Annotated in this window: 119 protein-coding genes, 1 other RNA gene, 1 pseudogene and 1 riboswitch (1 of these 122 running past the window's edge); of the genes and pseudogenes, 105 read left to right on the top strand and 16 right to left on the bottom strand. The window is 43.5% G+C overall.

Annotated elements, in window-relative coordinates; translation table 11 throughout:
• The 6 genes from ccsB to ACFQ1X_RS05555 form a co-directional block, all read left to right on the top strand.
• On the top strand, window positions 1–36 hold the final stretch of the coding sequence (gene ccsB, locus ACFQ1X_RS05580; protein ID WP_144837089.1) for a c-type cytochrome biogenesis protein CcsB. The gene continues 1149 nt to the left of window position 1, outside the view; only the last 36 of its 1185 coding nucleotides appear in the window; the start codon falls outside the window, past its left edge; it ends in the stop codon at window positions 34–36.
• Window positions 37–529: 493 nt separating this feature from the next.
• On the top strand, window positions 530–1246 hold the full coding sequence (locus ACFQ1X_RS05575) for a response regulator transcription factor (RefSeq protein WP_144837087.1): 717 nt from the start codon (window positions 530–532) through the stop codon (window positions 1244–1246).
• On the top strand, window positions 1239–3020 hold the full coding sequence (locus ACFQ1X_RS05570; RefSeq protein ID WP_144837084.1) for an ATP-binding protein: 1782 nt from the start codon (window positions 1239–1241) through the stop codon (window positions 3018–3020). Before ACFQ1X_RS05575 ends, ACFQ1X_RS05570 begins: the two co-directional genes overlap by 8 nt.
• Window positions 3021–3065: 45 nt before the next feature.
• The gene (sigX, locus tag ACFQ1X_RS05565) at window positions 3066–3599 is read left to right on the top strand and encodes an RNA polymerase sigma factor SigX (RefSeq protein WP_144837081.1); all 534 of its coding nucleotides are present in this window, start codon (window positions 3066–3068) and stop codon (window positions 3597–3599) included.
• Window positions 3589–4812 (top strand): hypothetical protein, encoded by a 1224-nt coding sequence (locus ACFQ1X_RS05560; protein ID WP_144837078.1) that lies wholly within the window; start codon window positions 3589–3591, stop codon window positions 4810–4812. Before sigX ends, ACFQ1X_RS05560 begins: the two co-directional genes overlap by 11 nt.
• An 81-nt stretch (window positions 4813–4893) precedes the next feature.
• Window positions 4894–5027, top strand: a riboswitch (FMN riboswitch).
• 145 nt (window positions 5028–5172) lie between these two features.
• Window positions 5173–5754, top strand: coding sequence for an ECF transporter S component (locus tag ACFQ1X_RS05555; RefSeq protein ID WP_144837075.1), 582 nt, complete (start codon window positions 5173–5175; stop codon window positions 5752–5754).
• Window positions 5755–5897: 143 nt separating this feature from the next.
• Here the strand turns inward: ACFQ1X_RS05555 and ACFQ1X_RS05550 are convergent, their stop codons facing one another.
• Window positions 5898–6149 (bottom strand): ferredoxin, encoded by a 252-nt coding sequence (locus tag ACFQ1X_RS05550; RefSeq protein WP_144837072.1) that lies wholly within the window; start codon window positions 6147–6149, stop codon window positions 5898–5900.
• Window positions 6150–6256: 107 nt separating this feature from the next.
• Between ACFQ1X_RS05550 and ACFQ1X_RS05545 the strand changes: the two genes are divergently transcribed.
• The 36 genes from ACFQ1X_RS05545 (at window position 6257) to ACFQ1X_RS05370 (ending at window position 38253) form a co-directional block, all read left to right on the top strand.
• Complete coding sequence (locus ACFQ1X_RS05545; RefSeq protein ID WP_144837069.1) at window positions 6257–7282, top strand: helix-turn-helix domain-containing protein; 1026 nt, start codon at window positions 6257–6259, stop codon at window positions 7280–7282.
• Window positions 7279–8706: a RecQ family ATP-dependent DNA helicase gene (locus ACFQ1X_RS05540; RefSeq protein WP_144837066.1), complete on the top strand. Its 1428-nt coding sequence runs from the start codon at window positions 7279–7281 to the stop codon at window positions 8704–8706. The genes ACFQ1X_RS05545 and ACFQ1X_RS05540 overlap by 4 nt, the downstream gene beginning before the upstream one ends.
• Window positions 8707–8786: 80 nt before the next feature.
• Window positions 8787–9458 carry a LysM peptidoglycan-binding domain-containing protein gene (locus ACFQ1X_RS05535; protein ID WP_144837062.1) on the top strand — a complete coding sequence of 224 codons (672 nt, stop codon included), beginning with the start codon at window positions 8787–8789 and terminating at the stop codon, window positions 9456–9458.
• Window positions 9459–9519: 61 nt separating this feature from the next.
• Window positions 9520–10149 carry a CBS domain-containing protein gene (locus ACFQ1X_RS05530; RefSeq protein ID WP_144837061.1) on the top strand — a complete coding sequence of 210 codons (630 nt, stop codon included), beginning with the start codon at window positions 9520–9522 and terminating at the stop codon, window positions 10147–10149.
• A gap of 73 nt (window positions 10150–10222) precedes the next feature.
• Window positions 10223–10978 carry a metallophosphoesterase gene (locus tag ACFQ1X_RS05525; protein ID WP_379081688.1) on the top strand — a complete coding sequence of 252 codons (756 nt, stop codon included), beginning with the start codon at window positions 10223–10225 and terminating at the stop codon, window positions 10976–10978.
• 81 nt (window positions 10979–11059) lie between these two features.
• The gene (locus ACFQ1X_RS05520; RefSeq protein ID WP_144837056.1) at window positions 11060–12028 is read left to right on the top strand and encodes a YpdA family putative bacillithiol disulfide reductase; all 969 of its coding nucleotides are present in this window, start codon (window positions 11060–11062) and stop codon (window positions 12026–12028) included.
• A 62-nt stretch (window positions 12029–12090) separates the two neighbouring features.
• Window positions 12091–13059 carry an asparaginase gene (locus ACFQ1X_RS05515; protein WP_144837053.1) on the top strand — a complete coding sequence of 323 codons (969 nt, stop codon included), beginning with the start codon at window positions 12091–12093 and terminating at the stop codon, window positions 13057–13059.
• 76 nt (window positions 13060–13135) lie between these two features.
• Window positions 13136–13816, top strand: coding sequence for a glutamic-type intramembrane protease PrsW (gene prsW, locus ACFQ1X_RS05510; protein WP_144837050.1), 681 nt, complete (start codon window positions 13136–13138; stop codon window positions 13814–13816).
• A gap of 696 nt (window positions 13817–14512) precedes the next feature.
• The gene (cmk, locus tag ACFQ1X_RS05505; RefSeq protein ID WP_144837047.1) at window positions 14513–15184 is read left to right on the top strand and encodes a (d)CMP kinase; all 672 of its coding nucleotides are present in this window, start codon (window positions 14513–14515) and stop codon (window positions 15182–15184) included.
• Between the two features lies 1 nt (window position 15185).
• Window positions 15186–15773, top strand: a complete 588-nt coding sequence (locus ACFQ1X_RS05500; protein WP_144837044.1) for a lysophospholipid acyltransferase family protein — start codon at window positions 15186–15188, stop codon at window positions 15771–15773.
• Between the two features lie 72 nt (window positions 15774–15845).
• On the top strand, window positions 15846–16991 hold the full coding sequence (gene rpsA, locus ACFQ1X_RS05495; protein WP_144837041.1) for a 30S ribosomal protein S1: 1146 nt from the start codon (window positions 15846–15848) through the stop codon (window positions 16989–16991).
• A gap of 21 nt (window positions 16992–17012) precedes the next feature.
• Window positions 17013–18047, top strand: coding sequence for a type 2 isopentenyl-diphosphate Delta-isomerase (gene fni / locus ACFQ1X_RS05490; RefSeq protein WP_379081682.1), 1035 nt, complete (start codon window positions 17013–17015; stop codon window positions 18045–18047).
• A gap of 488 nt (window positions 18048–18535) precedes the next feature.
• Window positions 18536–19846 carry a ribosome biogenesis GTPase Der gene (gene der / locus ACFQ1X_RS05485; RefSeq protein ID WP_144837034.1) on the top strand — a complete coding sequence of 437 codons (1311 nt, stop codon included), beginning with the start codon at window positions 18536–18538 and terminating at the stop codon, window positions 19844–19846.
• Window positions 19847–19870: 24 nt separating this feature from the next.
• The gene (locus ACFQ1X_RS05480) at window positions 19871–20890 is read left to right on the top strand and encodes an NAD(P)H-dependent glycerol-3-phosphate dehydrogenase (RefSeq protein WP_144837031.1); all 1020 of its coding nucleotides are present in this window, start codon (window positions 19871–19873) and stop codon (window positions 20888–20890) included.
• A gap of 160 nt (window positions 20891–21050) precedes the next feature.
• Complete coding sequence (locus ACFQ1X_RS05475) at window positions 21051–21254, top strand: DUF2768 domain-containing protein (RefSeq protein WP_144837028.1); 204 nt, start codon at window positions 21051–21053, stop codon at window positions 21252–21254.
• Between the two features lie 10 nt (window positions 21255–21264).
• On the top strand, window positions 21265–21975 hold the full coding sequence (locus tag ACFQ1X_RS05470; RefSeq protein ID WP_379081677.1) for a hypothetical protein: 711 nt from the start codon (window positions 21265–21267) through the stop codon (window positions 21973–21975).
• Window positions 21976–22150: 175 nt separating this feature from the next.
• Window positions 22151–22423, top strand: a complete 273-nt coding sequence (locus ACFQ1X_RS05465; protein ID WP_144837021.1) for an HU family DNA-binding protein — start codon at window positions 22151–22153, stop codon at window positions 22421–22423.
• A 311-nt stretch (window positions 22424–22734) separates the two neighbouring features.
• A complete protein-coding gene (gene folE / locus ACFQ1X_RS05460; protein ID WP_144837629.1) occupies window positions 22735–23304 on the top strand; it encodes a GTP cyclohydrolase I FolE in 570 nt (189 codons plus the stop codon).
• A 24-nt stretch (window positions 23305–23328) separates the two neighbouring features.
• On the top strand, window positions 23329–23550 hold the full coding sequence (gene mtrB / locus ACFQ1X_RS05455) for a trp RNA-binding attenuation protein MtrB (protein WP_084245504.1): 222 nt from the start codon (window positions 23329–23331) through the stop codon (window positions 23548–23550).
• An 88-nt stretch (window positions 23551–23638) separates the two neighbouring features.
• Complete coding sequence (locus tag ACFQ1X_RS05450; protein ID WP_144837017.1) at window positions 23639–24415, top strand: heptaprenyl diphosphate synthase component 1; 777 nt, start codon at window positions 23639–23641, stop codon at window positions 24413–24415.
• A gap of 5 nt (window positions 24416–24420) precedes the next feature.
• The gene (locus tag ACFQ1X_RS05445) at window positions 24421–25125 is read left to right on the top strand and encodes a demethylmenaquinone methyltransferase (protein ID WP_144837014.1); all 705 of its coding nucleotides are present in this window, start codon (window positions 24421–24423) and stop codon (window positions 25123–25125) included.
• A 17-nt stretch (window positions 25126–25142) separates the two neighbouring features.
• A complete protein-coding gene (gene hepT, locus ACFQ1X_RS05440) occupies window positions 25143–26117 on the top strand; it encodes a heptaprenyl diphosphate synthase component II (RefSeq protein ID WP_144837011.1) in 975 nt (324 codons plus the stop codon).
• Window positions 26118–26204: 87 nt separating this feature from the next.
• Complete coding sequence (ndk, locus tag ACFQ1X_RS05435) at window positions 26205–26651, top strand: nucleoside-diphosphate kinase (protein WP_117300956.1); 447 nt, start codon at window positions 26205–26207, stop codon at window positions 26649–26651.
• Between the two features lie 630 nt (window positions 26652–27281).
• On the top strand, window positions 27282–28454 hold the full coding sequence (gene aroC, locus ACFQ1X_RS05430; protein WP_144837008.1) for a chorismate synthase: 1173 nt from the start codon (window positions 27282–27284) through the stop codon (window positions 28452–28454).
• A gap of 4 nt (window positions 28455–28458) precedes the next feature.
• Window positions 28459–29538 carry a 3-dehydroquinate synthase gene (gene aroB, locus ACFQ1X_RS05425; protein ID WP_144837005.1) on the top strand — a complete coding sequence of 360 codons (1080 nt, stop codon included), beginning with the start codon at window positions 28459–28461 and terminating at the stop codon, window positions 29536–29538.
• Entirely contained in the window at window positions 29538–29921 is a 384-nt protein-coding gene (aroH, locus tag ACFQ1X_RS05420; RefSeq protein WP_144837627.1) for a chorismate mutase, read from the top strand. Before aroB ends, aroH begins: the two co-directional genes overlap by 1 nt.
• Window positions 29918–31006: a prephenate dehydrogenase gene (locus ACFQ1X_RS05415; protein WP_144837002.1), complete on the top strand. Its 1089-nt coding sequence runs from the start codon at window positions 29918–29920 to the stop codon at window positions 31004–31006. Before aroH ends, ACFQ1X_RS05415 begins: the two co-directional genes overlap by 4 nt.
• A gap of 19 nt (window positions 31007–31025) precedes the next feature.
• A complete protein-coding gene (gene aroA / locus ACFQ1X_RS05410) occupies window positions 31026–32309 on the top strand; it encodes a 3-phosphoshikimate 1-carboxyvinyltransferase (protein WP_144836999.1) in 1284 nt (427 codons plus the stop codon).
• A gap of 84 nt (window positions 32310–32393) precedes the next feature.
• A complete protein-coding gene (locus tag ACFQ1X_RS05405; protein WP_144837625.1) occupies window positions 32394–33647 on the top strand; it encodes a tetratricopeptide repeat protein in 1254 nt (417 codons plus the stop codon).
• A gap of 14 nt (window positions 33648–33661) precedes the next feature.
• Window positions 33662–34225, top strand: a complete 564-nt coding sequence (locus tag ACFQ1X_RS05400) for a ReoY family proteolytic degradation factor (RefSeq protein ID WP_144836996.1) — start codon at window positions 33662–33664, stop codon at window positions 34223–34225.
• A gap of 5 nt (window positions 34226–34230) precedes the next feature.
• Window positions 34231–34674 carry a DUF2487 family protein gene (locus ACFQ1X_RS05395; RefSeq protein ID WP_144836993.1) on the top strand — a complete coding sequence of 148 codons (444 nt, stop codon included), beginning with the start codon at window positions 34231–34233 and terminating at the stop codon, window positions 34672–34674.
• A gap of 148 nt (window positions 34675–34822) precedes the next feature.
• Complete coding sequence (locus ACFQ1X_RS05390; protein ID WP_144836989.1) at window positions 34823–35326, top strand: ubiquinol-cytochrome c reductase iron-sulfur subunit; 504 nt, start codon at window positions 34823–34825, stop codon at window positions 35324–35326.
• Between the two features lie 21 nt (window positions 35327–35347).
• A complete protein-coding gene (gene qcrB / locus ACFQ1X_RS05385; RefSeq protein ID WP_144836986.1) occupies window positions 35348–36022 on the top strand; it encodes a menaquinol-cytochrome c reductase cytochrome b subunit in 675 nt (224 codons plus the stop codon).
• A gap of 38 nt (window positions 36023–36060) precedes the next feature.
• Complete coding sequence (locus ACFQ1X_RS05380; protein WP_144836984.1) at window positions 36061–36843, top strand: menaquinol-cytochrome c reductase cytochrome b/c subunit; 783 nt, start codon at window positions 36061–36063, stop codon at window positions 36841–36843.
• Window positions 36844–36904: 61 nt separating this feature from the next.
• On the top strand, window positions 36905–37528 hold the full coding sequence (gene lhaT / locus ACFQ1X_RS05375; protein ID WP_144836982.1) for a lipoprotein heptaprenylglyceryl N-acetyltransferase LhaT: 624 nt from the start codon (window positions 36905–36907) through the stop codon (window positions 37526–37528).
• Between the two features lie 41 nt (window positions 37529–37569).
• Complete coding sequence (locus tag ACFQ1X_RS05370) at window positions 37570–38253, top strand: zinc metallopeptidase (RefSeq protein WP_144836979.1); 684 nt, start codon at window positions 37570–37572, stop codon at window positions 38251–38253.
• A gap of 178 nt (window positions 38254–38431) precedes the next feature.
• Here ACFQ1X_RS05370 and ACFQ1X_RS05365 read toward each other — a convergent pair whose 3' ends face one another.
• On the bottom strand, window positions 38432–39298 hold the full coding sequence (locus ACFQ1X_RS05365; protein WP_144836976.1) for a YitT family protein: 867 nt from the start codon (window positions 39296–39298) through the stop codon (window positions 38432–38434).
• Between the two features lie 107 nt (window positions 39299–39405).
• Here ACFQ1X_RS05365 and ACFQ1X_RS05360 point away from each other — a divergent pair, with 107 nt between their 5' ends.
• The 16 genes from ACFQ1X_RS05360 (at window position 39406) to ACFQ1X_RS05285 (ending at window position 53828) form a co-directional block, all read left to right on the top strand.
• Window positions 39406–39744 carry a nucleotide pyrophosphohydrolase gene (locus tag ACFQ1X_RS05360; RefSeq protein ID WP_144836973.1) on the top strand — a complete coding sequence of 113 codons (339 nt, stop codon included), beginning with the start codon at window positions 39406–39408 and terminating at the stop codon, window positions 39742–39744.
• Window positions 39741–40541, top strand: coding sequence for a 4-hydroxy-tetrahydrodipicolinate reductase (gene dapB, locus ACFQ1X_RS05355; protein ID WP_144836970.1), 801 nt, complete (start codon window positions 39741–39743; stop codon window positions 40539–40541). Before ACFQ1X_RS05360 ends, dapB begins: the two co-directional genes overlap by 4 nt.
• A 13-nt stretch (window positions 40542–40554) precedes the next feature.
• Complete coding sequence (gene mgsA, locus ACFQ1X_RS05350) at window positions 40555–40959, top strand: methylglyoxal synthase (protein ID WP_144836967.1); 405 nt, start codon at window positions 40555–40557, stop codon at window positions 40957–40959.
• Window positions 40960–40970: 11 nt separating this feature from the next.
• On the top strand, window positions 40971–42125 hold the full coding sequence (gene bshA / locus ACFQ1X_RS05345; RefSeq protein ID WP_144836964.1) for an N-acetyl-alpha-D-glucosaminyl L-malate synthase BshA: 1155 nt from the start codon (window positions 40971–40973) through the stop codon (window positions 42123–42125).
• The gene (locus tag ACFQ1X_RS05340; protein WP_144836961.1) at window positions 42109–43242 is read left to right on the top strand and encodes a CCA tRNA nucleotidyltransferase; all 1134 of its coding nucleotides are present in this window, start codon (window positions 42109–42111) and stop codon (window positions 43240–43242) included. The genes bshA and ACFQ1X_RS05340 overlap by 17 nt, the downstream gene beginning before the upstream one ends.
• A complete protein-coding gene (locus tag ACFQ1X_RS05335) occupies window positions 43220–44203 on the top strand; it encodes a biotin--[acetyl-CoA-carboxylase] ligase (protein WP_144836958.1) in 984 nt (327 codons plus the stop codon). Before ACFQ1X_RS05340 ends, ACFQ1X_RS05335 begins: the two co-directional genes overlap by 23 nt.
• Window positions 44204–44428: 225 nt before the next feature.
• Complete coding sequence (gene panC / locus ACFQ1X_RS05330; RefSeq protein WP_144836955.1) at window positions 44429–45265, top strand: pantoate--beta-alanine ligase; 837 nt, start codon at window positions 44429–44431, stop codon at window positions 45263–45265.
• Between the two features lie 2 nt (window positions 45266–45267).
• The gene (panD, locus tag ACFQ1X_RS05325; protein WP_144836952.1) at window positions 45268–45651 is read left to right on the top strand and encodes an aspartate 1-decarboxylase; all 384 of its coding nucleotides are present in this window, start codon (window positions 45268–45270) and stop codon (window positions 45649–45651) included.
• Between the two features lie 153 nt (window positions 45652–45804).
• On the top strand, window positions 45805–48567 hold the full coding sequence (dinG, locus tag ACFQ1X_RS05320) for an ATP-dependent DNA helicase DinG (RefSeq protein WP_144836949.1): 2763 nt from the start codon (window positions 45805–45807) through the stop codon (window positions 48565–48567).
• Between the two features lie 23 nt (window positions 48568–48590).
• Window positions 48591–48761 (top strand): YpmA family protein, encoded by a 171-nt coding sequence (locus ACFQ1X_RS05315; RefSeq protein ID WP_144836946.1) that lies wholly within the window; start codon window positions 48591–48593, stop codon window positions 48759–48761.
• Between the two features lie 14 nt (window positions 48762–48775).
• Window positions 48776–49252 carry a cell wall elongation regulator TseB-like domain-containing protein gene (locus ACFQ1X_RS05310; protein ID WP_144836943.1) on the top strand — a complete coding sequence of 159 codons (477 nt, stop codon included), beginning with the start codon at window positions 48776–48778 and terminating at the stop codon, window positions 49250–49252.
• Window positions 49253–49267: 15 nt separating this feature from the next.
• Window positions 49268–50458: a pyridoxal phosphate-dependent aminotransferase gene (locus tag ACFQ1X_RS05305; protein ID WP_144836940.1), complete on the top strand. Its 1191-nt coding sequence runs from the start codon at window positions 49268–49270 to the stop codon at window positions 50456–50458.
• Between the two features lie 27 nt (window positions 50459–50485).
• A complete protein-coding gene (asnS, locus tag ACFQ1X_RS05300) occupies window positions 50486–51781 on the top strand; it encodes an asparagine--tRNA ligase (protein WP_144836936.1) in 1296 nt (431 codons plus the stop codon).
• 336 nt (window positions 51782–52117) lie between these two features.
• Complete coding sequence (locus ACFQ1X_RS05295) at window positions 52118–52828, top strand: DnaD domain-containing protein (RefSeq protein ID WP_144836933.1); 711 nt, start codon at window positions 52118–52120, stop codon at window positions 52826–52828.
• Between the two features lie 12 nt (window positions 52829–52840).
• Window positions 52841–53521, top strand: coding sequence for an endonuclease III (gene nth, locus ACFQ1X_RS05290; RefSeq protein ID WP_144836930.1), 681 nt, complete (start codon window positions 52841–52843; stop codon window positions 53519–53521).
• Window positions 53496–53828, top strand: a complete 333-nt coding sequence (locus ACFQ1X_RS05285; RefSeq protein WP_144836927.1) for a YpoC family protein — start codon at window positions 53496–53498, stop codon at window positions 53826–53828. Before nth ends, ACFQ1X_RS05285 begins: the two co-directional genes overlap by 26 nt.
• A gap of 74 nt (window positions 53829–53902) precedes the next feature.
• On the opposite strand, the gene ACFQ1X_RS05280 is transcribed toward ACFQ1X_RS05285, so the two are convergent.
• Window positions 53903–56602, bottom strand: coding sequence for a PBP1A family penicillin-binding protein (locus ACFQ1X_RS05280; protein ID WP_144836924.1), 2700 nt, complete (start codon window positions 56600–56602; stop codon window positions 53903–53905).
• Between the two features lie 29 nt (window positions 56603–56631).
• Window positions 56632–57243 carry a Holliday junction resolvase RecU gene (recU, locus tag ACFQ1X_RS05275; protein ID WP_144836921.1) on the bottom strand — a complete coding sequence of 204 codons (612 nt, stop codon included), beginning with the start codon at window positions 57241–57243 and terminating at the stop codon, window positions 56632–56634.
• 190 nt (window positions 57244–57433) lie between these two features.
• Here recU and ACFQ1X_RS05270 point away from each other — a divergent pair, with 190 nt between their 5' ends.
• The 11 genes from ACFQ1X_RS05270 to ACFQ1X_RS05220 all read left to right on the top strand — a co-directional run bounded on the left by ACFQ1X_RS05270 (window position 57434) and on the right by ACFQ1X_RS05220 (window position 72879).
• Window positions 57434–57799 (top strand): YppE family protein, encoded by a 366-nt coding sequence (locus ACFQ1X_RS05270; RefSeq protein WP_144836918.1) that lies wholly within the window; start codon window positions 57434–57436, stop codon window positions 57797–57799.
• The gene (locus ACFQ1X_RS05265) at window positions 57796–60066 is read left to right on the top strand and encodes a DEAD/DEAH box helicase (RefSeq protein WP_144836913.1); all 2271 of its coding nucleotides are present in this window, start codon (window positions 57796–57798) and stop codon (window positions 60064–60066) included. Before ACFQ1X_RS05270 ends, ACFQ1X_RS05265 begins: the two co-directional genes overlap by 4 nt.
• 6 nt (window positions 60067–60072) lie before the next feature.
• Entirely contained in the window at window positions 60073–61323 is a 1251-nt protein-coding gene (locus tag ACFQ1X_RS05260) for a ribonuclease H-like domain-containing protein (RefSeq protein ID WP_144836910.1), read from the top strand.
• A 74-nt stretch (window positions 61324–61397) separates the two neighbouring features.
• Window positions 61398–61691: a cell division regulator GpsB gene (gene gpsB / locus ACFQ1X_RS05255; protein WP_144837623.1), complete on the top strand. Its 294-nt coding sequence runs from the start codon at window positions 61398–61400 to the stop codon at window positions 61689–61691.
• Between the two features lie 48 nt (window positions 61692–61739).
• An RNA gene (rnpB, locus tag ACFQ1X_RS05250) (RNase P RNA component class B) lies at window positions 61740–62120 on the top strand.
• A gap of 180 nt (window positions 62121–62300) precedes the next feature.
• Window positions 62301–63434: a THUMP domain-containing class I SAM-dependent RNA methyltransferase gene (locus ACFQ1X_RS05245; RefSeq protein ID WP_144836907.1), complete on the top strand. Its 1134-nt coding sequence runs from the start codon at window positions 62301–62303 to the stop codon at window positions 63432–63434.
• Between the two features lie 53 nt (window positions 63435–63487).
• A complete protein-coding gene (locus ACFQ1X_RS05240) occupies window positions 63488–65395 on the top strand; it encodes an ATP-dependent DNA helicase (RefSeq protein WP_144836904.1) in 1908 nt (635 codons plus the stop codon).
• A gap of 53 nt (window positions 65396–65448) precedes the next feature.
• Entirely contained in the window at window positions 65449–66951 is a 1503-nt protein-coding gene (locus tag ACFQ1X_RS05235) for a carboxypeptidase M32 (RefSeq protein ID WP_144836901.1), read from the top strand.
• A 128-nt stretch (window positions 66952–67079) separates the two neighbouring features.
• On the top strand, window positions 67080–67838 hold the full coding sequence (locus ACFQ1X_RS05230; RefSeq protein WP_144836898.1) for an SDR family NAD(P)-dependent oxidoreductase: 759 nt from the start codon (window positions 67080–67082) through the stop codon (window positions 67836–67838).
• 520 nt (window positions 67839–68358) lie between these two features.
• Window positions 68359–71943 (top strand): dynamin family protein, encoded by a 3585-nt coding sequence (locus ACFQ1X_RS05225; protein WP_144836895.1) that lies wholly within the window; start codon window positions 68359–68361, stop codon window positions 71941–71943.
• Window positions 71944–71946: 3 nt separating this feature from the next.
• Window positions 71947–72879 carry a sulfurtransferase gene (locus tag ACFQ1X_RS05220; protein ID WP_144836892.1) on the top strand — a complete coding sequence of 311 codons (933 nt, stop codon included), beginning with the start codon at window positions 71947–71949 and terminating at the stop codon, window positions 72877–72879.
• 81 nt (window positions 72880–72960) lie between these two features.
• Here the strand turns inward: ACFQ1X_RS05220 and ACFQ1X_RS05215 are convergent, their stop codons facing one another.
• Window positions 72961–74259: a hemolysin family protein gene (locus tag ACFQ1X_RS05215; protein WP_144836888.1), complete on the bottom strand. Its 1299-nt coding sequence runs from the start codon at window positions 74257–74259 to the stop codon at window positions 72961–72963.
• Between the two features lie 178 nt (window positions 74260–74437).
• Between ACFQ1X_RS05215 and ACFQ1X_RS05210 the strand changes: the two genes are divergently transcribed.
• Genes ACFQ1X_RS05210 through ACFQ1X_RS05200 form a run of 3 tightly spaced genes read left to right on the top strand, consistent with a single transcriptional unit; the run spans window position 74438 to window position 76983 of the window.
• On the top strand, window positions 74438–76009 hold the full coding sequence (locus tag ACFQ1X_RS05210; RefSeq protein ID WP_144836885.1) for an amidohydrolase: 1572 nt from the start codon (window positions 74438–74440) through the stop codon (window positions 76007–76009).
• Window positions 76010–76011: 2 nt separating this feature from the next.
• Window positions 76012–76731 carry an SDR family NAD(P)-dependent oxidoreductase gene (locus ACFQ1X_RS05205; protein WP_379081648.1) on the top strand — a complete coding sequence of 240 codons (720 nt, stop codon included), beginning with the start codon at window positions 76012–76014 and terminating at the stop codon, window positions 76729–76731.
• Window positions 76732–76773: 42 nt separating this feature from the next.
• Entirely contained in the window at window positions 76774–76983 is a 210-nt protein-coding gene (locus ACFQ1X_RS05200) for a hypothetical protein (protein ID WP_144836878.1), read from the top strand.
• A 55-nt stretch (window positions 76984–77038) separates the two neighbouring features.
• On the opposite strand, the gene ACFQ1X_RS05195 is transcribed toward ACFQ1X_RS05200, so the two are convergent.
• A complete protein-coding gene (locus tag ACFQ1X_RS05195) occupies window positions 77039–77839 on the bottom strand; it encodes a TIGR00266 family protein (protein ID WP_144836875.1) in 801 nt (266 codons plus the stop codon).
• 566 nt (window positions 77840–78405) lie between these two features.
• Between ACFQ1X_RS05195 and ACFQ1X_RS05190 the strand changes: the two genes are divergently transcribed.
• The 4 genes from ACFQ1X_RS05190 (at window position 78406) to ACFQ1X_RS05175 (ending at window position 80491) form a co-directional block, all read left to right on the top strand.
• Window positions 78406–78663: a hypothetical protein gene (locus tag ACFQ1X_RS05190; RefSeq protein WP_144836872.1), complete on the top strand. Its 258-nt coding sequence runs from the start codon at window positions 78406–78408 to the stop codon at window positions 78661–78663.
• A gap of 193 nt (window positions 78664–78856) precedes the next feature.
• Window positions 78857–79063: a hypothetical protein gene (locus tag ACFQ1X_RS05185; protein ID WP_144836869.1), complete on the top strand. Its 207-nt coding sequence runs from the start codon at window positions 78857–78859 to the stop codon at window positions 79061–79063.
• A 43-nt stretch (window positions 79064–79106) separates the two neighbouring features.
• Window positions 79107–80117: a S66 family peptidase gene (locus tag ACFQ1X_RS05180; protein ID WP_144836866.1), complete on the top strand. Its 1011-nt coding sequence runs from the start codon at window positions 79107–79109 to the stop codon at window positions 80115–80117.
• A 134-nt stretch (window positions 80118–80251) separates the two neighbouring features.
• Window positions 80252–80491 (top strand): hypothetical protein, encoded by a 240-nt coding sequence (locus ACFQ1X_RS05175; protein WP_144836863.1) that lies wholly within the window; start codon window positions 80252–80254, stop codon window positions 80489–80491.
• Window positions 80492–80603: 112 nt separating this feature from the next.
• Here the strand turns inward: ACFQ1X_RS05175 and ACFQ1X_RS05170 are convergent, their stop codons facing one another.
• From ACFQ1X_RS05170 to ACFQ1X_RS05160, 3 genes are all read right to left on the bottom strand, one after another.
• Window positions 80604–80813: a hypothetical protein gene (locus ACFQ1X_RS05170; RefSeq protein WP_144836860.1), complete on the bottom strand. Its 210-nt coding sequence runs from the start codon at window positions 80811–80813 to the stop codon at window positions 80604–80606.
• A 106-nt stretch (window positions 80814–80919) separates the two neighbouring features.
• The gene (locus ACFQ1X_RS05165; RefSeq protein WP_144836857.1) at window positions 80920–81309 is read right to left on the bottom strand and encodes a ribonuclease HI family protein; all 390 of its coding nucleotides are present in this window, start codon (window positions 81307–81309) and stop codon (window positions 80920–80922) included.
• A gap of 3 nt (window positions 81310–81312) precedes the next feature.
• A complete protein-coding gene (locus ACFQ1X_RS05160) occupies window positions 81313–82002 on the bottom strand; it encodes a queuosine precursor transporter (protein WP_144836854.1) in 690 nt (229 codons plus the stop codon).
• 148 nt (window positions 82003–82150) lie between these two features.
• On the opposite strand from ACFQ1X_RS05160, the gene ACFQ1X_RS05155 reads away from it, so the two are divergent.
• The 3 genes from ACFQ1X_RS05155 to ACFQ1X_RS05145 all read left to right on the top strand — a co-directional run bounded on the left by ACFQ1X_RS05155 (window position 82151) and on the right by ACFQ1X_RS05145 (window position 85819).
• Entirely contained in the window at window positions 82151–82345 is a 195-nt protein-coding gene (locus tag ACFQ1X_RS05155; RefSeq protein WP_144836851.1) for a zinc-finger domain-containing protein, read from the top strand.
• Window positions 82346–82614: 269 nt separating this feature from the next.
• The gene (locus tag ACFQ1X_RS05150) at window positions 82615–83841 is read left to right on the top strand and encodes an ATP-grasp domain-containing protein (protein ID WP_144836848.1); all 1227 of its coding nucleotides are present in this window, start codon (window positions 82615–82617) and stop codon (window positions 83839–83841) included.
• Window positions 83842–83860: 19 nt separating this feature from the next.
• Complete coding sequence (locus ACFQ1X_RS05145) at window positions 83861–85819, top strand: hypothetical protein (RefSeq protein ID WP_144836845.1); 1959 nt, start codon at window positions 83861–83863, stop codon at window positions 85817–85819.
• A gap of 62 nt (window positions 85820–85881) precedes the next feature.
• On the opposite strand, the gene ACFQ1X_RS05140 is transcribed toward ACFQ1X_RS05145, so the two are convergent.
• Window positions 85882–86091: a cold-shock protein gene (locus ACFQ1X_RS05140; RefSeq protein ID WP_144836842.1), complete on the bottom strand. Its 210-nt coding sequence runs from the start codon at window positions 86089–86091 to the stop codon at window positions 85882–85884.
• Between the two features lie 153 nt (window positions 86092–86244).
• On the opposite strand from ACFQ1X_RS05140, the gene ACFQ1X_RS05135 reads away from it, so the two are divergent.
• The 13 genes and pseudogenes from ACFQ1X_RS05135 (at window position 86245) to ACFQ1X_RS05075 (ending at window position 100731) form a co-directional block, all read left to right on the top strand.
• The gene (locus tag ACFQ1X_RS05135) at window positions 86245–86880 is read left to right on the top strand and encodes an HD domain-containing protein (RefSeq protein ID WP_144836839.1); all 636 of its coding nucleotides are present in this window, start codon (window positions 86245–86247) and stop codon (window positions 86878–86880) included.
• Window positions 86877–88760: an ABC-F family ATP-binding cassette domain-containing protein gene (locus tag ACFQ1X_RS05130; RefSeq protein WP_144836837.1), complete on the top strand. Its 1884-nt coding sequence runs from the start codon at window positions 86877–86879 to the stop codon at window positions 88758–88760. Before ACFQ1X_RS05135 ends, ACFQ1X_RS05130 begins: the two co-directional genes overlap by 4 nt.
• 324 nt (window positions 88761–89084) lie before the next feature.
• Window positions 89085–90218 (top strand): conserved virulence factor C family protein, encoded by a 1134-nt coding sequence (locus ACFQ1X_RS05125; RefSeq protein WP_144836834.1) that lies wholly within the window; start codon window positions 89085–89087, stop codon window positions 90216–90218.
• Between the two features lie 162 nt (window positions 90219–90380).
• Window positions 90381–90680, top strand: coding sequence for a hypothetical protein (locus ACFQ1X_RS05120; RefSeq protein WP_144836831.1), 300 nt, complete (start codon window positions 90381–90383; stop codon window positions 90678–90680).
• 102 nt (window positions 90681–90782) lie between these two features.
• Window positions 90783–91217, top strand: a complete 435-nt coding sequence (locus tag ACFQ1X_RS05115) for a BrxA/BrxB family bacilliredoxin (RefSeq protein WP_144836828.1) — start codon at window positions 90783–90785, stop codon at window positions 91215–91217.
• Entirely contained in the window at window positions 91217–91990 is a 774-nt protein-coding gene (locus ACFQ1X_RS05110; RefSeq protein ID WP_144836824.1) for a class I SAM-dependent methyltransferase, read from the top strand. The genes ACFQ1X_RS05115 and ACFQ1X_RS05110 overlap by 1 nt, the downstream gene beginning before the upstream one ends.
• Before the next feature lie 275 nt (window positions 91991–92265).
• Window positions 92266–92859, top strand: coding sequence for a YpjP family protein (locus ACFQ1X_RS05105; RefSeq protein ID WP_144836821.1), 594 nt, complete (start codon window positions 92266–92268; stop codon window positions 92857–92859).
• A 72-nt stretch (window positions 92860–92931) separates the two neighbouring features.
• Window positions 92932–93597, top strand: a pseudogene (locus ACFQ1X_RS05100) (thymidylate synthase); the annotation flags it as partial.
• Between the two features lie 628 nt (window positions 93598–94225).
• Window positions 94226–95350: a tyrosine-type recombinase/integrase gene (locus tag ACFQ1X_RS05095; protein ID WP_144836818.1), complete on the top strand. Its 1125-nt coding sequence runs from the start codon at window positions 94226–94228 to the stop codon at window positions 95348–95350.
• Window positions 95350–97164: a site-specific integrase gene (locus ACFQ1X_RS05090; protein ID WP_144836815.1), complete on the top strand. Its 1815-nt coding sequence runs from the start codon at window positions 95350–95352 to the stop codon at window positions 97162–97164. Before ACFQ1X_RS05095 ends, ACFQ1X_RS05090 begins: the two co-directional genes overlap by 1 nt.
• Before the next feature lie 2 nt (window positions 97165–97166).
• Window positions 97167–99110 (top strand): site-specific integrase, encoded by a 1944-nt coding sequence (locus ACFQ1X_RS05085; protein ID WP_144836811.1) that lies wholly within the window; start codon window positions 97167–97169, stop codon window positions 99108–99110.
• A gap of 2 nt (window positions 99111–99112) precedes the next feature.
• Window positions 99113–99685: a hypothetical protein gene (locus ACFQ1X_RS05080; RefSeq protein ID WP_144836809.1), complete on the top strand. Its 573-nt coding sequence runs from the start codon at window positions 99113–99115 to the stop codon at window positions 99683–99685.
• Window positions 99686–99750: 65 nt separating this feature from the next.
• Window positions 99751–100731, top strand: coding sequence for a thymidylate synthase (locus ACFQ1X_RS05075; RefSeq protein ID WP_144836806.1), 981 nt, complete (start codon window positions 99751–99753; stop codon window positions 100729–100731).
• Between the two features lie 323 nt (window positions 100732–101054).
• Here the strand turns inward: ACFQ1X_RS05075 and ACFQ1X_RS05070 are convergent, their stop codons facing one another.
• The 4 genes from ACFQ1X_RS05070 to ACFQ1X_RS05055 form a co-directional block, all read right to left on the bottom strand.
• A complete protein-coding gene (locus ACFQ1X_RS05070) occupies window positions 101055–101276 on the bottom strand; it encodes a hypothetical protein (RefSeq protein ID WP_144836803.1) in 222 nt (73 codons plus the stop codon).
• 262 nt (window positions 101277–101538) lie between these two features.
• A complete protein-coding gene (locus tag ACFQ1X_RS05065) occupies window positions 101539–101901 on the bottom strand; it encodes an immunity protein Imm33 domain-containing protein (protein WP_144836800.1) in 363 nt (120 codons plus the stop codon).
• A 13-nt stretch (window positions 101902–101914) separates the two neighbouring features.
• A complete protein-coding gene (locus ACFQ1X_RS05060) occupies window positions 101915–102565 on the bottom strand; it encodes an SMI1/KNR4 family protein (RefSeq protein WP_144836797.1) in 651 nt (216 codons plus the stop codon).
• Between the two features lie 74 nt (window positions 102566–102639).
• Window positions 102640–103644, bottom strand: a complete 1005-nt coding sequence (locus tag ACFQ1X_RS05055; protein WP_144836794.1) for a hypothetical protein — start codon at window positions 103642–103644, stop codon at window positions 102640–102642.
• Between the two features lie 256 nt (window positions 103645–103900).
• Here ACFQ1X_RS05055 and ACFQ1X_RS05050 point away from each other — a divergent pair, with 256 nt between their 5' ends.
• From ACFQ1X_RS05050 to ACFQ1X_RS05025, 6 genes are all read left to right on the top strand, one after another.
• Window positions 103901–104395, top strand: coding sequence for a hypothetical protein (locus tag ACFQ1X_RS05050; protein ID WP_144836791.1), 495 nt, complete (start codon window positions 103901–103903; stop codon window positions 104393–104395).
• A gap of 230 nt (window positions 104396–104625) precedes the next feature.
• Window positions 104626–104973: a short-chain dehydrogenase gene (locus ACFQ1X_RS05045; protein WP_144836789.1), complete on the top strand. Its 348-nt coding sequence runs from the start codon at window positions 104626–104628 to the stop codon at window positions 104971–104973.
• A 506-nt stretch (window positions 104974–105479) separates the two neighbouring features.
• Window positions 105480–105713 carry a hypothetical protein gene (locus tag ACFQ1X_RS05040; RefSeq protein ID WP_144836783.1) on the top strand — a complete coding sequence of 78 codons (234 nt, stop codon included), beginning with the start codon at window positions 105480–105482 and terminating at the stop codon, window positions 105711–105713.
• A gap of 339 nt (window positions 105714–106052) precedes the next feature.
• The gene (locus ACFQ1X_RS05035) at window positions 106053–106616 is read left to right on the top strand and encodes a hypothetical protein (protein ID WP_144836780.1); all 564 of its coding nucleotides are present in this window, start codon (window positions 106053–106055) and stop codon (window positions 106614–106616) included.
• 126 nt (window positions 106617–106742) lie between these two features.
• Window positions 106743–107546 carry an SMI1/KNR4 family protein gene (locus ACFQ1X_RS05030; protein ID WP_144836777.1) on the top strand — a complete coding sequence of 268 codons (804 nt, stop codon included), beginning with the start codon at window positions 106743–106745 and terminating at the stop codon, window positions 107544–107546.
• A 67-nt stretch (window positions 107547–107613) separates the two neighbouring features.
• Window positions 107614–108282: a DUF3885 domain-containing protein gene (locus tag ACFQ1X_RS05025; protein ID WP_144836774.1), complete on the top strand. Its 669-nt coding sequence runs from the start codon at window positions 107614–107616 to the stop codon at window positions 108280–108282.
• A 211-nt stretch (window positions 108283–108493) separates the two neighbouring features.
• Here ACFQ1X_RS05025 and ACFQ1X_RS05020 read toward each other — a convergent pair whose 3' ends face one another.
• Both ACFQ1X_RS05020 and ACFQ1X_RS05015 read right to left on the bottom strand, forming a co-directional pair.
• Complete coding sequence (locus ACFQ1X_RS05020; RefSeq protein ID WP_144836771.1) at window positions 108494–108976, bottom strand: hypothetical protein; 483 nt, start codon at window positions 108974–108976, stop codon at window positions 108494–108496.
• Between the two features lie 150 nt (window positions 108977–109126).
• Window positions 109127–109537, bottom strand: coding sequence for a DUF6188 family protein (locus ACFQ1X_RS05015; protein WP_379081625.1), 411 nt, complete (start codon window positions 109535–109537; stop codon window positions 109127–109129).
• A gap of 506 nt (window positions 109538–110043) precedes the next feature.
• Here ACFQ1X_RS05015 and ACFQ1X_RS05010 point away from each other — a divergent pair.
• The 7 genes from ACFQ1X_RS05010 to ACFQ1X_RS04980 all read left to right on the top strand — a co-directional run bounded on the left by ACFQ1X_RS05010 (window position 110044) and on the right by ACFQ1X_RS04980 (window position 115085).
• The gene (locus ACFQ1X_RS05010; RefSeq protein ID WP_144836768.1) at window positions 110044–110727 is read left to right on the top strand and encodes a hypothetical protein; all 684 of its coding nucleotides are present in this window, start codon (window positions 110044–110046) and stop codon (window positions 110725–110727) included.
• A gap of 85 nt (window positions 110728–110812) precedes the next feature.
• A complete protein-coding gene (locus ACFQ1X_RS05005) occupies window positions 110813–111205 on the top strand; it encodes a hypothetical protein (protein ID WP_144836765.1) in 393 nt (130 codons plus the stop codon).
• A 15-nt stretch (window positions 111206–111220) separates the two neighbouring features.
• Window positions 111221–112138: a tetratricopeptide repeat protein gene (locus ACFQ1X_RS05000; protein WP_144836763.1), complete on the top strand. Its 918-nt coding sequence runs from the start codon at window positions 111221–111223 to the stop codon at window positions 112136–112138.
• Window positions 112135–112638, top strand: coding sequence for a hypothetical protein (locus tag ACFQ1X_RS04995; protein ID WP_379081621.1), 504 nt, complete (start codon window positions 112135–112137; stop codon window positions 112636–112638). The genes ACFQ1X_RS05000 and ACFQ1X_RS04995 overlap by 4 nt, the downstream gene beginning before the upstream one ends.
• Window positions 112639–112974: 336 nt before the next feature.
• On the top strand, window positions 112975–113556 hold the full coding sequence (locus ACFQ1X_RS04990; RefSeq protein ID WP_379081618.1) for a Cthe_2314 family HEPN domain-containing protein: 582 nt from the start codon (window positions 112975–112977) through the stop codon (window positions 113554–113556).
• A gap of 325 nt (window positions 113557–113881) precedes the next feature.
• Window positions 113882–114223, top strand: coding sequence for a hypothetical protein (locus ACFQ1X_RS04985; protein ID WP_144836757.1), 342 nt, complete (start codon window positions 113882–113884; stop codon window positions 114221–114223).
• A 346-nt stretch (window positions 114224–114569) separates the two neighbouring features.
• Window positions 114570–115085 (top strand): hypothetical protein, encoded by a 516-nt coding sequence (locus ACFQ1X_RS04980; RefSeq protein WP_144836754.1) that lies wholly within the window; start codon window positions 114570–114572, stop codon window positions 115083–115085.
• Window positions 115086–115343: the final 258 nt, after the last annotated feature.

Raw genomic sequence — 115343 nt, 5'->3', positions numbered from 1 at the left:
AACCTGATAATTGCCGGCCTGCATTCTTACGCATAAAGCTCGGTTGAATACTATATAAGTTGATTTAAGAATTAGTATAAAAATACCGCTTCGGCGCTTTGGACAAGGCTCCCGCCATAAGCCGAGAAGAGCACTCGTCTTATAGCTTCGCCCAGTCCTGGAGCGCGCCGGCGCTAGGTGACATCTAGATATGGAGCAAAACAGCGCAAGCTCCTGAGCAAAGGGTTAGATAAGCATGCTCCTGCATCGCTTCGCTGCTTCGTCGCAAAGATTTGACCTCGGAAGCTTCGGTCAAAGTCTTAGCAAGCTGTTTTGCGAAATATCTGCTACTGTAATTATTTATTTCAACTTAGATATTTTTATTATTTTATAATAGAGAGGAAGCGGACGGAGAAAAAGTTCTTTTTTCTCTGTCCGCTTTTCTTATGGAAGACGCGGCAATATATAATATAGAAGAAACCCATTTTTATTTATTTTTGGAAATGTTATCGGTACAATGAAAGAATAGAAGAAAGTTGGAGGGATTAGGATGTCTGAGGAAATTACTGTTTTGGTGGTTGACGATGAAGAAAGAATCCGCAGATTATTAAAAATGTACCTTGAGCGCGAAGGCTATCTTGTGGAAGAAGCAGAAAATGGAGTGCAGGCTCTCGAAATGGCGACTGAAAAAGATTACCACTGCATTCTGCTCGATCTTATGATGCCGGAAAAAGACGGCATAGAAGTGGCAACTGAATTGCGTGAAACAAAAATGACGCCAATTATCATGCTTACCGCCAAAGGCGAAGAAGCCAACCGTGTTGAAGGCTTTGAATCGGGTGCGGATGATTATATCGTCAAGCCGTTCAGCCCACGTGAAGTGGTGTTAAGGGTGAAAGCGATTCTTCGCCGGTCAGCGGCCTATTCTCCATCGGCCAATTCGACTATTTCCAAAGATCTTGTGGTTTTCCCGCATCTGACGATCGATCATGATGCCCATCGAGTGACCGCAGATGGCACGGAAGTGAATCTGACGCCAAAAGAATATGAATTGTTGTATTTCCTTGCCAAAGCCCCGGATAAGGTTTTTGACCGGGAACATCTGCTCAAAGAAGTATGGCATTACGACTTCTTCGGTGATTTACGGACCGTTGATACTCACGTGAAACGCCTGCGTGAAAAATTGAACCGTGTTTCTGAGTCGGCGGCAAAAATGATTGTCACCGTTTGGGGAGTAGGTTATAAATTCGAGGTTGGAAATGAATAGAATATGGAATAGTGTCGTCGGGAAGCTGTGGATCACCATATTGCTTCTCGTTTCCTTTGTCCTTTTTATTGTTACTGTGCTGCTCTTGGAGTTTATGGGTAATTACCACAGCGAAACAGTGGAAGAGACCTTGAATAAGGAAGCCGCAACAATTGCCCGCATTTTCAATGATCATGCCAATCTGGAAATATCGATGAGCATCATTGATGATATCCTGGGGCCGGAAACGAATGCAGTAATTGCGGAAGTCCCTTACGAAAGCAGTTATTATTTGCATAACGGCATGAACGGGGAGGAAATACGTGAAAGAATCCTGAATGAAGAAGAATTTCAAATTGTCTTTGAAAGCGACGAATCAGTGATGAAGCAAATGCTGTTGCCTTCTTTAAGTGACGAAGACACGATGGAATCCTATATCGTTCTGGCGAGTCCATTGCAGACAAGTGAAGAAATGCACGGAACAGTTTTCATTTACCAATCTTTGGAAGTTATGGATCGTACAGCAGAAAGAACGACGAATATCGTTTTCCTGTCTGCTTTTATCGCTTTATTGCTTACAACGTTTTTTGCATTTTTCCTATCTTCACGCATCACTTCACCGCTCCGCAAAATGCGGGAAGGTGCATTTGAACTGGCAAAAGGGAATTTCGATACACGTGTGACCTCCACTTCCAAAGATGAAATCGGCCAGCTTGCAACGGCGTTCAACCAGATGGGAGCCCAATTAAAACATCATCTGGAAGTCATCAGCCAGGAGAAAGAACAATTATCAAGCATCCTGACATCTATGGCGGATGCGGTTATAACGTTCAATCAGGATAAAACCGTCTTATTGAGCAATCCGCCTGCTGAAAAGCTTCTGGAGTATTGGGTAATCAAGAAAACAATTCCAGAGGGCAAACCTCTGCCTGTCGAACTGCTGCATATGTTGGACCATGTCCTGCATTTTGAAGAAGAGGTTGAAGAAGAGCTTGAAATAGAAGGCGCCTATTACGCCATTTCCTTCAGTCCATTGTATAGTGGCGAAACCGTGCGCGGTGCTGTGGCGGTGCTGCATGATATGACCGAACAGCATAAACTGGAAAAGCTGCGTGAAGACTTTATAGCCAATGTTTCGCATGAACTGCGGACCCCGATCGCTATGCTTCAGGGCTATAGTGAAGCACTTCTTGATGATGTGGGAGCATCTGAAGAAGAGCGCCGGGAAATGACAAAGATCATCTACGAGGAATCTCAACGGATGGGACGGCTTGTGACAGATCTTCTTAATCTGGCAAGGCTCGAATCCGGTCAGATGAGGCTTTATAAAACTGTCGTCCAACTTAATGGCGTAATCGAACGGATGACGTTGAAATTCTCTCAGGCGGCAAAAGAGGCTGAAATCGAATTGCAGTTCGAAACCGAAATCGATGACTGGACTGCAGCTGAAATAGATGAAGACCGCATTGAACAGGTGATGACCAATTTGATCGATAATGCATTGCGCCATACGCCAGAAAACGGAAGAGTCATCGTCAGAGCGGAGAAACAAGGGAATTTTGCCAAAATATCCGTCAATGATACCGGTTCTGGAATCCCACCGGAAGATATGGCTTTCGTCTTTGAAAGGTTCTATAAAGCAGACAAAGCAAGAACGCTCGGAAAAGGCGGAACTGGTCTTGGTTTGGCAATAGCAAGTAACATTGTTAAAGCCCATGATGGTATGATCGATGTTAAAAGCGAGCATGGACAGGGAACTTCGTTTTATTTTCTTCTGCCTTTGAAAAAGATGTAACTTTATTCGACATAAAACGACTAATTTTAAGAACGGGGGGAGTATATGAATGACTCCGTTTTCCACAGGCTATATGACCAGTATCATCAGGACGTTTTTCAATTCCTGATTTACCTGGTCAAAAACCGCCACATTGCCGAAGATCTGATGCATGAGGTGTATATTCGGGTTTTCCGGGCGTATGACCGGTTCGAAGGAAAAAGCTCCGAAAAGACCTGGCTTTTTTCCATCGCCAAAAATGTAGCGATCGATCATTTCCGGAAAGTTTCTGTCAGACAGAAACATTCCATGGAACACTTTGATTGGGAAACGCAGCAATTGACCTCTTCTGAGCGCTTGCCGGAAGAAATTTCTTTATTGAATGAAGACAAGCTCTCATTATATAAAGCATTGGATACTTGTACAGGCGACCAGAAAATGGTTGTCCTCATGCGTTTTTTCCAGGACTTGTCCATAGCTGAAACTGCTGAAATCCTTGACTGGTCGGAAGGGAAAGTCAAAACGACCCAGCACCGTGCCATAAAATCCCTGCGCCAAAAATTAACCGCAAAGGAAGGGGGATTGCAAAATGCCGAATAACAAATGGGATGAAGACCACATCGAAAATTTGTTACGGGATTTCCCCGCTATTAAAGACGAACGTCCGAAAGAAGAAGTATACAAGCGTCTGAAAAATGACCATAAACCGAAGAAAAAGCCGAAGCGCTGGATTCCTATGCTGGTGGCAGCCTTGGCATTTATCACTTTTGGTGTGTTATTGGCATCGACATTGGGACAGAACGGTAACGACTCCGCCACAGATATGAGCGGATCCGAAAGTTCCGGAGAAAGTGCTGACAGTTATTCAACGGCAATTGAAAACGACGGCAGTGATGATTCGGCCGCAACCGGAGATTCAGAGGGGACTGAAGAGGCGGCAGAGGCGGAAGAAGCTGACGCATTTACCGCCTCGCAGGAAGCTGACCCTTTCGGAGCTGCTTCTGTATATGATGAAGACCTCGGTGAAAATACTCTGTTTAAGCTCGGCATGACAGAAAACGCATTGGTCATTCCCGTTTCCTTCATCATTTCGGAAGAAAGGCTGCAGGAAGATTTCGGAACTGTTGAAGTGGACGCTGTTGAACTTTATAACCGCTATGCGGCTGAAGTGGACGAGGAATCATTGGGATTTGATGATTATCATCCTTACAGCGGCACGATTACAGCATCAGCTCAAGGAATCGAACATGCACTGCCGGCCGATCACGATTATGATATGGCTTCAGCATCGATGACTGTCTATTTCAATTCACTCTCTGCCAGTTTCAATGAGGCAGCTGAAATTACCATTGTCAATGAAGCTGGTGAACCTGTTGAATTTGACCAGGTGGGCCCCCTTGAAGCAATCAATCCTGCAGTCCTGAATGTGGCATATTATTCTTATGCCGCTGCAAATGGTGAAAACCATTTGACGCCGGGCTATAATATGCCTCACGAAAATGCAGTGGAAGCTTTGGAGGCGATGAAATCATCTCCGAGTGATCTCTATACTTCACTGGTTCCGCCTGAATTGAATTACGCGGTTACAGAAACGGAAGGGACTGTAACAGTCACATTCAACGAAGCAATTGACTTTGATGCATTCGACTATGAGGCAATAATTCGCATGATCGAAGGAATGGCCCTTGCAGCTGATTCGTTCAGCAAAGAGCTGGTTATGGACAACACCGCAGCGGGAAGTTGGGACAGATTTGACTTTACTGAATCTTTACCGGTGCCTGTAGGAATCAATGTGATGGAATTTAATAATTAGCAGGAAGGTGCACTGTAGGCAAAGCTGTTTACAATGCATCTTTTTTCAATTATCATTATTATGTAATACAATAAAATATCGATTCATCTTCGGGGCAGGGTGCAATTCCCTACCGGCGGTAATTGAACACTTGTTCATAAGCCCGCGAGCCGTAAAACGCAGGATTTGGTGAGATTCCAAAGCCGACAGTATAGTCTGGATGGGAGAAGGTGAAGGTGCGGATGTGTGTCGTTTACTCCAAACGGAACGCTTATTAAGTGTGCCTTTTCTCCCTTAAGTGATTTTTCGCTTGAGGGATTTTGTTTGTAAACGCATGTTCCAAGCCTTTCTTCTGGTGAATCACGACAAGGAGAGAGGAATATGAAGAACAAGAAATTACAGTCGATGATTGTAATCGGGATGTTGAGCAGTATTTCATTTATACTGATGCTTTTCAACTTCCCATTGCCGGCATTGCCACCATTTTTAAAAGTGGATTTCAGTGACGTGCCGGCGGTTATCGCGGCAGTTACGATGGGTCCGGTAGCCGGTATACTCGTCGCCTTTTTCAAAAACGTTTTGGATTGGCTGTTCCAGGGAAGTCCGACCGGTGTTCCAGTTGGCCACCTGGCGAACTTTGCAACTAGCATCCTATTTTTCATGCCGGTGTATTTTATTTACCGCAAATTATCGACTAAAAAAGGAATGGCAGTCGGTTTGGCTGCTGGTACCTTGTCAATGGCAATTGGCATGAGCATACTCAATTATCTTGTTTTCCTGCCAATGTATACGTACTTCCTGGGTATTCCTGCTGAAACAGGCAATGCGCTGTTCGGAACGATTGTATTGGGGATTTTGCCATTCAATCTGATCAAAGGCCTCCTCTTGGCCACAGTAGTTCTGCTCATGTTCACCAGTATGCACAGGTGGATTGAACAGCAGCGAATGTTCTATCGGGCTTAATGAATCAAATTCGACGGCTTTTGGAGCCAAAATAAGAAGAGCCAGTGGAACGAGCGAAGCGTCGCTTGTCACACTGGCTCTTCTTATTTCCCGAAAAAAATGCCCCGAGAAATAATTCTCGGGGCATTCAGGCCGCACAATTTTCAGTCTTCATATTTTAATGGGTCGCCTTCAAACGGAGTGTCTGAAACTTTGATGGAATCTGTTGGACAGCCTTCGAAAGCATCTTCCATGTCTTCTTCCAACTCGTCTGGAACTTGTGTGTTCCCCATGTTATCATCTAGGATAACAAAAGCGATTCCTTCATCATCATAGTCGTAAATGTCAGGTGCCGCAGCTCCGCAGGCGCCACAGGCGATACAAGTATCTTTATCGACAATGGTATACTTAGCCATAATCTTATTCCTCTCCTTTATCTCCGAACAAGTTCAGTTATGCTATCGTTTTTATTCTAAAGGTGTTTGTTCAGTTTTTCAACCATAAACCGCTAGGGGGTGCAGTCTTGTTATTTGAAGATATTCTTATCATTATTTTAAAAGCAGTGGACGGCGAGCGGACAATATCCTCTCCCTTTCACCTGCTGAAGGGTAAAAAATCCGGTCAGACCATTCAGGATATCGGCTATTATAAGCTTTATCCGTTTTTCGGGCTGTTGCCCCGGCTTGATAAAAAGGACTATGACAAAGCTGTACAAACGCTCTTGCGCAAAGGCGTGATTGTGATCGATGGCCAAGTTGTCCGCGTTACAGAAAAGTCTGGCAGCTATAATCCTGAGCCGAATTTATTGAATGGCTGGAAATACCGCGGGAAAGAACATTTATTCATGGACCGCCTGTCACTCGCTGTTCAGACTTTCTCACACATTCATCAAAACAGCAGGTTGTTTGATGCCGTTGTCATCGCGGATGATATTCAACGCTGGGTTAAATACTATCTTCAAAGAATCGATTTCCGGAGAACAGAAAGCTGCCAAAGATTCAGACAGGAAATTGCTGAAAGTCTTGCGTTGGTGAAAGTGGAAGATCAGCAGAAGATGATTGTGATGCAGCGTCTCTCGGGATACAAACTTGGAGGGATGACATGGGAGCAGATTTCCCTGGATCATGGCCATGGCATTATTGATATTCAGCTGCAGGCGATTGAGACATTGCACGGCTGGATGGAAGAAATCGAAACCGGAAAATTTCCTCTGCTGAAGATCCTGCTGGAGGGGGTCATCCAGCAATCATCGTTGACAGAAACGGCTAAGCGGACGGAAAGCTATTTCAAAAATGGCCGTACTCTTGAAGAAATCGCTGCGCTTCGCGGACTGAAAACAAGTACCATTGAAGATCATTTTGTGGAATTGGCCATGAATGACCCAGTCTTTGATATCACAGCTTTTATTGAAAAAAACCTGTTCAGCAAAATCGTCGCAATCAGTCAGGAATACAACACCAAGAGGTTGAGGGCCATAAAAGAAAATGTGCCGGAAGCTTCCTATTTTCAAATCCGGCTTGCTCTGGCCGCTAAGGGGGAGAATACATGAACCTTGAAGAAACACTCCTGAAAACCTATGGCTTTCCTTCATTCAGGCCAGGCCAAAAAGAAGTGATAGAAAAAATTGTCGCCGGACAGGATGTCATAGCTTTACTGCCGACGGGTCTCGGCAAATCCATGTGTTATCAATTACCTGCCCATTTGCTCGAAGGAAGTGTATTGATCGTATCTCCATTACTATCTCTCATGCAGGATCAAGTGGCACAATTGAAAAAAATGGGAGAGAAATCGGTGACGGCCATCAATTCATTCCTTGATCCCCGGGAACGGAAGCAGGTGCTGAACAATCTCGGCAACTACCGCTTTATTTTTGTCTCTCCGGAAATGCTGGTTCAGCCGTTTATCAAAAAAAGGCTGAGTGAAATTCGAATTTCTCTGCTGGTTGCGGATGAAGCGCATTGCATTTCGCAATGGGGTTTTGATTTCCGGCCCGATTATTTGCGAATCGCAGAAATTTTGCCTGCAATCGGGCATCCGCGTGTGCTGGCGCTCACCGCCACCGCTACATCCAAAGTAACTGAGGAAATAAAAAAGTATCTGAAGATCACCGAGCCTTTTATTTACAGCCATCCGATGGACCGAAAAAATATTGCTTATGATATTAGGAAATTTGCGAATGGCAATGAAAAACTTGAATGGCTGTGTTCTTTTGTCGCTGAAAATAAAGGACCGGGCATAATTTATGCGGGAACCCGGAAAAAGTCAAAGGAACTGTCGGGTTTACTGAATTTGGCTGGCATCCGGACCGCTTATTATCATGGTGGCATGGAGCATCAGGATCGTATTTTTGTGCAGCAGCAGTTTCAAAACGGTGAATTGGAATGGGTCTGTTCGACCAACGCATTCGGGATGGGGGTGCACATTCCGGATATCCGCCATGTCATCCATTTCCAGATTCCGACATCCATTGAAGGCTATGTCCAGGAAGTGGGCAGAGCGGGGAGAGACGGCAGCCCGGCACTTGCCACTTTGCTTTATGCTTACGGAGACGAAGAGCTGCTCCAGAGCCTCGTACTTGATGATCTGCCGACGAATAATGAAATCAGGGAAATATACCGGAGCAGTGGTGGCTCTGCCCAATTGGTTGAAATGGGCATTGTGAGGGAGACTTCCCTTAAAGTCGTATCTTACTGGAAAAATCTGTTCACAGAAAAAGAAACGATACGTCAAATTGAAAAGCAAAAAATTGAAAAAATAAGGCAGTCGGATAAAATCAGGAAATTGGTGGAAATGGACAGCTGCATCAGAGAATATCTAATCGAAAGCTTTGATCAGACATTGGAAGAGAAGCCCCCGAACTGCTGTGTCAATGATGGACTTGATTACACGCCCTTTTTGGAAAGCAGAAATAATGCAACCATGGATGTTCCCGATACGTGGGAGAGCCGTCTGAATGTGATTTTATCATGCTAATAATGTATTATTATGGCATTTACAAATGGGACTTTTTTCGTCATAATGAAGATATTAGATAAGAATGGGGTAATTCATATATGGACAAAAGAAATTATCGGGAATCCTTGGAAAAGGATCGCCAGGAAATCAATGCTGAAAATACGTCGACCCTGTCACGGAGAGCGCATCGGCAGCCAGGAAAAAAGAAGGCGCCTAAACGCAAGAACTTTTTATTGCCGGGCTTATTTTTTATTTTCATCCTCATCCCGGTCTCTATATTAATATATGTCGCTTTCTTTTATGTGCCGGATGACACGTTGATCGGTGCAGAAAATGAAAATGAAGTGAGTTTTGAACAGACGTCGCCATCTGAGAAATCCGAAGTCCTTGTTCCGGAAGAAACGGAAGATGAAAATACTGAGAGATCTGAAGAGACGGCGGATGAAGAACAAACCGTTGAAGCGGATGAGAAGACTGAAGAAAAAACCGAAGAAACAGTAGAGGAAGAACCGGTTGAAGAGGCGACAGAGCCTGCAGAAACCGAGAAGCCTGTTGAACAAGAAACTCCTGCGGCTGCACCGGAAGAACCGGCAGAAGAGGTTACATCTGACGTGAAAACTGTAATCGTGAAAGAGCAGGAAACATTGTATCGAATAGCTGTCAATAATTATGGGGCTTCAGGAGCTGGCGCTGCAGTAGAAAAGATCAAACAGGCCAATAATTTAAGCTCCAATGAAATTTACCCGGGCCAAACGTTAATACTGCCTTAACAAAGGGTATTCATATTAAGAGTAAGATATACAGATACAACCAATAGACAGGAGTGGGCGAATGTTCGTAAAAAGTGCGATGATCAGAAAAGAGAAATGTTATACAGTCAGTCCGGGTGAATCGGTTCAAGTCGGACTGGATTTACTGGAAAAATACTCGGTTGATGCTTTACCGGTCATTGAAGGAACCGAATTCAAAGGTATTTTCACCTGGTATCATGCGTATAAGGCGTTTTTCAATTCCGGGAAGAACAAGGAAGACTACATAATGTCTACCAAAGTTGAAGATATTCTTGTAAACGAAGATGTTTTGCTCAGTGTTGAAGATGTTTACGAGAAGGCATTGGTTGAATTGAGCGATTTTCCGATTATTGCCGTTGTGGAGGAAGGCGAATTTCTTGGTATTATCACCAGGTTTGATCTGGTAAATCAGCTTCAGAGCGCTTTCGGGATGAAAAAACCCGGATACCGGATCACATTCACTGCAGTGGAATCTGAAGGGCGAATTGGTCGTCTCGGAGAAGTGATCGAGAAATACAAAGAATCAGTTATCTCCCTGGTTACATTCGATGAAACCGACAAACTGGTCCGCAGAATTGTATTGAAGATCCGCAAAAAGGATAATATTGATAAATTCGTCAAGGAACTCGAGAAATCAGGATTCCGCGTACTGGATATTTCAGAAGATTAATAGCAAAATAAAGAGGCATAAGCAGATTTTGCTTATGCCTCTTTATTGGTTGGAGGTTGAAGGAGTGGGGCATATGAAATACGTCATCGGAGTAGGAATCGCATCAGCTGCAACCCTACTGTTTTCCATGGTGAAAAATGCGGATGATATAAAAGAAAAACGACACATCATTAATTTGAAGACGAATAAAAATTTCCGCCCTTTCCGATTAGTTTTCATCGCGGATATCCACCGAAAAAAATTGCCTGAGGAATTTCTTGGTTCTTCTGCAGATGCCATTATTATCGGTGGGGATCTGACGGAGAGGGGAGTGCCGTTGCATAGGACAGCTGATAATTTGCGGATATTAACGAGATTTTCACCGGTCTATTTTGTGTGGGGCAACCATGACCACAATGTGGGTGAACGCAAGCTCCGCAAATTACTGGAGCATTATAAGGTGAAGGTACTGGAGAATGAGTCTGTTGAATTATTTGGCCAGCCCAATTTAAAATTAGTCGGCATCGATTATTTCGGTGAACGGGAAAGTAAACTTGAAAAGGCTTTTGCCGATGTCCGGAAAGAAGATACTGTGCTGTTTGCTGCACATACGCCGGCTATTTTTAAATTTTTGCCTGCCACCGGCAATCCACAGCTTCGAATGGCCGGTCATTTACACGGTGGCCAGATCAGACTGGGCAAAATTGGTTTTTATAAAAAAGGTTCGTTGAAAAAAAGAGGATCAGGATATGAACTTGTCACAAATGGTTATGGAACGAGCACTCTGCCTATGAGGCTGGGGGCAGAGCCGCAATATCACGTTTTGGATATTTTCCCTGAGAAGATTTAACACTAAGTTGAGTAGCATTGAAGTTCAAAATCTTTTATGCTGATAATGAAATAGAAATTCGATTGGCAGGAGTTGGCGGGAATGGAAACAACAGATGTTGTGATAATCGGCGGTGGTCCTTGTGGCCTTTCTGCCGCTATTGAATTGAAAAAAGCGGGGCTTCAGGCCATTGTTATAGAAAAAGGCAATGTGGTCAATGCGATCTATCGATATCCGACACACCAGACTTTCTTTAGCTCCAGTGAGCGTTTATCCATTGGCGGCATTCCATTTATAACGGAAGAAAGGAAGCCGAGAAGAAATCAGGCGCTTGTTTATTACCGCAATGCGGTAACAATGTCGGGCATTGATGTAAGGCCCTATGAAACGGCAATATCAGTCAGCAAAGACGAATTTTTTACAATCACCACGTCAAAAGGTGTCTATTGTTCCAAGTATCTTGTGGCCGCAACAGGCTATTATGATCAGCCGAACGCGTTGGAGGTCGAAGGTGCTGAACTTCCTAAAGTGATGCATTATTTTAAGGAGGGGCATCCATTTTTCAATCAGGATGTATTGGTCATAGGCGGAAAAAATTCTGCTGTGGATGCTGCCCTGGAATTGCATAAGGCCGGAAGCCGGGTCACTGTTTCCTATCACGGCACCAGTTATTCCAAGAGCATCAAGCCTTGGATTCTGCCGGAATTTGATGGACTGGTACGAAAAGGCGAAATCAAAATGCTGTTTGATTCGATGGTTGATCGGATTAAAGAAGACGCTGTTGAATTGACAGTGGATGATCGCAAGGAATTCATCAAAAACGATTTCGTTTTTGCCATGATTGGCTATCATCCGAACCATAAATTTCTTGAAAATATGGGCATTGCAGTAGATCCGGCTTCCGGACGGCCAGAATTTAATGAGGAAACCATGGAAACCGGAGTGAATGGCCTTTTTATCGCAGGTGTCATTGCAGCGGGCAATAATGCCAACGAAATATTTATAGAAAACGGCCGTTTTCACGGACTGCAGATTGCAGAAGCGATTCGTGCGAGGGAATTTGGAATATAAATTGAATTGTTAAAGGGTACAAAGAAATTTTTATAGGGGAAGCCTCGGAAGGAGATATCATCATGAAGAAAAAAGTATCATTGATTACTACCGGAGGAACGATTGCAAGCCGTGAAATTTCAAAAGGGCTGTTGAAATCTGGAGCAATTTCCGGCAGGGAGCTGGCTGAGCTATGCCAACTTCCTGAAGATATTGAAGTGAATGTCATAGATGTTTTTCAATTGCCCAGCATGCATATCGGTTTTGAACAGATGCTGGAAATCCAACAGGCTGTTGAGCAGGAATTTAAGGACGACTCGGTCAGTGGTGTGGTGGTGACACATGGGACAGATACTTTAGAGGAAACAGCTTTCTTCTTGGATTTGACTCTGAATGACAATCGCCCAGTGGTGGTTACCGGCTCTCAGCGTTCACCTGAAGAAGTGGGCACGGATGTTTATTCGAATCTGAGAAATTCCATTAACGCTGCAGTCGATCTTACGCTGCGGGATGTGGGAACAGTCGTAGTTTTCAACGAACGGATCTATTCAGCCAAATACGTGAAAAAAGTCCATTCGAGCAATCTGCAAGGGTTCGATTCTTTTGGCCACGGCTATTTGGGGATTATCGATAATGATAAAGTCAGAGTCTACCAAAAACCGATTTATCGTGAAATACATAAAGTAACCGAAGATTTACCACGGGTCGATATTGTGAAATGCCATTCCGGCCAGGATGGCTACATGATTGAAATGCTCGTAAAAGGTGGTTCTGCAGGCATTATACTCGAAGCGGCCGGCAGGGGGCAGGTTTCACCGCATATGGTGGAGTCGATTGCACAGGCTGTAAAATCAGGCGTTTTTGTCATCTTGTCCACCAGTGCCGAAGAAGGTCATGTTTACCCATCTTACGGCTATCCGGGAAGTGCCCACGATCTTCTGGCTCAGGGGGTCTTTCTGGGAAGTGATTACGACAGCAAAAAAGCCCGCATCAAACTGGCGGTCGTACTGGCTTCTTCCGGTAAAGTGGATGAACTGACTTTTTCTGTTTAGAACAATTCGTGAATCGGCTAAAAATTCCCAATATATCGTGATATACTGAAGATACTTTGAGTAAAGGAGCATCACGATGATTATATTATTAACTGCAGCGATAGCTCCTAGCCTGGCATTATTCAGTTACTTTTATCTGCGTGATCAATTTTCGCAGGAGCCATCACGATTATTATTCCAAAGTTTTATCTATGGAGCCATTCTGACATTTCCAATCCTGTTTCTTCAATATGTTTTCAATGAAGAAGAAGTGTTCAATTATACGTTGACGAATTATATATTATTCCCAAGTATCATAGAAGAGTTTTTTAAATGGCTGGTTTTATTGATCGCCATTTTCCGGCACGTGGATTTTGAAGATCCTTATGATGGAATTCTTTACGGTGCAAGTGTTTCCCTCGGGTTTGCGACTGTGGAAAATATTCTTTACTTGCTTGAGTTCGGAACAGATATAGCATTTATCAGAGCATTATTGCCGGTGTCGAGCCATGCATTATTTGGTGTTGTGATGGGGTATTACTTTGGAAAGGCGAAATTCTCTCATTCCGGGGTTGAACATAAATGGCTGTTCCTGGCCTTATTTATTCCGCTTGTTCTGCATATTCTATACAATGCAAGCCTCTACTTCAATGATAATTTCCTGGCCGGAGCGGCGCCGTTTATGCTGTTCCTCTGGTGGTTCGGCTTAAGAAAAGTAAAGCAGGCCCATTTATTGTCATTGTCACATTACCACCAGAGAAATTCAAAAATGTCCTGACTTTTCGCCCGAGAAATCGGACCGGAGATTTAGGGTTTTTTTGTGCAAAGAGCGCCGCTTCGCTGGTCTGCCAAAGACCTTATTGCTCCTGCATCGCTTCGCTGCTTCGTCGCAGAGAGATGGCCCAAAAATGTTTGGGCCATCTCTCGCTGTCGCTTTTCGTTGTCCAGACTCCAGCGGCCCAGCTCTTCGGGACATAAGCCAGAATAGCTATGCGGCAAAAAGCGCCGCTTCGCTATCCCGTCTTATGCCTTTCAGAGCTTAGCGGGCGCTGTCGCTTTTCGTTGTCCAGACTCCAGCGGCCCAGCTCTTCGGGACATAAGCCAGAATAGCTATGCGGCAAAAAGCGCCGCTTCGCTATCCCGTCTTATGCCTTTCAGAGCTTAGCGGGCGCTGTCGCTTTTCGTTGTCCAGACTCCAGCGACCAGATTCTCGGGTCATAAGCCACTCTGTTGTCTAGTCTCCAGTGCCCAGCTCTTCGGGACATAAGTCAACCCAGCTATGTGGCAAAGAGCGCCACTTCGCTGGTTTGCCTTATGCCTTTCAGAGCTAAACAGGCACTTCCGCTTTTCGGGACTGCGCGGCTGAAGACACGCCACTTCGCCAGATCGTCTTATGCCTTTCGAATCTAGATGGTCGCTTCCGCTTTTCGTGTGTTAAAATATGTTGAATACATATGATGAGGTGACTTTTTTTATGAAATCCATTCAAATAGCGCTTGACGGTCCAGCTGCCGCCGGAAAGAGCACAATTGCAAAAATAGTGGCAGAAAAACTTGGCTATATATACATCGATACAGGTGCAATGTACCGAGCTATTACATTAAAAGCTTTGAATGCCGGCATTGATCTGGCAAGCAGTGAACGGACAGGCCAATTACTCAGAAACACACAAATCGACCTGCAGCCTTCGGAAGAAGGACAGCTGGTTTTTCTTGACGGCAAAAATGTGACTGAAGATATACGGTCGCAAGCTGTAACCAGTGCAGTTTCATTGATTGCTTCCCATGAATCAGTCAGGGAGCGAATGGTGGAACTTCAGCAGCAGCTTGCATCCGGACGGGGTGTTGTGATGGATGGCCGGGACATCGGAACGCACGTGCTGCCGAATGCGGAATTGAAAGTATACATGTCCGCAACTGTAGAAGAACGTGCAAGACGCCGCTATGAAGAAAATACCGAAAGAGGCTTTGATACGCCGCTCGCAGATCTGCAGAAAGAAATTGCTGCACGCGATAAAATGGACAGTGAACGGGAAGTTTCACCGCTGCGCCAGGCAGATGATGCATTGTACCTCGATACGACGAACCTGACGATTGAACAGGCAGCGGCAGACATTTTAAAACTAGCGGAAGAAAGGTTGAAGTAAAGTGAATTTATATACATTCGGAAAAGCACTGGTTAAAACGGCCCTAACCCCTCTTTATCGATTTGAAGTCATCGGCGCGGAAAAGTTTCCGAAACAAGGTGGGATTCTTCTCTGTTCAAATCATATTCACGCACTTGATCCGCCGGTAGTGGGGATGACTTCTCCAAGGACAGTGCATTTCATGGCCAAAGAAGAATTGTTTAACTTGCCGATTCTCGGCCGGATTCTCCCACAGGTAAATGCTTTCCCGGTTAAAAGAGGGATGAGCGACAGAGAAGCTCTGAGAAGCGCCCTGAAAATTTTGAAAAATGGAGATGTTGTAGGATTATTTCCTGAAGGCACGAGATCTACGGATGCAGTGTTGAAAAAAGGTTTGAGCGGCGCCGGCTTTTTCGCGCTCAGAGGAAATGCGGATGTCATGCCATGTGCCATCATCGGACCTTATAAACCATTTCGCAAGGTAAAAGTGGTGTACGGTGATCCGGTTTTAATGGATACATACCGCGAACAAAAAGCCTCTGCGGAAGAAGTGACAGCTGTAATCATGGCAAGTATCCAGAAGCTTCTTGATGAAAACACAAATAAATAAGGGATAATTTTTGTTTTTATTAGAGAATTCGCATAAAATAGAAATTGGATAGTTTGTGAAGGAGGGCTACTTATGTCTGAGGAAATGAACATGATGGAAAACAGTGAGTTCCAGACTGGAGATCACGTAAAAGGTACAGTTGCTAAAATTGAAGAGAAAGCAGTAACCGTTACAATCGAAGGTGCACCTTTTGATGGTGTTATTCCAATCAGTGAGTTATCAAGCCTCCACATTGAAAAAGCGTCTGATTCAGTTCAGGTTGGTGACATACTTGATCTGGTGATTACGAAAGTGGAAGACGAAAACTTTGTTTTATCCAAACGTAAAGTGGACGCCGAACAAGCATGGGACAATTTAGAAGAAAAATTTAACTCCGGTGAAATTATCGAAGCGGAAGTAAAGGATGTCGTCAAAGGTGGACTGGTGGTCGATCTTGGTGTCCGCGGATTTGTTCCGGCTTCACTTGTTGAAGATTATTTTGTGGAGTCTTTTGAAGATTATAAAGGGAAGGTAATGACCTTTAAAATAGTCGAAATGGAAAAGGAAAATAATCGCCTGATCCTTTCTCACCGCGCTGTTATTGAAAAAGAAAAAGAGTCGCATAAAATGGAAGTCATGGAACATATCCAGCCTGGGGATGTGATCGAAGGCAAAGTCCAGCGGATCGCTTCATTCGGAGCATTCGTCGATATTGGTGGAGTGGACGGCCTTGTCCATATCTCCCAACTTTCACACGAACATATCGATCAGGTTTCAGATGCAGTTACGGAAGGACAGGAAGTTAAAGTCAAAGTTCTTTCTGTTGACCGCGATGCAGAACGAATTTCACTCTCGATTAAAGATACTCTGCCTGGACCTTGGGATGAAATTGAAGGAAAAGCGCCGAAAGGCTCCGTACATGACGGTAAAGTCAAACGTATTGTAAGTTATGGCGCATTCGTTGAAGTATTACCAGGTGTTGAGGGACTTGTACACATTTCCCAAATTGCCCACAAGCATATCGCTACAGCAAATGAGGTGCTCAGCGAAGGAGAAGAAGTTCAGGTAAAAGTTCTGGATGTTAACAAAGAAGATAAACGCCTGTCATTAAGCATCAAGGAACTTCAGGAAAAAGAAGAAGAGCAAAATTTCTCTGATTACGATATGCCGGAAGAATCAAGCGGCTTCTCCATCAGTGATGTGATCGGCGACAAATTAAAAGGGTTTAAATCCGAATAAATGTCAAGAGCACAACGGAAGATGGATCACGTGAATTATGCATTGTCTACTGGCCAGGGAAAAGGGAACATGTTTGATGACATTCGTTTTGTCCATCAGGCATTGCCTGACCTTGGGGTGGACGATGTTGACCTATGCCCAAAAACAGGTGATTTGAAATTAAAATCACCTGTTTTTATTAATGCTATGACAGGCGGGGGCGGAGAACGGACAGAAAAATGGAATGCCATTCTGGCCAGGACGGCCAGGGAAACAGGAATGGCAATGGCAGTAGGTTCTCAAATGTCTGCCTTGAAAGACCCTTCTGAGAGAACATCATTTGAAGTGGTCCGGAAAGAGAATCCGAATGGAGTTATTTTTAGCAATCTGGGCAGCGAAGCCAGTCTGGAACAGGCGAAGCAAGCTGTTGAAATGATAGAGGCGGATGCCTTGCAAATCCATTTGAATGTCGTACAGGAATTGACGATGCCAGAAGGCGACCGGGACTTCAAAGGGGCATTGGAAAGAATTCAGCATATTTCAGAATCACTTAACGTTCCAGTAATCGTGAAAGAGACCGGTTTTGGAATTTCGTATGAAACTGCATTGAAATTGGCTGGCGCCTCGGTTTCAGCAATTGATGCCAGTGGTTATGGCGGCACCAATTTCGCGAAAATAGAAAATGAGCGCCGTCCCAGAAAGTTGGAATATTTTCAGGATTGGGGCATTCCGACCGCAGCAGCGATCATAGAAGTCAGAAGAGCCTTCGGTGGAACCGTTTTTGCTTCCGGAGGCATCACGGATGCACAGGATATGGTAAAAGCATTTCTGCTCGGTGCGGATGCCGCGGGGTTGGCTGGAGCATTTCTGAAACTCGCAATTGAAGAAGGGGAAAGCCGGCTTATTGAGAGCGTCAATGAGCTTCACGAAGATTTGGCGATGATGATGACCGCACTCGGGGCTGCATCCATTCAGGATCTTCGGAATTGCCCGGCCGTTGTATCAGGGAATTTAGCCAATTACCTTTTGGTGAGGGGCTTTGACCCGGCTGCTTTTGCCCATCCTGGGAAAAACTGAATATTGCACCTTCAGAGAGGATGGACATTTACAAGATGCCATCCTCTTTTTCGTGTATAATAAGCATATTATATAAGTTGAATAAAAGTATCAGCATAAATATAACGCTTCGGCGCTTTGGACAGGGCAAAGATTATGCTCCTGCGCACTGCTCGTCGCAAAGGAGGCGCCGCAAGTTCATGGCGCACCTTAGCTCCCGCAATATGCCGAGAAGAACACTCGTCTTATTGCTTCGTCGGCATTCGCCTGCTCCTGAGCCGCGCCGTTGCTGGGTGATAAACTCTGGTGTAAAGAGAGTCTCTAAGATATGGAGCAAAACAGCGAAGACGCCCAGGGGACCAAGCGAAGTACTGAGATCCACTCGGGCGAAGTGAAACGAGACCGAGTTAGCTCAGCGCAAGCCCCCAGGCAAGCGAAGCTGTTTTGCGGAATATCGACTATCCAGGATTATTAGTTCAATATAATAGAAGTGGAAGGATGAAATTATTATGTCAAAACCGACAGTAGCAATAGTCGGCCGACCGAACGTAGGCAAGTCTACGATTTTTAATCGTATAGTTGGAGAACGTGTTTCAATCGTGGAAGATATTCCAGGAGTGACTCGTGATCGTATTTACAGTTCTGCAGATTGGCTGACGCATGAATTCAATATTATAGATACAGGAGGCATCGACCTTCGTGACGAACCGTTTCTTGAACAGATCCGGCAGCAGGCGGAAATCGCCATGGACGAAGCCGATGTAATCATTTTCCTTGTTAACGGCCGTGACGGTGTAACCGTGCAGGACGAACAAGTTGCCAAAATTCTTTTCCGTGCAAAAAAACCCGTCATCCTGGCGGTCAATAAAATCGACAATCCGGATATGAAACCGATGATTTATGATTTTTATACGCTTGGTATGGGCGAACCCTATCCGATTTCCGGTTCCCATGGACTCGGACTTGGTGATCTGCTGGATGAAGTGGCTAAAAACTTCCCTACTGAAGATGAAGGGGAATATCCGGATGATGTCATTAAATTCTCACTCATCGGCCGTCCGAATGTCGGCAAATCTTCCCTCGTCAATTCTTTCCTCGGCGAAGAACGAGTAATCGTCAGTGAAGTAGCGGGAACGACGCGGGATGCAGTGGATACTCAGTATGAATATGAGGACCAACCTTATGTCATCATTGATACAGCAGGGATGCGTAAAAAAGGGAAAGTGTATGAATCCACAGAAAAGTACAGCGTTCTTCGCGCTTTACGCGCAATCGAGCGGTCTGATGTTGTTCTGGTTATTCTGAATGCCGAAGAAGGCATACAGGAGCAGGACAAAAAGATTGCAGGCTATGCACACGAAGCAGGAAAAGCAATTATCATTGTTGTCAACAAATGGGATGCCATCGAGAAAGATGAAAAAACGATGAACGTCTTTACACGCAAGATCCGGGAACATTTCCTGTTCCTTGATTACGCACCGATCATGTTTGTTTCCGCAATAAGCGGTAAACGTGTCCATAGCATTCTTGAAACCATCAACAAAGTGAATGAGAACCATTCACGCAGAATCCAGTCCAGTATTCTGAATGAAGTTATTGCAGATGCAGTAGCAATGAATCCTGCGCCATCGGATAAAGGACAAAGGTTGCGTCTCTATTATGTGACGCAAGTGGCAGTTCAGCCGCCGACTTTTGTGGTCTTTGTCAATGAACCTGAATTGATGCATTTCAGTTACGTGAGATTTCTGCAAAACAGGATTCGTGAAAGTTTTGATTTTGAAGGCACGCCGCTGCGTCTTATTACCCGTGCCCGCACTTAAGGAGATAAAGGTGGTTATTGATGTATGGAAAAAATTACCATTTTCGGAGCCGGAAGTTGGGGAACAGCCCTGGGCTTTGTTCTGGCGCAAAATGGCCATGATACCTTATTGTGGTCGCACCGGGCTGAGCAGGCTGATGAAATAAATCGACATTCGAATGAACGTTATTTGAAAGGCATTAAGCTTCCTGAAAGTCTGAAAGCGACAGCCAGTCTCGAAGAAGCGGTTCGCCATGCTGATGTATATGTCATGGCCGTTCCGACAAAAGCGATGCGGGAAGTCAGTTCAGAGATTTCAAAATTGATACAAAAACCATCCCTTTTCGTACATGTTTCAAAAGGAATAGAACCGGATTCTTTAAAACGGGTCAGTGAGCTTATACGCGAGGAAATTCCGGAGCAATGGATTGAAGATCTTGTGGTGTTATCAGGTCCGAGCCATGCGGAGGAAGTCGTATTGGAGCATCCGACCACTGTTACTGCTGCCTGTGAAAATACAGGGGCAGCGGAGCGGGTCCAGGATTTATTCATGAACCAATACTTCCGTGTTTATACGAATACCGATGTAATTGGCGTGGAAATCGGAGGAGCCCTGAAAAACATTATTGCATTGGCAGTCGGCATCACTGACGGTCTTGGTCTCGGCGATAATGCGAAAGCGGCCATCATGACTCGCGGCCTTGCAGAAATCGCGCGACTTGGAGTTAAGATGGGGGCTACACCTTTGACGTTTTCAGGACTTACGGGTGTTGGCGATCTGATTGTAACTTGCACAAGCACGCATTCCCGCAATTGGCGTGCCGGCAATATGCTTGGCAAAGGCAAGTCGCTTGATGAAGTGCTGGAGGAAATGGGCATGGTAGTCGAAGGGATCAGAACCACAAAAGCGGCGCATCAAATGGCGAAAGCCTATGAAGTACCGATGCCGATAACAGAAGCGCTTTACAGTGTGTTGTTCAAAAATGTTCCAACTGAAGAAGCGGTCGGTCATTTGATGGGCCGAATGAAGAAAAATGAGATGGAAGACCTGATAGATTTGCTATGATTTGCAAAAGAAAGTGGCGCAGTTGTGTCACTTTTTTATTGTGCCCAAAACAGAAAGACGTGACATCTGAAATTGTGCTCTGTCCGTCAAATTCTCTACGGCACCAAGGCTCCTCTTATGCTATACTATGGACTGAAACTGAACGAGAGGCGGCTGTTTTATGGATGCATTGGAAAAAATGTGGGTATCATTTGCCGGCATTGCTTTTTTGATAATTTCAATGGGAATGATTTATTTAAGCAGATACAAATTGAATAATGGCATTATAAAATTTATTTTTGCCCTGGTTGCATATATATTGTTGATACTTGGATTCTTCATTATGGTTTTCACAGTATTCAGCGGACCAACCGGCGGCGCATGAGGTGAAGATGATGAAAAAAACTTCTCTTTTTTTACTGCTTGTGTCAATTACACTCCTTCTAAGTGCATGCATGTTTCCGGAGAGTGAACGGGCGGAAAATCAAATTCCTTATGAAGACCAATTGATCAGTGTTCAAAATGCAGTGAATCAATACCGCAATACGAGCGGAGGTTTATTGCCGATCAAAACGCGTGATATGGAGGTTGACCAATTCATCAAATATCCGATCGATTTCGCGAAGTTAGTGCCGGCCAATATGTCGAAAATCCCTGAAAATGCCTTTGAAACAGGGGGGATTTTTCAATATGTGCTAATGGACGTCGATGAAAATCCGACCGTTAAATTAGTGGATTTGAGAATTGCTGAAGCGATACGTTCCGTCAATATCCGTAAAAGTGCAAATGGCGGCAGGGCTCCAATTTCCGAGATCATTGCAGACAATGTCTATAAGTTCAATTATGAGGTCATGGGATTTGATGAAGAACCAACAGTAGTGAGCCCTTACAGCGGAAGAAATCTCCCTCTTGTGATAACCGGGAGCGGGGAAATTTATGTCGACTATTCCATGGATCTGTTCTCTGCGCTGCAGGACTACGAAGGTGACATTGAAGAAGGACAGGATATACGTTTTCTTCTCTACGAAGACAATCCGGTTGTGCCCGCATATTCACTTCCGTACACAATTGATGAAAACAGGGAGCCAGTCTTTATAAATGAATAAAAAATGTTGTTTTATCAAGGTTTTTGATAGAAAACCATTTTTTTTAGAATATTTTGTCAGTATTTGTCCGGAAACTGCTTAAACCGCGCTAATAGTGGTTGCTATGCGTTTTTCGATGTGATACTCTTTTTACAGGATTGATGGTAAACATCCCCTTTGAGAGGAGGTGAATAGCATGAACAAGACAGAATTAGTGAACTCTGTTGCTGAAGCAGCTGAGCTTTCTCGTAAAGATGCGGCTAAAGCAGTTGACGCTGCTTTTGAAGCGATTCAAGGCGCATTAACTAATGGTGATAAAGTACAGTTGATCGGTTTCGGTAACTTCGAAGTACGCGAACGCGCTGCCCGTAAAGGACGTAACCCACAAACTGGTGCTGAAATCGAAATCGCTGCAAGCAAAGTCCCTGCATTTAAACCAGGTAAAGCACTTAAAGACGCAGTGAAATAAGTTACAATGCTGTACATAGAATGGCTCCGCGGAATTCATATTCCACCGGAGCCATTCTTTTTGATTGTCCGGACACATGCGTTGGACGGGCATCAATTTTGCGAAACCCCCTCTCTTGTGCTAAGATTCTTATGCTAAGATGGTTGAGGCAGTATAAATACACCTTCATAAATCACAAGATGTAAGCGCAGTTTATAATTGCTTGAACTTAATGGAATTTCAAGGATTTGTTATAGATTATAAGAATACATACAGCTCAGGAGTATGCGAATTTGTTTTTTACAGGAGGAACCAATGTGACCGATACGGAATTGCAAAATGTTGATTTGGAAAAAATTGAAAAGGCTGTTTCAATGATTTTGGAAGCGGTGGGTGAGGACGTTTCGCGGGAAGGCCTGCTTGAAACACCGAAACGGGTGGCGAAAATGTATGCAGAAGTTTTTTCCGGACTGAAAGAAGATCCGAAAGAATTTTTTAAGACCGTTTTCCATGAAGGGCACGAAGAGTTGGTTCTGGTAAAAGATATTCCGTTTTACTCTATGTGCGAGCATCATTTGGTGCCTTTTTTCGGCAAAGCGCATATTGCTTATATTCCGCGGGACGGCGTAGTGACCGGATTGAGCAAATTGGCACGTGCAGTCGAGACAGTCGCGAAACGGCCGCAGCTGCAGGAGCGGATCACCTCCACACTGGCTGATTCGATGATGGACACGCTCAATCCCCATGGCGTTTTTGTGATGGTCGAAGCGGAACATATGTGCATGACGATGCGGGGCATCAAAAAACCCGGCGCGACAACCGTTACGGCAGTGGCACGCGGAGTACTTGAAACAGATGCCATCAAACGCTCGGAAGTTATAACATATATCAATAAAAATTAATAATTAGGGAAAGCAGGCGACAAAATGGCTCAAACTGAATATATCGTAATCCGGGCACAGGAAGACGGCGTGAATGTCATCGGATTAACTCGGGGAAATGATACAAAATTCCATCATACAGAAAAATTGGATAAGGGCGAAGTGATGATTGCCCAGTTCACAGAACATACATCTGCGATGAAAATACGCGGCAAAGCGGAGATCCATTCTGCCCACGGCATAGTCGAAAGCGAAACCAAGAAATAGGACCAAATGGATGAAGCAGGGGTATAGCCTGTGGTATACTTGTGTAGAACTTATGTAGAATTTCTAAAATACGAATGGAGCACGCAGTATGAATGACATACAAATACATTCGAAAATCACTTTAATGGAAATCGACGTCCTGCAAATCTTGCATCAGCGGACACTCGAAAAATATACAGCTGGCCCTTCAACAGACCGGGCTCGTTTGTTCTTTTTGCTATTGCCTTTTTTTGATGGGAAACAATGGTCTGAGGATATAGAAGATTCAGCCAAAACAGTGGCGATTGTATATGCGGCGCTTCATGCACATGATCAGGTTAAAGAAGCCTCGCCAGTCAGCAAGAGCCAGCAATTGACGGTTTTGGCAGGTGATTTTTACAGTGGAATTTATTACCGGTTACTCAGCGGTACAAAAAATATCAGGTTGATCCAATTATTGGCAAGCGGCATTATCAGTGTCAGCGAGAAAAAAGCTTCCCTCTATGAAAACACAGCCATGTCCGTGGCTGGTGTGGAATCGGCTGCTAATGTCATTGAAACGCGATTATTGAGTATCTACTATGATCATTACGGACTTTCTTCATACAAGGAAATCGCAATACCTGCCATGGAATACGTATATTATACAAATCAACTCGATTTCCTGCGCGAAGGCCAGAAGACAAATCTATTGCATAAACTGAATCTGGCATTGCCTTTGCCATTATATTCAGAGCGCTGGATTCTTGATAAACTGGATGAGCTCCATACTCAATTGACAGATGTCCTGGATAGCCATCCAATGGATTTCCGTCTTAAAAACTTTTTACTTCATCAAATTATTCCGCACCAGCATTTAGCGGAACAGCTTACCCGAGAAGGATGACTGAGATGCCAAAAACTAAAGAACAGCGTGTACATGAAGTATTTGAAAAGATATCACAGAACTACGACCAGATGAACTCGGTCATCAGTTTTCAACAGCACAATAAATGGCGGAAAGATACGATGCACAAAATGCAGCTTGTACCCGGTGCCTCAGCAATAGATGTATGTTGCGGAACGGCAGACTGGACAATTGCTCTGGCGGAAGCGGCAGGCAAGGAGGGGCGGGTTGTTGGTCTTGATTTCAGCCAGAATATGCTGAACGTGGGAATAGAGAAAACAAGACATCTGCCTCAGGTCGAATTAGTGCAGGGAAATGCGATGTCCCTTCCTTATCCCGATAACACATTCGACTTTGCGACAATTGGTTTTGGTTTACGAAATGTGCCGGATTACGAACAGGTTCTTTCCGAAATGCACAGAGTTCTTAAACCGGGTGGCATGATTGCATGTCTGGAGACTTCCCAACCGGAAAGCATTCTTTTTAAACCGTTTTTCCGATTTTATTTCCGGTTCATCATGCCGGTCTTCGGCAAGTTTTTTGCAAAGAGCTACAAAGAATATTCGTGGCTACAGGAATCGGCAAAAGATTTTCCGGGCATGAAACAGCTCGCTAAGCTATTTTCTGATGTAGGTTTTGAAAAGGTGAAATACAAGCCGTATACAGGCGGTGCGGCAGCACTCCATATGGGTATCAAAAAAGTAAAGTAGCGGGAGAAGGTTTTTAAGTGGAAAAGGTGAAGTTGAAATTGCTCTATTCCGACCTTAGACCGGAATTGGAAATGATTGAAAAAGAATTAGAAGTCGCTGTAGGCTCCAATTCACTCCTCCTTAATGAAGCTTCCCTACACTTATTGCAGGCCGGAGGAAAAAGAATCCGGCCTGTTTTTGTTTTGCTCGCAGGCAAATTTGGCAACTATCGTGCCGATGTGATGAAACAAGTGGCAGTGCCGCTTGAGTTGATCCATATGGCTTCACTTGTCCATGATGACGTGATCGATGACTCAGAGATGAGACGCGGCCAGACAACTGTCAAAGCGCAGTGGAATAATAGTGTAGCGATGTATACGGGGGATTTTATCCTGGCTAGGGCGCTCGAATATATTACTGTTATTGAAGATTCGAAAATACATGACATCCTTTCGACGACAATGATTGAAGTTTGCCGCGGCGAGATAATCCAAATCGAAGATAAGTATAAACTGGATCAGACGATACGCGACTATCTTCGCCGTATTAAACGAAAGACAGCTTTGCTTATTTCTTCAAGCTGCGAGCTGGGAGCCACCGTTTCGGGGACTGACGCAGAAACTGCGGCCCGTTTAAGAAGATTCGGATATTTTATCGGCATGTCATTTCAAATTACGGATGACATACTGGATTTCACGTCTTCCGATGAAGAACTTGGGAAACCTGCAGGGAGTGATTTTATCCAGGGGAATATCACGTTGCCCGTCCTGTTGGCGCGCCAGGACCCTAAAATCTACAGCCATTTGAGAAACGCTGTAGGTAAAGAAATGTCGGATGGTGAACGCATGGAGATTGTCAAAATGATCCGAAACAGTTCCGCTTTGCAGCAGGCAAAGGCCATCAGTGAACAGTATCTCGATAAAGCCTTAAAGGAACTGGATCATTTGCCGAAAGGCCCTGCCAATAAAACGATGCGTAAAATTGCAATGTTTATCGGCAAGAGAAAGTTTTAAACAGGAGTTGACAATTTGCTCCATAATGATAGTATTTTTTAAGGTGGGCAACTTTTGCCCGAGCTTTTAATAGAGGAGTGTTCATTAATGGAAAAAACATTTTTAATGGTAAAGCCTGATGGCGTACAACGCAATGTGATCGGTGAAATCGTTGCTCGTTTCGAGAAAAAAGGTTATAACCTTGCAGGTGCTAAATTGATGCAAATTTCTACTGAATTGGCTGAAGAGCATTACGGAGAGCACAAAGAACGTCCGTTTTTCGGTGAATTGGTTGAATTCATCACTTCAGGCCCTGTATTCGCAATGGTTTGGGAAGGCGAAAACGTTATTTTGACTGCACGTCAAATGATGGGCGCTACTAACCCTAAAGATGCAGCTCCAGGAACAATCCGCGGCGACTTCGCAGTCACTGTAGGCAAAAACATGATCCACGGATCGGATTCCGCTGAAAGCGCAGAGCGTGAAATCGGTTTGTTCTTCAAAGAAGAAGAATTGGTATCATACGAAAAAACAATGAGCAGCTGGGTTAACTAATCCAATTGACAGTGTTAGAGAGGCATCCTTCGGGGTGCCTCTTTTTTGTTCCAGAAAAATAATGAACGCTGTAATTATTTCGCTATAGGCGGACGCTTTCCGCGGGGAGCGGCCTGAGCCTCCTCATCGCTGCGCTCTTGCGGGGTCTCAGTCTCGCTCTTGGTCCCGCAGGAAAGACATTGGCCGAAGCCTGCGAGGACAAGTCTTTGCGACGAAGCAGCGAAGCGATGCAGGAGCACATCTTTGCTCTTCACCGCCTTCCGCTCCATTCTGGTACTGTGTATAATCGTGGTGTCTACTTCTTGAAACAAACCTAAAAAGATATCCTGTTATAGAAGGTGATATGGAGATATGGAGCAAAACGGCGCAGACGCCCAGGGGGTCAAGCGAAGTGCTGAGATCCACTCGGACGAAGTGTAACGAGACCGAGTTAGCTCAGCGCAAGCCCCCAGGCAAGCGAAGCTGTTTTGCGGAATATCGGTTAAGAGTTTTTTTATTTCCCTTAATTTCCAAATTTTAAAAGCACACTGGTATAGTTCACTTTCTCTAAATTTTCATATAGAATTGATGAAATATTATATGTTATAGTGTTAAATAAATACTTTAGTGCGTTGAAGGGGGAAAGCGTTTATGCGTTATTTGACAGCAGGAGAATCACATGGACCGCAATTGACCGCTATTATTGAGGGTTTGCCGGCACAGTTGCCGTTGACGGCTGAAATGATCAATAAAGAATTGAAGAGAAGACAAGGCGGCCATGGCCGCGGCAGAAGAATGCAGATTGAAACCGATACGGTGGAAATAGTGTCAGGAGTAAGGCACGGCAAGACCCTTGGTTCACCAGTCACTCTAGTAGTTACAAACGATGATTGGAAACATTGGACGAATATCATGGGCATCGAACCGATTGAAGATACTGAGGAAGTGAAACGAAAGATTTCGCGTCCCCGTCCCGGCCATGCAGATTTGAACGGTGGTATGAAATATGGCCATCGTGATCTTCGCAATGTGCTTGAACGTTCTTCCGCCAGAGAAACGACTGTCCGTGTGGCGGTTGGGGCTGTAGCGAAGCAATTATTATCCCAATTGGGAATCGAAATGGTGTCCCATGTCACAGAAATCGGTGGCATCAAGGTCAATCCAGAAAGTTATAACGGAAAATCCGTTGCTGAAATAAGAGAAGCTGTTGAGAAGGACGCAGTTTATTGCGCAGATCCTTCTGCAACACAGCAGATGACTGATTTGATCGATGAAACGAAAAAAAATGGTGATTCAATCGGAGGCACAGTGGAAGTGATTGTCGAAGGAATGCCTGCGGGTATCGGCAGTTATGTCCATTATGACCGGAAGCTTGACGCGAAGATGGCAGCTGCAGTTATGAGCATCAATGCTTTTAAAGGCGTCGAGTTCGGCATCGGATTTGAGATGGCGCGTAAACCGGGAAGTGAAGTGCACGATGAAATCCTATGGAATGAAACAGAAGGTTATACGAGAAAAACGAATAATCTGGGTGGCTTTGAAGGCGGAATGACGACTGGTATGCCGATTGTCGTCCGTGGTGTGATGAAGCCGATTCCGACATTATATAAACCGCTTCAAAGTGTTGATATTGAAACGAAGGAACCTTTCCAGGCAAGCATTGAACGCTCAGACAGCTGCGCTGTTCCGGCTGCCTCAATTGTGGCTGAACATGTTGTGGCGTGGGAAGTTGCAAATGCGCTGCTGGAACAATTCGATGCCGATCAATTGCCGCGGCTGCAGGATAATATCGCGAACTACCTGAGCTATACAAAGGAGTTCTGATATTATGAAAAATTTGACCGTTGAAGCGGCCCGTCCTTATCAAGTCCATATCGGCTCCGGTGTGCTGGCTGCGTTATTGGATGAATACAGCGAAATGATCAGTAAAGCAGACAGAATTGCCGTTATCGCAGATGAAACTGTGGCGACATTGCATTTGGATCATTTAAAAGCGCATTTGATGAATTCTGACAAGGTAAAATTCAAAGTGATTCCTTCAGGAGAACAGGCTAAGTCCATCGAAACCTATATGGATTGCCAAAGTTTCTTATTGGAACAAGGGTTTTCGAGGAAATCCGTCATACTTGCTTTTGGCGGGGGAGCTACAGGGGATTTAGCCGGTTTTGTGGCCTCGACATTTATGAGAGGCATCCCGTTTATCCAGATTCCCACAACAATATTGGCACATGACAGTGCGGTTGGCGGCAAAACTGCCATCAACCATGAACTCGGTAAAAATATGATTGGCACTTTTTACCAGCCGGCTGCTGTTATTTACGATACACATTTTCTTGCCACTTTGCCCGAAAAGGAAGTTCGTTCAGGAATGGCGGAAGTCATCAAACATGCCTTTATTTCCAATGAGGCCTGGCTTGACGAATTATTGGCAATTAACGATTTTAACAAGTTGGGCGAAGAAGAATTGGCATTGCATCTGGAGCGAGGCATAGCAGTGAAGGCGGCCATTGTTGAAGAAGATGAATACGAAACGGGTGTGCGGAAATATTTGAATTTCGGCCATACCCTGGCTCATGCCATAGAAGCGGCTTCGGGCTATGGGAAGATTACCCACGGAGAAGCGGTAGCTATCGGCCTGGCTTATGCTTTATATCTTTCAGAGCACAAAAAATTCCATCAATTTCTGGAATGGGGCAAGGCAACTGGCTATCCTTTCGACCTGCTTGAAAAAATCCCTTTTGAAAAATTGCAGAGTTATATGAAAAAAGATAAAAAAACAGCGGATGGATTATTGAATTTCGTCCTGCTTCATGAAACCGGAAAACCGTATATGGAAACTGTCGGGACCGGACAGGCAGAAGATGCATACACCACGCTATGCGCAACGATAGGAGAGATGCATATATGATGATGCGAGGCATAAGGGGAGCTATTACTGTTTCTGCCGATCACCCGGCTGAAATTTTAAAAGAAACTAAAAACCTGGTTCTGGAAATGGCCATGCAAAATGATATAGAACCGGATTTAGTGGCATCTGTCATCATCTCAACAACGACGGACATTTCTTCCGCATTTCCTGCTAAAGCTGTCCGTACGATAGAGGATTGGACATTCGTGCCGGTTATGTGCACACATGAAATGGACGTGCCGGGCAGTATGCCACTTTGTATCCGTGTCATGATGCATGCAAATACTGCCAAAAGCCAGCAGGAAATCAATCATATTTATATGAATGATGCAGTGAAACTAAGACCGGATCTGATCAAAGACAGCAAGGTGGGGGAACGGTGAAAGCAAATATTCTGGTTATTGGCCTGGGACTGATCGGCGGATCTCTTGCAAAGTCGCTGATGCGGCATGAGGAAGCCGTTATTTACGGTTATGACGCAGATCCTTTGACTGTCCGCAAGGCATATAAAATGGGAATCATCCATAAGCCGGTGCTGTCTCTTGAAGAAGCTGCGGCCGATGCCGATTTCATCTTTTTTGCCACTCCGGTCGGTGCAGCAAAAAAATTGCTGCAGCAAAGCCGGTTCTGGAAATTACGGGACAACGTCATCCTGAGCGATACCGGCAGCACAAAAATGGAAATAATGGAAACCGCTAAGGATCTTGAACGAGTATTCATCGGCGGCCATCCAATGGCCGGATCGCATAAAAGCGGTGTTGAAGCTGCAAAAGAGGTCTTGTTTGAGAATGCCTACTATATTCTGACGCCAGGTCAGCGTGCAACAGAATCACATATTACCAAAATGAAGGATTTATTGGCCGTAACGAAAGCGAAGGTTCATGTCCTGTCTGCCAAAGAACATGATCATATGACTTCCATAGTCAGCCATTTTCCTCATCTGATTGCAGCTTCGCTGGTTCATCAGCTGGACAGGGAGCAGGATTATCCTTTTACACAGCAGCTTGCAGCAGGGGGCTTTCGGGACATTACACGCATTGCTTCATCAGATCCCGTGATGTGGAGAGATATAACGACGCAGAATAATCGCATGATCACAGAACAGCTGGGGCATTGGATCGGTGAAATGGACAGATTGAAAAATCTGCTTGAAGCCAATGAAGAAGAGCCGATCAGACAATATTTCGAAAGGGCTAAAACGGTCAGGGATCAATTGCCGATAGCAGGACACGGGGCCCTGTATTCTGTTTTCGACCTTTATATTGATATCCCGGACGTTCCCGGAATCATTTCAGAATTGACCGGCTATCTTGCCGAAGGACAGATCAGCATCGTCAATCTGCGGATTCTTGAAACCCGCGAAGACGTTTTCGGCATTCTGGTGATGAGCTTCCAGACAGATGCAGATCGGCAAAAGGCTAAAGCCTGCATCGAGGCAAGAACTGTTTACGAAGTATATATTTCCTGAAGGAATGAGGCGGAGGGCTATGACATTAAAACTTGATTATAAGAAACCATCGTTAAAAGGAAACATTCAGGTTCCTGGTGATAAATCGATTTCCCATCGCTCCATCATGTTCGGTGCAATGGCCTCCGGTAAAACCACAATTGAAGGATTCCTTCTTGGGGCAGATTGTTTGAGCACCATCAGCTGCTTTCGAAAGCTGGGAGTCGATATTGATTTGAACGGTGAAGTGGTGACCATCAACAGCAAAGGAGCAGAAGGCTGGAAAGAACCTTCTGAAGTACTGGATGCCGGAAATTCCGGTACGACCACCCGGTTGATGCTGGGATTATTGGCTGCGACAAACTTTCATACAGTCATCGCTGGAGATGAATCGATTGCGAAACGGCCGATGAAACGGATTGTGGACCCGCTTCGCCAAATGGGCGCTGACATTCGCGGCCGGCAAAATGGACAGTTCACTCCGTTGGCGATCCAAGGAACAAAATTATCGGCAATAAATTATACGTTGCCGGTGGCCAGTGCTCAGGTAAAATCGGCAATCCTGCTCGCTGCATTGTACGCGAATGGAGTGACTCAAATAGAGGAAAGGGTCGCGACAAGAGATCATACTGAAATCATGCTCAGCCATTTCGGTGTCGATATAAAACGTGAAAATACTGCCATCCGTTTGGAAGGCGGCCAGAAGCTCACAGCAAGCCATGTAAAAGTTCCGGGTGATATTTCTTCTGCTGCATTTATGCTCGGCGCTGCATTGATCACGAAAAACAGTGAAGTCCGTCTGCAAAATGTGGGGATAAACCCCACGCGGACCGGAATTCTTGATGTCGTCAAGCAAATGGGCGCAGATCTTGAACTGATTGAAATGGATACAGAAGGTGAGCGCTCGGCTGAGCTTATTATCCGATCTTCCGATTTGAAAGGTGTAGAAATCAGCGGTGCCCTCATTCCGAGGCTGATCGATGAGATCCCGGTCATTGCGCTCATCGCCACCCAGTGCCACGGAACGACCGTGATAAGGGATGCAGAAGAGTTGCGCGTCAAAGAAACAGACCGGATTTCAGCAGTGGTCGCTGAACTGTCGAAAATGGGAGCGGACATTACGGCGACCGAGGACGGCATGATCATCAACGGACCGACTCCGCTTGTCGGAGCGGAAATGCAAACCTACGGGGACCACAGGTTAGGCATGATGGCTGCAGTTGCTTCATTGGTGACAGAAGGGCACGTGCTGATCGATGATCCGGATTGTATTGCCGTGTCATATCCCGGGTTCATTGAACATCTCAATAGTCTGCTTCGCTGACTCTCCTTAGGGGGAGTTTTTATTATGCTTAAAACAGCCTATCGTGTAGGATGGAACTATGAAACTGAAAGAAAAGGTGATTGGATGGCAACTGTAGAAGAGATTCAAAAAGCTGTGGAACAAGGGGATATGGGCAAGGTCAATGCATTGCTCGATTCCTATATGTTAAGCGGTGAACCCGATGAACAATTCGGATTGTCGGAATGGCTTGGAGAAATCGGCTTTGTCGAGGAAGCGATTAAAATCCTGGAGCATCTTGAATACTTGTTCCCGGAGGAAAATCAGTTGAAAATCGACAGGGCGAACCTGCTTATCGAAGCTGACAGGGAAGATGAGGCGCTTAATCTGCTGATGGAAATTCCCGCACATGATGAATTATATCCGCAGGCCCTCGTGACGCTGGCGGATCTGTTCCAGCTCCAGGGTTTATTGGAGGCTGCTGAAAATCGATTGAATGAAGCCATCACACTGCTGCCGGACGAACCATTGCTCATGCAGGCGAAAGCCGAGTTGCTGCTCGATTCAGGGAGATATCTGGAATCCGCGAAAATATATCAGGATTTGAAAGCTGCAGGAGTGGAAATAGAGGGTGTGAATATTTCCGAGCGGTTGGCAGAAGTTTACAGTGCCGGAGCGGCATATGAGGAAGCATTGCCATATTACGAAGAGGCTCTGGCGGACCGTGTACAGCCGGACGTCCTGTTCGGTGCAGCAGTCGCCTCCTTCCAGACACGCGAGTATGAACGCGCTGTGTCAAGGCTGGATGAATTGATCGTCCTCGATCCTGATTATTTCTCAGCCTATTTATTGAAAGCGCAAAGCCTCAACATGGCAGAAGATTATAAAGGGGCATATGAAGCCATCAAAGAGGGGATAAAGAGGGATGAATTTGATAAGGAATTATACCTTTTTGCCGGCAAGTTGGCGATGAAATTGGGCAAAACGGACGAAGGTGTTGAAAATCTCCGTCAGGCAGTCGCTCTCGATCCCGAGTACATGGAAGCAATTTATGCACTTATTTCGTACTTCCATTCCCAGGAAATGGATGATGACGTTCTCGAACTGGCAGAAACGGTTGTGGAGAGCGGTGACGACTGGGCTGGCCTCTATCCAATGATAGCTGAATCCTATGAGCGCACCGAACAATTTGAAAAGGCATCTTCTTATTTTGAATTGGCTTATCCTTCATTTCGTGATGATCCAGAGTTTCTCGGAAAATATGCACGATTCCTGATTGAAGAAGGAAAGAGGGAACGCGCTCTTGAAATAATAAAAGAATTGCAGATTTTGGAACCGGAAAACCAGGAATGGCTGGAACTGCAGCAATCTTTTGAATAAGAGGGGGATATGCAATGACCGCTTCAGTATCGGTTGGAGATAAAAAACAATTTGTCCGTTGGTTTCTTCAATCTTATAAAATGAAACGCCGTGAATGCATATGGATTTTAAATTATATGCTCAGCAATGAAGAGTTGTTGGAGAAAATACATTTTGTGGAAGAAGCACATTACTGTCCGCGAGCCATGGTCATGTCCTCGACAGAATCAAAAGAGCTTCCCTTCCGTTTTTACAAAGGCAACCTGATGACGGCAGACGCGGAAAAATCTTTCCACGACCTGCGGCTGAATCCGGAGCAGGATCTCTATCTGCAATTGAATTTTCCTAACCGGCCGCCTACTCCGCTTTATCTGTCCGTTCTGGAAGAAAATCCTTATGTTCCCTTGGACGAAACCATCAATGCCGAAGACAGGAAGCTTGCGGAAGATTTGCTTGCAGACAGTTTGTCTTCTTTCCAGGAAAAAACGATTCTCAAACAGATTGATGAAGCACTCGATGTAAATGATAAAGAAAGGTTTTTTGAACTTTCTTCACTGCTGCATAATATAAAGCTTATAAAAAAACTGGAAGGTGAGTAGATCTGATGCATTTTATCGGCAAAGACATGGACCAATATCTGAACCAGCAGGAATATGTTGATACGGCGGTTGTACCGCTTCTGGAGCTTAATCTGGGCCAGACCGCACTCAAGTCGAGTGCGGGTGCTTCTGAATATCTTCAATCCTTGACGGCGCTACTTGAAAAACAATTCAGGGGCCGTATTTTATTGTTTCCGCCAGTATCCTATACGACTGGCGCAGACAGATTGAGGCTTGCCGAAGAAATTAAAACGGAAATGCAAAAAGCGGATTTCAAGCATGTGTTCTTCATGACTACCGATGCCGAATGGCGTTCGGTCGAACAACTGAAAAATGTCCTGTGGCTTCCGGCCATACCTACCGAACATATGGACAGGAATTTCAAGCAATCAGTCATGGAAGACCAACTGCGGCAAGTACTCCCGCTTTTTATTAAAGAATGGTCATAAGCTTCATGAAATGTTCACAAACTGGCATTTAGCTTCAAAGCATTATTGACCTGATCTTTCGATTGATATATCATTAGGTTGTCCTAGTAATTATATTTGAATGAGTATGTCCATTGGACTGACCTTGAATGTTAGAGGGGGGAAAAGGATGAGTAACAATCGTGTATCACGACGTCAATTTTTAGGCTACACTTTAACCGGTGTCGGCGGATTCATGGCAGCAGGTATGCTGATGCCGATGGTGCGTTTTGCGGTTGACCCGGTTCTTCAACAGAAGGGCACAGGCGACTTCGTATTAACCGACCAACGAGTGGAAGATATCACTGAAGAACCAGTGCGTGTCGACTTTACATTTGAACAAACGGATGCATGGTATGTGTCTGAAGTAACAAATTCAGCTTGGGTATACAGAGAAGGCGATATATTAATCGCGCTTTCACCTGTCTGCAAACATTTGGGATGTACAGTCAACTGGGCAGGCGATCCAGAACAGCCAACACAATTTTACTGCCCGTGCCATGCAGGCCGTTATGAGAAAAACGGACTAAACGTTCCAGGTACACCACCGCTTGGACCGCTCGATCAGTATGCTGTCGAGGAGCAGGATGGCTTTGTAGCTATCGGAGCAGTAGGACCAAACACATTAGTTTAATAGTTAGGGGGTACGACACCAGTGCTAAACAAGTTATATGATTGGGTTGATGAGCGTCTGGACATTACGCCTATCTGGCGTGATATCGCGGACCATGAAGTACCGGAACACGTAAACCCCGCACACCACTTTTCAGCATTCGTCTATTGTTTTGGGGGATTGACGTTCTTCATCACGGTAATTCAGATTTTATCCGGTATGTTTTTAACAATGTACTACGTACCAGATATCGAGAATGCCTGGCAGTCGGTTTATTATCTTCAGAATGAAGTAGCATTCGGAGAAATCGTGCGCGGTATGCACCACTGGGGAGCTTCTCTTGTAGTTGTAATGATTTTCCTTCATACACTTCGTGTTTTCTTCACAGGTTCATACAAGAAACCGCGTGAACTAAACTGGGTTGTCGGTGTATTGCTATTCGGTGTTATCCTGGGATTGAGTTTTACAGGTTATTTGCTTCCTTGGGATATGAAAGCATTATTCGCCACGAAGGTTGGTATTGAAATCGCTGCATCTGTTCCAGTAATCGGCGGTATGATTAAAATCCTGCTTGCCGGGGATTCAACGATTCTTGGTGCACAAACCTTGACCAGGTTCTTCGCTATTCATGTATTCTTCTTGCCCGCCGCTTTGCTTGGGTTGCTCGGCGCGCACTTTATCATGATTCGGAGACAGGGTATTTCAGGCCCATTGTAAGCAATGTGGTCTAACGGATTTTTAAAGGAGGGGACACTATGCATCGCGGAAAAGGGATGAAATTTGTAGGGGATTCGCGCGTACCAGGTATGGAGCATCGCAAGCCGAATATCCCGAAAGATTATTCCGAATACCCTGGTAAGACAGAAGCTTTCTGGCCTAACTTCCTTTTGAAAGAATGGATGATTGGTGCAGTCTTCTTGATCGGTTATCTGCTTTTGACTGTCGCCCATCCGTCGCCTCTTGAAGGCCAGGCGGATCCGACTGATACAGCATATATTCCATTGCCAGACTGGTATTTCTTATTCTTATATCAATTACTTAAATACGAATTTGCTTCAGGCCCATTCAACGTGGTGGGCGCAATCATCATTCCGGGACTCGCTTTCGGCGCATTGATGCTGGCTCCATTCCTGGATCCAGGTCCGGAAAGACGCCCATCAAAACGTCCATTGCCGACCGGCTTTATGCTTCTTGGAATCGTTTCGATCATTTTCTTCACTTGGGAATCTGTAGCTAACCATGACTGGGAAGCTGCTGAAGCTCAAGGGCAAATTACTGAAGAAGTTGAAATCGATACATCCGATCCAGGATATGAAATTTATTCTGGATCTGCCTGTATCAGTTGTCACGGGGATAACCTTGAAGGAGCAGTCGGACCTAGCTTGGTAGGAACGGGATTATCTCCTGAAGAAATCGCTGAGATTGCTGTTAACGGGATCCAAGAAGGCGGAGCACAAACAATGCCACCATCTTGGGATGGTACTGAAGAAGATCTGCAAGTCCTGTCTGAGTTCATCTCGGGTCTGGAAGCAGAATAACATACTAAAAAAAGAGCCGGGAAACCGGCTCTTTTTTGCTATCTTGAAAGGGAGAAACAACATGCTTTCCTACATAAATCAAATTTCTGCATGGCTGATGTTCAAGCCTTTCCTTGTGCTGCTGTTTTTGGTGAATCTGGCAGGCACCATTTACGGATATATATGGTACGGCTGGCAATTGGCCATTACAGAACCGAAGTTTATCTTGTTTGTTCCGGACAGCCCAACAGCCAGCCTTTTTTTTACGATTGTTCTCGGATTATGGCTGATCGGCAAACGCAATGGCCTGATCGAAGCGTTGGCTTTTATTACTTTGATCAAATACGGTTTGTGGGCAGTTGTGATGAATCTTTTGACCTTGTGGCAGACCGGTGACATCGGTTGGATCGGCTGGATGCTGGTGATTTCGCATTTCGCCATGGCTTTGCAGGCGATTCTTTATATGGAACATTATCGTTTCGGCTGGTTTGCAGTGGGGCTGGCAGCAGTATGGACTTTACACAACGATGTCATTGATTATGTCTTCGGCCAGATGCCTATATACAGCAGCTTAGCTCAATTCAGCAACCAAATTGGTTACTTCACTTTCTGGCTGTCAATTGCCTGTATCGCTTTTGCAATATTTGTTGCCTGGCTGAACAGATACGCACCGTATCAGTTGACCAAGACTGACCAATCCGAGTAAAATAGGGGTAATAGATAACAAAGAAGGGGTGTCATTGACATATGGGATTAGGTTCTTACCTCATCTATTTCGCCGTCCTGTTGTTACTGCCTTTATGGGCACAATTCAAATTGAAAAAAACGTATGGTAAATATTCAAAATTGCGCTCAACTTCCGGACATACGGGAGCACAAGTAGCCCGAATAATTCTGGATCAGAACGGCCTGTATGATATTAAAGTCATCGAAAGCCGGGGAATGCTAAGTGACCATTACAACCCGATGAAAAAAACTGTTGCGCTATCAAGCCATAATTACCACGAAGCTTCTGTGGCAGGTACAGCGGTAGCGGCTCACGAAGTGGGCCATGCAATTCAGGATGCGGAAGATTATTCGTTCCTGCGCTTGCGCCACCGACTTGTGCCCGTGGTGAATATTTCGTCAAACATGTCCTGGGTTTTTATCCTAATCGGCTTTTTCGCACAAATGAGCGGAGCTTTGCTGATTGGTATCATCCTTCTTGCCCTGGGTGTCCTTTTCCAGATCATCACTCTGCCGGTCGAGTTTAATGCTTCGAACCGGGCAATGGACCAATTGTTGTCGGCCAATATCATCCGCAACGAGGAAGAGCCCCATGCGAAAAAAGTTTTGAATGCAGCAGCCATGACGTATGTAGCGGCAACGGCAGTCGCTGTTATCGAACTTGCTCGATTGTTACTGATCTATACAAGTATGAGCCGTTCATAAAAAATATTAAAACCGTCCCGATAAAAATCGGGACGGTTTTTTACTGTTATTTTATAAGGTGAATGAAAGAAATGACTTATCTAAAGCTTCTGCATAAGTTCGTTGCAAGTGCCAGGCAACAAGCTGTTTTGCGGAATATCGATTCGTATAACTTTAGATTAAAAGGGACAATAGAGCGTCAATGCAACGGCATTTTCTTGTCATCCAGCGTGAAACCTTCACCCATGACATCATGCACCTCAATCAATGAAACGAATGCATGAGGATCGACTGAATCAATAATGTTTTTCAACCGGACGATTTCATTTCGTGCGACTACACAATAAAGCACTTCCCGTTCTTCCCTGGAAAAATGTCCATAGCCGCGAAGGATAGTAATGCCGCGATCCATTTCAACAGCGATGCGGCTGGCAATTTCCTCCTGGGAATTGGAGATGATCAAAGCGCCGCGGCCGGAATAAGCTCCTTCCTGCATAAAGTCGATGACCCGAGCGCCGACAAAAACCGCAACAAGCGTATACATCATCGAGCGGTTATCAAGAAAAGCGAGCCATGACAACAGAATTACTGCTGCATCAAACAGGAACATGGTCTTGCCCATACTCCACCCGATGTATTTTTGAACAAGCCGGGCGATAATATCGACTCCGCCGGTGGTTCCACCAAACCGGAAAATGATCCCAAGCCCGGCTCCGACAAAAATACCAGCAAACAATGAAGCAAGAAAAAGATCATTTTGCAGGTCAATTTGAATTTCATAAATTAAAAAAATCTTCAAAAAAACGGAGACGGCAACAGTTCCGATAATCGTATAAAGAAAGAGATTTTTTCCAAGCAACTTCCATCCCACAAAAAACAGGGGAAGATTCAACAGCAGGTTCATAAGTGCCGGGTCCCAACTGAAAAGAAAATAAAAGATCAATGTTATTCCTGCAAATCCGCCTTCGCCCAGTTCATTTTGAATATTGAAATGGACAAAACCGAAACTATAAATTGCAGCACCCAACAAAATGAAAAAAATGTTTTTAAATTGAAGATTTTTCAAATATTATCAACTCCTTTCTATATGCTCAACTCTTGTATTATGGGTTATCTTCAGGATTTTGACAACACCCCCCCTTTTCTTTACGATTAAAACAGGAGTGTGAATATATGGCACAAGAAAAAACGGTCAAACAATTGCAGCAGGAAGTCGATAACTATATATCCCAATTCAAAGAAGGCTATTTTACGCCCTTGGAAATGATTGCCCGGCTGACAGAAGAACTGGGGGAATTGGCCCGGGAAGTAAACCATGTCTATGGCCCGAAAAAGAAAAAATCGACTGAAGCTGATGCCAGTATTTCCGAAGAACTTGGAGATTTGCTGTTTGTGCTGATCACCATGGCAAACTCGCTCGACGTAGATCTCAGAGAGGCACATGATGGTGTGATGGAAAAATTCAATACACGCGATAAAAATCGATGGACCAGAAAGGATGAAAGCAAATGACAATCCGAGTAGCAATAGCTGGTGCGCGCGGAAGAATGGGTCAGGAAGCAGTACATACAATTATGAAAAATCCCGAAATGGAACTAGTGGCAGTTCTGGATTATAAAGAAGTTGGAAAAACGCTGGCCGATACCAAATTATTTCCCCAATCCTATTCAACGCCTGTTTTTACGGATATGGTTGCTCTCCATAAAAAAACAAAGCCGGATGTTCTGGTGGATCTAACTTCACCCGAATCTGTTTACCAGCATACAAGCCAGGCACTTGAACTTGGCATCCGCCCGGTAGTCGGCACTACGGGCTTTTCAGATGAAGAACTTGAAGAATTGACAAAATATGCACAGACCAACAAAGTTGGCTGCATCATTGCCCCTAATTTTGCCATAGGCGCAATATTAATGATGAAATTTGCTGAACAGGCTGCCAAATATTTGCCCGATATCGAAATTATTGAAATGCATCATGATCAAAAACTTGATGCACCATCTGGAACTGCCATGAAAACAGCCCATATGATATCTGCCCGTAGGGAGATGCATGGTCAGGGACATCCAAAAGAAAAAGAGACAATGGCAGGAGCCAGAGGTGCCGATTATGATGGAATGCGCCTACACAGTGTCCGTTTGCCCGGACTTGTCGCGCATCAGCAGGTGTTGATGGGTGGCGAAGGCCAACTTCTGACAATCAGGCACGACTCGTTCAATCGCGGGTCATTCATGACCGGAGTGGCGTTGTCCGTCAAAAAAGTGATGGAACTGGAAAAGCTTGTGTATGGATTGGAAAATATAATCGACTAAAGGGGAAGATGGCATGAAAATCGCTTTAATAGCACATGACCGTAAAAAAGACGACCTGATTCAGTTTGTCATCGCGTACCAGCCGATCTTAATGGAAAATTCATTGTATGCGACTGGTACAACTGGTCAACGGATCATAGATGAAACGGGCCTTCAGGTACATAAATTCCGCTCAGGCCCGCTTGGCGGTGATCAGCAGATCGGTTCCATGATTGCACAGGATGATATGGATATGATCATCTTTTTCCGTGATCCCCTGACTGCCCAGCCACATGAGCCGGATGTAACGGCTTTAATACGTCTTTGTGATGTTTATAATATACCGCTCGCGACGAATATGGGCACAGCGGAAGTGCTGTTGAAAGGTTTAAAAGAAGGTTTTGTTGATTGGCGCCTCATCAGGGAGCGCAGAGGATAGGAGTGTCGGAATTGCGAAAAATGAAAATAGGCATCACATGTTATCCGACTGTAGGCGGTTCTGGTGTAGTGGCTACGGAACTTGGAAAACTGCTTGCTGAAAAAGGCCATGAAATTCATTTTATTACATCCAGCACGCCTTTTCGGCTCAACCGGATGTATTCGAACATCTTCAGCCATCAAGTGGACGTCAATTCCTATTCGGTTTTCCAATACGCTCCTTATGATATTGCATTGGCGACTAAAATAGCAGAAGTGATCAAGAGCGAAAAATTGGATCTTTTACATGTCCATTACGCCATTCCCCATGCAGTCTGTGCGATTCTGGGAAGGCATATGGCGGGTTCCAACATCGGTATTGTAACAACATTGCATGGGACGGATATTACGGTTTTAGGATCTGATTCCTCATTGAAGGAAGCCATCCGTTATGGTATTGAAAAATCGGATATTGTAACAGCCGTTTCAGATTCCTTGCGAGATCAAACCTATGAAATGATCCAGCCCCAACAGCAAATAGAAACCGTATATAATTTTGTGGATGAACGGGATTACCATATAAAAGATACCGGTTCCCTTAAAGAGGAACTGGGAATTGGTCTGGATGAAAAAGTGGTCATTCATGTATCCAACTTCCGTAAAGTCAAAAGAGTTGGAGATGTCGTGGATACCTTTGCGCGTATCCGAAACTCCGTCCGCAGCAAATTGCTGCTGGTGGGAGACGGACCGGAAATGAGCAGAATCCAGGAACAGGTAAGAGAGCTGAATTTGGAAGAAGATGTTTTATTCCTCGGGAAAAGGGATAATTTATCCGAATTGTATAATATTAGTAATTTGAAACTATTGCTTTCAGAAAAAGAAGCATTCGGCCTCGTCATGCTCGAAGCCATGGCTTGCGGAGTACCGGGAATCGGTACAAGCATCGGAGGCATCCCTGAAGTTATTGAACCCGGACAAAACGGTTATCTGGTTGAACTGGGGGATACGGAACTGGCGTCCACATACGGCATTGAAATTTTGACGGATCCATCGCTTGCTGCCCATTTAAGAGGAGGCGCTATCGATACAGTCGCTTCGAAATTCCATTCCAGCAGAATTCTCAAAGAATACGAAGATATTTATGAACGCCTTCTGGATAAAGGAGATAATCATGAAAACTGCGGTTGAAGTCATCAGAAAACTGAAGGCTGCCGGTTTTGAAGCGTATTTTGTTGGAGGAGCCGTCCGCGATTTTCTGTTGGGCAAAACTCCCGGAGATTTTGATGTGGCAACTTCTGCGGAACCCGATCAGGTAAAAGCGATTTTTGATCGTACAGTGGATACCGGCATACAGCACGGAACGGTGCTGGTGTTAACCGGGGGATCCGGAATAGAGGTTACTACTTTCAGAACGGAAACCGGCTATTCAGATAATAGGAGGCCCGACAAAGTCGATTTTGTGAAAACGCTGGATGAAGACCTGAAGCGGCGTGATTTTACGATCAACGCAATGGCGATGACTGAAGACCTTGAGATTGTCGATTTGTTCGGCGGGCGGAGAGACATTAGTGAGGAAATAATCCGGTCGGTCGGTGAGCCCGACGAACGGTTTCAGGAAGATGCGCTACGCATGCTCCGGGCTGTAAGATTTTCGGGACAATTGGATTTTTCTATTGATGAGAAAACACTGGGCTCGATCCGGAACAATGCTGCACTGATTCGGACCATTGCCGTTGAACGCCTCAAAGTGGAATTGGATAAAATAATGGCCAATAAACATGCTGCCAGAAGCATCGGTTATCTGATTGATTCCGGACTGGCCGATCAGCTGCCGTCCGGTGAAATTTTCAGAACGGATTGGAGCGGTTTCATTCCGACACCCGACCCTTTAAGCGGCTGGCTCTATGCTTTCTGGCAGAATGCGAAAGACCTTTCAGCACTGACGGCATATAAATTTTCAAACGAAGAAAAGAATACCATCAAAAGGGCCTTGGACGCGGCTTCAATTGAACAATGGGATTCGTGGACCTGTTATATCTATTCATCAAAGCAATTGGAGTTCGCTGCAGCTTTGACTGACAGAAATTCCGGCTGGATCCGAATGAAAGAGAATCTGCCCATCCATTCGAAATCAGAACTGGCCGTCAATGGCCGAGACCTCATGGAATGGACGGAGAAGAAGCCGGGACCATGGCTGAAAGAGCTGCTGGAGGAAATAGAAAGAAAAATTGTTTTCAGCGAATTGGAAAATGAGAAAGATAAGATAAAGGGATGGTTCTTGAATGAATATAATCGTGACAAATAAATTGGCCGGCCGTTTAATGGAAGCTGACGGTGAACCAGTTTCCGGGCAGCAGCTGGCTGACGAATTCGGTATTTCAAGAACGGCTGTCTGGAAACATATCAAAGACCTCCAGGAAAAAGGCTATGAAATATCTTCTATTAAGAAAAAAGGCTATACGTTGACCGGCATACCGGATTCCCTTGAAGCAGCGGCTATTCAGCCATTGCTGAAAACAGTCCGCTACGGCAAAACATTGGAATATCTCAGCAGTTGTGAATCAACCCAGATCATAGCACATCAGCTTGCTCAGCAGTTGGTTCCGGACGGCACAGTGGTCCTGTCGGAAGAACAAACTGCCGGACGGGGAAGAATGGCCCGGAAGTGGGATTCGGCACATGGCAAAGGCATCTGGATGAGCATCATCCTGCGCCCGGATATACCGCTTCAGCGTGCACCGCAATTTACTTTAATTGCAGCAGTTTCTGTGGTTCGCGCCATCGAGGAAGTGACAGGACTGAATCCTGATATCAAATGGCCGAACGATATTTTATTGAACGGGAAAAAATGCACGGGCATTCTGACTGAGCTGCAGTCGGATGCTGATGGCATCCAGGCGCTGATCATCGGGATCGGCTTGAATGCCAACCAGGAAATGGAAGACTTCAGCGATGAGGTAAAAGATATCGCAACGTCATTGAAGCTGAAAAAAGGCAGCCCGGTCAGCCGGCAGGAACTTGTCCGTTCCATCTTATATTACCTTGAACTCTATACAGCGATTTATATTGATGAAGGTTTTGCCGCAATAAAGCTGATGTGGGAAGGCTATTCAACAACAATCGGTAAGCCGGTCCGCGCACGCATGGCCAAAGAGACGCTCGAAGGCATTGCCGAGAGCATCACGGATGAAGGGGTGCTGCAGATCCGCACACCAGATGGCAAGCTCCATGGAATATATTCTGCAGATATCGAGATGAAGAATTGATAATTGTTTTTGTCCTGCAAGTTCTGCTATAGTATTTTTAACGGGCAGTATCTCTTATGGAACTGCACCGATTTATCCATTTTAAAAAAATAAATCTGAGTCTGCCTTGATCTATTGTATGACAGGGACGGAAGAAAAAAGAGTCTAACATTTTCTGTCCTTCCGCCCATTTTTTGGGGGAGGACTTTTTATATACGGCTTTCTTCCGGGAAGGAGAGAGAAGTATTGCGAACGATTGAAACAATAAAAGAATTACAGCAATGGGTAGATGAAAGAAGAGCGGCAGGTGAAAGCATCGGTCTGGTACCAACTATGGGCTTCTTGCATGAAGGCCACATGAAACTTGTGGAAAGAGCTAAAGAGGAAAACGACACCGTGCTGATGAGCATTTTTGTCAATCCTGCCCAATTCGGTCCGAACGAGGATTTCGAACGCTATCCCAGAGATATGGAGCGGGACAAAACGATGGCTGAAGAAGCCGGGACAGATTTAATTTTTGCTCCTTCTGTCGGAGAAATCTATCCAAGGGAATCATCGATTACAATTTCACCTGGCAGAATGGCCGAGGAATTATGCGGAAAATCCCGCCCAGGCCATTTTGATGGTGTATTGAAAGTGGTTACGAAACTTTTTCATTTGTCCGGAGCGGACCGCGCCTATTTCGGGCAAAAAGACGCACAGCAGTTGGCAATTATCGAATCGTGGGTGGAAGATTTTAATTTCCCTCTAAAAATCAGAAGAGTTGGTACGGTCAGGGAAAAGGATGGCCTGGCAAAGAGTTCACGCAACGTCTATTTAAGTGACCAGGAGCGTGTCGAAGCCCCACATCTGAAAAAGGCTTTGGACATCGGCCAAGAAATGGTGGCCGATGGAATCGATCCGATTTCGGCCATGACTGATTACCTTATTGAAAATTGTTCTGGAAGGATCGATTACATCCAATTGCTGTCGTATCCGGATCTCACAGAAAATGTGGAAGGCGAAGCTATTTTGGCTTTAGCTGTCCAGTTTGAAAAAGCACGGCTGATTGACAATCTTATATTCACCATAAAGGGGAACTGACAATGCTTCGAATGATGCTCAACTCTAAAATCCACCGCGCTACTGTAACCGAAGCCGATCTGAATTATGTCGGCAGCATCACCATCGACCAGGATCTGCTCGACGCCGTCGGCATGCTTCCAAATGAAAAAGTTCACATCGTCAACAATAATAACGGTGCACGCTTTGAAACATATATCATTGCCGGCAAGAGGGGCAGCGGCGTTATCTGCGTCAACGGAGCGGCAGCCCGTCTCGTCCAAAAAGGCGATATCGTCATTATCCTGTCTTACGCCTATATTATGGACGACAATGCACGGGACCATCAACCGACCGTTGCAATCATGGATGAAGCCAATGGGATCCGGGAAATCATCCGCTACGAACCTGAAGCCACTATAATGTGAAACTTAGCCTTCCTGGGTGTACCACCCAGGGAGGCTTTTCTTATGGTCGATTAGTCATTAAATAGTCTCTATTCAAGCAGAACAAAAAAGCGTAAGAGGGCTGGATATGTTACAATTTTGCAAGAGGGAATCACCTGAGAAAGAGGGATTGTCATGAACAAAGATAAATATGTTGTCGTCGATATTGAGACGACAGGCCATGCCCCTGCAAAAGGTGATCGGATTATCCAATTGGCAATAGTGACGATTGAAAATGGCGAAATTATTGATACATACGTGGAATTTGTGAACCCGGGACGAAAAATTCCCATGTTCATCCAGGATCTTACAGGAATCTCTGACGAAGATGTGGCAAATGCTGAACCGTTCGAGTTTTATGCAGAAACGGTTTCCGAAAAATTGCAGGATGCTATTTTCGTTGCCCATAATACAAATTTCGATCTGCCATTTTTACAGAAGGAATTGCAGCGCAGCGGACAGCCGAAATGGCAGGGGCTTACGATGGATACAGTGGAATTGTCCCGTTTGCTGTACCCGACCGCCATCAGCTATAAATTGCAGGATATTACTGCAGATCTTGGGATACCGCTGGGCAATGCGCATCGTGCAGACGATGATGCATATGCCACTGCGGAGCTTTTCCTGCGCTCCAAAGAAGATCTGAAAAGTCTTCCCTACGAAACATTGGCTTTATTGCATAAACGATCGTTTTTACTGAAATCGGACCTTTCTCGGTTATTATATGAAGCAACAGCCCAAAAAAGGGGTTCGCATGCCAGTGGACTTGATCAATTCAGAGGAGTGCCGTTGAAAACCAGGAAACCAGTGGACTCTGTTAACCGCGTTGAATATAAGCCGAAAACGGATTGGCATGACAGGCTGGAAGCTATATTCCCGAATTTTGAACGGCGTGACAGTCAGTTCGAGATGATGTCAGCCATACAGAATGCCCTGGGCAATGCGGATGAAATGGTCATTGAAGCTTCCACCGGAATGGGGAAAACCATCGGATATCTGCTGCCAGCCGCCAATCATGCTTTGGCAACCGGTAAACAGGTACTTGTCAGTACCTATACCACGCATCTTCAGGACCAATTAACATGGAATGAAACGAAATTAGTGGAGAAATTCATCGGCGAAAGGGTCAGGATTTCATTGATCAAGGGACTTGGCCATTATCTCGATTTAAGCCGGTTTTCTGAAATCTTATTCGGCGAAGATGAGTCCTATGATGAAACATTTACGATCATGCAAATTCTGATCTGGCTGACCAGGACGACGACTGGTGATTTGAATGAATTGAATGTATCGAGCGGCGGGCAATTATTATTGGATAAAATCCGGCGTTCGCATACCAGAAGACCGGGCCGTGAAGAGAAAATCTATGATTTTTATGAATATGCGCTGGAACAGGCGAAAAGCGCTGATATTATTGTCACCAACCATGCGTTTCTGCTGAATCAGCCACACTCATCCAATCCGTTGTTGGAAAACGTCGATGCAATTATCTGGGATGAAGCGCATCAGGCTGTGCAAGCGGCTGTTTCGCAATATGAAAAAACCTTTGTATATACCCAATGGAAATATATTTTTGGACAGATCGGCACTACTGAAGAACGGCAATTGTATTCCAAGCTGAGAGCGGCAGCCGAGACTTCCGGCTTTGCCACACGTACAGAATTGGCAAAACTGAATGCGCTGTTCATAGGCTTTACGAAATACTTTGACCGGATTTGCCTGATGTTGTCTGCGGAGTTTGGTGAGAAATTCAAAAACCGCCGACATAAGAAAAATGCCATCCTGTTGAGTGAGATACCATTCCATAACAATGACTTTTCAAAGTTACTGCGCTTGCTGAATGAGTGGATTGATTTATCACAGACCATTTTACAGCGGGCTGAAAGTATTGCTGAAAAAACCATTGAAGACCGATTGGTAATAGCGGACTGGCGGTATTGGACAGAGGAATTGATGGTGAAAGCTGTCGAATTCAGTGAAATATTTGTTTTTCCGATTGCAGATGAAGTGAGTTGGATTGAAGGAGATCTTCGCAGCCTGCCGAATAGCCTGTCCCTGTACAAACGCCCATTTGCCGTGACTTCCATCATCGAGCAGGTCACTGCGCCGATTCGGGGGAAAAAAGCGATCATCTGGCTGTCCGGCACAATGACGGTGCCGTCAAATGAACGCTTTATCGTCAGCCAGTTAGGTGTGCCTGCGTCCGTTGAAATCACAAAATACGAACCACCGAAAGACTTCTACCAGGGTGCAAGGGTTTTCGTCATCGAAGACATGCCGGATATTCAGCAGGTGTCGCAGACTGATTATATTGAAGCCGTAGCGGATGCCGTTATCCGGACGGTGCTGGTGACTGAGGGCCGCTGCTTTGTGCTGTTCACCTCGCAGGATATGCTCCGGAAAACAGTCGACCTGATACAAGATACGCAACTCCTTGATGATTACATGTTGTTTGCGCAAGGAATTTCATCGGGCAGCCGCATGCGCCTGCTCAAATCATTTCAGCGTTTCCAAAGATCCGTGCTGTTCGGCACGAATAGTTTCTGGGAAGGTGTGGATGTGCCAGGAGACGCGCTGCGTGCCGTGGTTGTGGTCCGCCTTCCGTTCACTTCGCCCGATGAGCCGGTGTTCAAAGCGAAGTCAGAGCTGATTGCAAAAGAAGGCATCAACCCGTTTCTTCACTACGCATTGCCTGAAGCAGTGCTTCGATTTAGACAAGGTTTCGGAAGGCTTATTCGTTCAAAAAATGATCAGGGGCTTTTCATTGTGCTGGACCGCCGGATCGAAACGAAATCCTATGGCCAGGAATTCCTGGATGCCCTGCCGGAAGTGGGCGTCTCAAAAGTGTCTTTGGAAAAGATGGTAACGGATATTGAACATTGGTATAATAAGCAGTGAAAAATGAAAGGAAGGTCGTTCGGATGGAATCAAAAATTGAAGTACTATCCACAGTCAACATCGCTTATCAGCCAGATTTATATAAGGTTGTTGATGCATTGAACCGCACATTGAAACATGATAATTTGATGTTCGGCCTTGCACTCGATAAAGAAGATCCGGAGAAAGCGGTCTTCACGATTTATAAAACATAAGTTCAGGTGATGAAATGAAACAATGGATTTTATTTATAGGAGGATTTTTATCGTTCCTGGCAGTAGTGCTGACTATCTTAATCCTGATTCTTGGTAACAAATCTTTTTTGGATGTGGAAAAGAGTGCGATAGCACAGGTGAAAAATGAAAATTTACTTGCTGAAGTCAACAGGTCGTATGTTTATTCCAATGATCAGACCTCAGTTACGGTTATCGGTACAGATGGGGAAGGCAAATTAAAAGCTGTTTTTGTACCGATGACCGGACAGGAGATATCTGAAACGGCGCTGGAAGGGAAGATAAATGCCCAGGAAGCCCGTGATATCGCATTAAACGATATGGACGTCAAAGAAATTCTCCATACGAAGCTGGGCATGGAGGATGAGGTGGTCGTCTGGGAAGTTGTTTTTTTTACAGAAAATGACAAATTGAATTACGTGTATGTTTCTGCAACAGATGGCTCCATCTGGAAAAGGATCTTAAATTTGTGAAAGGACTGATGATTTTTGATTAACTTAGCACATCGTGTACAAACATTGACTCCTTCAACAACACTGGCGATTACAGCGAAGGCCAATGAGTTGAAAGCGCAGGGAGTTGACCTCATAGGACTTGGAGCGGGTGAACCGGATTACAACACACCCGACAATATCCTGCAGGCGGCTTACAAATCGATGTTGGAGGGCAAAACGAAATATACGCCAGCAGGAGGACTTCCGGCTTTGAAGGAAGCCATCATTGAAAAATTGCAGCACGACCAGAAATTATCTTATGCACCGAATGAGGTAATGGTCGGTGTCGGTGCAAAACATGTGCTGTATACCTTATTCCAGGTGTTGCTTGATAAAGGCGACGAAGTCATTATTCCGATTCCTTATTGGGTGAGCTACCCGGAACAGGTGAAATTGGCCGAGGGAGTGCCGGTATACATAGAGGCGACAGCCAGCCAAAACTATAAAATCTCAGCCCGGCAATTGCGGGAAGCAATCACTGACCGCACGAAAGCAGTCATGATCAATACACCGAGCAATCCGACCGGCATGATTTATTCGAAAGAGGAATTGCAGGAACTTGCGGAAGTTTGCCGCGAAAAGGATATTTTGATCGTTTCCGATGAAATCTACGAAAAATTGATTTACGGCGGAACGCAACATATTTCAATTGCAACTCTGTCAGAAGATGCCAAAAATCGTACAATCATCGTCAACGGCGTGTCGAAATCCCATTCGATGACCGGATGGCGCATCGGCTATGCGGCTGGAGACGCCGAATTGATTGGAGCGATGACAAACCTCGCGAGCCATTCCACTTCGAATCCGACAACTACTTCCCAATACGCGGCAATCGAAGCGTATAATGGACCACAGGATGCTGTTGAAGAAATGCGGAAAGCATTCGAAAGCAGGCTGGAGACGATTTTCCCGAAAGTCGAAGCCATACCCGGCTTTAATGTCATTCGTCCGCAAGGGGCCTTTTACTTATTGCCGGATGTATCGGAAGCGGCTGAAAAAACCGGTTTTTCTTCAGTTGATGAATTTGTGGAAGCTCTACTGACGGAAGCCAATGTGGCAGTGATTCCGGGGTCAGGTTTCGGTGCACCGTCGACGATTCGCCTTTCTTACGCGACATCGCTGGAAGCATTGAACGAAGCGGTGGAGCGGATCGGTAAATTCGTTTCAGCGAGATGGCAGGATTAATCTGAAAACATAATTTTGGAGGCTAGTATGAAAAAAATTACAATTGCCGAAATGGCTAAATATACAGGACAGACGGTTAAGTTAGGCGCTTGGATCGCCAATAAGCGTTCAAGCGGGAAAATCGCATTTCTTCAATTGCGCGATGGCTCAGGATTTGTACAGGGAGTTGTAGTCAAAGCGGAAGTGGGCGATGAGATTTTCGCTGCAGCCAAAGCATTGACACAGGAAACTTCTCTGTATGTAACAGGTGAAGTAAAAGAAGACGACCGCTCTGCTTTCGGATACGAATTACAGGTCACAGGAATCGAAGTGCTTCACGAAGCAAAAGATTTCCCGATTACACCTAAAGAACATGGTACGGAATTCCTGATGGATAACCGCCACCTGTGGTTGCGCTCGCGCAAACAGCACGCCATTATGAAAATCCGTAACGAAATCATTCGTTCCACTTATGAATTTTTCAATGAAAACGGATTTGTCAAAGTCGATCCGCCGATTTTGACCGGTTCTGCACCGGAAGGAACTTCGGAACTTTTTGCAACAAAATATTTTGAAGAAGATGCATTCCTGTCCCAATCAGGCCAGCTGTATATGGAAGCTGCCGCAATGGCTCTGGGGAAAGTATTCTCATTCGGACCAACATTCCGCGCGGAAAAATCAAAAACGCGGCGCCATCTTATTGAATTTTGGATGATCGAGCCGGAAATGGCTTTTGTTGAACACTCTGAGAGCCTCGAAGTGCAGGAACAATTCGTTTCACACATTGTTCAATCCGTTTTGAAAAACTGCCAGTTGGAATTGGGACGTCTTGAGAGAGATACTTCGAAACTCGAGAAAATTAAAGCGCCATTCCCGCGAATCACATATGATGAGGCCATCACATGGCTGAATGACAACGGCTTTAACGACATCGAATGGGGCGAAGATTTCGGGGCACCGCATGAAACAGCCATCGCAGAACATTACGATATGCCTGTATTCATCATCAATTACCCGATTGGCATCAAGCCATTCTATATGCAGCCGCACCCGGAACGCGATGATGTTGTCCTGTGTGCCGATTTGATCGCGCCAGAAGGCTATGGTGAAATCATCGGCGGATCTGAACGGATCTATGATTACGAGCTGATGAAACAGCGCATCAACGAACACGGGCTCGACGAAGCTGCGTACGCGTGGTACCTTGAACTGAGCAAATACGGCGCAGTGCCGCATTCCGGTTTCGGTCTTGGCCTGGAACGCACGGTAGCATGGATTTCTGGAGCAGAACACGTCCGCGAATCCATCCCGTTCCCACGTCTTTTAAACCGTTTGTATCCGTAATAGCAGCGGATGAAATCGCTACAGGCGGACGCTTTCCGCGGGCGTGGCCTGAGCCTCCTCGCTCGCTTCGCTCACTGTGGGGTCTCAGGACTCACGCTATTACCGCAGGAGTCGCCGCCTTTCACTCTTTCATCTAATGTAAGAAATAACTTAGATATGGAGCAAAACAGCGCAGACGCCCAGGGGGCCAAGCGAAGTGCTGAGATCCACTCTGGCGAAGTGCAACGAGCCCGAGTTAGCTCAGCGCAAGCCCCCAGGCAAGCGAAGCTGTTTTGCGGAATATCTTTTATCAAAATTAATATATATAGAAATAACGAATAGAAAGGTGGTTGGGATATGAAACAGCCAGATCGACTTCAGATATGGATCGAGCAGGGGAATGTTGCCATTTCCCAGCTTTTTTTTCAATTTTATAAGGAATTGAAGATTTCGGATGAAGAGGCAATGTTGCTGATGCATGTTCATGCATTACAACAGGCAGGGAATGATTTCCCGACTCCAGATGAAATCGGAGCTCGCATGATGTGCTCCCAAAAAAGCGTTACGACAATGTTGCAAAAGTTGATGCAGCAAGGATTTATTGCCATCAAACAGGAAACTGTTGATGAAATTCCATCAGAAAGCATCTCACTTCAGCCTTTATGGGACCGCCTGATCGGTTGTGTTCAGCAGGATGAAGAAGAGACAGTTGAACAAGACCATTCACAGAAAGAGATGGAAGGGCATGTCTTCCAACTGTTTGAACAGGAATTTGGCCGTTTTCTTTCTCCGATGGAAATCGAAACAATATCGATGTGGATGGATCAGGACGGCCACACTCCGGCTGTCATCAAAATGGCTTTGAAAGAAGCCGTGATTTCCCAAAAGATGAGCTTGCGTTATGTGGATCGCATCCTATTTGAATGGAAGAAAAAAAATATCAAAACTTCTTCGGAAGTCACGAAACACGCAGCAACCTTCAGAGAAAAAAATATCCAGATTCAGCCCTCAACAGATAACACTGCAAAAAAAGTTAAATTCTACAATTGGTTGGAAGACCGGAATTAGCAGGTGATATGAATGATGTCAAAAAAAGAATGGCTGTTGTGCCTCGAGGAAATGGATCATATGTTTCCGGATGCGCATTGTGAACTTGTTCACCGAAATCCGTTTGATTTATTGATTGCCACTTTGCTGTCTGCGCAATGCACAGACAAACTTGTCAATAAGGTGACGGCAGATCTTTTCAAGAAATATCATACTCCGGAAGATTATATTGCTGTGCCGCTCGAAGAATTACAGACCGATATCCGTTCAATTGGTTTGTTCCGGAATAAAGCGAAGAATATCCAGGCGCTCAGCCATATCCTGGTTACAGATTTTAACAGTAAAGTTCCAGCAGATCGCGATTTGCTTATGACTTTGCCCGGCGTGGGACGTAAGACGGCGAATGTGGTGGTTTCAGTGGCATTCGGAATTCCTGCGCTGGCTGTCGATACCCATGTCGAGCGGGTTGCAAAACGGTTGGGGTTAAACCGCTGGAAAGACAACCCACTGCAAGTGGAAGAGACCATTATGAAAAAGACTCCGGCAGTAGATTGGTCGAAAACGCATCATCAGATCATTTTCTTTGGACGTTATCATTGCAAGTCTCAAAATCCCGGCTGCCATATCTGTCCGTTACTCGACAGGTGCAGGGAAGGAAAGAAACGCGAGAAAAAAGGGCTGGTCAAGCGTGAACAAGTTACTGAAGTCAATTGAAAAGGAAAAGATCGAACCTTATTACAGTGACTGGAACGTATTGGAAGCTGAAATCCGTGAGATCTTCAGTGCAAGAAAACTGTATGCTGAAGCCTCCATGAACAAAGGAATTAATTTATATAAGGCCTTACTGAATCAATGCAGCACCAAAGATGAAAGTGTTGTACCCCTTAATCATGCCGAGCGCTTGGAGTTTATCGAAGCGAATCGATCAACTTATGCAGCTTTCCGCCAGTTGAGTGAACTTTTCAAGGAACTGGATAAGAAGATAGCCTCGAAACGGGCAATTCTTCGTAAACTTGAATAGAGCAATTCAAAAAAATCCCCTTAAGCCATCATCGCTTAAGGGGATTTTTGCTATCAGAATACTAAAGAAGAAAATTAATCATTGTCATTTTCTTCATTGTCAGGGTTATTGGCATTATCTCCATTCCCATTGTTTTCACTTTCATTATCCGGGGAGACAGAAGCTCCGTTGGCTTCGCCATCGGAATCTTCTCCATCACCACCGTCTTCTGGAGGGGTTTCGCCTTCTCCATCTTCTTCTCCGCCATCTTCCGGCGGATTTTCTTCGCCGTTGCCATTCCCGTTGCCTTCACCTTCATTTTCATTTTCATCTTCCGGTGGGGCTTCGTCCTCTGGAGGAGCCTCTTCTTCAGGCGATTCCTCTTCAGCAGGCTCTTCTTCTTCCGGCTCTTCTTCCTCCGGTTCTTCAGGAGGCCGTACCTCAACGATTGTGGAAGCGGGATTGCTTCGCTGATCGTCTCTGACGGCTGTTACACTGAATGTATAGACGCGGCCTTCCTCAAGGTCATCGAACGTATAGGACCTGTCTGCAGTGGTAGTTAATACTGAGCGATTACCATCCACTTCGACTGCCACTTCAAATTCCACATCTTCTATATCACCGTAATTCCATGAAAGCTGAACGTTCGAACCGTCAACTGAAGCACTTAAACCACCAGGAACATCCAGATCTTCCTGCACAAATTCCTCAGATACTTCTGAAGGGACCGTACCGCGCACGAATAATTCTGTGCTCTTCTGAGCGGAAGGTGTATAGTCACTTGCCAATTGAAGGGGTTCTGTGCCGACTTCAATTGTCGCTTCTACAACGGACTCAGGCTGCTGGAATCGTCCGGCATCCGGTGAAGAGATTTTTGACATCACGTCTTTGAATAGTTGTTGTGATAATAATCGTTCGTTCGAAGCTGTATCCATGGCCCCTTCCATGGAAGGGTAGCCGCTCCAGACTGAAATTGTGTATTCAGGTGAGTACCCGGCAAACCAGATATCTGGAGCAGAACTGCTGTCGTGGCCATATTTCTCGAAATTCTCAGCTGTGAAATTCGTTGTACCGGTCTTACCGGCAATATCAACACCGCTGACAGCAGCGGCCGTACCGGATGCACCGTGAATATTAGGATTCAACGAGTCCCTAAGCATGTCTGTCACCATATATGCCGTGCTGTCTTTCATCGCTGGCACCGATTCAGGCGCTACAATCTGTTCTGTTGAACCGTCACGGAAAACAATTTTCGTTACCGTATGGGGTTTGGTGTAAATTCCATCATTGCCGAAAGCTGCGAAAGCCCCGGCCAATTCAACTGTGTTGATGTTGTTTTGAGGCGAGCCTATTGCAGCAGACTCATAAATGGCGCCGAAATCCAATCCGAGTTTCTGAGTGAATTCTTTAGCGTTTTCTGTTCCGACTTCATTTAAAGTTTTGACTGCCGGAATATTACGAGAGCGGTATAAAGCTTCACGCATGGTCATTTCTCCAAGGAAATTACCGTCAAAATTACGGACTTCCTGGTCGTTGTCTTCATATGAATAAGGTTCATCGACCAAAGTTTTGCCGGTGGACCAGTCCAGGTATTCAATGGCAGGGCCATAATCGATCAATGGCTTAATAGTTGATCCAATTTGGCGGTCGCGCGACGTGGCATAATTGCGGCGGACATCGCCACTGTATTCACGTGCTGCTCCGATAGCCCGAATCGCTCCGGTTTCTGTATCAACAACTGTCAGTCCTGACTGCACTTCTTCATTGAAGAAAATATCGGAAGCCATTGTTTCATTAACTGCTTTTTGGACGTCAGGCTCGAGAGTCGTATAGATCGTTAACCCTTCGTCGAGGGCAAAGTCTTGATCCAATGCTTCAATTTCACTTTCCACCATTTCCATGAATGCGGTGTATTCGCCGCTTGGTGGGGCAGGGCGTTGTTCTTCAGGTAATAAAGAATCACCAATCGGCACAGCCTGCGCCGCTTCTTTTTCATCCGTTGTAATCTTGCCGTGCTGCTCCATCAGGCTGAGCACGACGTTGCGTCTATCCTGAGCCCGGTCAGGATTATTGAATGGGTTATAGCCGTTGGGACTTTGCGGCATCCCTGCAAGCAACGCTGCTTCGTGCAACTCGAGTTCCGCAACCGGTTTGCCGAAGAAATTTTCAGAGGCAGTCCCAAAACCGTAAGTGTTACCTGACATCAGGATCTTATTGAAGTACATTTCAAAAATTTCCTCTTTTTTATATTCTTGCTCCAATTGATAGGCAAGGTACGCTTCCTGCGCTTTTCGTTCCAGGGTTTTATCGTTTTTCAGAAACGAATTTTTGATGACCTGTTGCGTAATCGTACTCGCTCCCTGGGAACCGAATCCCCCGGTGACGTTTGCAATTACTGCACCACCAAGCCGGATGACATCAATCCCAGGATGATCGTAGAAACGATTATCTTCCGTTGCGAGGATTGCGTTTTCCATCAGTTTTGGAATGTCCTCATAATTGACGTATTCACGATCTTCGGTGGTCATATAAGGTATTTCCGTTTCCCCGTCAGCAGCCAGAAAAGTCGGGCTGATCGGGTCGCGCAACAGTTCTTCATCCAGTTCCGGGGCGCTGCTGGCATAATATGTGAAGAGACCGATACCGAAAACTAAACCGATAACACCGATAATAAGAATCGTCATAATAATTCGTTTGATCCAGCCGCCTGCGGATGTTTTTTTGTTCTTGCCCTTTTTCTTTTGCTGTTCCATTGCTTTTCTGCGCTGTTCGCGCGACATTTGTTTTTCGCTCACAAAATGTTCCTCACTTTCGTTGGTGCTTTCTAATGAAACTTATTCAATTGGGGCAAATAATCGATGCGTGGAAATGCACCGGGCTTCAGTTCGATACCGGCTTCCTCGATTTCAGTCAATGTGACAGATTTCCTGCCGCCGTCCATCATCCGCTTCCAGAAAACTTCAAATGCATCAAATGGAATGATAAAATAACGGTCCAGGGAAGAAAAACGAATGATGAGGAAAGCCAATCCATCATGCTGCAGTACTTGAGCCATGTGGTGGATCTGGTGCTCGTGAATGTTTTTCAGCGGAAACGATGTTTTATTTTCTGTTTCCTTTGCCTCGAAATCAACGTATTTGCCGTTCCAAACGCCGTTATAATCGGTCGTCGACGGGGAACGGAAATAGGCTTCCCGGATAACAGCGGCGCTTCTGGAAGGATACTCGACTCTCACAATCTGTACAGGGACCGGTTTTTTATGGATAACTGCATGTCCGAGCTGAAGGTAATAATCATTTGTTTCATTCAGTTCATCCTCTAATGTTTTACCCCGATTGCTGAAAGAAAAATCTTTTTTTTTCCTTTTCTTTTTTTCGTCCGTTGGCAGAGTCGTATTTGGAGTGAATTTTTTGCCGTTTGGATAATTAATGGTCATCGTGATACACCTCGCTTACTTTATCATATCACACAGATTTAGACGATAAATGGGCTCCAAAGTTCCAATTCGCTAGATTCATGATAGCTGAAAGGATTTAAAATGCCAATTGAAAAGAATGCCTGTTCGTTTATAGTCGTTTCATATAAGGGGATATGATAAACTTAGGGCATTGGAGGGATGATGAAAAATGAATATTCGCGAACTTTCTTCCTTATTATATGACGAATGTGGAAAATGCCAGGAACGCTTTTTTGATATGCGTGAACGGGACGCTGTTCCTGATTTCTATGATGACGTTAAACCTTACGCCGACTACTGGCATGGAAAAATAAATCAATGGCAACAGGACTCACTTCTTTATATTCAGCAGGAACGCCCGAAATATGTCCATAAGCCGCAGATCGATACGGCTGCCGAAGGGATGGCACAATTTTTTGTGCAAAGTTTTTATAAAGAAACCAGCAAGAAGCGTTTTATCCAGACAATTCAAGGGGCTCAGTATACGCTGCAGACATTTATGCTGGCCATAGACGAAAAGAGCGAAAAAAAATGATTCGAAAGAAAACACTGCCGCAATTGATGGAAGAGTGGAAAACAGAGCCTGATATGATGGAACGGATTGTCCATTGGCATACAAAAGAAGAAAAGCCGGCGAGCTACGCCCCTTTTCCGGAAGAAATGCATGACAGCCTGAAAAAGGCTCTCAGAAAGAAAGGCATTGAACAATTGTATACGCATCAGCGCCAGGCGTTTGATTTGGCGCAACAGGGGAAATCTTATACCGCTGTGACACCGACGGCATCCGGGAAATCATATTGCTATCATCTGCCGGTGCTGCATAAAATATTGAATGATCCTGGCGCACGAGCCTTGTATCTGTTTCCGACTAAGGCGCTCGCCCAGGACCAGAAAAGCGACCTCCACGATCTGATCGAAAAAACCGAACAAGACATTCTTTCCTACACGTATGATGGTGACACGTCTCCCGGGATCAGAACGAAAGTGCGCAAAGCGGGACAGATTGTCATGACCAATCCTGATATGCTCCATTCTGCCATTCTGCCGCATCATACCAAATGGGTGTCGTTATTCGAGAACTTACAGTATATAGTCATCGATGAGCTTCATACGTATAAAGGTGTTTTTGGCACGCATGTCGCCCATGTGATCCGCCGCTTGAAGAGGATCTGTGAATTCTACGGCAGCAATCCGGTCTTCATCTGCACTTCGGCAACAATCGCCAATCCCAAAGAATTGGCCGAAGCGCTGACGAATGAAGAACATGTGCTGATTGACCAGAACGGTGCACCATCAGGTAAAAAGCATATCGTCTTTTACAATCCGCCCATCATCCATCCGACATTCGGCGTCAGAAGAAGTGCTGTTCTCGAAGTGCGAGACCTCGCCTCGGTGTTGATCAGGCAAGGAATCCAGACAATCGTATTTGCCAAAAGTCGGGTTCGGGTTGAGATGCTTGTGACATATCTGCAGGCAATCACAAAAATGAAACTGCAGGATGAAAGCATTAAAGGGTACCGTGGCGGCTATTTGCCGACTGAACGCCGCGCCATCGAAAAAGGCCTTCGTGACGGTTCGATTCAATGTGTCGTTTCCACGAACGCATTGGAGCTCGGCGTCGATATCGGTCAACTGCAGGCTTGTATTATGACGGGATACCCCGGTAATATCGCAAGTGCCTGGCAGCAGGCGGGACGAGCGGGAAGACGGCAGGATGAATCTCTTGTCATTTATGTAGCGCAGTCTACAGCACTTGATCAGTACATTATTAATAATCCTTCCTATTTGCTGGACCAGTCGCCCGAGGAAGCCAGAATCCACCCTGAGAATATCATCATTTTAATGGATCATCTGAAATGTGCATCTTTTGAATTGCCTTTTACAACAGATGAAATGTATGGTGAATTCGAAGTGCAGGAACTTCTTGAATACCTGCAGGACGAAGGGGTTCTCGTTCGCACATCGGATCGCTGGCATTGGATGAGCGACCGGTTTCCGGCGCATGATATTTCCCTGCGCTCGGCATCCCAGGAAAACGTCGTCATCATCGACCAGTCGGTTCCTTCCGATACACGGGTGATTGGAGAAATGGACCGTTTCAGTGCACTGACCCTATTGCATGAAGAAGCGATCTACCTCCACCAGGGAACCCAATTCCAGGTCGAAATTCTGGATTGGGAAGAAAAGAAAGCTTATGTCCGTGAAGTGGACGTGGATTATTTCACCGATGCCAATCTGGCAGTGGAATTGAAAGTGATGAGCGAAGATAAATTGAAAGATATGAATGGCTCGGAAGTTTTTTACGGGGACATCGCTGTGTTGGCCATGCCGACCATTTTTAAAAAGATCAGGTTTGATTCGCATGACAATATTGGATCCGGACCGATTTCTTTGCCGGCAGAAGAACTTCACACTTCTTCTACATGGTTGAGTTTCAGCAAGCCGGACGACTTTTCGGATTCTGAGTTATCGGATATGATGACCGGTGCAGCGTATGCGATCGAATCATTTATACCGATTTTCGTTTCCTGTGATCGCCGCGATGTCCATGTGGTGCCGCAAGTGAAATCGCCGCATAATGATCTTCCTTCGTTTTTTATCCACGATTCATACCCTGGAGGCATCGGCATCAGCGAACGCATTTATGATATGTGGCTGCCGCTTCTCGATAAAGCGAGAAGCCATGTGGCGGAATGTCCGTGCCTCGACGGCTGTCCTTCTTGTATAGGGGCTCAGGATGCGATGGTCAATATGAAAGAAAATGTTATCAGATTGCTTGATGAGCTTCGCGAAAAGAGGTGATAGCCGATGTCGTTTGAAAACAAATTGCTTCAGATGAAAGGGCTGCTGAAAAAAGACGCAGGAGCCGCGACCAAACGGAAAATCCCTAAACAAGGAAAGCGAAGACCCCTGCACGACAGTCGTTGGAATGAAATCGGCCTTGAGCTGGTGGAGAACGAATTGGGTTTTGTCTTTAAGAAAACAATTGCCTACCCTCTGGAGACCCGACACGGAAACACAGCTTTGAGTGAATTGGATCGAGTACTGGAAGCGTGGGAAGAGGTTGATTTTGATCACCCATTTAAGTTGAAAAAGGAAGAGCGCATCATTTTTTTTGATACGGAAACGACCGGGTTGAGTGGCACGGGCGCCTATATTTTTTTAGCCGGTCTTCTTGAGCGATCTGCTGATGGTTTCGAAATGACACAGTATGTTATGCCGGACCCTGCCAATGAAGCCGCTTTTCTTTACGAGACGGATCTCTGGCGGTCTGAGGATCCCATCATTTTCTCTTATAATGGGAAAAGTTTTGATTGGCCACAATTGACTTCACGATGGACGATGCACCGCAACATTCTGCCTAAACTGAAGAACCTCAAGCAAATCGATCTTTTTCATGGTACGAAACGAATCTGGAAAAATGAACTGGCAAGGATGAAGCTGAGTACGATCGAAGCAGAAAAACTTGGTTTTACGAGAGAAGGGGATGTGCCGGGTTTTCTGATACCGGCCATTTATCTGGATGCAGTTAAAAGCGGCTACCCGGAGGCTCTTGAAGGTGTACTCCATCATAATGAATTGGATATTCTGTCGCTCGTTTCGCTTTATGTCATTTCTTCGGACCTTCTGATGGAAGATCTCGAATCCGAAACGTTCGGAGCATATACGAATATCGGGAAATGGTATGCGGATCTGAAACAATTTGACCAGAGTGCAGCATATTTTGAGCATGTAACAGCCGAAAGAGGCGCATCTTCTGCTTTGGCCCGTTATTTTCTGGCGATTCAGCGCAAACGCAACGGGCAATATGAAGAGGCGTTAAAGCTCTTTAAGGAAGCTGCCCCGAATTTGCGGGGGACGGTTGAAGTGGAAGCGTGGCTGCATGCGGCCAAATTATATGAACATCAGATCAAAGATTTAGGCCAGGCGCTCATCATGGCCGGATTTGCAAAAGAAGCCAGTCTGCATCTGCAAATCAGACCAACAATGAGTCGGGACATCGATAAACGGCTGGCGAGGCTGGAATTGAAAATACAAAAAAATCGTCCGAAATTATGATAATAATTAAAACACAATAATTAGGCTTATGATATACTAATCCTAAGCAGGCTTTAATGGAAGGACGATTAAAAATGGACAATAAATTTACAGCTAAAGATATTTTAGAAAAAGACTTTAAAATTGGTATGCGAGGCTATAACCAGGATGAAGTCGATCATTTCCTGGACGATATCATTCAGGATTATGAAATTTTCAGCAAGAAAATTGACCAATTGACGAATGAGAACAAACGTTTGCGCGCTGAAATTGAAGATGCACCGAGAAAACAGGCGACTCCGGCTCCCGGAACTACGAACTTCGATATCCTTCGCAGACTGTCCCATTTGGAGAACCATGTTTTCGGCAATAAGCTGAACAACGAGTAAATACCTTTGTTTTCTTAAGATAAATGCAGTATACTTATGTAGCCATTGGAATTCTGGCAATCGCTCCGGCTTCAGGCCGGAGAGGAAAGTCCATGCTCGCACGGACCTGAGATGGCCGTAGTGATCGCGCTTAGCGAAACAATAAGCTAAGGCAACTGCTTTTGCAGTTGACGGCGGGTAGAACACCTAAGTCTTCGGATATGGTCGAAATACCCTGAAAGTGCCACAGTGACGGAGCTGTATAAGAAATTATGCAGGTGGAACGAGGTAAACCCCGTGAGTGAGAAACCCAAACTATGGTAGGGGCACTTTTCCGAAGGAATTGAACTGAGGAAAAGGCAGGCTAAGCCTGCAGATAGATGATTGCCTTCCGAGTGTACGAGGCGAGAGCCGTTTGAGTACGTGGAAAACAAAACATGGCTTATAGGATTTTCAATGGTCTTAAATTGTTATTGTAAAAAGGCTCTCCCCTGGGAGAGCTTTTCTCATGATTATAGATGGAAGTAGATATACAGATTTTAAACACATCTGCTAAAAATAGAGTACGCTGATAGATTAAGTGAAAATATAGTATTTATGAAACATCATGCAACAGGAAAGGGTGTAAATATGGCTACATATAAATTGCTCGCCACTGCAGCGATGGGCCTTGAGTCGATTGTCGCCAGTGAAGTGAAAGAAATGGGCTACGAAACGCAAACTGAAAACGGAAAAGTTTTCTTTGAAGGCGACGAGCGGGATATCGCAAAAACAAATCTCTGGCTGCGGACAGCTGACCGGATAAAAGTCATTGCTGGCGAATTTGACGCTTTCACATTTGATGAATTATTCGAGAAGACGAAAGCGATCGAATGGGAGAAATTTCTGCCGGTTGATGCGGAATTTCCGGTTCAAGGAAAATCAGTGAAATCTACGCTGCATTCAGTGCCGAATTGCCAGTCCATCGTCAAAAAAGCGATAGTCGAACGGTTGAAAAAAGCTTATCACCGGAATTCTTTCCTGGATGAATCCGGCCCACGTTTCAAAATCGAAGTATCCATCCTGAAAGATAAAGTGCAATTATCGATTGATACTAGCGGCGCAGGCCTTCATAAACGCGGCTATCGGCTGGACCAGGGTGAAGCCCCTTTAAAAGAAACATTGGCGGCAGCGCTGGTGAAATTATCCCGCTGGACACCAGACCGGCCATTCGTTGATCCATTCTGCGGCTCGGGTACAATCGTCATCGAGGCTGCAATGATCGGTCAAAACATTGCCCCGGGCTATAACCGTGAATTCGATAGTGAAAAATGGCCTTGGATTGGTGAGGCGATTTGGAAAGAAGTACGGGAACAGGCGGAAGAGATGGAAAATTATGATCAGCCCCTCAACATTTTGGGCACGGACATCGACCACAACATGGTGAAAATTGCAGAACAGAATGCCCGTGAAGCAGGGTTTGGGGATATCATCCAATTCCAGCAACGGCAAGTGAAAGATTTTGCCACCACAGAAGAGAACGGTGTCATCATCGGCAACCCACCTTATGGCGAGCGAATCGGTGAGATAGAAGTTATCGAAGAAATGATTAAAGATATGGGGAACGTCTTCTCGAAACACCTGACCTGGTCGGTGTATATTTTATCCTCGATGGCAAGATTCGAGTCGTTATACGGGCAACCTGCAACGAAAAAAAGAAAATTATTCAACGGCTTTATTCGTACGGATCTATTCCAGTTTTGGGGAGAACGGTCGAAAAAATAAAAATGATGGAACGGAAGGGCACAGGCTCTTCCGTTTCTCTGTGAGGAGAATATATGAGACAACCTATACCATTTCCTTTATCCAAGGATAAAACTTTCTTTGAATCGTTGAATGACTGGATTGGGGACATTTTTTACGATGAACTTCCTGAAAAAGGGTACGATTTGCGGGATGAACAGATTTTTATGGCCTTTCAGATCGAGAAAGCCTTAAAAGAAAAATCGGTGATGTTCGCGGAAGCTGGTGTCGGAACCGGAAAAACATTGGCGTATCTATTGCCAGCCATTGCCTATGCACGTTATACCGGGAAACCCGCGCTTATTTCCTGTGCAGATGAAACCTTAATCGAACAGCTTGTTAAAGAAGGCGGTGACATCGACCGGCTGAATGATCTGTTCGACTTGAATCTGGATGTTCGGCTGGCAAAATCCCGAGATCAATATTTATGTCTGCAGCGGCTTGAAGGAGCCAAGAAAAGAAGCGGCGAGGACTTTTTGGACGACATAGAATCCCGATTGCCGGAATTCGTCAACAAAACCTTTTCGATGCAAAACACTTATCCCTACGGCGAGCGCTCGAGTTATCCGGAGATCACTGATGAACAATGGCAGCAGGTCAATTATCATCCCATCCAGAATTGTGCCGCCTGTGAACTGCGCAATAAATGCGGTCAGACCATTCACCGCAACCATTACCGGGAAGCGACGGACCTGGTCATTTGTTCACATGATTTCCTGATGGAGCACTTGTGGACAAAAGAAACCCGTATCAGAGAAGGGCAAACGCCTCTGCTCCCTGAATTTTCACAAATTGTCCTTGATGAAGGCCATTTACTGGAGTTTGCGGCGCAGCGTGCGTTGACTTATGAAGTGCAGGAAAGTTCACTCTATGCTGTAACCGAAAGCATTCTTGCAGACGGAGTCCGTGAAAAGACTTTGAATATGATTGAACAGACCATCGATCTGCACAATGAATTCTTCCGTTTGCTGCGTACCAATCTGGTGCCGAGCACTGAAGACCGGAAAGCGATCAGCCGCGATCCGAATCTGATCGGACTCGGCAAGCACCTGATCAAACACATCAATGAAATGCTTGAAGAATTTGTATTTGACGGTGAATTATTCACAATTCCCGAATACGAATTGCGGCTAGCCGAAGAATTTTTTGAGAAGTACATTTTTTCAATGGGATTATTTACCGAAGAAGGTGACGCAGTCCAATGGCTGGAAGTGAAGGATGAAGTGGAAACACTCGTCATCATGCCACGTCTTGTCACGGATATTCTGGATGAAAAACTGTTTGACGGCAAAGTGCCGATCATCTTTTCATCGGCAACCTTATCGATTCAGAAGGATTTCAGTTATTTGGCCGACAGCTTGGGAATCGATAAATACCAGTCATTTTCCGTGCCTTCGCCATTTGATTATGAAGATGTCATGAAAGTCATCAAACATCCACTGGATCAGCAACAGAAATTCCAGCGTGCTTTTGATCTGCTGGCAAGTAATGAACAAACGCTGATTCTTTTCAAATCGAAACTGGATATGGAGAATTTCAAGCATTCATTGCCGATGGATCATTCCTATAAGATTGAATTTGAAGGAGACCGCGAATTGTCGACGGTGGTCAAAGACTTCCAGCAAGGAAAATTCCAAGTGCTGTGTTCTTACCATTTGTGGGAAGGGTTGGATCTTCCGAAACAGGCTTTGACAAAAGTCATCATCGTTGATCTGCCATTTCCTCCACAGGATCCGGTATTCGAGGCAAAACGCAAGTTCAGCCTGAATCCGTTGGAAGAAATCGACCTGCCGTTCATGCAATTGCGCATTCAGCAGGGAATCGGCCGTTTGATCCGGACTTCTGAAGACCACGGCGAAATCCACTTGTTGCTGAACGAAGAAGAATTATCCCTCGAGCACCTGTGGCAAGCGGTTCTTCCGGTACCGGCAGAAAATGTCTGAATACAAGAATATTTTCGTGATATAATAGACCTAACATTCAAAGGGGGATATTTATGTCAATTGAAAAGCAATTTACCGATCATATGAAAAAACTGAAAGCTTATAATGAAGCAACTTCACTGCTCTACTGGGATCTGCGAACCGGCGCACCCAAAAAAGGGGTGGATTTAAGGTCGGAAACAATCGGAACCATTTCTTCTGATATTTTTATTATGTCAACTTCGGATGAATTCGGCAGCCTGCTGTCTGCTTTGGAAGAGAAAAAAGCGGAGTTGGATCCGGTGATGCTGCGTTCTGTGGAAGAAGCCCGGAAACAATACGACCTCAGCAAAAAGATTCCACCGGAAGAATACAAGGAATTTGTCATTTTGCAATCCAAAGCAGAATCTGTTTGGGAAACAGCAAAAGATACTTCGGATTTCTCGTTATTCGAGCCTTACCTGGAAAAAATGGTGGCTACCACCAAAAAGATGATTGGCTACTGGGGCGAAAAAAACGGCAGTGCCTATAATACGCTACTGGATCAATACGAACCGGGCATGACGACAGAAATTCTTGATGAAGTATTCGGCCAATTGCGCAACCGCATCATTCCATTGGTCCAGAAGATTAACGCTTCAACAAGCAAACCGGATACGGATTTTCTCTACAAGCCGTTTCCGAAAGAAGCACAGCGTGAATTCAGCAATAAAATCCTGGAACAACTGGGCTATGATTTCGAGGCGGGGCGCCTTGATGAAACCGTACACCCGTTCATGATCGGCATCAACCGCCAGGACGTCCGCATCACTACGAAGTATGACGAAAAAGATTTCCGCACAGCGGTTTTCGGAACGATCCACGAATGCGGCCATGCGCTGTACGAACAGAATATCGGTGAAGACTTAAGTGGCACATTCGTGGAAGGCGGAGCCTCAATGGGCATCCATGAATCCCAATCGCTGTTTCTCGAGAATTTTGTCGGCCGCAGCGAAAAGTTCTGGGAAAACAATTACGAACTGTTGAAATCGTACTCCCCGGAACAATTCGGCTCAGTGCCGCAACAGGATTTTATTCGCGCAATCAATGAATCCCAGCCGTCCCTGATTCGAATCGAAGCGGATGAACTGACTTATGCACTGCATATCATGATCCGTTATGAACTCGAAAAAGGCTTGTTTAATGGAGCTTTCGAGGTGAAGGATCTGCCGCAGCTGTGGAATGATAAATACGAGGAATATCTCGGAATCCGTCCTTCCAATGACGCAGAAGGCGTGCTTCAGGATGTTCACTGGGCGGGAGCAAGTTTTGGCTACTTCCCTTCGTATGCACTCGGCTATATGTATGCTGCACAGTTCAAGAATGCCATGCTGAAAGATCTGCCGAATTACGACGAACTTCTGGCTGAAGGCAATGTTGCGCCGATCCGGGAGTGGATGACCGACAAAGTTCATCGCCACGGCTCCATGAAAAAACCGCTTGAAATTCTGGAAGACGCAACAGGTGAAGGCTTGAACGCTGACCATCTGGCGAAATATCTGGAAGAGAAGTATTCAAAAGTTTATCAATTAGTTTAAAACAATGGAAGAGCCGTCCTGGACTGAATCCGGACGGCTTTTTTATATGCCAAGAATTTATTGTCCTTTGAAAGTGGCGGTACATTCAGGAGAAATTTCGCTTATAATAGGAGCCGGAGGGGATATAAATGTTGAAATCATTCAGTCTTGAAGGAAAAACAGCTATCGTAACAGGAGCGGGAAAAGGCATTGGCCAGGCAATCGCGCGAGCAGTGGCGGAGGCGGGAGCAAATGTCATGCTTGTAGCCCGCACAGAAGCGGATCTTCAGCAGGTCCAGGAAATCATCGGCAATGACAGAACGGATTACACAGTAGCTGATATTACCGACCGCAGCCAGATTCAAAATGTCGTCGATAAAACAATGGAGCGTTTTGGTGCAATTGATATTCTTGTCAATAATGCGGGCATGAACATCCGTTCAAAACTGCTTGATGCAACGGACGATGAATGGCACAAAATCATGGACACGAATGCGCAAAGCGTCTTCATGTTTTCACAGGAAGCGGCTAAAAAGATGCAGAGCGGCGGCTCAATCATCAACATCAGTTCAGTCGGCGGGCAGCGCGCTTTGAAGACAGGAGTCATCTATGCGGCTTCCAAAGCGGCAATCATTCAGATGACACGCGTCATGGCGTTGGAATGGGGCGAAAAGAATATTCGCGTCAATGCAATCGGGCCGTGGTATTTCAAAACGCCTTTAACGGAAAAATTATTGAGCGACCAGGAATATTTGGATTCCATTCTTGCGGTGACACCGATGAAGCGTGTCGGCGAATTGCCGGAAGTCGCAACGCCGGTAGTCTTCCTGGCATCCGAAGCTTCCAGCTACATTACGGGACAGACGCTGTTCGTCGACGGCGGCATGTCGATCCACGGATTCTCGTAAGTATTTCAAGGGGTTCTAAACATCCTCTCATATTAGAGGGGATGTGTTCAGGCTGTCGAAAACTGTCAACTGCTCTAATCATTATGCTTTAGGCAGTGGCTTTCCACAGTGAGCGGCCTGAGCCTCCTCGATCCTTTACTCTGAAAACCGATGCAGGAGCATTATCTTTGTTCTTCACCGCCTGACGCTTCATTCTGGTTCTATATATAATTAGGGTGTCTCTTGAAAAAGATTTTCAAGTATATTCCTTTATTGAAAGTGAGCTGAGATATGGAGCAAAACAGCGAAGACGCCCAGGGGACCAAGCGAAGTGCTGAGATCCACTCGGACGAAGTGTAACGAGACCGAGTTAGCTCAGCGCAAGCCCCCAGGCAAGCGAAGCTGTTTTGCGGAATATCGGTTAGCATTTTTTCTTTCTCAATAAACGAAAAACATCCTCTCCATAATGGAGGGGATGTTTTTCGTTTAACGCGATAAATGGTATGATAAAAGGAGTATAAGATGAAGGAGATTCCTGAATATGACAGCTTTGGAACATCATAAAGAATTAATTGAAACAGCGCGCCTGCACAAAATTTTTGATGAAAATGAAGACACCGATCGTGCAGCGAAAGCGAAATTGTTTGGGAAGAAAATCCTGAAAGACCAATTTATCATCGGCTTTGCCGGCCATTTCTCATCCGGCAAATCATCCATGATCAATGCTTTGACAGGAGAAACCCTCTTGCCGTCAAGCCCGATTCCGACGAGTGCCAATATCGTCAATGTGCATAAAGCCGAATCGGACTTTGCAATCGTCAATAAAACGGAAGGGAAACCTGTATATTTTCCCGAGAACTACGATTTTGATGCCGTCAAAGAGTATTGCAAAAGCGGTGATGTGACACAAATCGATATCGGCCACAAAGACTCTGTGCTGCCGGAAGGCGTCAGCGTCATGGATACGCCAGGTGTGGATTCGACAGATGACGCCCACCGGATTTCCACCGAGTCGGCGCTCCACATCGCGGATATGGTCTTTTATGTGATGGATTATAACCACGTGCAATCGGAATTGAATTTTAATTTTACCAAAGAATTACAGAAATACACCGATCTCTATTTGATCGTCAACCAAATCGACAAACACCAGGACAGTGAATTGAATTTTGAGGACTTTAAAAAGTCTGTAAGGAATTCTTTCGCTGCCTGGGGGGTTGAACCGAAAGGAATCTTCTTTACATCTTTGCGCAATTTCGAAATGGAAGGCAATGATTTCGAAGCAGTGAAAAGCCTGGTCGCTTCATCCATGCAAGGATGGCAGGGAAATGTGGGCAAAGCGGCAGAATCAGCGCTTGGCCAATTAAAAGAAGAACATTTAAATTATTTGGAAGATGAAAAAATGGAAAGGCTTGAAGCTTTTTCGAACGTCCTCAGTCCCGAAGAATGGGAAATGCGGGAAGATGTCAAAGCGGAGACCAATAAAATGGAACGCCGGCTTTCGGTACAGGATTTCGACAGCTGGAAAAGCGATTTTGAAAAGAATCGCAAAGAACTGCTGGAAAATGCCAACATCATGCCATATGAATTACGCAATGCGCTGACGCTCTATATGGAGGCGATGCAACCTGATTTTAAAGTGGGAATGCTGTTCAGTGGCAAGAAAACCGAAGCGGAACGTGACGCTCGCCGACAGGATGTTGAAGAAAAACTTGAATCGGTGATTCCTTCACAGATTACGGTACATCTGAAGAGATTGATGAAGTCAGCGCTCAGAGATGCGGCTTTACTGACAGACCGGGATTCATTGGCCATCGATGATATGGAACTGAAACCGCCGTTTTCAGTGGTGGAAGACCAAATGCCTAAAGGTGTGCTGATTACAGGCGACACCGTTTTGAATTTCGCGAACAGTTTGAGTGTAGCCATCCAGCGATGGTTTATCAAAGAAACGGAAAGCTGGAAGAATGGGCAAAAAGAAAAATTTGAATCTCTGCCTGACGATGCGGGAACGGAAATGGACATGAAAGCCGAAACCTTGAACCAGAAATTGCTGGCAATCCAAACTTTGGAAGAGATGGACCGGAAGATTGATAAAGTGAAGCGTGCATTTACGGCCATGCTGCCAAACCAAAAAGTTTCTGCTGAAGCGCTGCTCGAAGAATGGCGAGGGGAATTCCATGCATCGACAGAAGACATGATTGAATTTGATCCATCAATGCTTGCTGAAAAGGAAGAAGGCCATGTCCAGGAGGAATTTGAATCTCAGCAGACAATGGAAACAGAACTTCATGATGAAGTGGCTGTTTCGCAACGCGCCAACGCCACAGCTGCTGCAATTGAACCAATCAGGGGTTTTGAGGAAACCGCGCAATATTTGAAACGCAAGGCCGCAAGACTTGAAGGACAGGAATTCACGATTGCATTATTTGGCGCTTTCAGTGCCGGAAAATCATCTTTTTCGAATGCGTTGATGGGAGAAACAGTGTTGCCGGTTTCGCCGAATCCGACGACTGCGACGATAAATCGAATTCGTCCGGTTTCAGAACAACATCCGCATGAAACGGCGGATGTGCGGGTAAAAACTATGCAGCAAATGACAGAAGATGTCCGCAACTCCTTTGGTGTCTTCGATATGAAAATCCTAACTTTGGAAGATGCCTATAAAAAGGCGGAAAGCTTGCCTGAAGCAGGCGGAACTGAACAGCAAGTGCATAAATCATTCATTGATGCCTTCCGTGCCGGTTACCCTGATTTCAAAGATCGGCTCGGTGAAACAATCCGGACGGACCGTGAACAGTTCGGCTTATATGTAGCCAAGGAAGAACGCAGCTGTTTCGTTGATGAAATCGATTTTTATTATGATTGCGATCTGACACGCAGCGGCGTAACATTGGTAGATACTCCCGGTGCGGATTCGATCAACGCGCGCCATACGAATGTGGCATTTGAATATATCCGCAATGCCGACGCCATCCTGTTCATCACCTATTATAATCATGCGTTCGCCAGAGCTGACCGGGAATTCCTGATTCAATTGGGCCGTGTCAAAGATGCTTTTGAAATGGATAAGATGTTCTTTATTGTCAACGCCATCGATTTGGCTCAGAACAAGGAAGAACAGCAAGCCGTCGAAAACTATGTAGAGGAAGAATTGCAGAAGTTCGGCATCAGGTTTCCACGGTTGTTTGGTGTTTCAAGCCTGCAGGCATTGAAAGACCGCCAGCAGTCGGGCATGCTGGAATTCGAAGAGGCATTTCAGCATTTCCTGAAAGATGAGCTGAAAGGAATGGCGGTCCAGTCGCTTGCCGAGGAAGAACAGAAAGCGGTCGGACGCTTCCGTTCATTGATTGAGCATACAGATGCCAATATGTTACGGAAAGATGAGCGGCTTGAAGAGCTGAGAATTCTCGAACAGCACCTGCGCAGGCAATTTGCAGAATCTGCCGCACCGGTGATGATCAAAGAGACGTCGCAGGAATTGAACGAGTTATTGTATTACGTCAACCAACGGGTATTCTACCGGTTCAATGATTTTTTCAAGGAAGCTTTCAATCCATCGTTGTTTGCCGGCAACTCTGCGCAGCAAGCACTGAAAACCGCGCTGCATGAAATTATCGAAATGACCGCATTCGATTTTGAACAGGAAATTCGGGTGACAAATTTCCGGCTGGCACAGCAGATTGAAAAATCATTGGTCGCCCGGTTCAGGGATGATACGGAAAAACTCCGCACGCAAAATCCGGATTTTTCATTCACTCCTTATGAAATCGAAGAGGCAGCATTGCTTGAACCGGATAAGGCGTTCACGGGCAAAGATTATTCATCAGTAAAATCATACTACCGAAACAATAAAAGCTTTTTCGAGAAAAATGAAAAAGAAAAATTGCGTGATGCATTGCAGGCATTGATGGAGCCGGATGCCAATGCGTATCTGGAAATCGAAAAACAGAAATTAGCGCAGTGGGCGGAATTCTGGATTGAGCAGGAAGCCGAAGGACTGAGGCAGCATATTATCCGGCAAGGGACCGATCAAATTGATTCGGAACGCACACTTTTGCAGCAGGAAGAAAAGCTTGCACAGTGGAAAGAGATATATTCAAATCTGATCAGCGAAAGGGTGTAGGAAATGAAAGTGTTTATCGAAACTTTGGATACAGAAAATTATCGGTGGATCGATACCCGGTATGAGCTAGGAAAACCTGAATCAGGCAAACACCTTTACGACCAGGAACATATAAAAGGGGCAATCTACTGGGATCTCGAAAAGGATTTGAGTGATATGGCGTCTCCTGAAGGCCGCCATCCGATGCCTTCCCACCGCCAATTGGAGGAGCTTGTACGTGCAAGCGGACTTTCTGCTGACGACAATGTAGTAATTTACGACCAGGGTGGCGCACCATATGCCGCCAGAGCATGGTGGCTATTGAAGTATTGCGGATTTGAAAATGTCTATATCAGCAAAAGCGGATTCCGGGAATTGAAAGAAAAAGGCGCTGATGTGACTGAACAAGTGCCGCAATTCAAACCTTCTGAATTTGTGCCGGATTTCAACAGCAGCATTTATGCTGACCGTCAATATGTGAAAAACATCATTAAGGGTGAAGAACTTGGAATTCTTCTTGATGCAAGATCACCTGAACGCTATGCCGGTATTGAAGAGCCAATCGACCCTGTGGCAGGCAGAATTCCCGGAGCCCATAACTTTGACTGGAGCCAGCTTGTAAAAGGCGGTAAATTTGATACCGAAACGGATTTTTCCGCAGTGGCCCAAGCGCATGAGCCTGTTGTTGTTTATTGCGGCAGCGGCGTTACAGCTGCTCCACTTTATGCGATGCTGGCCGAGAAGGACCACGACTCGATCCGGCTTTATACAGGAGGCTATTCTGATTGGATCACGGATGCAGAAAACGAAGTGGAAATCGACCGCGGCAAACATCCGGAAGCTTCAGATGATGATACTCGGGCAATTCTTGCCAAGCTCATCGAAGAAGGCTATAGCGGTGAGATGTTGATGAAGAAGTACGAATACGAGAAATCTTTGCTGCAGGACAAGCAATGAATTAGAAATCTGTCGAAGTAAAATAAAGACGGTGTATCGGATTTTCTCCGATACACCGTCTTTATTAATGGTGAATTTAAGTTATTCATGCTTTTCCAGAAGCAATTGGATAATCTGATGGTTTTCCATTTCCTTTACAGTGATCGTGTGGCCGGGAAGTTCCACTGAACCGCCTTCGACAATTTCAGTGTTCATCATTTGTACCCAGCCGCCGATGGTGTCGACGTCTTCGCTGTCATAGAAATTCAGCGCAAAGCGTTCTTCGAGGTCGGACAATAACACCCGCCCACTCAGGAGGTAATTGTGCGGATCGATAGTTTTAATTTCATCGGTTTCGTCTTCATCAAATTCATCGCGGATTTCCCCGACGATTTCCTCAAGAATATCTTCCATCGTGATAACACCAGCTGTACCGCCGTACTCATCAACAACAATGGCCATATGGATATGCTCTTTCTGCATCTTCACCAAAACATCCTGTATTGGCGCCATATCGTGCAGGAAGGGGATATTATGAATAACGACACTTTTTTTCAAGTCCATTTCTTGCGTATAATTTGTCAGCATTTCTTTGACATTGATAAAACCGACAATATCATCTTTATCTCCTTGTTCAGTGACCGGGTAGCGTGTGTATTGATGCTCTTTTACTATTTCCATAAGGTCGTCATGATCCATTTCCAGCGAGATGGTCTCCATTTGCGTTCTGGGAATCATGATATCTTTTGCCATTCTTTCATCGAATGAAAAAATGTTCTGGAGATAGGAAAGCTCTGTCTGATTGATTTCACCGCTATTATAGCTTTGTGTCATGATGATTTTCAGGTCTTCTTCAGAATGTGCCTGGTCGTAACCGACATTACTGATGCCGCCAATCCGCAGTAAACCTTTTGAAGCGCCGGTCATCAAACGGATGGCAGGTTTCATAAGCATGCCGGAAAAATAAAGCGGCTTTGCAATTTTCATTGCAATGCTTTCAGCGTTCTGAATGGCCATTGACTTCGGTGTCATTTCACCGAGTACGACATGGAGAAAGGCTATAACGGCGAAAGCCACACCAAATGACAGAATTGTGATGACCGGTTCGGTAAGGTTTGCCATTTCGAACAACGGCCGCAGCATCCGTTCAACTGCCGGCTCGCCCAACCAACCGAGTCCGAGGGCGGATATCGTGATGCCCAATTGGCAGACTGAAAGATAATAATCCAGGTGATCTAGAATTTTTTGGGTGGTCACTGCGTTTCTATTGCCTTCTGAAATCAATTGATCGACGCGTGAAATGCGAACTTTTATAATCGAAAATTCGGCTGCCACAAAAAAAGCTGTCAGCGCTATTAAGAGCGCCATAATACATAAATTTAAGATAAGTAAACTGTCCAATTAATCCTCCTTTTTAAGGAGGTTCACCTCTGCTTTCCAAATATGGAACAATTATAACATATACCGGTATATCATAATGCTGCGAAGGGTCTGACAGGGATTTTTGAATTTTATTGCAGGAATTATTGAATATATTGAGATTTCAACTTATTATGAATGAGAGAAGAGGAGTGATCATTTGAATACTTTGTGGCACGGTGGAAAAATTTATACAATGACGGCAGAGGGAGAGACAGTGGAAGCTGTTCTTGTTTCTGACGGAAAGATAGAAGCAACAGGTTCCTATGGGGAATTAAAAGAAAGAGCTGATCAGGAAATCGATCTGAAAGGAAAAGTGCTTTATCCCGGGTTCGTCGACAGCCATATGCACATGATCGGCCATGGGGAAAAATTATTGCGGGTCGATCTTTCGAAAATTGATTCTTCAGATGATATGAAACAACAATTAATAAAGTCTACAGATGGTCTCGCGGATGATCAATGGTTTATCGGAGAAGGATGGAATGAAAACAATTTTCCTGACCGCAAGATATTCCATAAACTTGAACTGGATGAGATTTCGATATCGCCGATGCTGTTGAAGCGTGTCTGCCGACATGCAATACTGGCAAACTCAAGTGCTTTGGCTCTGGCTGGCATTACGAAAGATACGCCCGACCCCGAAGGCGGACTGATTGTACGCGACGCCGACGGTGAACCCACCGGTTATTTGTTGGATGCGGCGCAGGAGCTGGTTGCGAACGAAGTGCCGGAAGTGAGTGTGGATTATTTGACGAAGGCACTGCAAACTTCAGTCGATGATCTGCTGTCGCTCGGTCTTACAGGTGCACACACAGAAGACATGGGCTATTATGGCCATTATTCAAAACCGTTGCAGGCATTTAAAAATGTTTTGGGAAGAGAAACAAAGTTCCGGGCACATTTGCTGCGGGCTCACAGTGCTTTTGAGGAAATGATGGAAAACGCAAGCTACCTGGAGCCGTTTGTGGATCCGGGCCCAATAAAAATATTTGCGGATGGCTCCATCGGCGGCCGCACGGCTTTGCTCAGCAAGCCTTATAACGATGATCCTTCCACAGATGGGGTGGCGATTCACTCCGATGAAGAACTGCAACGACTGGTTTCTGTAGCCCGCAAACACGGAGAAGCGATTGCCATCCACGTCATCGGTGATCTTGGGATGGAGAAAGCGTTGGATGCAATTGAAACTCATCCTGTGCCACAAGGCAAACGTGATCGATTGATTCACAGTATGGTGCTCCGTGAAGATCTTGTTGAGCGGATGGAGAAATTGAATGTCGTTCTCGATATTCAGCCTAGCTTTGTTACATCGGATTTTCCCTGGGTCGTTGAACGCCTCGGAGAAGAACGCCTCGAATGGTCTTATACATGGAAAAAATTATTGGATCGCGGATTGATTTGTGCAGGAGGTTCTGACGCGCCAATAGAGGAAGTGGACCCGAAAGAGGGCATCTATGCCGCAGTGACCCGCCGTAAGCCATATGAGGCGCATGAAGGCTATATGCCGGAAGAAAAGTTAAGCCGTTTCAAAGCGATTCAACTTTATACAAGCGGCAGCGCAGCAGCAATCTGCAAAGAAGATTCCAGAGGGCTGATAGCAGAGGATTTTGATGCGGATTTCACTGTTTTTGACCGGGACCTGTTTGATGGACATGAAGAACAATTGCTCGAAGCACAGGTCGAACTGACAGTTGTAGCCGGGGAAATTATGTTCGAGAGGAGCAATTGACGATGGATGCTTATATCGTAACCGGGGCATCGAAAGGAATCGGCCTTGCCCTTACCAAAGTACTCACGGATAAAGGTCACACAGTTATTGGGATTGCCCGGTCGCAGCCGGTAAATTGGCCGGGGACCAAATTAATCCCTTTTGATTTATTGGACACTCTGCGCATTCCGGATTTAATGCAGGAAATTTTCACTCATATTCCTGCAAGCTGTGATTCTGTCACACTGATCAATAACGCCGGAACTGTAACGCCAATCGGCTTTTCGGGCAATAACGATGCAGCTGACATCAGCCAAAGCATTGCGTTGAATCTGACGGCTCCGATGGTTTTAAGCGGTGCCTTTATCAGGGAAGCCGATAAGCTGGATTCCAAAAAAATAATTCTCAATATTTCTTCGGGGGCTGGGCGGAAAGCTTATGAAGGCTGGAGTGCTTATTGCGCCGGAAAAGCGGGGCTGGATCATTTCAGCGTTTGTGTGCAGAAGGAATATGGAGATGTAAAAGTATTGTCCATTGCACCGGGAATCATTGATACTGATATGCAAGGTGAAATCAGAGAGAGCTCTGAATCTGAATTTCCGTTAATTGAGAACTTCAAAGAATATAAAAAACAGGGTTTGCTCAGTACACCTGAAGAAACGGCCCAAAAACTGGTGCGCCTTTTTGAAAGAGAAGATTTCGGGGCACTCGATACTATCCTCGACATCAGGGACTTCGATTAAAACGTCCGGCATGCCGAAATTATCGATGAAGGGGGAACGATAATGAATTCAATACCGTCGAACATTCTGGCTCTTCTGGCAGATGCCGATCATGCTGGTGTGAATATGAAAAGTCCGAAAGCTGTTGTGACCCATTTACTGGCACATGGGGAGAAAGAATCGATTCTCTATTTTTACAAACCGAACAGCCTCGAGTTCGACTTTGATAAATACAATAAAGCAGTCGAAGTTATGAAAGAGCAGAAAAATTAGGAAAAACGTCTCCACTAGCCAGTTCCAGGCTGCAGGAGACGTTTTTATTTTGGTGCTATTTACCGCCTAGAAGGTCGAACAATCCTCCGGCTGCGCTTCCTTCGCCTTTCGAGCGGCCGGCCGGATTTTGTGGGGCAGCGGCGAATACTTTACTGGCAAGACGGCTGAACGGCAACGATTGCACCCAAACGCTGCCGGGACCGCGCAAGGTTGCTAAAAAGAGTCCTTCTCCTCCGAAAAGAGCTGTCTTGACACCCGACACCGTCTCGATATTGTATTCCACATCGGACGTCATCGCGACGAGGCATCCGGTATCAACTCGCAGTACCTCGCCTTTTTGCAGATTTTTGCGGGACAATGTGCCGCCGGCGTGGATAAAAGACATGCCATCGCCTTCAAGTTTTTGCATGATAAAGCCTTCGCCGCCAAAAAAGCCGGTGCCAAGTTTCCGTTGAAATTCAACACCGATTGATACGCCTTTGGCTGCTGCCAAAAAAGCATCTTTCTGGCAAATGATTTTGCCGCCAAGTCTGCTTAAATCCAGGGGTACTATTTTCCCGGGGTAAGGAGAAGCAAATGACACGGTGCGTTTTCCACTTGCTTGATTAGTGAAAGCAGTCATAAAAAGGCTTTCACCGGTTATGATCCTTTTGCCGGCACCAAGCAATTTGCCCATCATTCCGCTGTTGTTGCTGCTTTCAGAACCATCTCCGAAAATAGTGTCCATGACAATGCCATCTTCCATCATCATCAACGAACCCGCTTCCGCTATGACTGTTTCATCCGGATCCAGTTCCACTTCAACAAATTGCATATCGTCCCCGTACAATTTAAAATCGATTTCATGATTATTCATCCCATACCTCCTCTGTATATTTTGGTTCTCTTTCTACTATAGCTGTAAAATTGGTGGAAATGAACGATTATTTTTCACTTGGAGTATCGTTTCACTGTTTGAAGGTGCTATATATTATAAATTAAAGAACCAGTTATATTTATATTGCTTCAGTGCTTTGGAAAGAGCCAAGATTATGCTCCTGCGTAAGCTCGTCGCAAAGGAGGCACTATCTTCGTATGACACACCTTGGCTCCCACCACAAGCCGAGAAGACCACTCTGCTCCGCCCAGTCCTGAAACTCGCCGGCGCAGATGCCAAGATATGGAGCAAAACAGCGAAGACGCCCAGGGGGCCAAGCGAAGTGCTGAGATCCACTCGGGCGAAGTGAAACGAGACCGAGTTAGCTCAGCGCGAGCCCCAGGCAAGCGAAGCTGTTTTGCGGAATATCGACTACTATATGTCTATTAGTTCAACATATATAGTAATAGTTTCACTCATCTAATCAATGCCTGCCATAGACTATATCGAATGTTCCGAAAACATGGTAAGATTTAAGAAAATCTTTATATGGGAGAAGTGAAGAAATGGGGACCTTTTTATCTTTGGCAATAATAGCAACAGCAATCTTTGCTGCATACGCTCTAAAGAAATTTTATGACCGGCCTTACATCGTGAATTTTGCCCTTGCAGCGATGCTGTTGCTGATTGTCGTCAGAACGTTAATGCTGCAGCCGATTACTGGGCTTGGGTACGCGGCAATAATTATATGTACCATAGCGGGAATTTTCCAGGCATTTTTGGGAGTAAAAAGTATTAAAGCGTCTCAACAAATGGAAGCATAAGTTTAAGAATCCCGTTTTTGGGATTCTTTTTTATTGGGAAAATGTGGTTTAATAACCTTTTTGCTCACTTATATCAAGTTTATGATCAATTTTTTAGAATTTTTAGAATATAGGTCTTTCATATCAAAATAAGTTTAGTATAATGAATATAATCGCATAGTTAATATACATATACTGAATAAGGAGGAGTTTTATGGAGCCTAGGCGAAGCAGAAAGGAATTCCGGAAAACAAAGCATTATAAAGAGACCGGTCTATCCTATGGCGTATCGAATTTGGATGCCAGACCGCTTGACCGAGAAGGCAGTAAATTTCTTGACTTTCTGATGCATATTTTTTTGTTTGTATTGGGTGGAATCATTCTTTGCGGAATGCTTATAGCCCTTTTGACATTCAGCTGAAACGTATTTATTACAACAGACAGTCAAAAGAGGGGGATTTTGAATGATCCGTTATCCAGCCGGCAAGTTGAGGACGATAGGAGTGACTGCCCCATCTTCAGGTGTTGAAAAAGAGCTTCACCACTTATTGGAGCAGACGATCAGCCGCCAAAAGGAAAAAGGGTATGACGTAAAAATCGGGAATACGGCATGGACGCAGCATGATGCAAAATCTGCGCCAGCTGACGAAAGAGCAAAAGAATTTATGGACATGATGGAGGACTCTGATATAGATGCCATTATACCCCCGTGGGGCGGAGAACTGCTGATTGAAATTCTTGAACATTTGAATTTCAATGAAATGGAACCGAAATGGGTACTGGGTTATTCGGATGTCAGTCTTCTGCTTCTCGCTATAACATTGAATACGGGGATTGCTACTGCTCACGGTACCAATATCATCGACTTGCGTGGTCCGGAGACTGACGAAACGACGGCAAAATGGATCGAGGTTCTCAGCACTGCAAGCGGAGGGGAAATAGTGCAATTTTCATCCGATTTCTTCCAAAAAAGATGGGAACATGATAATCCTTCACCGCACGTCTTTCATCTGACAGAGAGAACCGAATGGAAGACAGTTTCAGCGGCTAAACTGAATTTCAGCGGCCGATTGCTAGGGGGATGCGTGGATGTGATCCACCATATTGCAGGAACTCCTTATGGAAATATCGCGGCTTTCAGGGAAAAACATATTCCCGGAGAACCCGTTATCTGGTATCTGGAAAACTGTGAAATGTCGGTCGCGGATTTGAAGCGTTCGTTAATACAGATGAAATATGCCGGATGGTTTGATAATTGTTCCGGAATCCTATTTGGCAGAAGCCCGGCAAATCATCCTACTGAAAATTATACAGCAGACAAAATGTATCGGGAGCTGGAAAAAGAGCTTGGCATTCCGGTCCTCTATGATGTGGATTGTGGCCATATGCCTCCGCAGATTATTTTTGTTAACGGGGCTTATGCAGAAGTGGAATTTCAGGACGGCAAAGGGAAAGTCACCCAGCGTTTCGTATGAAATAATACGAATCCTTTGTATTTTCAATTCCTATGACCATGATTATTGCAGAAAGAAACTATAGAACAAAAGCTGGTGGGAAAGTTTGAAAAGTGAATTAGTTACTGGTTTGTAATCCGGAAAGCAGGTGCTGGATGAGGAATTCAACGATGGTTGCCTTATTTGTATCATTATTTTTATTACTCGGATTTCCCATGATTTTCATGATCCTTACGATGTTCACCGATCAATGGATTTATCTGGTTTTCGGATCCGTGCCCTCAATAATGACGGGTACAGCCGGTATCTATTTCATACTGCAGCATTCCAGAAAAACCGGCACCGCAGAAGATACAGCCCTCGAAGGCCCAAGAAATGATGAAACTTTCAAGTAAATCATTGATATCAAATTAAGCGGACGGCATACTCGCCGTCCGCTTTTCAGGCTGTCGAGAGGGTTTCTTGACAGCCTAAAAAGCAGGCTCCATGGGGGAGCCTGCTTTTCGTCTACTTTTTATGGTTGTCCTGCTGTCTGCCGCTGAATAGCGTATACAGATTATAAATCGCGAAAATGACTGCCACCGTAACGATTACAATAGAAATAATCGGATATACCGAAGGCCCATTGTCTATGATATCGCCAATTCTGGTGAAAATAATCCAAGGTCCGATGACGAGGATAAAAATATCAAGTGCAGTGCCCAATTTAGTTCTCATGATTTTCCTCCAATAGCTTATACTCCCTTTATCTTATCAGAAAATGCTGCCATCTTGGCGATTGAATAAAGAAATATAGTATTTTTTGCAATAAATATATAATATTTCATATATTCGAGCGAAGGGCAGTACCTGCCAAATCATGTGCGGCACGGTTCTGGGAATCCGGAATCCATTTAATAAAGCAATGGGAGAACGACTTCGACAATATTAAGGCTTCCTCAAGCAGCGGTTTGTACTTCGGGTTTTTGATGAATTCCCTTTCAAACGCATCGACGACCACTTGGGAATCCGATTTTATGGACACCATTTCCGTGGTCAACTCTGCCGCAAGCTGCAGTCCTTTTACCAATGCTGTAAACTCCGCCACATGATTATCCATTTCTCCGACAAATTCATTCTGTTTGATCAAATGGCCTTCGCCACGGATAAAAATGCCGACTGCACTGACTTTTGGGGAGCCTGCAGTGGCGGCGTCGATGAATACTTCAAGCATTTGCTACACCTTCTTTTCATCAATCGGTGTGATCCATTTTGCGAGATAACCAAATGGTGTATCAAGAAGCGACACGATAAATTTGAGAACGTAAGTTGAAATGAAAATTTGCAGCCAGACATCAAAAGGAAAGACACCGTAAAATGCGATGCTGGTGAAAATCAGTGTATCGAGCAATTGGCTCAATAAGGTGGAACCGTTATTGCGGATCCAGAACTGGCTGTCTTTCGGAAATAATTTCCGCAGAGCAGAGAAGATCATTACATCGATGTGCTGGCTTGCCAGATAGGCAATCATGCTGGCGATGGCAATCTGCGGTACCAGGCCGAAAATAGTTTCTAAAGAACCGTGGGCAAAATCACTGTCATCGGGGATAAACTTCAAGCCGAATTGCATGACGATGACCATGACGAGCAGAGAAAAGAAACCTAGCCAAACAGCTTTTTTTGCTTCTTTTTTACCGTACTTTTCATTCAGGATATCTGTCGCCAAAAAAGTGGACGCATAAAGGCTGTTACCCAGCGTAGCCGTCAATCCGATAATTTCAATCGTTTTGGTGACCTGGATATTCGCCAGAATGGTGGACATGGCGACCCAGGCGAATAATCCTGCTTTACCGAAAAATTTATACATGACAAGCAGCATTATAAAATTGGCCAGGACAAAGCCCAAGCCTAAAAACTCATTAAACAAAATATGTTCCTCCTTAGTTTTGATAGAGCGGGAGTTCACGAACCGCTTGAAAAAGTGAAAATTATCCTTTGATAGTATAACTATTGTTGGTATAAAAAACAAACAAGTAGTAAAATGATGAAACGGCAATTTTATAAGAGGTGACTTTGTGAATAAATTATCAATCATCAATGAAATAGACGAAATGTTAAATACGTATTGCGAGGGTTGTTTCGTGAGGACGCAAATCCGTAAAGACCAGGGCAAGACAGCTGCCCATCGGTTCTGCATCAGCAATTGCACCATCGGCACCCAACTGCAGTTCTTAGGCAATGAGTTGAATAAAACAGGAACAACCAAATAAAGCGAAGGTGTCCGGTGCGAATTCTTAATTTGTGCCGGGCTTTTTTATATACAAAATAAATAACGTCGTTTCCCTTATCATGAACATTATTTATTCAGTCTAAAAGTTAATTTGGCAAATAATTATTTATTAATGTCAAAAAACTGTTATAGCAACATTGTCGGAGATTATTACTGATTCCTTAGTCATGTAAAATGTTTGGAAAATTCCGGTATAGGAAATAGTATACTTATTAGTATTTTGAAATATTGCTAAAGGAGTGTTGATTAATGACGAATACGACCAATCAAGGACAATTGACAGCTATATTGGGCTGGAGCCTGCCAGCGATAGAGGCAGTGGATAAATTGAACCGCCCCTATGTTGTAGTAGGTCCACCGGATTTCCAGGGGTTTGCGGATGAAAATGATATTAATTTTATTGCATGGGACTTTGACCGGCTGAATGAAGGCTCCGAAGAACTTTATCAGCGCCTGAAAGAAATGGATACAAAAGTGGCAGTCCCTATTTATGAGGAAACAGTGGAGTGGGCTGGGGCCTTGAATGCCCGATTATTTGATGATCCACGCGCTTTTAACCGTTCGCTTCTTCTCCGCGATAAAGGGCTGATGAAGCGGAAAGCCCAAATGGCAGGTATTCGTGTAGGAGTTTTTGAAGAAGCCAACTCGAAAGATGACATCCATAGATTTTTAAAACGTGTAAATGATGCTTTGATAAAGATTGACGGGGATCTTAATGATCCAATTCACATAAAACCATTAAACAAAGCGGGCACAGTGGGCCATATGATGATCCGGGATGCCGCTGATATTGATATGATGGGCGAAATGGAATTTCCTTATCTTATGGAAAGCCATTTGGACGGCCAGGAATTCTCGTGTGAAGCATTTATTCATAATGGCAAGATTCAATTCCTCAATATTACCGAATATGTGAAGCTTGGACATTCGAATTTTGTTCCGGCGTCACCCGCACTCGAAGAATGGCGTCCACAAATCCAGAACCAAATCCAAAAACTGGTTGATGCTTTTGAAATAAAATATGGTGTCATCCATCCCGAATACTTCATTTCCCACGATGGAACGATCAATTTTGGTGAGGTCGCAGCACGCGTGCCCGGCGGACATATTTTTGATTTGATAGAAAGAGCGTATGGATTCAACGCGTTCCAGGCACAGATCCTGTGCAGCGACCCGGATACGACACAGGAAGAGCTGGATGAATTTTTCCCTGAAGAAGTGACATCAGCAAAAGGCTATGCAGGAAGTTTGATGGTTTATCCACGTGTACGTCTTGTAGAAAAACTGGAAATTCCGGAAGAATTGAAGAATGACAGCTATTTCGATAAACACGACCTGTTCATTCCAGTGACATCCAAAGTCGCTGAACGGGTCGGCTTCGGCAATCATTACGGCACCATTTTCTTTTTCGGGGAAGATAGTGAGCGCATGAAAGAATTGCTGGAGCAATATGAAAACTACGATTTCTATAATTAAACATAATGGGGGAATGGATATGGCAACTGAATCAGCAGTTAAAGAGAGATTTCAAAAAGCACTGAATACATTGGGAGAAGCTAAACCTTTTGCGAAAAGCATGTATCAGACTGAGGTTTTTCAAATAGCCCAGGAACTGGCTTCGACCGATGATGGAATAGAGACTTTATATGGGTTTGCACCAAAATTTGATGAAGCCGGTGTGTTCCACGGCGGCCCATGGTCCGATGCGACCAGCCTGGAAGCTCCGTTCGTCGGTGGCTCATTAAAGATCAAAGGGGTTAACTCAGTAGTCGAGCTGATGAGCGAGTTGCGGATGCTTTCCATAATTGAAGGGTTTTATGAACATGAAGAAGTGCCGCCAGAGGAAGCTTACGCATTTCTCAATGAAGTTCTGGCGCTTAATCTTGATTTTCTGTTTCCGCCTGAAACTGAAGAAGCTCGAGTTGCAGGAGGAGAACATATAGAACGGGGAGAACGGCTTTTTCGTTTTCTTGGCAACAAGCTCTCTTATAAAGCAGTAGCGGATAAATTGGTGGAAGAAATTGAACGGTTGACCGTACAACGTCCCATCATGGTGGAACGCATTATCAAAATGATTGAAACTGCCGTTCAAATGCTGGATGAGGACATTGAAGAAAGTACGAAAAATAAATTGCTGTCATTTGAAAAAGCTGTTTCTGCTCCAACGCCTTTGACTGAAGAAGTAACAAATTTAAAAGAATACCAGAAAAAACTGACAGAAATGGATGAGCAATCTTTGTTGGCTGAAGCTACTATATTCAGAGAGTCAATGGAAGCTACTGGGCTTGTTGCTCCTGCCCATGCGATTCTTTTGCGCCACTTAAACCGCAGGTATCCGGACCTGGTGCCTGAAGCTCTGGGACTTACAGAAATGGGGATTGCAAGTTATAACGCTAATTCCGATCTGATCCGTGATGTAATCCAAATTGCTGTCCATCCTGCGACAAGTAAAGTGATCTACGGCTTAACCCGTATGCTGGACCGGGGAATTTTGGCGCAAGATCCGATTTTGCCGGCACTCAGAAGGTTATTTGAAATTGATTTTCATCCCGATGTCCGGAAAATGATCATGAAAAGTGAATACCGCAAAGCGGGAATTACGCCAAATGGAGTTTTGGTCGGAGGCGTCATCAGCGTTCTTGGTCAACCGCTCGGAATTGGCCAGGGACTTAATCCTACCTGCCAATCGGCGAGAGCCCTTTCGTTATGGGCACAGCATGGAATTGGGCAATTGCTCGAATATATTGCGCGGGCAGTCCGTGAAAATGATATTGACATGACTTTTGAAGGTGTGCCGATTCATTCAAATGCCATAGTGGGCGGAGTCGCCGAAGAAATCCATCATGAACTGGATCCGGTTTCAAGTGTGCTTGTGCCGCATCTTGATAAAATCTATAACGAAATGATGAAAAAGTCGGCATTTCGCGGCGAAGACGGACATAAATGGGTAAATCCCGAATTTTATGGCGAATGGATCCAGCGTGGTTTTGTTAACATCATTGATCCTCTTACAGGCTTTGTCACCGATTACGAAGCATTTGTGCGCTTGTTTTATGCGACACATCACCCAGAATACAACGAAGGTTATGAAATGATTTATCCGAATCCTGTCGGCATTTACATCACGAATGTGCACGGCAATCTTCTCGGACTCCATGCCGTTTCAATTCAGCGGATTGATGAAGATCCCGCTGGAGAATACCGGGTTTACTTCTACAATCCGAATAATGACAGCGGCCAAAATTGGGGCCAGGGAATTGAAACAAGTGTTCAGGGCAAAGGCGAACTCGAAGGCGAAAGCTCCTTGCCATTCCATCAATTCACCGCCCGGATGTATGCTTTCCACTACAATCCTTATGAGCAGGGAGATACGTATATGGTGGAAGATGCAGATGTGGAAAGAATCGAAAAATTATCCAGGGAAAGCTGGGGTAAAACGTATACCTGGATGTAATCAAAAAAAGCAGAAACGGGAAATCCGTTTCTGCTTTTTTTATGAGATTAAATATTTTCTATTTATTCTGAGTCCAGTTGAATTACATTTGCGGCTTGCGGACCACGATTTCCATCAATAATTTCGAATGAGACGGGTTTTCCCTCCAGCAAAGTGCGGAAGCCTTCACCTTTGATGCCGGTGAAGTGGACGAATACATCATCGCCATTATTATACTCAATAAAACCATAACCTTTTTCCGTGTTAAACCATTTCACTATTCCTTGGTGCATGCACGTTCCCCCTCGGTATTGAGTACTTTCGTGGTACCATTAATATAGTAGTAATGGATGGCTTATACTATACAGGAAGCCCGCCAACTCGTCAATTTCACCCGTGAATGATAAAATTTATTACCTAATATTTACAGATAGAGGAGCGGAAAAATGACAGAGCAGATAATCGATAAATGCAGAACACAAGTCAAAGCAATATATGATACATTCGATGCCAGCCATGACTGGCAGCATATCGAACGGGTCCTTGCAAATGCAGAGCGGATTATGGAGCATGAAGCGGCGGATGCTATACTGGTTGAACTGGCAGTTCTGCTGCATGACGTGTCTGACCCCAAATACAAAAAGCAGGGCGAAGACCCCGAGAAAGAAATTCTTGAATCTCTCGGACTTTCAGAAACAATCAAGACTCGAATTGCGGACATTATCCGCCAGGTGTCCTATAAGGGCGGCAACGGAGAAGCAGCGTCAAGCATTGAAGCGATGATTGTCCAGGATGCGGACCGTCTGGACGCTATCGGCGCTGTAGGGATTGCAAGGGCATTTGCCTATGGCGGAGCAAAAGGCCGCAAATTGTATGATTGGGAGGAATTGCCGAGAAGCGGCATGACCGAAGAGGAATATCGAAACATACCGACCAGCAGCACAACCCATTTCTATGAGAAGCTGCTGCTGTTGAAAAACAGGATGACTACGGAGACAGGGAAGCAAATAGCTGATGAACGGCATCAATTTATGCTATCCTTTTTAGAGCAACTTAAAAAAGAAACGGATGGTAATGCATGAGCCACTTAAATATGACGAAACTGACCAAAACGGTTGGAGCAAAGACTTTATTCAAAAATGTTGAATTTTCATTATACCCGGGAGACCGTGCCGGCTTGATCGGCGTCAACGGAACCGGGAAGTCGACTCTCATGTCGATAATCGCAGGCGAGATGGATGCGGATTCGGTATCAATGGACCACCCGAAAAAGTATGAAATCACCTATTTAAAACAAGATCCGGAATTTGATGAATCGCTGACAGTGCTTGAAACGGTTTTCTCCGGTGAATCACCGATTCTTCAATTGAACCGCTCATACGAAGAAGCGTTGAAAAATATGATGACGGATTCCAGTTCTACAGAACTTCAGGAAGAATTGATGAAAATCCAGGAAGGTATGGAACGTGAAAATGCCTGGGACATCAATGCGCTGGCAAAAACTGCACTGATGAAACTCGGCATCGATATGTTCGATCAGTCAATCGGTGAATTGTCTGGTGGCCAGCGTAAACGTGTGGCACTTGCCAAAGCGCTTATCGAGCCGGCCGATTTGATCCTTCTGGATGAACCGACCAACCATCTGGATGCCATTTCCACTGAATGGTTGCAGGAAACCCTGCTGCGCATGAATTCGGCAATGCTGTTTGTAACGCATGACCGTTACTTCCTGGATACGGTATCAACACATATTTTTGAAATCGCTGACCAGACCATGTACACGCATAAAGGGGATTATGGAGATTATTTGGAGAACCGTGCCGTGCGTGAAGAGACGGCGGCCGCTTCCCAGCATAAACTCGAAAACCGTTTCCGCTCTGAGCTGAAATGGATCCGCCGCGGCGCGAAAGCCCGCTCGACCAAACAGAAAGCCAGAATTCAGCGCTTTGACGAAATTAAAGAAAATGTCCATAAGGAAAATGACCATACATCACTCGAACTATCGATGCAGAGCCAGCGACTCGGCAAGAAAATCATCGAAGGTGAAAATGTCGGCATGTCTTTTGGCGACAAGCAGATTTTCAACGGTTTTGACTTCCTTTTACAAGGAGGGGACCGGATTGGAATCGTCGGGCCGAACGGAGCGGGGAAATCCACGCTGATGAAATTGATTGCTGGGGAATACGAACCGACGGAAGGCAAGCTTGAATACGGCAGCACAGTTAAGATTGCCCATTTCACGCAGCATTTGCCGGAAATGAACGAGTCCCAGCGGATGATTGAATATATCCAGGAAATTTCCAATGATTACGAAGCCGAAAAAGGGGTTCGTCTGTCCGCAACACAAATGCTCGAGCGTTTCCTGTTTCCGTCAAACGGCCACGGTACACAAATCGGCAAATTGTCCGGCGGAGAGCGGAAGCGACTGTACCTGTTGAAATTATTGATGGAACAGCCGAATATCCTTCTTTTGGATGAGCCGACAAACGACCTTGATATTCAGACATTGGGAGTTCTGGAAGATTTCCTCGAACAATTTCCGGGTGTCGTGCTGACAATTTCGCATGACCGTTTCTTCCTTGACCGGATTGCCCATAAACTCTGGACAACAGGCACTGGCCGAATTGAAGAATACCAGGGTCTGTACTCAGAATTCATTAAAGAAAAGCAACCCGCGGCAACGACCGAAACCAAAATTCCGGTGGAGGCATTGACGCCGGAAAAACCGAAAACTGAAACAAAAAAGAAAATGAGCTATAAAGAACAGCAGGAATTTGATACGATTCTGGAAGATATTTCCGAGTTGGAATCAAAAATTGAAGAACATGAAAAAGAAATCGCAGCAGCTGGAGCAGATTACGATAAACTGCGTAAACTGACGGCTGAAGTCGATGAACTGACAGCGCAATACGACGCTAAACTCGACCGCTGGACGTACCTCCAGGAAATTGCTGAGGGATAAATATATACTTTATTAACTAAATTATAGAATCAGTACAAATATACCGCTTCGTGACTTTGGAAAAAGCCGAGAAAAACTCGGCTTTTTGCTCTGTCAGCCCAGGGTTGTTCCTAGTACGCAACGGTGCTCAGAGCACTCTCTAGAGATATGGAGCAAAACAGCGAAGTGTTGGCCGAAGGTAGTTCGGCCGACGCTTTGCGACGAAGCAGCGCAGCGATGCAGGAGCACATGTCTTGAATTTATTCGACGCGAGCCCCCAGGCAAGCAAGCTGTTTTGCGGAATATCAGATACAATAGATTTTTATTTAAACAGGAGGGATTTTTGTGAAGATCAAGACGATTGAACCGACACCAAGCCCGAATACGATGAAAGTGATAATAGACCAGGAATTGCCGTTTGGGAAGAGCCATAATTACAGCCAGGACAAAAAAGAAGAGGCACCAAAGGAAATTCAGAACATCCTGTCAATTGAAGGCGTGAAAGGCGTATACCACGTAGCTGATTTTCTGGCAGTGGAACGCAATGCCAAATTTGGCTGGGAGAATATCCTGGCGGACGTTCGACGGGCGCTTGGCGAAGACAGTGAAAACACGGAACAGGAAATTGAATTGGATGAACATTACGGGGAAGTATATGTACACGTGCAGGAATTCAAAGGCATTCCCTTGCAGGTAAAGGTTTTTGACAATAGCTCCGAAGAACGTTTCGGCATGCCCGAACGTTTTGTCACCGCAATGAGCATCGTCATGGACCCGACTGAAGAAAACTACCTGTTGCAGCGCAAATGGGCTGATTATGGTGTCCGTTACGGTGAAAAAGACGAAATAGGCAAAAGTGTGGTCGAAGAAATTGAAGCCGCATACCCACAGGAGCGTCTGGATGCCTTGACCCAAACAAAAGATGCTGAAAAACAGGAAGCCGTTTCCCGCGGCCGCAAAGTGTCGGTCGAGGAATTTGATGTGCCTGAATGGGAAACCAGATTCCAATTGCTCGACCAGATGATTGAAGCCGACAAGGACGATCTGCCGTTGCTGGACAAAGCACTCGATGACGAGAAGATGTCGATTCGCCGCCAGGCTGCGATCTACCTTGGAGATGTCGGTGATAAAGTGGTTGTGCCGCTTATCGAACGGGCGATGAAAGACAAGAGCTGGGCGGTTCGCCGGACTGCCGGAGATACGATAAGCGATCTGGGCTTTGAAGAGTTCGAACCGATCATGATTGAAACATTAAAAGATAAAAACAAGCTGGTACGCTGGCGGGCTGCCATGTTCCTTTATGAAACGGGGACAGCAGCTGCGCTGCCTGCGCTTCACGAGGCTGAAAATGATCCGGAATTTGAAGTGAAACTTCAGGTGAAGATGGCAATTGCCAGAATCGAACAAGGCGAAGAAGCGGAAGGTTCTGTCTGGAAGCAGATGACCGAAGCGCGCCAGGCGATGAAAGATCAAAAATAAATTGAATCCATCTATGATAGCCAGCGGCAATGGGAGCCGCTGGTTTTTTTATGGCCATTATTCGCGGGCAGAGTCTGTCCATATGTTTCCATAGGCTTCGAATGAGGTATTACCATCTGAAACAGCATTTATTTTGTTCAACATTTGGAGGAGGGATAAATTATGGAAGGAAACATATTTTCAATCGAGGTAATCAGCCAGGGTAAGTATGAATCATGGGAATTTAAGAACGAAGTGGCGCGGGATGAACTGTTCAAAAAAATAATGGACCGATATCAGGAACATGCGATCAAGGAAAAGAGTGATGATGTCGATGATTCAAGCATTTTGCAATTATCAGCGACCAGCCTGAAAATCAAGGAAGACGGCAATGTCGATCAGCAAGTGCCTTATGAATGGTACGACGCAAACCAATTCGGGGATCTTCTCGATTACATCAATAACGAATACCCGAAATACTGATAACCTGTTTTGCATGAAATCACCTTAAGTTTCCGTTAGAATGAAAATAGGGAACACTCTGCTGTAAAGAGAGTGCAATAATAATATAAGGTGGTTAGCCATATGAATGCATACGATGAGTATATGAAAGGCATTGTTGTACCAATGCGCAAGGAATTAACAGATCAGGGATTTAAGGAATTGCTGACGGCGGATGACGTGAATGGCCACATCAGCGAGACAAGCGGCACTACACTTGCTGTCATTAATTCTGTATGCGGCTGTGCGGCAGGACTCGCTCGTCCTGGAGTAATTGAAGGTTTGAACAAAACTGCAGCAAAACCGGATCATTTAGTGACGGTGTTCGCTGGCCAGGATAAAGAGGCGACCGCACAGATGCGCAGTTACTTTGAAGATGTGCTGCCATCATCACCTTCGATTGCTGTTTTAAAAGACGGTCAGCTGGCGCATTTTATTCCGCGTAAGCAGATTGAAGATCGCTCAGTCGAAGAAATTCGTGACAATCTTGTACAGGCTCTTGAACAGGTAGCAGAATAATGAAAACAATTGTCACAACAGCATACCGGCCGACTGCAAAAATACTTGCAGAAGCCGAGAAGATTGCTGTGGAGTTGGAAATCCCTTTTATTGTTCGCAATAAACGTTCGGTCGAGAGAATGCATGCCGATGAACAAGCGGATATCCTGGTGGCATTAAACGAACGGCTTGAGCTTTACCCTATGGGTAAGGCGGAGCCGTTCTTTTTTCACCCGAATTCAGCGGCTTTCCGCACAAAACGTCCATTGGCATCAGATCCGCTAATCGAAATTTCAGGACTGGAAGAGGGCGACAGCTTTTTGGATTGCACACTTGGAATGGCATCAGATGCAATTACAGTTTCACAGCATGTCGGTCCGACCGGCAGAATCGTCGGCTGTGAAAGCAACCCGAACATCGCCTACGTCATTGGTAAAGGCCTTCAACGATACAATTCAATGCCACATCTGACGGCAGCGATGAAAAGGATCCAAGTGCGGGCGGTGGATTCGATCGCCTATTTAAATACGCTGGATGAAGACTCTTTCGATGTCATTTATATGGATCCGATGTTCACAGAAGAAATTAAGGAAGCTTCAAACTTCTCTTCCATTCGCAGCAGCGCCCACAGAGGGCAGCTGACAGATGAATGGATGGAGGCAGCGAAAAGAGCTGCAAGAAAAGCAGTGGTATTGAAAGCCCATTTCCGTTCACAGGATTTCGAAAAATTCGGTTTTACCAGGCGCGTCCGCCCAAATACGAAATTCCATTACGGTGTAATTAAGTTTACATGAATGACAAAAGCCCCTCCTGATAATCAGGAAGGGCTTTAAAAAGATTGAATTTTAGTCGGTAAAGCTTAAAGATGTCAAGTACACTAACATTACCAGGAGACCTAGGCCGATCAGGATTGAAGCATCCATAAAATATTTCCTCCTTTTTCAAAAAAAAGCGCGTCTTAGCTGTTTTTATTGTACAATGAAACTCAAGAAGATGAAACCTTTACCATTGTAAATCGTCAAATTAACGAGAGATATTTACAAATTGTTCGAAATAGAGGGTGATTGTGATGAAAAATTGGTGGCGAAAATCGCTGGTGGTCGCAGTAGCTGTCCTGAGTCTCGGTACGATACCTCCCAACCACACGATCTGGGAAAATCTGCTCGAGGAAAAGGCTGAACTAAAAACCCACGCCGAAAAAAGTCGGAATACTCAAATTACATATGATTGGCCAGATCCATCCGAGCTCTATTATAATACTCCGACTATCCTGGACACGGTCCATCAGACTGCGGAACAGCAGTCATATATGAAATTCGGTTCACGTATTGGCCCTGTAATCGAAGATGAATTCAAGACTGTGATTTTGCCGAATATCCAACGGGCAATCGATTTACATCTTGCTCAAGTGGATAAGGACAGTTTGCGCAAGCTTGCTATTTCACAAAAACCTTCGGGCGACCATTCAGAAAAGATTTTTCATATTTTCAACACCGAAACCAATAAGGACAAAATCCGTTTTCATGTAAGAACTGAGAAAAAACCGATTGAAGGCTATTATTTTAATTTCCATTATCATTTGGAGGAAGACGATTTTCAGCAGCATATAACTTTGGGCGATATCTATTGGTCCAAAAATACTCCACCGAAATGGCTTTCTTAAAACCGTTATATTTATAACGGTTTTTTTGTGAATATTTTTGTTATGATTAATCATATAATGGAGGCGAATGTGATGAAACAATATTTGGATCTTTGTGAGCATATACTGGAAAACGGAACAACAAAAGATGACCGTACAGGTACAGGAACACTGAGTGTGTTCGGTTACCAGATGCGCTACGATCTCGCGGAAGGATTCCCGTTGATGACGACCAAAAAAACAGCATTCCGTTTGATAGTTTCCGAGCTGCTGTGGTTCATCAATGGCGATACGAATGTAAAAACGTTAATCGAAGATAACAACCACATCTGGGACGAGTGGGCTTTCAGCCAATGGGTATCCAGTAAGGAATATCACGGGCCAGATATGACTGATTTCGGGCGCCGCGCCCAAAAGGATGAAGAATTTGCTGTACTCTATAAACATGAGATGGCGAAATTCCAGGTAAGGCTTCTTGAAGATCCGCCTTTTGCTGAAAGATATGGAGATCTGGGACCGGTCTACGGCAAACAATGGCGCTCATGGCAGACGACGGACGGTGGCACGATTGACCAATTGAAGAATGTTATTGAATCCATTAAGAAAAATCCGGATTCAAGGCGCCATCTGGTCACGGCCTGGAATCCCGAATTTGTGGATGATATGGCTTTACCCCCTTGCCATATAATGTTTCAATTCTATGTAGCTGACGGGAAATTATCTTGCCAGCTGTATCAGCGCAGCGCGGATGTTTTTCTTTTTCGGTAGCTAAACAAAGTTGATGAATACTTATAAAGTTCTATTGAGATTATTTAGTGAAAATAGTTTGAATAGAGTTTTAAAATTATTATATGTAAATATATATTTTTGGTTTTGGGGGATGGAAAGGGATTCCATTAAGAATTGAAAAAACTTATCCATAGTCTTGTGGAATAAAAAAAGTATAAAGATTAGAAAGCTAATAGTACGATTGATAAGGATTTGAAACAACGGCGAATTTTATAAGTATTGAAGATACAGTGAGCTTCCTTTATAATAAAAATGAGAACAGGAGTTCTTATAATTGTAGTTAGTGGAACAGTCTATCTGAATACATTTAACTTACTTCTATCGGATAAGGGGAGTTCATACTTGCAATCGAACAATAGCAGTTAGCGTACCAGTTGATATCGCTAAACTCATGAAAAATATGATGACTAAAGTCAGAGAAAGTTATCAGCTACATCTAAAAAACAACGATATATATTTAGTTCGATAGCTACGATTACGAGTTCTTTACTAAAAAGATAATTTACCGACAAATCAACAGATATGTGAGTGTTTAAAAGGTCTGTATTTTGCGAATTAAAGACTGAAAATTCAAATATATTTTGTTTGGAGGTGCATTATGGAACTAGTCCTATATGAGAATCAAAAAAAGATTTACTATGTATTTCTTGATAAAAAACTAAAAGTAGTGCAATTGCCGACGAAATTTCTATTATCAATTAATAACCGAAGTTTAAGATACAGTGAGGCATCAATTAAGCACTATGCTAAGGTTCTAAAGTATTTCGTTAATTATTTAGAAAAACATTTCAAGGAATCGGTGGACGTTTTACTCGCGGTTATTGATGGCATTACTATCAGTGAATATTTGAAGTTATTAAAAGATAAGGGACTAAGCGAATCAACAATTCGAAATCGTGAAGCGATTATTAAAGAACTTATGACATGGCTTACAACAGAAGAAGCTGGTTGCGTTCGGAAGAATAATGGTTATGCAAACCATCGATATAAAAGTCCTACTCCCTCCAGAAAGATACCGAAATATTTAACGATAGAAGAAATAGTCGAGTTTATAAACTTGTTGCATGATGAGAGTCAACGTTGTCTCATTCATTTTTTATTTGACTCTGGAATCAGAATCTCTGAAGTTAGTAGATTGAAGATGAGTGACTTGCCGAAGTTAAAAGATTTCAGTGAAGATACAATGTACTTTGATATAGATATTCATGGGAGCAAAGGCAGAGGAGGGATGATCAAAGAACGAAAGACATTCATTAGCAAGGCAATGGTGATGAGAATCAACCGATTACATAAACAGCACCCATTGTATAGGAAAAGCTCAAGAAAATACGGGGCTGACATGCCTTGTTTTTTAAATATAAAAGGAGTTCCTTTGACAGAGAATGCAATTAAAAATCTGCTGTATAAAACAGCACAAAGGGGTGGATTAGAAACCAAAAAGTATTCTGCCCACAAGTTCAGACACTCTTTTGCTGTTTCAGTTTTAATGAGCGAGTTTGACACTGATTTTATAAACAAGCTTGTCATTGTACGTGATGCACTTGGTCATAATGACATTAAGACGACCGAGATTTACGCACATATCCCTCCAGCAGCGATAAAGAATCTGCAAGCAAAGAACAAAGACCATAATATATTATATCGTTTTGAAGAATCTCAATATATTTATGAACGGACATATTTGCCGATGAAAAATCATAGAGAAAAGCGAGGTCGTTCTTAATGAAACGAATACTGCCCCAACCGACAGCTGAAAATCCATATGCTCAAGTCGATTTTATATTTCATTTGATTGCTGATACAAAAATGAACAAGAACACAAAGGATAATTATTCGACCGCGCTGACTTATTACAAAAAGTTTTTATCTGATACACATAATTACGATGAAGATTTAGAAATAAGCAGCTTTTTTTATTTGGATAAACATTGGAATGAATTTGCTTTATTAAACTTGAAAAAATACGTTGATAAAGTAAACATAAAAAATCAAGCAGGTTATATAAGTTCATATTCACTCCTTACAATTGTCAGTGCGATTCGAACCGTAATTAACGAAGCGATTGTTCTAGGTTATACATCTTTTGATAATCTCTTTGATGTTAATTTTGGTCAAGCTGGCAGAGAAACAGACATGAATATTGCTTATAGTAACTTTGAAATGGAGCAAATTAAAATAGCGGTCAAAGAAGAACTGACCTATGTTCGTCGAGTATATAGTCGCGATGGCTATAAATTCACTGGGATAGGTAAAGACCCTCGAAAAAAAGATAATTCTTGGGCAGATATCGATAATATGCGTTGGTACTTCGAAAACGTTCTCCATTTGGAACCGATACTTAGCACACCTGAAAACAAAAGAAATCATAAATTTTATGTTGATATTGCTCCTTTTAGATACTATCACCATTTAAATGGGTTACGAGGTATTTACCAAAAATGGGGAGTTCCCCCGCTTATCGACTCAGAGCTTATTATGCCACTTGTAGCTCAACTCACAATGCAAACAGGTCTAAACGTTCAATCAATTTTAGAGTTAAAAGTGGACTGTTTTGAAGACAAAAATCCACTTTCGGGTGTACCCGTTCTAAAGTATTATAAGGGTCGCAGTGCAGGTGAAAAAGAATTACATCTAAATATGTACCAAGATAATGAGAAATTGGAATTGCGAGAATTTAGACAAGACCAAGTAAAAAGTATTCAGAACATCATAAAATTAACGAAGTCATTGACAGAGTCGATTCGATTAAATGCGCCAACACATTTGAAGGACAGGCTTTTTATATTCCAAAGTACTTCGGGGGCTAAATTCGGTAAAACTATGGAGGTGAACAATAGAGTCACATCCCGTTGGTATAAAACTATGGAAATGAAATATAAGTTAAAAAATGACGAGGGTGAAGCGTTAAATTTTAACTTAAGGCGTTTTCGAGCAACGAATGCAACCAAATTAATTTATCAAGGTGCAGACCTTCACGAACTTCAGTATGAACTCGGTCATAAAAACATTGTTACAACGATGGGTTACATCGATAGAAACAAACTTAATGCGAAAGCCAATACAGAAACAAGCAGTGCCATCGAGAAAATTTTTTCAAATAAGGCTTGGGCTGAAGCGAATGAAGTGAAATACGCTCAAACACCAAGAAGTAAGGGTGTCATATTTAAAGGGTACCTAAGTGACTGCAAAAATCCATTTGACCCGCCTGAGGATGTAAAGAAACTGAAAGACTATCAGCAAGGAAAGGGTTGTAGCAGAGTGAACATGTGTTTGTTTTGTGAAAACGTTTTAGTGTTCAAACGTAATCTGCCTTCCTTATGGATGTATAAGCGCCAGATTGAAACAGCAATGGGAACACAAAGTGCGGCATTACCGAATGAACAGTATTATCTTAAAACCCTTGATATCATTAAAGCTTTATTTGACTTGCAGACCTCGGAGTTCAGCGAAGAGGACATTTTAGAGGCTCAGATGCTAGCCGAAAATTTAGATGAATTAGTCGATCCAGTTACGTACAGAGCGGAAATGGAGACGTGAATATGGAATTGCAAATAATCGATGTACAAGACTTCTTAGCCGCCACTGCCCGTATCGATGAAAATACGTATCTTACAAATGAATGCAAATTTGGAGATGGCGAATGGGATTTCTCTTCAAATGCTAACGAGCGGAGAAATTCAGTAAGCGTCTCAAAACTGAAGTTTAATTGGGACTCTATGGCAGAAGCAATCGGCGATGGTTTTGTGAGTGACTTAAAAGTTCTTACCTATCTTTTGCTATTTGTGCCTGAAATCTTCAAAAGAAATGCAACAAAGCATAACAGTCTAAAAATCAATACCGTTTCCTTAATGATCAAGAAAATGGGCAGTGTTGTTGAAGAAATAATCATATCGCAACAAAAAGAAGTTAATGCCCATTCGTTTATGTTTGCTACTTGTTTTGGTGAGTTGTCATTAAAGGATTTCGAAAAAATACCCATACACTCAACACGTGTTGCAGATGTTAAACGTCTTCTAAAATATCTATCAAACCCCTTAATTCAGAAATACTTGATACATCGAGTCAAATGGAATACGGCTGATGTAAAAACATTAAATATAGTCAATTTACCCAAGAGTGATGTGAAAGAAGTTTCTTCGACACCTATTGAAGATGAATTATATATGACGCTTATCAAGCAAGTTACAATTGACATTATTTCGTTTAAAAAAAGCATGAAATTAAATGTGCATTCAAAAGTAACACCTAATATGCTGACAGAAATTGATAAGAAAGCGTATGGATTTGATGTGGCGAATGCTTTTGAAGATTATATTAAGATGCGTACACAAGACAGGGAATACGCATTAAAAAGGGGTACCAGGCAAGCCAATACGAAAACTATCCGTATTAATTTCAAAAGAAAATATGGTATATCTGTTCAAGCGTTCTATGAAGAAATGATAAATGGACAGAGGGCTGCCATTTTAGCCATCTTACTTTTCACAGGAGTTCGTTACAGCGAATTAATTTCTTTAAAAGGAAACTGTATTTTGAAAAGAAAGGATGTGTACGTAATAAAGGGGACAGTCATAAAGCACAAAAGTGACTTGCTGCCAACAGATGTTGACGAATGGGTAGCAATTCCAATTGTTCGAGATGCAGTAGAAGTGTTAGAACAATTTCAACGTTTTACATTCAATTCGTATATTGTATCACCATTAAGAACCGTCTATTTAAATCAAAAAGATCTTCCTATGGGTCCGAATGCAATCTCGGAGGCTTTAAATCTTTATTTAGAAACATCGAAAGAGAGAAACGATACTTTGTTGAAGTATGCTGGACAACCAGACCATAAAATTACAATTCATCGGTTGCGCCATACACTTGCCCGACAGCTTATCCGAGGGCGCTTGGGATTGCCGTATATTAGTTATCACTTGAAACACATAAACGCTGCCGTCGTTGCTTATAACCGCACAAGTAATGTAACCCTTGGATACGGTGGAATCAGTAATGAAATTTTAAATTCCGCTAAACAATATCATGGAGCCAAAGAAGAACTAATTCAAGAAATCTATCACCCGAATGCTATTGTAGCAGGCGGGAGGAACGCAAATGAATTCACCAAAAGGAAGAAGGAATATTTCCAAGGTCTGATGGTAGACGATGCTGAAATTGATGACATCATTACAGATTTGAAAAATCAATCGCTGCCCTTCTTGGACGTAGGCCTTGGATTCTGTGGAGGAAGAAAAGATATTGTGTTAGAAGACGGAACGAAACAACCACCGCCGTGCATAGGTCAACTAAAATGCAATCCAGTTGATTGCGGTAATGCGGTTATTCCAAAATCGAAGCTGCCAATTTGGAAAAAGGTCCATCAGGACACGGTTACTAAACTGGAGGATGATCAATTTAACTACATGGAGCTTGAATTAAAAGAAGTTCTAAAGCGCGCTGAGTATGTAATCAATCATTTCCAACATGGAAGTAGGGACTAAGAATGTGGAAACTCCCTTTAAAAATTCAGCAAGAATTAGAAAAAAATCCCCAGTTGCAATGGATTGAAGAGCAAGACCGTGTCTACGAAGAAACTGATTTGACAGATAAGTTAAAAATGGAAAATCAGTATTTGTTTTGGAAGAAGAACTGTGATATTCGAATGGCTCTCATCGAAATCGAAAAGGTAATAAAAGCAACTCCTAATCCCTCAGTAAGGCTCGCAGGATGGTCTGAATTAGCACGCACGGCAAACTGTGACAGAAACACACTAAGACAACCTCAGCGCTTTCTATGGGTTAATGAAGCACGTGAAAGACTGATCTTGTTAATTCAGAAAGAAAAATCAGTTCCAGTAGAATTGACAGCTGTTATTACCGAAGAGGAAAGTATTAAAAAATTAGAACGTGAGATTGTATTAAGTAAGAAGGAATCAGCAAAGTGGTTTTTGAAATTCGAAGAAGTTGATCGGGAGAACAAACTACTAAGAAAAGCTATGGAAAGACAAACGACTATGAATACTGCTTTGCAAGAGGAATTGAAAAACTTAAGAGATAAAATAAAAAAACTGACTTAGAGTCTACAAAAGTCGATTTTTTCCGCTATAATGTATGAGGTGAAAAAATAAAGGAGTGAAGTGAAATGCCAAATAAATCAGAACAAACCTACTTGGATTTTTTACAACATATCCTTGACAATGGTGTGAAAAAAGAAGATCGAACTGGCACAGGTACACTCAGTGTATTTGGTTATCAAATGCGCTTTGATCTATCGCAAGGGTTCCCTTTATTCACAACAAAGCGCACGCCCTTCCGTTTGATTGCAAGCGAATTATTATGGTTTATAAAAGGGGATACCAATATCCGCTATTTACTTCAGCACAATAACCATATTTGGGATGAATGGGCCTTTAAGAAGTGGGTTGAATCAGACGAATATAACGGTCCAGACATGACGGATTTCGGTAACCGATGCTTGGTTGATGCAGAATTCAATGAAGTATATAAAGCTGAAATGAAAGCCTTCTGTGAGCGTATACTAACCGATGACAGTTTCGCAGAGAAGTTTGGCGATTTAGGGAATGTATATGGGAAACAATGGCGCAACTGGACGGCTTCAACAGGCGAGTCGATCGATCAGTTAAAAGATGTTATTAACCAAATAAAAACAAACCCAGATTCCCGTCGTTTGATCGTGAATGCTTGGAACCCAGAAGATGTGGTTAACGCTGGTGCTAAAGGAAGTAAAGCAGCTTTGCCGCCTTGCCATGTAATGTTCCAATTTTATGTAGCAAACGGTAAGTTGAGTTGTCACTTAATCCAGCGCAGTGCAGATTCGTTCCTTGGTGCAAATTTCAATATCCCGTCGTATGCGTTGCTTACATATTTAATCGCTAGGGAATGTGATTTGGAAGTCGGGGAATTGGTATATAGCCTTAGCGATGCTCATATCTATTCAAATCACATCGAACAAGTGAAAGAGCAATTGTCACGCGATATACGTGAACTCCCGCTATTAAAAATTAATCCAGACAAGCACTCGGTCTTTGATATCGAGATGGAGGATTTAACGATTGAAGGGTATAATCCACATCCTTCTATAAAAGCGCCAATAGCGGTTTAAACCAGAATAATGAATCTGATTAAAATCGATTTTTGAGTTGGTTAAATAAAACCTGATTCCAAGCAGTAATACATTGGTTGCCATGTAGTAGTGCGGCAACTTAATAAATTTAATGAGATCAGTTATGACTTAAACCTTCTTTATGGGAGCATAGAACAGACATCCAACTGCCACTGCAATTGGATGTCTGTTTTTATTGTTGTGCAAAGTTCTTAAAGTCATATAGAAATAAATTTGGAGTCGCAATTGCGGAAGTTTCATTTAGCAAAACAAGTTGAAAAATTAAAATTAAAAAGAAGTTAAGAAGTCGCCTTATAGACTTCTTAACTTCTTTTTAGGATTTCCTGCCAACCTTCAACAGTGTCTACCCACTCGACTAGGGTTTCTGGATAATAAAAGTTCATAAAGAATATCAAAGCAGTTGCAGTTAACATAAATGCATAAATTGAATAAGCGATGGGTTTTGGCAATTTGTTTGCGACTTTAACGATAAGGTAGAGTGATAATATGATGATAATCACTTGTGAAACTACAAGAGCATCCATATCAACAACCCCTTGATCATATTTTCTTTATTATACTATATGGCATAATTGATTATCAAAATATTATTAAGAAAGATGAAGTTAATAGATGCACTTTTTTTAGGTCAAAACTAAGATGAAATAAAAAAATAGACCTCTAATTCAATTATGAAGTAGAGGTCTATTTATCATTGTTATTATTACCCATGTATAATCTAAAGATATTAAGCATATGATTTTTAGCAAATGGCTTTAATCATAATAGTTAATTCACATAGTTTTATCATTTACGTGAAGTGGTATTTATTAATTTCTCATCGAACCAAACATCTACGTAATCCCCAGAAATCAAAAAGCGCCAACCAGGTGCTAAACCGAGGTACTTGTTGATGTTTTCAGACCAGCTCCATTCATCGAGGTGTTGTACATGGTGGGAAAGGAAAAAGTTTTCATCTTCACACCATTCCTCTCCTGCCCAAATGAACCAGCCTGAAGTACCTTCATCAGGAGGGATGCGAAGTCCATTGATTGGGAGTAAACCTTGATTGACGTTTTCAGCTACCCCTATTCTTGCTTTGTTGTCCGTTGACAGAAAATCTGCGCCATACTTTCTGCAAATGAATTTTTGTTTCACTTTTTTAATCACTTAGTCTCCACCTTTAACTATTTAACCCCATCCATGATCTAAATCGTTTCGCGACTTCTCCGTCACCGATTATTCCGCTCTCAGGACTAGTCGTAAAAGGTAACCAATCGTCATCTATGTTCCCGACAAAAGCAATCTTCGACCAATTCTCGATGAGTTCTAAAAAATTATTTGCCATTACATATCCATGTCCCTCGCCATCATCGTGGCTTAAGTAGACGATTGGTGCATCATCCCCTTTGGCCATATCAAAAGCCAAGTAATCACCGTTACCAGCCTCGCAAAAAGCCAATTTATGATGCCAAACTGCATCATAATCATCGCTTGGATTAGGAAAAACCGTTTCTATCCATCCTAAGCGGTCTTCCTCAAATTGCGGCAGCAGTTCCAAGCCCCAATGTGGCATGCCGCAGTAGATAAATTTAAACTCTTCAGGTGGTTCTAGTTCTTCAGGAAGAAACCAACGCAGACTAAAATTGCTCGAAAACTCGGTGAGAACCATTTTGAAACTATGGGGAAGTTTCATTCCAAGCTGTTCCTCTATCTGAAGAATTTGTTCAAGTGAAGCAGGTTCTTCGATAATGACTTCTTGGACTTCTCCACCGATTTCGTTGACTCTGGCGACCAATTTATCAATCCTATCTCTAATCAGTTGGTAATCCATATAATCACTCCATTCACTGCTTGTAATATATGTTTTTCTTATAAAAAATTAGACGGTTCATGTCAGGGTATTTCTTAACTTTCATTACTGGTAAAAATGATGTCTTTATCTTCTAGTATCCACTCACTTTTGTTTTTGACGCGGGGAACAGCATCACGCTGAAGATAGTTATTAATTACTGATTCAATTTCAGAGAAGTTAGTTCCAAGTATTTGCGGCTTGTATTTTGCGATGATCGGTAGTCTGTCTTCATCTGCACATGCCTCCATGGCGTCTAAAGCGACCAAACTTAACGGCCTGCCCTTATTTAACCATGATTTCATGGTCTCCCATGTAGGGTAGCTGACAGCTGCGAGTCGTCCCCAATTATCGTGGAAAATCTTACAGTTTTTCTCAATCCACAAAAGCACATTGGGTGAGCGGAAATGGTACAGGCAAGATGCAGCAAAGATATTTTTTTCCTTGTCATTGAGCGCTTCTAGCTTTTCTAGGACAAGCTGCAATCCTTCTTGATCGGGCAAACAGTTAGCAGTTGCTTCTGAAAGCGTTACTAGCAATTCTTCATCGTAATGTGTCCATAACTCTCTGATCCATTCTTCTGCGTGTCCTTCAAGAACCTCGGAAGTGATTTCAATTAACCGCGCTTTGATGTCGGTTGAGTCTGTTTGGGAGAAACGGGTTTTAATGGATTTGAACATATCAGTTTTGTCATGTTCTTTAAGAGCATTTACTACATCAGCTTCCAGATACCATCTGGTGATAGCAAAATCGATTAGTGCCTCCATATCTTCCAAAACATTTTCTAGGGTAGGAGCGAGATCTTGATCAGTTACAACAACATCTTCCTCTGGCTGTGTCGCTTCGCCATCCTCTTCATAGAAGTCATCGTGCAGCAAAAAACTCATCGAAGAATGAAGGACTGCTAAGTTGTACCATTCAACTGGTTTCAAAGAGTTACTCATTAGCCTCTCATGACAGCCTTCACATAATTTGTAAGGTTGTGTCGGAACATCGGATTCCTCCTCGACACCTATTGGATTTCTTTTGCATGCTTCGCAAACGTTAGACGACGGTAACATTGAATTGCCTCCTTGGGCTTTTTTTAGGGCATTAGTAAGTACATTGTATATCAGTTTCACCTGTTTTCTTACAATCTATTGTTAAAATAATTGCACGACATCTTGATAGATGTAAAAGAGTAGACCTATTAGCATTTTCTTTTTTGCCTCTAATAGGTTATGCTTCTAATCGGCTTTTTAAAGAGCCAAGGTGTTCTAATGAACAAACGTAAACCTTACGTGTCGGTCATAGGGGCATCGTTTAAAGTGGAACTAAATGGGTTGGAAAAACGTATTAGATATATTATTCGAGAAGGTGTTGAGAGAAAATGTCGGAGTTGTCGGATTATTATTATGGGATGGTCTTATCTTTCATTATGCTTGTAGTGGTTTTGATTTATATACGTACTTATACAAAAAGAAAAAGAAAAATGGGAGTTCATTTAAAATTGACGCATTAACTATAATAGCCTTGCCGTTCTTTCTTCTGTTATCTGGATCGCTATTTGTGTATCTATTGCTTGATTTACCAAATGTGCTGGCGAATAAAACAGAACAATATAAAGGAGACTGTGAAGTTTTTCTGTTTGAGGGTAGTAAGACGAACTACACTTCGATAGACTTTGACAACCATATGGTAACATTTCCTCCAAATTATCAAGGTGTGAAGGAAGGTATCTATTACTGTGAAGTAAATTATTATCCGAGAACCGAAACAGGGGCGTCATTGCAGCTTTATAAAAAAAAGGGTGGGGAATTGGTAAATCCATAATTGGGAACGTTGTCTTTTAAAAGATTTGCTGAAACAATAATAACAAGTGAACTTGAAGAAACACCTTTTTTACACTGTACATATCAGATCTGAATATAAGGAAGTCAAAATGACGAGGTTACTACTAGATTGACTTTCTAAAAGATAAGTATTGAAATCTTGGATTCGCTTGTTACTTATCCTTGATGGATTATTATGCGTTAGGCTATTAATTATAAGAGGTGATTCTTTTGTCTTCAACACACGAATTCGGGTTAATTGATCATATTGATAGTCAGAAAAATTTCGATAGATATAGTCCAGAGAAGTATAATTGCATTTCAATTGACGGTGATATTGTTGAAAGTCTATATGAGAATTTACTTGCAATGGAAACATACTTTCATTCATTGGATCGTCCAGAATTTGGTTTAGCCTATTATGGAGTAACGCTCATTCCACCTAATTCATTACCATTCTTTTTTAATGTAGTCACTTCATCAAGAGACTTCGAGAATTCTGAGAGACTTAATGAATTGGCTATAAAAATTCAACAGGCAATAAAAGAGAAGAAGCACATGATACACTATGGAATTTGAAGTTTATAAGAATCTTTAGTTGATTTTTTCAATAGCTACGGAAGGTATACTTATAAATTCCAATCTCCAAGTTTAACAGAGCTATTATAATAAAAGCAGGTGATTCAAATAGAAATTAACGATAATCCTTATATAACGTTAAGTGCCCAAATGGGGGGTGCCAAGTCATATAAAGCTGTTGGTCCCCATCTTACAGAGATGAATAGATTACTAGAACGATACTGTGATAAAAATGTTGCGCTGAAGTGGATGAATTTGATCTTGCCCTCAGAGTTGACGGCGATTTGTGGTATTTTAACTTTGAAGGTTGCGAGAAACTAAGGCTTAGTAAAAAATACAGATATATAACAATTGACATAGGTATGCCTCGTTCAAAATGGGAAGGTGTAACACCCATAGAAATAAGAAAATTTCTAATCGATCATGCCAGAGAAGCTTTAGAATTGATGATAAATAGGTTGAAGAAAGAATATTAATTTATAAGTATGGAAACGAGGTTAAAAATAATGCTATTTGAAATACTATTATCTGCATTTCTTTTGTTTGTAGGGATTTCTGGTATTATCTCTGCTTACAAAATGGATAAGAAAAGCCAAGAAAAAGCGAGAAAAGATCCTTATTCGGCAATTTTTACGTTACTTCCGCTAGAGTTAGCAAAATTTCTTCTCTTTTTTCTAAGTTTAGCACCAATAGCCATCGTAACTGGCATGTGGTTGCAAAAGTATGGTGTGATTGAATAGGTTTTTACTTGAACAACTGAATTAAATTCAAGATAAAAGAAATAGTACTTTCATAATTTTGGAGGGGGAGAAATGCACATTGGAAGTGAAAACTATCAGATACAAGATAGTTACTTTGTCGTCGTACACCCACTTACGTATGTTCTTGTAGGAATTTTAGTGATATTAATTGCAGCAATTTTTATAACAGTAAAGAATAGAAATAGATAGAAAGTTTCTTAGCAAAAGAATTTTTTATTCCTTAATTAAAACAAGAACCACCATTACATAAACTTTTTGAATGTAACTTAATAGCAATTAAGTTACATTCACTTATAAGTCTACGTAGGAGGGAAGTAATTGAAAAAGCAATATTTTGTCCAATATCCAGACGTTAGTCTAACAAATGCGTTTGTCCTTCCAAAAGATATGTTTCAATCAATTGCAGTTGGAATCAGGGACATGGACACGGATTTTCTTTTTACGCTGATCCAAAACATCAGTAGTTTCCCTGTTTATTTCGTACTCGAATCTGTGGTTTTTAAACATATTGAAACGAGTATTTCCGAGAAGAATATCTCTCACTATAAATTTTCTTCGGACGGTTATATCATCAAAATTGATTCGGCTGACAAATTAGAATGGGTTTGTACCAATACGGTTGAATTAGTTTTAAATGGAGTGGAAGTTTTTATTTTCTTTGGAGAAGACATTTCTGAAGAGGATATAGTCCCAACAAGAAATTGGGATAGCCCGACTGAATTTAAAAACCTTGACTTTGATAAAGTGGAGACATTCATTGATGTATATGAGGTCGGCCTTACAATATTTACGAAGAATGAAAAATACAACTCACCTAAAAAAGTTACACCATACATATCGGCAGATTACTCGCTTGATTTAGAGAGTAGTGACACTGAATAACAAAAGATTTTCGGCATTAATTTCAGGAGTAGGAGACCATCAGAAATGGAATCAGCTTTGAGGTCTAAATGAGTATGGAAAGTGCTTGGTAAAAGATTTTTATTACATCATAGGAGTGGTAAGGCAATGAAGAATTTTTGGCAAGAAGATGATGAAACCTATAAATTAGTACCCTTAACCGCTAAAATAATTGAAAGCGCAGAAGAAAAACTGCAAGTGAAATTCCCCAAGTCGTATATCAAACTTCTGAAAAAACAGAATGGCGGATACATCTATTATAATGCATTCCCATGTGACGTCCCGACCTCTTGGGCTGATGACCATATCAATGTGGACCACATTTTAGGAATTGGTGAGGAAGAAGGGGTAGTGAAAAGTGAATATTTAATAAATGAATGGGGATTACCAAAAAATATAGTCGTATTTTCTGGGGATGGGCACACATGGATTGCGTTTGATTACAGAAAAAAAAAGTCAGAACCGCCAATTATCTATGTTGATGTTGAAGCCGATCAAATTATTGAATTAGCTTCAGATTTCGAGTCATTCCTAGAGGGCTTGTATGTAAATGAAACAGAACTTGAAGACGAGGTAGAACTTGACGATACTGATTACGAACAAGGGAAAAGAAATTGGTCCCTTGATGATCTTAAATCAGCTTTATCAACCACGAACCAAAGAGAGATTATTCCTGCATTGAACTACCTTTCTGAAAATCGGAAAGGCAATGAAACATTTATAGAACAAAGCATGATTGAACTTCTTCAAAGTCCTGTTCTTGAAATAAAAGAGGTTGCAGCCAATTATGCGAATGAATTTTATAAGAGAGGCGTATTTTCTTCTGAGGGTGTAAAAGAGATGATCTCTATTATCAAACGTGACAATGAAATTGCTTACTATGTGGAAATGTTTTTCCGTCAAAAAAGATAAGAGTCGCTTTAACTGAAGACCGCTTTAGGGAATCGAATCTTGGTGAAAATGAAAGAAGGCATACTATATGAACCTACAAGAATACTTACATACGACTTTTCCTGGCATGGTATTAAAACCAAGTCTTTATCTTCAATGGCCAACAGGCATCCATTTCGGACTTGCTCAGGGGATGTATCAGTTTATAAAGAATGATGAGCTAAATCTTCCTATGTTTGATGTGGTATATCATCAGACCTTATCGATTTTTAACGATCTTTTCTCTGAAGATGATGAGCTGGTTCTAGTAACGAATGTCTACCAACGAAAAAAAGCGAATGGCGGAACTAAGCCGTTCAAGGTATATAAAAATAGCGTCAAAAGCAAAAAGATGATTTATCAAATTCAACTGGAAACACTTCCCTATGTTTTCGATGAGGAAGAGGAAGCGGATGAATACTATACAGCTCAGTACCATTTGACATGTAGGAAACAAGATGTGCATTACAGGCAACTGATTAAAGCTGCTTGTAACGAAGATTTCCCCTTGAAGCCTAAATTCAGAAAAGAAAAGGGGATGTATTATCCTGATGTGTTTTTCATCAACGTTACTAAGAGTGCTATTTTCTTCATTTACGATGATCGGGGTTGTGAAGTGATTGCGGCTGATAAAGAGACTCTGCGCCCGTTGTATGAAAAATATTTCGAATGGCTCTATGAGTACAACCGTGAAGAAATGAAGGCATTGTTTGCGTAACTCGTGCCTTGATAAATGAAATTGGCTTTTAGGTAATGGGTTCGAACGAATGGTTAAAGTATAATACAAACGAATTGAGAAAAAGAGGAATCCTGCGTAAATAGGATTCCTCTTTTTTTGGTACTTGCTTTCTAAATAATTGTTCAAAAGTGGTTTCAAAACACGAACTTCATGATTCGAAACGATAATAAATAAAAACTCATGATGAGAGTTAACTCAATGGATTTTTCAATATACTTCTATCGGCTTTGGACTGAATGACATAATACTTATCCGTTTCTCCGTTTCGATGTCCAACATAAAATTCACCGAGATTTACGGAATCTTGGATATATTTCGGTACTGGACACGCCCAATTTATGTGTTCAATCTTAACGGGGAAATTGTCCTCATTTGGATTAGGAGAGTGTATATATACTGCATCCGAACCTGCATCCACATTTAATTCAATCCACAATTGGTATGGCTTACCGAAGGATTGAAGCTTTTCCAGTAGATTTGTATACAAAGATATATGAGCTTTTATATGTTCTCTTCTCATCTTCAAGCTATTATTTCCAAGTCCGCAAAAATCAAGATGGGTATGCCATAAATCGAACCAGCCTTCTTTTCCGAAATCTAAATTGTGTTGATCCAAAGCTGTTTCTCGCCATAAGTTACGGAAATAGCGCTTTTTCCCACGAAACTTTTTCAAATAGTTGTCCTCCGATTTTTTCTTATTCGTTTTTTTAAACTAGGATCTGTTAAACGATCATGTTGCTTTTTATAACAAAAGCCCATTCTAATGACGACTTTTGCTTCTCCTTAGTTAAATCAGTAAATGGTTGAACAAAGAAGGAATATATTAATACGTATAAGACCCCCCTGGTAGAGAAACTAAGCAAAATCCATTGTCTCCTTGTCCTAATAGCTGCCAACCCTCAAAATAATTGCTGTCGTGGAACAACTCAAGAGAAATGCCACCTTCAAACTCGATAATCAAATCTGCTATATCTTCAAAATGAACGATATTCATAATTCGCTTGCCGATTAGAACTTTCTTGACATCTTTATGAGAATATCTTTTGGGCGATTGAAGACAATCAGAATATCCAATAGCAATTTCATTCGCTACTTGCAACCTCCAAGGACATTCGATGATCAAACCAGCTGTTTCAAAAGACATTCCTAAAGGTACGTTTTTTTCTGTATTCACTTCTGTGACCTTTTGGCCAATAAAAGATTTAAAGTCAATATTGCTTAGTTTTCTATACATATATAACCCTCCTCTAAAGAAAATCACTTACTTAAAGTGTACCGTTTTCTACCTTGTTTAAACACTTCTTATTCAACAAAATTGGCGCATTAGTGGAACAATGGAAATAATCAGTAACATTTAACAATGGCTTAAACTATAAGAAAGGAATAAGCTTTGAATTCGGGTGGGGATCAAGGGTACCCGTGCATTTTAATTGAGTGAAAGGGACAAGGTTGCTCCTTTTACTATTTGTACTTTTACTAAATAAAAAGTAAACCTTTTGAAAAATAATACCGATTGGAATAGACCTAAAATGATACCAGAGTATTCTTAAATTGTCTGATAGAATAAAAAGAGTTTAACACTACGGGTCCTTTGATAGATTAAAAGTTTCAAATTCAAAAGTTCACCATAAAATAACGTAAAAGAATTGGCTGGAATTCTGTGTTGCTCTTTTTAAGTACTGAGTTAAAGAGAGTTAAAGGAATACATAAAGATACTTTTCAAAATCGGAGGCGTAATGGATGGAGTACAGTGGTGGTTATTTTCTTCTATCAGCAGCAAGCGCCGATCAAGCGAGCTATCAAGAACAGCTGGAGAGCAGGGGCTTCCGAGTAAGGAAGCTCATTTCGATGGATGAGGCAGTAGGAGGCGTCTTCCCGAACCTTTTTGATATCTGGGCAAATCGATTGCCTGAAAGGCCAACACCGATTTTGTCCGAAACGGTGTTAGATAAGGTCTTGTTATCGAGGGTTTTCGGAACGCTTGAGGATGCATGGGAAGGATATCGGGAAGCGAAGCCAAAGGATGCATCAGTGAGTCTCATTGGAATAAGTCTGGACGAGAAGTACCTTGAAGAATTTTATGATTGGTTGGATCAAACCAATGATGGAATCGAGGAAGGCGATGGGGTCGTCAATTGCTTAGAAAAAAAGCAAGTAGTTAGCAGTGGAGGGATTTTCCGAGGTTTTGACGTTGCAGGTTATGAAGGATGGGGATGGTTTCTTTCCTTCCTGGGGAATGACCTTCTTCAGGATTACTTGGCTCATGAACCTACCGTTTCTATTAATGAATGGGGCTTGTTTCCAAATCAGCAAACAGCTGAAGTGCTTGCCTGCTACACGAACGATGTACTTAAAGACTTAGTAGGAGCGGAAGAAAATTTAATATGGCTGCCTTGGAAAATAACTGAGTATCATAGTATATGAATTAGACTTTTATAATAAAGAGGCTTTTAAAAGTTTTGCTTTTTGGAGTGGAAGCTAAGCAGAATCTAAATTTCTGAGGTGTAAAATGAGAAGACGAATCAAGAAAAAGAAAGTAAATAAATACAATGTGCTTAGAGAGGCCAAGCGTCAGAAGCAGAAACAAAAAGGGGTTCGGTGTATATGTTATGAATTTTTGCCAATTGGGAAACAGGATCGTCGGGCATTGGATATGGATGAACTCATTCCAGATTGTTCTTTCGGCACCCATTGGCTAATAGAGGCTTATGCATGGAACGACTCTTCACAAGTCCGCATTTTCCCCTGCACAGAAAATGGAGGGACGACAAACATCTCTCCGCTTCAAATAGTTCTATCTGACGGTAACAATGTAAAGGAAGTCAAGAAGGACTTCAAACTAGTTGTGGAGGCTATCAGGAACGACCGTTTCTGGGCACCGAATTATTCTAAAACTTATTGAAAGGAGGGGAAATCTTTGACTTTAAATAAACAAGCGAATGAAGCCTATGTGAACTATGAATATGAAAAGGCGTTGGCGTTATTCCAAGAAGCGGCACGGAAATTTAGAGATGTGCAATCCATGAATAACTTGGCTTGTTTCATATGGGCGGAAGAAGAGGACGCGGAACAAGCCCTAGATTTGCTAGAAGAAACCATGGGATTGGGCGCTGCTTCGCATTTTCCATACAGTTTGATGGGAGAAATCTACACGAAGCAAGGACAATGGTCCAAAGCGAATGAATTATTGCTGAAAGCGCTGACCATTGAACCGACAAAAGCGGCCTACCAGAATCTTGCGGTTGCGAATTACCAGTTAGGATACATGGAAGAAGCGGCAGCCTATTTCCTGTTGGCTGCGGATCAGTCTGACTTTTCCTTATACAGCCATGCAAAATGCCTGATTGAAATTGGCAAAAAAGCAGAAGCCATCAAGGTTTTAGATACGTTTTCGGAGGTGGACGAGGAGTTTGTAGGAGCAGTGGACTTAGCGGATCTGTACCTTGAAGCAGGCGAGAAGGAACTGGCGGTCCTGTGGTTCGAAAAAGGGTGGGACCACTATTATCGGGAGCCAAGTTGGATCAATCGCTACGTGTCTGCCCTGTTCAAGTTAGAACGGCGTCGGGATGCCCAAGAAATCATCAGAAAAGCGATTGCGTTGAACACAGTCGATCTTGAAGAAATCAAAGGACAAGAAGTTGACGAAGACTGGACGATTTCCGATAAACAGGAAGCCATAGAAGAACATCTGCAAAAAGAGAAAGAGTATAGAGAAGTATGGAACCTTCTCCTTTCTGGTCATGTCCCTGAAATGGACTTTGAACCTTCTTACAAGTCGGCTTGTTACCTGTTCGGTTGTCTTCGTCATAACCATGAAGAATACCACGGGAAATGAAACTATTAAAAATTATGCGTTTCAAGAAAGGCGGGAAGAATTTGCTTGATAAATTGAAAGGCATAATTAAGAATGACGAACACAATAAGATTAATGACAAGTACATTCTAATTCCCCAAAAGGACATAAACAAAGCTTTAAGGAGAAAGATAACGGAATTAGAAAAGATAGGCGATGAATCGAGTGAAGTTCTCCAACGAAAGTATGAAAAAGCATTCGAACTCAGGGGGAAACGCAATCTAAGAGTTTGGGTATGCCGAGATATTGATGGAGATGAAATAAAGGGCTTAACTTCTGAAAAATGCTTAGAAAAAGAATATCGTTCCCAGATAGTCATTGATTATGACAGTCCAAATACCGATGATGACTTTTATGCAGAAACAATTGATTTGTGGTATTGCTTTGGCGGTTACTCTGAAGGTTCAGGTACACTCTATGATTTGTCAAAAAATGAACTGAAAACGGATATTGAGGAAACCTTGAAAACCTTACTTAGATGATTTATCAAATAAGATTCGCTATGTTTCCTCATTTCTAATTATCATATAAAAACAGGTTCCAATCATTTCCGTTTTAAAATGTATAATGGAAGGAAATAATTCAATAAGGTGACTCGAAATTTAAAGTGAAAATTTAAAATACAGTTCGAAGGGATAGGCGATGATATGGCAATCCACATTCGACCATTTGAAGGAATAACAGAAGTTGACATCGATGCGTTTGAAAAAGAAAATCCATTGCATGACTACGATCTTTCAAGAGCTTTCTATCACTTTAAAAGCACTCAATCTTTTCCGCCACTCAGAAACATAGACATAAACCACTAGGAAACAATCTTGAAAAATAGATTGATATCGGTAAACTTGAACTTTTCTTACTGCATGTTTTATTTTGAAAAAGGCATTCCTGATGATGAATGGCATATATCTCCTGGAAAACAAGGGCAATCCGTTCAATATCATCCGCACTTTGAAAACGAGCATTACAGCAACTTCTATAACTTTATCTACTTTGCCGATATTTTCTTTTTAAAGGCGTACACACTTTGTGAAACAATTGGTCATTTATTATTTAAATTCTATGATATTAAAATTGACGAAAATGATTCAAGGGATCAAATCAGTTTCAATAGTGCGATTTTTCATTTGAAAAATGAAAATCGGCCGTTAAATAGAGCCTTGAATAAAGTGAAGTATTCCACTCCCTTTCAAAAGGGGGTTCGCATGCGGAATGATATTGCCCATAATCATCCTCCATACGAAATCACTTCGGGGGTGAAGTTTACTTCAACAGGTGGTTCGTTTGGTGTGGGAGATTACACGACATCAAAAGAAATCAAGAAAGTAATGATCGGGTTTTTAGAGAGTATTCGAGCGATTTTTGAAGACCTGTATAAACATTCAGCTTCAACCAGCTAGAATAATTCTTGCCACTCTTGAAAGCCTAAACCAAATCGGCACTGCTTATAAGGAGATTACTGAAAATGGAATTCATTTTTAATTTCCTTAAGCGTCAGTCCTATTCCTGGAGATTTTCCAATGATTGATATTGTGCACACAAGCCTTCTTTATTTCGATAGTTTTCATAAAAATAAGGCTCTGTTAAAGTCGAATGTTGATAAAAGCCATGTTTCCGATGGTACGCTATTGCGATGAACTATTGACTAATCAGATAGATTACTTTATCAATAAATTCGGTAAGATAGCTAATAAAGATAATTAATTATAATTGGAGGATGAAATGATGACTTTTGAAGAACTAACACAAAACAAGCCAACGTTAGAATGGAAACAAAGAATGGATGAAGAAGATGATATTTTTACTGATGAAAATATCCATGCAACAAATAAGGTTTTGGACTCTTACATCAGCAGCTTGAAAGAACTTGGAGATATGCCAACAGAGGAAGCTATACTGGAATGTGTCAAAGAAGTTGTTATTCAATTAAATGAATTAAACGACAAATATGATTACTTTATTGAAACAATGGAAAGAGAGGAATTAGCTGAGTTTATCGAGGAAGGTGCGAAAATAGTTGGATTAAAATCGGAAGAAGATATTACTGAAGAGTGGAGAGAGTGGTAATTCCTGATATACCAGAAGGTGAATAAGAGTTCCTTTACACACATTTGTTTTTTTTTATTTAATCAATAGTATCGGTCAACTGTTGATTAATATTTAAAAAAACGAATTCTAAATAACGGGCGTTCGAATGAGGAAAAGAAATAAAAGACGATATACAAAATTTCCAAGTTAATCATGTGGTGAAGAGGATACTTAATGTCACTGTTTGTTAATTCAGAAGTACTCAGTGCCGAAATTTTAAAAATAACCACTTATAATGAATATTTCATGAACACTGACAGATAAGGCAGAAACCAGCTAGTATCAGGCGACCTGGATTTACCTGTTCAAGAAGGAGAAAGTGACATTGATAATTGACGCACAAATAAATGATCAGCCCTTTTCAGGGGATTATTTAGAGCGAATCTATGATATTCCAAGTCCATGGAACACTCAGGGGTGGACATGGATAAAATTTACGGAAGAAGATTTGACGGAATGGTATGGCAACTTTCGGGGATTTCCTCACAGTGTCGCCAGTTCAGTAAAACACCAATTGATTCTTGTTTTGACATCTGATTATCTATTCAAAATTAATCGGTCGAGCGGTGAACTTCTGGGATATGAACCACAGTCTGATTACCGTTGCTTAACAGCCTCCCCAGCAGGCGACTTTATCGTAGCGGACTACTACAACATCTATCTCCTGCATCCAGATCTGCAAAGTGTCACTTCCATTCCAAGTCCAGTGGAGTTGGATATGATTGAATTTAAGGGCTGGAAAGGCAATAAGCTTCAAATCAATTGTATTGAGTTTCTGAGTGAAGACATACCTTTAGCTTTGGAATTGGATGGTGAAAGGCTTGAAATATCGGTACGTTAGAAAGCAATATAGAGACGTTCCGATTCATAGATCATGTGGAATTTTGACTATCTGATAGAGAAAGGATATTTGAAGGAAGAATAAAGTGTGGTTGTAATATGATAGATGGAGTGAGTGTGTTGGTTGAATTCATACAAAAGCAACTAAATCAATTAAATGAATCAATTTCATAAATCGCCCTTTTAAAAAGTGCAGACGATTTTTCGGATCATTTTTTCCGTTTTTTAAATTTAGGCAGCTGCTAAAGCGGCGTGCTTG

Source organism: Metaplanococcus flavidus (assembly GCF_042675885.1).
Lineage (GTDB): Bacteria > Bacillota > Bacilli > Bacillales_A > Planococcaceae > Planococcus > Planococcus flavidus.
This window is presented reverse-complemented; position numbering and strand designations above follow the sequence as displayed.

Coding starts and splice junctions, on each gene's coding strand:
- ACFQ1X_RS05575 (WP_144837087.1), top strand. CDS start 530: ATGTCTGAGGAAATTACTGTTTTGGTGGTTGACGATGAAGAAAGAATC.
- ACFQ1X_RS05570 (WP_144837084.1), top strand. CDS start 1,239: ATGAATAGAATATGGAATAGTGTCGTCGGGAAGCTGTGGATCACCATA.
- sigX (WP_144837081.1), top strand. CDS start 3,066: ATGAATGACTCCGTTTTCCACAGGCTATATGACCAGTATCATCAGGAC.
- ACFQ1X_RS05560 (WP_144837078.1), top strand. CDS start 3,589: ATGCCGAATAACAAATGGGATGAAGACCACATCGAAAATTTGTTACGG.
- ACFQ1X_RS05555 (WP_144837075.1), top strand. CDS start 5,173: ATGAAGAACAAGAAATTACAGTCGATGATTGTAATCGGGATGTTGAGC.
- ACFQ1X_RS05550 (WP_144837072.1), bottom strand. CDS start 6,149: ATGGCTAAGTATACCATTGTCGATAAAGATACTTGTATCGCCTGTGGC.
- ACFQ1X_RS05540 (WP_144837066.1), top strand. CDS start 7,279: ATGAACCTTGAAGAAACACTCCTGAAAACCTATGGCTTTCCTTCATTC.
- ACFQ1X_RS05535 (WP_144837062.1), top strand. CDS start 8,787: ATGGACAAAAGAAATTATCGGGAATCCTTGGAAAAGGATCGCCAGGAA.
- ACFQ1X_RS05530 (WP_144837061.1), top strand. CDS start 9,520: ATGTTCGTAAAAAGTGCGATGATCAGAAAAGAGAAATGTTATACAGTC.
- ACFQ1X_RS05525 (WP_379081688.1), top strand. CDS start 10,223: ATGAAATACGTCATCGGAGTAGGAATCGCATCAGCTGCAACCCTACTG.
- ACFQ1X_RS05520 (WP_144837056.1), top strand. CDS start 11,060: ATGGAAACAACAGATGTTGTGATAATCGGCGGTGGTCCTTGTGGCCTT.
- ACFQ1X_RS05515 (WP_144837053.1), top strand. CDS start 12,091: ATGAAGAAAAAAGTATCATTGATTACTACCGGAGGAACGATTGCAAGC.
- prsW (WP_144837050.1), top strand. CDS start 13,136: ATGATTATATTATTAACTGCAGCGATAGCTCCTAGCCTGGCATTATTC.
- cmk (WP_144837047.1), top strand. CDS start 14,513: ATGAAATCCATTCAAATAGCGCTTGACGGTCCAGCTGCCGCCGGAAAG.
- rpsA (WP_144837041.1), top strand. CDS start 15,846: ATGTCTGAGGAAATGAACATGATGGAAAACAGTGAGTTCCAGACTGGA.
- fni (WP_379081682.1), top strand. CDS start 17,013: ATGGATCACGTGAATTATGCATTGTCTACTGGCCAGGGAAAAGGGAAC.
- der (WP_144837034.1), top strand. CDS start 18,536: ATGTCAAAACCGACAGTAGCAATAGTCGGCCGACCGAACGTAGGCAAG.
- ACFQ1X_RS05480 (WP_144837031.1), top strand. CDS start 19,871: ATGGAAAAAATTACCATTTTCGGAGCCGGAAGTTGGGGAACAGCCCTG.
- ACFQ1X_RS05475 (WP_144837028.1), top strand. CDS start 21,051: ATGGATGCATTGGAAAAAATGTGGGTATCATTTGCCGGCATTGCTTTT.
- ACFQ1X_RS05470 (WP_379081677.1), top strand. CDS start 21,265: ATGAAAAAAACTTCTCTTTTTTTACTGCTTGTGTCAATTACACTCCTT.
- ACFQ1X_RS05465 (WP_144837021.1), top strand. CDS start 22,151: ATGAACAAGACAGAATTAGTGAACTCTGTTGCTGAAGCAGCTGAGCTT.
- mtrB (WP_084245504.1), top strand. CDS start 23,329: ATGGCTCAAACTGAATATATCGTAATCCGGGCACAGGAAGACGGCGTG.
- ACFQ1X_RS05450 (WP_144837017.1), top strand. CDS start 23,639: ATGAATGACATACAAATACATTCGAAAATCACTTTAATGGAAATCGAC.
- ACFQ1X_RS05445 (WP_144837014.1), top strand. CDS start 24,421: ATGCCAAAAACTAAAGAACAGCGTGTACATGAAGTATTTGAAAAGATA.
- ndk (WP_117300956.1), top strand. CDS start 26,205: ATGGAAAAAACATTTTTAATGGTAAAGCCTGATGGCGTACAACGCAAT.
- aroC (WP_144837008.1), top strand. CDS start 27,282: ATGCGTTATTTGACAGCAGGAGAATCACATGGACCGCAATTGACCGCT.
- aroB (WP_144837005.1), top strand. CDS start 28,459: ATGAAAAATTTGACCGTTGAAGCGGCCCGTCCTTATCAAGTCCATATC.
- aroH (WP_144837627.1), top strand. CDS start 29,538: ATGATGCGAGGCATAAGGGGAGCTATTACTGTTTCTGCCGATCACCCG.
- aroA (WP_144836999.1), top strand. CDS start 31,026: ATGACATTAAAACTTGATTATAAGAAACCATCGTTAAAAGGAAACATT.
- ACFQ1X_RS05405 (WP_144837625.1), top strand. CDS start 32,394: ATGGCAACTGTAGAAGAGATTCAAAAAGCTGTGGAACAAGGGGATATG.
- ACFQ1X_RS05400 (WP_144836996.1), top strand. CDS start 33,662: ATGACCGCTTCAGTATCGGTTGGAGATAAAAAACAATTTGTCCGTTGG.
- ACFQ1X_RS05395 (WP_144836993.1), top strand. CDS start 34,231: ATGCATTTTATCGGCAAAGACATGGACCAATATCTGAACCAGCAGGAA.
- ACFQ1X_RS05390 (WP_144836989.1), top strand. CDS start 34,823: ATGAGTAACAATCGTGTATCACGACGTCAATTTTTAGGCTACACTTTA.
- ACFQ1X_RS05380 (WP_144836984.1), top strand. CDS start 36,061: ATGCATCGCGGAAAAGGGATGAAATTTGTAGGGGATTCGCGCGTACCA.
- lhaT (WP_144836982.1), top strand. CDS start 36,905: ATGCTTTCCTACATAAATCAAATTTCTGCATGGCTGATGTTCAAGCCT.
- ACFQ1X_RS05370 (WP_144836979.1), top strand. CDS start 37,570: ATGGGATTAGGTTCTTACCTCATCTATTTCGCCGTCCTGTTGTTACTG.
- ACFQ1X_RS05360 (WP_144836973.1), top strand. CDS start 39,406: ATGGCACAAGAAAAAACGGTCAAACAATTGCAGCAGGAAGTCGATAAC.
- dapB (WP_144836970.1), top strand. CDS start 39,741: ATGACAATCCGAGTAGCAATAGCTGGTGCGCGCGGAAGAATGGGTCAG.
- mgsA (WP_144836967.1), top strand. CDS start 40,555: ATGAAAATCGCTTTAATAGCACATGACCGTAAAAAAGACGACCTGATT.
- ACFQ1X_RS05340 (WP_144836961.1), top strand. CDS start 42,109: ATGAAAACTGCGGTTGAAGTCATCAGAAAACTGAAGGCTGCCGGTTTT.
- ACFQ1X_RS05335 (WP_144836958.1), top strand. CDS start 43,220: ATGAATATAATCGTGACAAATAAATTGGCCGGCCGTTTAATGGAAGCT.
- panD (WP_144836952.1), top strand. CDS start 45,268: ATGCTTCGAATGATGCTCAACTCTAAAATCCACCGCGCTACTGTAACC.
- dinG (WP_144836949.1), top strand. CDS start 45,805: ATGAACAAAGATAAATATGTTGTCGTCGATATTGAGACGACAGGCCAT.
- ACFQ1X_RS05315 (WP_144836946.1), top strand. CDS start 48,591: ATGGAATCAAAAATTGAAGTACTATCCACAGTCAACATCGCTTATCAG.
- ACFQ1X_RS05310 (WP_144836943.1), top strand. CDS start 48,776: ATGAAACAATGGATTTTATTTATAGGAGGATTTTTATCGTTCCTGGCA.
- asnS (WP_144836936.1), top strand. CDS start 50,486: ATGAAAAAAATTACAATTGCCGAAATGGCTAAATATACAGGACAGACG.
- ACFQ1X_RS05295 (WP_144836933.1), top strand. CDS start 52,118: ATGAAACAGCCAGATCGACTTCAGATATGGATCGAGCAGGGGAATGTT.
- nth (WP_144836930.1), top strand. CDS start 52,841: ATGATGTCAAAAAAAGAATGGCTGTTGTGCCTCGAGGAAATGGATCAT.
- recU (WP_144836921.1), bottom strand. CDS start 57,243: ATGACCATTAATTATCCAAACGGCAAAAAATTCACTCCAAATACGACT.
- ACFQ1X_RS05270 (WP_144836918.1), top strand. CDS start 57,434: ATGAATATTCGCGAACTTTCTTCCTTATTATATGACGAATGTGGAAAA.
- ACFQ1X_RS05265 (WP_144836913.1), top strand. CDS start 57,796: ATGATTCGAAAGAAAACACTGCCGCAATTGATGGAAGAGTGGAAAACA.
- ACFQ1X_RS05260 (WP_144836910.1), top strand. CDS start 60,073: ATGTCGTTTGAAAACAAATTGCTTCAGATGAAAGGGCTGCTGAAAAAA.
- gpsB (WP_144837623.1), top strand. CDS start 61,398: ATGGACAATAAATTTACAGCTAAAGATATTTTAGAAAAAGACTTTAAA.
- ACFQ1X_RS05245 (WP_144836907.1), top strand. CDS start 62,301: ATGGCTACATATAAATTGCTCGCCACTGCAGCGATGGGCCTTGAGTCG.
- ACFQ1X_RS05240 (WP_144836904.1), top strand. CDS start 63,488: ATGAGACAACCTATACCATTTCCTTTATCCAAGGATAAAACTTTCTTT.
- ACFQ1X_RS05235 (WP_144836901.1), top strand. CDS start 65,449: ATGTCAATTGAAAAGCAATTTACCGATCATATGAAAAAACTGAAAGCT.
- ACFQ1X_RS05230 (WP_144836898.1), top strand. CDS start 67,080: ATGTTGAAATCATTCAGTCTTGAAGGAAAAACAGCTATCGTAACAGGA.
- ACFQ1X_RS05225 (WP_144836895.1), top strand. CDS start 68,359: ATGACAGCTTTGGAACATCATAAAGAATTAATTGAAACAGCGCGCCTG.
- ACFQ1X_RS05220 (WP_144836892.1), top strand. CDS start 71,947: ATGAAAGTGTTTATCGAAACTTTGGATACAGAAAATTATCGGTGGATC.
- ACFQ1X_RS05205 (WP_379081648.1), top strand. CDS start 76,012: ATGGATGCTTATATCGTAACCGGGGCATCGAAAGGAATCGGCCTTGCC.
- ACFQ1X_RS05200 (WP_144836878.1), top strand. CDS start 76,774: ATGAATTCAATACCGTCGAACATTCTGGCTCTTCTGGCAGATGCCGAT.
- ACFQ1X_RS05195 (WP_144836875.1), bottom strand. CDS start 77,839: ATGAATAATCATGAAATCGATTTTAAATTGTACGGGGACGATATGCAA.
- ACFQ1X_RS05190 (WP_144836872.1), top strand. CDS start 78,406: ATGGGGACCTTTTTATCTTTGGCAATAATAGCAACAGCAATCTTTGCT.
- ACFQ1X_RS05185 (WP_144836869.1), top strand. CDS start 78,857: ATGGAGCCTAGGCGAAGCAGAAAGGAATTCCGGAAAACAAAGCATTAT.
- ACFQ1X_RS05180 (WP_144836866.1), top strand. CDS start 79,107: ATGATCCGTTATCCAGCCGGCAAGTTGAGGACGATAGGAGTGACTGCC.
- ACFQ1X_RS05175 (WP_144836863.1), top strand. CDS start 80,252: ATGAGGAATTCAACGATGGTTGCCTTATTTGTATCATTATTTTTATTA.
- ACFQ1X_RS05170 (WP_144836860.1), bottom strand. CDS start 80,813: ATGAGAACTAAATTGGGCACTGCACTTGATATTTTTATCCTCGTCATC.
- ACFQ1X_RS05165 (WP_144836857.1), bottom strand. CDS start 81,309: ATGCTTGAAGTATTCATCGACGCCGCCACTGCAGGCTCCCCAAAAGTC.
- ACFQ1X_RS05150 (WP_144836848.1), top strand. CDS start 82,615: ATGACGAATACGACCAATCAAGGACAATTGACAGCTATATTGGGCTGG.
- ACFQ1X_RS05145 (WP_144836845.1), top strand. CDS start 83,861: ATGGCAACTGAATCAGCAGTTAAAGAGAGATTTCAAAAAGCACTGAAT.
- ACFQ1X_RS05140 (WP_144836842.1), bottom strand. CDS start 86,091: ATGCACCAAGGAATAGTGAAATGGTTTAACACGGAAAAAGGTTATGGT.
- ACFQ1X_RS05135 (WP_144836839.1), top strand. CDS start 86,245: ATGACAGAGCAGATAATCGATAAATGCAGAACACAAGTCAAAGCAATA.
- ACFQ1X_RS05130 (WP_144836837.1), top strand. CDS start 86,877: ATGAGCCACTTAAATATGACGAAACTGACCAAAACGGTTGGAGCAAAG.
- ACFQ1X_RS05120 (WP_144836831.1), top strand. CDS start 90,381: ATGGAAGGAAACATATTTTCAATCGAGGTAATCAGCCAGGGTAAGTAT.
- ACFQ1X_RS05115 (WP_144836828.1), top strand. CDS start 90,783: ATGAATGCATACGATGAGTATATGAAAGGCATTGTTGTACCAATGCGC.
- ACFQ1X_RS05110 (WP_144836824.1), top strand. CDS start 91,217: ATGAAAACAATTGTCACAACAGCATACCGGCCGACTGCAAAAATACTT.
- ACFQ1X_RS05105 (WP_144836821.1), top strand. CDS start 92,266: ATGAAAAATTGGTGGCGAAAATCGCTGGTGGTCGCAGTAGCTGTCCTG.
- ACFQ1X_RS05095 (WP_144836818.1), top strand. CDS start 94,226: ATGGAACTAGTCCTATATGAGAATCAAAAAAAGATTTACTATGTATTT.
- ACFQ1X_RS05090 (WP_144836815.1), top strand. CDS start 95,350: ATGAAACGAATACTGCCCCAACCGACAGCTGAAAATCCATATGCTCAA.
- ACFQ1X_RS05085 (WP_144836811.1), top strand. CDS start 97,167: ATGGAATTGCAAATAATCGATGTACAAGACTTCTTAGCCGCCACTGCC.
- ACFQ1X_RS05080 (WP_144836809.1), top strand. CDS start 99,113: ATGTGGAAACTCCCTTTAAAAATTCAGCAAGAATTAGAAAAAAATCCC.
- ACFQ1X_RS05075 (WP_144836806.1), top strand. CDS start 99,751: ATGCCAAATAAATCAGAACAAACCTACTTGGATTTTTTACAACATATC.
- ACFQ1X_RS05070 (WP_144836803.1), bottom strand. CDS start 101,276: ATGGATGCTCTTGTAGTTTCACAAGTGATTATCATCATATTATCACTC.
- ACFQ1X_RS05060 (WP_144836797.1), bottom strand. CDS start 102,565: ATGGATTACCAACTGATTAGAGATAGGATTGATAAATTGGTCGCCAGA.
- ACFQ1X_RS05055 (WP_144836794.1), bottom strand. CDS start 103,644: ATGTTACCGTCGTCTAACGTTTGCGAAGCATGCAAAAGAAATCCAATA.
- ACFQ1X_RS05050 (WP_144836791.1), top strand. CDS start 103,901: ATGGGTTGGAAAAACGTATTAGATATATTATTCGAGAAGGTGTTGAGA.
- ACFQ1X_RS05040 (WP_144836783.1), top strand. CDS start 105,480: ATGCTATTTGAAATACTATTATCTGCATTTCTTTTGTTTGTAGGGATT.
- ACFQ1X_RS05030 (WP_144836777.1), top strand. CDS start 106,743: ATGAAGAATTTTTGGCAAGAAGATGATGAAACCTATAAATTAGTACCC.
- ACFQ1X_RS05025 (WP_144836774.1), top strand. CDS start 107,614: ATGAACCTACAAGAATACTTACATACGACTTTTCCTGGCATGGTATTA.
- ACFQ1X_RS05015 (WP_379081625.1), bottom strand. CDS start 109,537: ATGTATAGAAAACTAAGCAATATTGACTTTAAATCTTTTATTGGCCAA.
- ACFQ1X_RS05010 (WP_144836768.1), top strand. CDS start 110,044: ATGGAGTACAGTGGTGGTTATTTTCTTCTATCAGCAGCAAGCGCCGAT.
- ACFQ1X_RS05005 (WP_144836765.1), top strand. CDS start 110,813: ATGAGAAGACGAATCAAGAAAAAGAAAGTAAATAAATACAATGTGCTT.
- ACFQ1X_RS04995 (WP_379081621.1), top strand. CDS start 112,135: ATGAAACTATTAAAAATTATGCGTTTCAAGAAAGGCGGGAAGAATTTG.
- ACFQ1X_RS04985 (WP_144836757.1), top strand. CDS start 113,882: ATGACTTTTGAAGAACTAACACAAAACAAGCCAACGTTAGAATGGAAA.